Origin of the sequence: Paenibacillus lautus, assembly GCF_050482385.1 — a bacterium.
Classification (GTDB): domain Bacteria; phylum Bacillota; class Bacilli; order Paenibacillales; family Paenibacillaceae; genus Paenibacillus_AQ; species Paenibacillus_AQ lautus_B.
Map to the genome: position 1 here is coordinate 346,029 of NZ_JBCNHV010000003.1, position 97,133 is coordinate 443,161.

General features: G+C 50.6%; 88 protein-coding genes. 62 read left to right on the top strand and 26 right to left on the bottom strand.

Features of this window, described 5'->3' with window-relative positions; all coding sequences use genetic code 11:
* Positions 1-81 precede the first annotated feature (81 nt).
* Positions 82-1,113 carry a copper amine oxidase N-terminal domain-containing protein gene (locus ABEW73_RS06920; RefSeq protein WP_430162786.1) on the top strand — a complete coding sequence of 344 codons (1,032 nt, stop codon included), beginning with the start codon at positions 82-84 and terminating at the stop codon, positions 1,111-1,113.
* A 51-nt stretch (positions 1,114-1,164) separates the two neighbouring features.
* Here ABEW73_RS06920 and ABEW73_RS06925 read toward each other — a convergent pair whose 3' ends face one another.
* Positions 1,165-1,881, bottom strand: coding sequence for a DUF421 domain-containing protein (locus tag ABEW73_RS06925; RefSeq protein WP_430162789.1), 717 nt, complete (start codon positions 1,879-1,881; stop codon positions 1,165-1,167).
* Positions 1,882-2,095: 214 nt separating this feature from the next.
* Between ABEW73_RS06925 and ABEW73_RS06930 the strand changes: the two genes are divergently transcribed.
* Together ABEW73_RS06930 and ABEW73_RS06935 are read left to right on the top strand one after the other, a co-directional pair.
* The gene (locus tag ABEW73_RS06930) at positions 2,096-3,418 is read left to right on the top strand and encodes an MFS transporter (RefSeq protein ID WP_430162791.1); all 1,323 of its coding nucleotides are present in this window, start codon (positions 2,096-2,098) and stop codon (positions 3,416-3,418) included.
* The gene (locus tag ABEW73_RS06935; RefSeq protein ID WP_430162794.1) at positions 3,390-4,307 is read left to right on the top strand and encodes a polysaccharide deacetylase family protein; all 918 of its coding nucleotides are present in this window, start codon (positions 3,390-3,392) and stop codon (positions 4,305-4,307) included. Before ABEW73_RS06930 ends, ABEW73_RS06935 begins: the two co-directional genes overlap by 29 nt.
* Positions 4,308-4,410: 103 nt before the next feature.
* Here the strand turns inward: ABEW73_RS06935 and ABEW73_RS06940 are convergent, their stop codons facing one another.
* Positions 4,411-5,136 (bottom strand): hypothetical protein, encoded by a 726-nt coding sequence (locus ABEW73_RS06940; RefSeq protein WP_430162797.1) that lies wholly within the window; start codon positions 5,134-5,136, stop codon positions 4,411-4,413.
* 158 nt (positions 5,137-5,294) lie between these two features.
* Between ABEW73_RS06940 and ABEW73_RS06945 the strand changes: the two genes are divergently transcribed.
* The 3 genes from ABEW73_RS06945 to aspA all read left to right on the top strand — a co-directional run bounded on the left by ABEW73_RS06945 (position 5,295) and on the right by aspA (position 9,056).
* Complete coding sequence (locus ABEW73_RS06945; RefSeq protein WP_430162799.1) at positions 5,295-6,014, top strand: response regulator transcription factor; 720 nt, start codon at positions 5,295-5,297, stop codon at positions 6,012-6,014.
* Positions 6,011-7,378: an ATP-binding protein gene (locus tag ABEW73_RS06950; protein WP_430162802.1), complete on the top strand. Its 1,368-nt coding sequence runs from the start codon at positions 6,011-6,013 to the stop codon at positions 7,376-7,378. The genes ABEW73_RS06945 and ABEW73_RS06950 overlap by 4 nt, the downstream gene beginning before the upstream one ends.
* A gap of 247 nt (positions 7,379-7,625) precedes the next feature.
* Positions 7,626-9,056 carry an aspartate ammonia-lyase gene (gene aspA, locus ABEW73_RS06955; protein WP_430163055.1) on the top strand — a complete coding sequence of 477 codons (1,431 nt, stop codon included), beginning with the start codon at positions 7,626-7,628 and terminating at the stop codon, positions 9,054-9,056.
* 164 nt (positions 9,057-9,220) lie between these two features.
* On the opposite strand, the gene ABEW73_RS06960 is transcribed toward aspA, so the two are convergent.
* The gene (locus ABEW73_RS06960) at positions 9,221-9,832 is read right to left on the bottom strand and encodes a hypothetical protein (protein WP_430162805.1); all 612 of its coding nucleotides are present in this window, start codon (positions 9,830-9,832) and stop codon (positions 9,221-9,223) included.
* 239 nt (positions 9,833-10,071) lie between these two features.
* Here ABEW73_RS06960 and ABEW73_RS06965 point away from each other — a divergent pair, with 239 nt between their 5' ends.
* On the top strand, positions 10,072-11,685 hold the full coding sequence (locus ABEW73_RS06965; RefSeq protein WP_430162808.1) for an ATP-binding protein: 1,614 nt from the start codon (positions 10,072-10,074) through the stop codon (positions 11,683-11,685).
* 107 nt (positions 11,686-11,792) lie between these two features.
* On the top strand, positions 11,793-13,409 hold the full coding sequence (locus ABEW73_RS06970) for a Na/Pi cotransporter family protein (protein WP_430162811.1): 1,617 nt from the start codon (positions 11,793-11,795) through the stop codon (positions 13,407-13,409).
* Between the two features lie 107 nt (positions 13,410-13,516).
* Here ABEW73_RS06970 and ABEW73_RS06975 read toward each other — a convergent pair whose 3' ends face one another.
* Both ABEW73_RS06975 and ABEW73_RS06980 read right to left on the bottom strand, forming a co-directional pair.
* Complete coding sequence (locus ABEW73_RS06975) at positions 13,517-13,975, bottom strand: SAM-dependent methyltransferase (protein ID WP_394057942.1); 459 nt, start codon at positions 13,973-13,975, stop codon at positions 13,517-13,519.
* A gap of 12 nt (positions 13,976-13,987) precedes the next feature.
* Positions 13,988-14,800 carry an AraC family transcriptional regulator gene (locus ABEW73_RS06980; RefSeq protein ID WP_430162815.1) on the bottom strand — a complete coding sequence of 271 codons (813 nt, stop codon included), beginning with the start codon at positions 14,798-14,800 and terminating at the stop codon, positions 13,988-13,990.
* Between the two features lie 204 nt (positions 14,801-15,004).
* On the opposite strand from ABEW73_RS06980, the gene ABEW73_RS06985 reads away from it, so the two are divergent.
* From ABEW73_RS06985 to ABEW73_RS07095, 23 genes are all read left to right on the top strand, one after another.
* The gene (locus tag ABEW73_RS06985; RefSeq protein WP_430162818.1) at positions 15,005-15,457 is read left to right on the top strand and encodes an SRPBCC family protein; all 453 of its coding nucleotides are present in this window, start codon (positions 15,005-15,007) and stop codon (positions 15,455-15,457) included.
* A gap of 295 nt (positions 15,458-15,752) precedes the next feature.
* A complete protein-coding gene (locus ABEW73_RS06990) occupies positions 15,753-17,084 on the top strand; it encodes a hypothetical protein (protein ID WP_430162821.1) in 1,332 nt (443 codons plus the stop codon).
* A gap of 62 nt (positions 17,085-17,146) precedes the next feature.
* The gene (locus ABEW73_RS06995; protein ID WP_430162823.1) at positions 17,147-17,290 is read left to right on the top strand and encodes a hypothetical protein; all 144 of its coding nucleotides are present in this window, start codon (positions 17,147-17,149) and stop codon (positions 17,288-17,290) included.
* A 234-nt stretch (positions 17,291-17,524) separates the two neighbouring features.
* Entirely contained in the window at positions 17,525-18,619 is a 1,095-nt protein-coding gene (locus ABEW73_RS07000; protein ID WP_430162825.1) for a DUF4349 domain-containing protein, read from the top strand.
* Positions 18,620-18,750: 131 nt separating this feature from the next.
* Positions 18,751-18,885, top strand: coding sequence for a hypothetical protein (locus ABEW73_RS07005; RefSeq protein ID WP_256720511.1), 135 nt, complete (start codon positions 18,751-18,753; stop codon positions 18,883-18,885).
* 479 nt (positions 18,886-19,364) lie between these two features.
* Positions 19,365-20,102 carry a hypothetical protein gene (locus tag ABEW73_RS07010; RefSeq protein ID WP_430162827.1) on the top strand — a complete coding sequence of 246 codons (738 nt, stop codon included), beginning with the start codon at positions 19,365-19,367 and terminating at the stop codon, positions 20,100-20,102.
* 186 nt (positions 20,103-20,288) lie between these two features.
* Entirely contained in the window at positions 20,289-20,699 is a 411-nt protein-coding gene (locus ABEW73_RS07015; protein ID WP_430162829.1) for a BlaI/MecI/CopY family transcriptional regulator, read from the top strand.
* Positions 20,699-22,594, top strand: coding sequence for a M56 family metallopeptidase (locus ABEW73_RS07020; RefSeq protein ID WP_430162832.1), 1,896 nt, complete (start codon positions 20,699-20,701; stop codon positions 22,592-22,594). Before ABEW73_RS07015 ends, ABEW73_RS07020 begins: the two co-directional genes overlap by 1 nt.
* A gap of 417 nt (positions 22,595-23,011) precedes the next feature.
* Positions 23,012-24,028: an NAD-dependent epimerase/dehydratase family protein gene (locus ABEW73_RS07025; RefSeq protein ID WP_430162835.1), complete on the top strand. Its 1,017-nt coding sequence runs from the start codon at positions 23,012-23,014 to the stop codon at positions 24,026-24,028.
* The gene (locus ABEW73_RS07030) at positions 24,028-25,110 is read left to right on the top strand and encodes a dihydrodipicolinate synthase family protein (protein WP_430162837.1); all 1,083 of its coding nucleotides are present in this window, start codon (positions 24,028-24,030) and stop codon (positions 25,108-25,110) included. Before ABEW73_RS07025 ends, ABEW73_RS07030 begins: the two co-directional genes overlap by 1 nt.
* Before the next feature lie 39 nt (positions 25,111-25,149).
* Complete coding sequence (gene sdaAB / locus ABEW73_RS07035; RefSeq protein ID WP_430162839.1) at positions 25,150-25,833, top strand: L-serine ammonia-lyase, iron-sulfur-dependent subunit beta; 684 nt, start codon at positions 25,150-25,152, stop codon at positions 25,831-25,833.
* Positions 25,830-26,762, top strand: coding sequence for an L-serine ammonia-lyase, iron-sulfur-dependent, subunit alpha (gene sdaAA, locus ABEW73_RS07040; protein WP_430162842.1), 933 nt, complete (start codon positions 25,830-25,832; stop codon positions 26,760-26,762). The genes sdaAB and sdaAA overlap by 4 nt, the downstream gene beginning before the upstream one ends.
* A complete protein-coding gene (locus tag ABEW73_RS07045; protein WP_430162844.1) occupies positions 26,755-27,129 on the top strand; it encodes a hypothetical protein in 375 nt (124 codons plus the stop codon). The genes sdaAA and ABEW73_RS07045 overlap by 8 nt, the downstream gene beginning before the upstream one ends.
* Positions 27,130-27,378: 249 nt before the next feature.
* Entirely contained in the window at positions 27,379-28,989 is a 1,611-nt protein-coding gene (locus tag ABEW73_RS07050) for an extracellular solute-binding protein (protein WP_430162847.1), read from the top strand.
* Between the two features lie 79 nt (positions 28,990-29,068).
* Entirely contained in the window at positions 29,069-30,034 is a 966-nt protein-coding gene (locus ABEW73_RS07055) for an ABC transporter permease (protein ID WP_430162850.1), read from the top strand.
* On the top strand, positions 30,028-30,909 hold the full coding sequence (locus tag ABEW73_RS07060; protein WP_430162853.1) for a carbohydrate ABC transporter permease: 882 nt from the start codon (positions 30,028-30,030) through the stop codon (positions 30,907-30,909). The genes ABEW73_RS07055 and ABEW73_RS07060 overlap by 7 nt, the downstream gene beginning before the upstream one ends.
* A 65-nt stretch (positions 30,910-30,974) precedes the next feature.
* Positions 30,975-33,215 carry a helix-turn-helix domain-containing protein gene (locus ABEW73_RS07065; RefSeq protein ID WP_430162856.1) on the top strand — a complete coding sequence of 747 codons (2,241 nt, stop codon included), beginning with the start codon at positions 30,975-30,977 and terminating at the stop codon, positions 33,213-33,215.
* Positions 33,216-33,236: 21 nt separating this feature from the next.
* Complete coding sequence (locus tag ABEW73_RS07070; protein WP_430162858.1) at positions 33,237-34,244, top strand: zinc-dependent alcohol dehydrogenase; 1,008 nt, start codon at positions 33,237-33,239, stop codon at positions 34,242-34,244.
* A 354-nt stretch (positions 34,245-34,598) separates the two neighbouring features.
* Positions 34,599-35,822 (top strand): glycosyl hydrolase family 8, encoded by a 1,224-nt coding sequence (locus tag ABEW73_RS07075; protein ID WP_430162861.1) that lies wholly within the window; start codon positions 34,599-34,601, stop codon positions 35,820-35,822.
* Positions 35,823-36,106: 284 nt separating this feature from the next.
* Positions 36,107-38,512, top strand: a complete 2,406-nt coding sequence (locus ABEW73_RS07080; RefSeq protein ID WP_430162864.1) for a LamG-like jellyroll fold domain-containing protein — start codon at positions 36,107-36,109, stop codon at positions 38,510-38,512.
* Between the two features lie 312 nt (positions 38,513-38,824).
* Complete coding sequence (locus ABEW73_RS07085) at positions 38,825-39,229, top strand: DoxX family protein (protein ID WP_430162867.1); 405 nt, start codon at positions 38,825-38,827, stop codon at positions 39,227-39,229.
* Between the two features lie 22 nt (positions 39,230-39,251).
* Positions 39,252-39,878, top strand: a complete 627-nt coding sequence (locus ABEW73_RS07090; RefSeq protein ID WP_430162869.1) for a nitroreductase family protein — start codon at positions 39,252-39,254, stop codon at positions 39,876-39,878.
* Between the two features lie 169 nt (positions 39,879-40,047).
* Positions 40,048-41,157: a hypothetical protein gene (locus tag ABEW73_RS07095; RefSeq protein WP_430162872.1), complete on the top strand. Its 1,110-nt coding sequence runs from the start codon at positions 40,048-40,050 to the stop codon at positions 41,155-41,157.
* 152 nt (positions 41,158-41,309) lie between these two features.
* Here the strand turns inward: ABEW73_RS07095 and ABEW73_RS07100 are convergent, their stop codons facing one another.
* The 6 genes from ABEW73_RS07100 to ABEW73_RS07125 form a co-directional block, all read right to left on the bottom strand.
* On the bottom strand, positions 41,310-41,744 hold the full coding sequence (locus ABEW73_RS07100; protein ID WP_430162875.1) for a DUF6376 family protein: 435 nt from the start codon (positions 41,742-41,744) through the stop codon (positions 41,310-41,312).
* Between the two features lie 81 nt (positions 41,745-41,825).
* Positions 41,826-42,323, bottom strand: a complete 498-nt coding sequence (locus ABEW73_RS07105; protein ID WP_430162878.1) for a hypothetical protein — start codon at positions 42,321-42,323, stop codon at positions 41,826-41,828.
* A 263-nt stretch (positions 42,324-42,586) separates the two neighbouring features.
* Positions 42,587-43,237 (bottom strand): amino acid ABC transporter permease, encoded by a 651-nt coding sequence (locus tag ABEW73_RS07110; RefSeq protein WP_098741672.1) that lies wholly within the window; start codon positions 43,235-43,237, stop codon positions 42,587-42,589.
* A gap of 42 nt (positions 43,238-43,279) precedes the next feature.
* A complete protein-coding gene (locus tag ABEW73_RS07115) occupies positions 43,280-43,939 on the bottom strand; it encodes an amino acid ABC transporter permease (protein ID WP_430162881.1) in 660 nt (219 codons plus the stop codon).
* A gap of 135 nt (positions 43,940-44,074) precedes the next feature.
* Positions 44,075-44,884 (bottom strand): glutamate ABC transporter substrate-binding protein, encoded by an 810-nt coding sequence (locus ABEW73_RS07120; RefSeq protein ID WP_430162884.1) that lies wholly within the window; start codon positions 44,882-44,884, stop codon positions 44,075-44,077.
* A gap of 159 nt (positions 44,885-45,043) precedes the next feature.
* Positions 45,044-45,817, bottom strand: a complete 774-nt coding sequence (locus tag ABEW73_RS07125) for an amino acid ABC transporter ATP-binding protein (RefSeq protein ID WP_430162887.1) — start codon at positions 45,815-45,817, stop codon at positions 45,044-45,046.
* 147 nt (positions 45,818-45,964) lie between these two features.
* Here ABEW73_RS07125 and ABEW73_RS07130 point away from each other — a divergent pair, with 147 nt between their 5' ends.
* The 12 genes from ABEW73_RS07130 (at position 45,965) to ABEW73_RS07185 (ending at position 59,105) form a co-directional block, all read left to right on the top strand.
* The gene (locus tag ABEW73_RS07130) at positions 45,965-47,146 is read left to right on the top strand and encodes an acyltransferase (protein WP_430162890.1); all 1,182 of its coding nucleotides are present in this window, start codon (positions 45,965-45,967) and stop codon (positions 47,144-47,146) included.
* Between the two features lie 227 nt (positions 47,147-47,373).
* Positions 47,374-49,023 (top strand): cellulase family glycosylhydrolase, encoded by a 1,650-nt coding sequence (locus ABEW73_RS07135; protein WP_430162892.1) that lies wholly within the window; start codon positions 47,374-47,376, stop codon positions 49,021-49,023.
* A 20-nt stretch (positions 49,024-49,043) separates the two neighbouring features.
* The gene (locus ABEW73_RS07140; protein ID WP_430162894.1) at positions 49,044-49,508 is read left to right on the top strand and encodes a pyridoxamine 5'-phosphate oxidase family protein; all 465 of its coding nucleotides are present in this window, start codon (positions 49,044-49,046) and stop codon (positions 49,506-49,508) included.
* Positions 49,509-49,812: 304 nt separating this feature from the next.
* A complete protein-coding gene (gene cspD / locus ABEW73_RS07145) occupies positions 49,813-50,013 on the top strand; it encodes a cold-shock protein CspD (RefSeq protein ID WP_006207896.1) in 201 nt (66 codons plus the stop codon).
* 96 nt (positions 50,014-50,109) lie between these two features.
* Positions 50,110-50,346 carry a cold-shock protein gene (locus ABEW73_RS07150; RefSeq protein WP_071222231.1) on the top strand — a complete coding sequence of 79 codons (237 nt, stop codon included), beginning with the start codon at positions 50,110-50,112 and terminating at the stop codon, positions 50,344-50,346.
* Positions 50,347-50,533: 187 nt separating this feature from the next.
* Positions 50,534-50,707, top strand: a complete 174-nt coding sequence (locus ABEW73_RS07155) for a hypothetical protein (RefSeq protein ID WP_181469830.1) — start codon at positions 50,534-50,536, stop codon at positions 50,705-50,707.
* Between the two features lie 336 nt (positions 50,708-51,043).
* Complete coding sequence (locus tag ABEW73_RS07160; RefSeq protein WP_430162897.1) at positions 51,044-52,033, top strand: ABC transporter permease; 990 nt, start codon at positions 51,044-51,046, stop codon at positions 52,031-52,033.
* Positions 52,034-52,064: 31 nt separating this feature from the next.
* Positions 52,065-52,946 (top strand): carbohydrate ABC transporter permease, encoded by an 882-nt coding sequence (locus tag ABEW73_RS07165; protein WP_430162900.1) that lies wholly within the window; start codon positions 52,065-52,067, stop codon positions 52,944-52,946.
* A gap of 136 nt (positions 52,947-53,082) precedes the next feature.
* Positions 53,083-54,756 carry an extracellular solute-binding protein gene (locus tag ABEW73_RS07170; RefSeq protein ID WP_430162902.1) on the top strand — a complete coding sequence of 558 codons (1,674 nt, stop codon included), beginning with the start codon at positions 53,083-53,085 and terminating at the stop codon, positions 54,754-54,756.
* 182 nt (positions 54,757-54,938) lie between these two features.
* Positions 54,939-56,864 carry a cache domain-containing sensor histidine kinase gene (locus ABEW73_RS07175; RefSeq protein ID WP_430162905.1) on the top strand — a complete coding sequence of 642 codons (1,926 nt, stop codon included), beginning with the start codon at positions 54,939-54,941 and terminating at the stop codon, positions 56,862-56,864.
* Positions 56,839-58,416, top strand: coding sequence for a helix-turn-helix domain-containing protein (locus ABEW73_RS07180; protein ID WP_430162907.1), 1,578 nt, complete (start codon positions 56,839-56,841; stop codon positions 58,414-58,416). The genes ABEW73_RS07175 and ABEW73_RS07180 overlap by 26 nt, the downstream gene beginning before the upstream one ends.
* Positions 58,417-58,550: 134 nt before the next feature.
* Positions 58,551-59,105, top strand: coding sequence for a hypothetical protein (locus tag ABEW73_RS07185; RefSeq protein WP_430162910.1), 555 nt, complete (start codon positions 58,551-58,553; stop codon positions 59,103-59,105).
* A gap of 138 nt (positions 59,106-59,243) precedes the next feature.
* On the opposite strand, the gene ABEW73_RS07190 is transcribed toward ABEW73_RS07185, so the two are convergent.
* Together ABEW73_RS07190 and ABEW73_RS07195 are read right to left on the bottom strand one after the other, a co-directional pair.
* Positions 59,244-59,396 (bottom strand): hypothetical protein, encoded by a 153-nt coding sequence (locus ABEW73_RS07190; RefSeq protein WP_430162912.1) that lies wholly within the window; start codon positions 59,394-59,396, stop codon positions 59,244-59,246.
* Between the two features lie 189 nt (positions 59,397-59,585).
* Positions 59,586-60,455: an AraC family transcriptional regulator gene (locus ABEW73_RS07195; protein ID WP_430162915.1), complete on the bottom strand. Its 870-nt coding sequence runs from the start codon at positions 60,453-60,455 to the stop codon at positions 59,586-59,588.
* 156 nt (positions 60,456-60,611) lie between these two features.
* Here ABEW73_RS07195 and ABEW73_RS07200 point away from each other — a divergent pair, with 156 nt between their 5' ends.
* From ABEW73_RS07200 to ABEW73_RS07260, 13 genes are all read left to right on the top strand, one after another.
* Positions 60,612-62,003 carry an MATE family efflux transporter gene (locus ABEW73_RS07200; protein WP_430162917.1) on the top strand — a complete coding sequence of 464 codons (1,392 nt, stop codon included), beginning with the start codon at positions 60,612-60,614 and terminating at the stop codon, positions 62,001-62,003.
* A gap of 152 nt (positions 62,004-62,155) precedes the next feature.
* Entirely contained in the window at positions 62,156-62,698 is a 543-nt protein-coding gene (locus ABEW73_RS07205) for an RNA polymerase sigma factor (RefSeq protein WP_430162919.1), read from the top strand.
* Entirely contained in the window at positions 62,688-63,503 is an 816-nt protein-coding gene (locus ABEW73_RS07210) for a hypothetical protein (RefSeq protein ID WP_430162922.1), read from the top strand. The genes ABEW73_RS07205 and ABEW73_RS07210 overlap by 11 nt, the downstream gene beginning before the upstream one ends.
* A gap of 349 nt (positions 63,504-63,852) precedes the next feature.
* The gene (locus ABEW73_RS07215; protein WP_430162925.1) at positions 63,853-65,070 is read left to right on the top strand and encodes an asparaginase; all 1,218 of its coding nucleotides are present in this window, start codon (positions 63,853-63,855) and stop codon (positions 65,068-65,070) included.
* Between the two features lie 248 nt (positions 65,071-65,318).
* The gene (locus ABEW73_RS07220; protein WP_430162928.1) at positions 65,319-66,356 is read left to right on the top strand and encodes a LacI family DNA-binding transcriptional regulator; all 1,038 of its coding nucleotides are present in this window, start codon (positions 65,319-65,321) and stop codon (positions 66,354-66,356) included.
* A 329-nt stretch (positions 66,357-66,685) separates the two neighbouring features.
* On the top strand, positions 66,686-67,999 hold the full coding sequence (locus tag ABEW73_RS07225) for an ABC transporter substrate-binding protein (protein WP_430162931.1): 1,314 nt from the start codon (positions 66,686-66,688) through the stop codon (positions 67,997-67,999).
* Between the two features lie 80 nt (positions 68,000-68,079).
* Entirely contained in the window at positions 68,080-68,961 is an 882-nt protein-coding gene (locus tag ABEW73_RS07230) for a carbohydrate ABC transporter permease (protein ID WP_430162934.1), read from the top strand.
* Positions 68,954-69,784: a carbohydrate ABC transporter permease gene (locus tag ABEW73_RS07235; RefSeq protein WP_430162937.1), complete on the top strand. Its 831-nt coding sequence runs from the start codon at positions 68,954-68,956 to the stop codon at positions 69,782-69,784. The genes ABEW73_RS07230 and ABEW73_RS07235 overlap by 8 nt, the downstream gene beginning before the upstream one ends.
* A gap of 16 nt (positions 69,785-69,800) precedes the next feature.
* Positions 69,801-71,042: a Gfo/Idh/MocA family protein gene (locus ABEW73_RS07240; RefSeq protein ID WP_430162939.1), complete on the top strand. Its 1,242-nt coding sequence runs from the start codon at positions 69,801-69,803 to the stop codon at positions 71,040-71,042.
* Complete coding sequence (locus tag ABEW73_RS07245; RefSeq protein WP_430162942.1) at positions 71,039-73,237, top strand: alpha/beta hydrolase family protein; 2,199 nt, start codon at positions 71,039-71,041, stop codon at positions 73,235-73,237. Before ABEW73_RS07240 ends, ABEW73_RS07245 begins: the two co-directional genes overlap by 4 nt.
* The gene (locus ABEW73_RS07250; protein ID WP_430162944.1) at positions 73,230-74,504 is read left to right on the top strand and encodes a Gfo/Idh/MocA family protein; all 1,275 of its coding nucleotides are present in this window, start codon (positions 73,230-73,232) and stop codon (positions 74,502-74,504) included. Before ABEW73_RS07245 ends, ABEW73_RS07250 begins: the two co-directional genes overlap by 8 nt.
* Before the next feature lie 36 nt (positions 74,505-74,540).
* Positions 74,541-75,278, top strand: a complete 738-nt coding sequence (locus ABEW73_RS07255; protein WP_430162947.1) for a glucosamine-6-phosphate deaminase — start codon at positions 74,541-74,543, stop codon at positions 75,276-75,278.
* 14 nt (positions 75,279-75,292) lie between these two features.
* Positions 75,293-76,453, top strand: a complete 1,161-nt coding sequence (locus ABEW73_RS07260) for an N-acetylglucosamine-6-phosphate deacetylase (protein ID WP_430162950.1) — start codon at positions 75,293-75,295, stop codon at positions 76,451-76,453.
* A gap of 76 nt (positions 76,454-76,529) precedes the next feature.
* On the opposite strand, the gene ABEW73_RS07265 is transcribed toward ABEW73_RS07260, so the two are convergent.
* Positions 76,530-78,530 (bottom strand): prolyl oligopeptidase family serine peptidase, encoded by a 2,001-nt coding sequence (locus ABEW73_RS07265; protein ID WP_430162952.1) that lies wholly within the window; start codon positions 78,528-78,530, stop codon positions 76,530-76,532.
* Positions 78,531-78,833: 303 nt separating this feature from the next.
* On the opposite strand from ABEW73_RS07265, the gene ABEW73_RS07270 reads away from it, so the two are divergent.
* The 3 genes from ABEW73_RS07270 (at position 78,834) to ABEW73_RS07280 (ending at position 81,121) form a co-directional block, all read left to right on the top strand.
* Positions 78,834-79,418 (top strand): nitroreductase family protein, encoded by a 585-nt coding sequence (locus ABEW73_RS07270; RefSeq protein ID WP_430162955.1) that lies wholly within the window; start codon positions 78,834-78,836, stop codon positions 79,416-79,418.
* A gap of 101 nt (positions 79,419-79,519) precedes the next feature.
* Positions 79,520-79,891 (top strand): hypothetical protein, encoded by a 372-nt coding sequence (locus ABEW73_RS07275; RefSeq protein ID WP_098741698.1) that lies wholly within the window; start codon positions 79,520-79,522, stop codon positions 79,889-79,891.
* Between the two features lie 399 nt (positions 79,892-80,290).
* Complete coding sequence (locus ABEW73_RS07280) at positions 80,291-81,121, top strand: aldo/keto reductase (protein ID WP_430162957.1); 831 nt, start codon at positions 80,291-80,293, stop codon at positions 81,119-81,121.
* A gap of 105 nt (positions 81,122-81,226) precedes the next feature.
* On the opposite strand, the gene ABEW73_RS07285 is transcribed toward ABEW73_RS07280, so the two are convergent.
* The 4 genes from ABEW73_RS07285 to ABEW73_RS07300 form a co-directional block, all read right to left on the bottom strand.
* Positions 81,227-81,808, bottom strand: coding sequence for a PadR family transcriptional regulator (locus ABEW73_RS07285; protein ID WP_430162960.1), 582 nt, complete (start codon positions 81,806-81,808; stop codon positions 81,227-81,229).
* A gap of 4 nt (positions 81,809-81,812) precedes the next feature.
* Entirely contained in the window at positions 81,813-83,315 is a 1,503-nt protein-coding gene (locus ABEW73_RS07290; protein ID WP_430162962.1) for an MDR family MFS transporter, read from the bottom strand.
* A gap of 287 nt (positions 83,316-83,602) precedes the next feature.
* Entirely contained in the window at positions 83,603-84,010 is a 408-nt protein-coding gene (locus tag ABEW73_RS07295; RefSeq protein WP_430162965.1) for a VOC family protein, read from the bottom strand.
* A 273-nt stretch (positions 84,011-84,283) separates the two neighbouring features.
* Positions 84,284-86,746 carry a UvrD-helicase domain-containing protein gene (locus tag ABEW73_RS07300; protein WP_430162967.1) on the bottom strand — a complete coding sequence of 821 codons (2,463 nt, stop codon included), beginning with the start codon at positions 86,744-86,746 and terminating at the stop codon, positions 84,284-84,286.
* 290 nt (positions 86,747-87,036) lie between these two features.
* On the opposite strand from ABEW73_RS07300, the gene ABEW73_RS07305 reads away from it, so the two are divergent.
* On the top strand, positions 87,037-87,231 hold the full coding sequence (locus tag ABEW73_RS07305; RefSeq protein WP_430162970.1) for a hypothetical protein: 195 nt from the start codon (positions 87,037-87,039) through the stop codon (positions 87,229-87,231).
* Between the two features lie 207 nt (positions 87,232-87,438).
* On the opposite strand, the gene ABEW73_RS07310 is transcribed toward ABEW73_RS07305, so the two are convergent.
* From ABEW73_RS07310 to ABEW73_RS07345, 8 genes are all read right to left on the bottom strand, one after another.
* Entirely contained in the window at positions 87,439-88,686 is a 1,248-nt protein-coding gene (locus tag ABEW73_RS07310) for an anti-sigma factor (RefSeq protein ID WP_430162973.1), read from the bottom strand.
* Complete coding sequence (locus ABEW73_RS07315; protein WP_430162976.1) at positions 88,683-89,183, bottom strand: sigma-70 family RNA polymerase sigma factor; 501 nt, start codon at positions 89,181-89,183, stop codon at positions 88,683-88,685. The genes ABEW73_RS07310 and ABEW73_RS07315 overlap by 4 nt, the downstream gene beginning before the upstream one ends.
* A 275-nt stretch (positions 89,184-89,458) precedes the next feature.
* Positions 89,459-90,220: a stalk domain-containing protein gene (locus tag ABEW73_RS07320; RefSeq protein ID WP_430162978.1), complete on the bottom strand. Its 762-nt coding sequence runs from the start codon at positions 90,218-90,220 to the stop codon at positions 89,459-89,461.
* A 63-nt stretch (positions 90,221-90,283) separates the two neighbouring features.
* A complete protein-coding gene (locus tag ABEW73_RS07325) occupies positions 90,284-90,910 on the bottom strand; it encodes a hypothetical protein (RefSeq protein ID WP_430162981.1) in 627 nt (208 codons plus the stop codon).
* A 173-nt stretch (positions 90,911-91,083) separates the two neighbouring features.
* On the bottom strand, positions 91,084-92,211 hold the full coding sequence (locus ABEW73_RS07330; protein WP_430162984.1) for an ArnT family glycosyltransferase: 1,128 nt from the start codon (positions 92,209-92,211) through the stop codon (positions 91,084-91,086).
* A gap of 151 nt (positions 92,212-92,362) precedes the next feature.
* A complete protein-coding gene (locus tag ABEW73_RS07335) occupies positions 92,363-92,593 on the bottom strand; it encodes a hypothetical protein (protein WP_430162987.1) in 231 nt (76 codons plus the stop codon).
* A 100-nt stretch (positions 92,594-92,693) separates the two neighbouring features.
* Positions 92,694-94,550, bottom strand: coding sequence for a bifunctional diguanylate cyclase/phosphohydrolase (locus tag ABEW73_RS07340; protein ID WP_430162989.1), 1,857 nt, complete (start codon positions 94,548-94,550; stop codon positions 92,694-92,696).
* Positions 94,551-94,815: 265 nt separating this feature from the next.
* Positions 94,816-95,433 (bottom strand): DUF5317 domain-containing protein, encoded by a 618-nt coding sequence (locus tag ABEW73_RS07345; protein ID WP_430162992.1) that lies wholly within the window; start codon positions 95,431-95,433, stop codon positions 94,816-94,818.
* 298 nt (positions 95,434-95,731) lie between these two features.
* On the opposite strand from ABEW73_RS07345, the gene ABEW73_RS07350 reads away from it, so the two are divergent.
* Positions 95,732-95,935 carry a cation transporter gene (locus ABEW73_RS07350; RefSeq protein WP_430162995.1) on the top strand — a complete coding sequence of 68 codons (204 nt, stop codon included), beginning with the start codon at positions 95,732-95,734 and terminating at the stop codon, positions 95,933-95,935.
* A gap of 187 nt (positions 95,936-96,122) precedes the next feature.
* A complete protein-coding gene (gene nfsA / locus ABEW73_RS07355) occupies positions 96,123-96,863 on the top strand; it encodes an oxygen-insensitive NADPH nitroreductase (RefSeq protein WP_430162997.1) in 741 nt (246 codons plus the stop codon).
* The last annotated feature ends 270 nt before the right edge of the window (positions 96,864-97,133 follow it).

Consider the following 97,133-nt stretch of genomic DNA (forward strand, 5'->3'; position numbering starts at 1 on the left):
TTTCATTGCAACATTTGGCAATTACGCCCCGTCAGTATAGTTGTACATGATAATTTAAGGCACCTAGAAAGGATGATGAACATGAACAAACAATGGAAGAAGCAAGCAGCGGCATTGATGGTTGCGGCCATCGCTGTCTCCGGTGGCGCAGCGGCTTATGCAGCACCCCAGGCTGGAGGCAGCCAGGAACAACAACCGGTCGTGATATCGGCTGTAATTGATTATGGAGTTCTGGTTAACGGTAAGGAAGTGGCCGGTGCCGGTTATATGAACGCCGATGCGAAGCAGGTCATGATCCCGCTGCGGAGCGTATCCGAGGCGCTCGGATTTGAACTGGGCTGGAATCAACAGGACCGCTCCGCGGAGCTGACTAAACCAGGATCCCCGATCTGGACCCTCGTGCAAACGGGCAAAGACCAGTATACGGTTAACAAAATGTACAAGTCCCTCGGCGCTGCGCCGGTAATTGTGAAGGGCACGCTCTATGTCCCGGCTAATTTCTTCAGCGAAGTGCTCCAAGCTAACGTATCGGTCGATGGCACGAAAGTGAGCATCTTGTCTGAAGAAGATGTTAAGAAGGAAACCGTGAGTGGTACAATCAGTGAAATTATGAATAATGAAGATCGTAAAGCCGTTCACATTAACGGCACGGGAACCGAAGGAATCGTTCTGAATGTGGATGAGAGCACCATCATCCGCGATGCGGAAGGCAAGAAGATCGAGTTTAAGGATCTTGCGAAAGGGATGGAGATTGAAGCCGTTCACAGCTTGGCGATGACGGCGAGCTTACCTCCTCAGACCCACGCTTTTGAAATCAGCGTTAAATTGGACAAGGAAGAGGCGGAGCAGCTCGCTACAGCTGGCGCCATCTCGGACATCAATGCCGATGGCGGCAATCTACGCGTAACGATTAAGGGTAAAGGATTAACGGAACAATCGCCGAATGAAGTCGTTCTGAATTTGACGCCTGAGACGGTTCTCGTGAATAAAGACGGTAAAACCTTGAAAACGAGCGAATTGACTGACGATGCGGAAATTATCGGATACTACAGCCCGGTACTGACCAAGAGTCTGCCGCCAATCGGCAATGCGATCAAAATCGTTCTACAATAAGTCATGAACACAAACAAGCCTGGCGGCAGCGCCAGGCTTGTTTTCGGATCATTAATGATACAGGGGAGGGATCGGGATCTCCTTATCGTAGACGGTGATATTTAAACGCTTCTGTTCATCGAGTGAAGCGAAGAACACCTGATCGAGCTTGATTCCCCGCTCATCCAGCTGAGTCTCCAGCCATTTCCCGGTAAGGTTTAATTTTTGGAGGGTGATGGTCTGAATGCGTCCTTCTTTGACGACGGCGTAAGACAGCCCGGAATTCGGCCGTTTTAACTTCAGGTCCTCCAGCGTGACGGCGGTTTTCTCCATCTTTTTTAGTATGGATAAGACGCCACTCGGTTCCAGTACCGCCATATCGACTTCCGCTATGTCAAATATTTGATCCTCGCGAAGCATTTGCAAAATGTTATCGATGGAGTATCGGGCTTTTTTCAAATTCGGATAAATGAACTGCCCGTCTTTAACGACAATCATCGGTTCGAACGTAATCCACTTGCCGATGCGCCGGCTCTTCACATGAAGGACAGAGGCTATCTTCTGTAATACGCCGATGGCGACGATCGCGAAGGCGGTATGGATATGTTCGATTTTTGGATCTGCGATGTCTGCTCCGATCACGGAACCGAGCGACAGGATGATGATGTAGTCAAAAACGGGAAGCTCGCCGATGGAGCGGCGGCCCATGAATAAGGTAACGCCCAAGAGCAGCGGGTAGATGGTATAAATTCTCCCAAGCACTAACAGAAGATCTTTGAGGAGTTCCATGGCACAGACCCTTTCTGGAAATTTTACGGTCTTCATTAGAAGGGTTGGCCGATGCCCTGAAAAATATGTATGCTCATCCAATTCTATGATCCCATCGTGGCTATTGTCCGGTTCCGTAGGCGTAATCAACTTAGCCTTCGCATGGGCAGGTATATTCGCGCCATCCGCAGAATACTGTACAACAAAATCGTCCATGACGGATGGAGGGAAACGGATGAAGCGCAGTTGGGTGAATTCGCCGTATTCATTTTCGCTTGGCATGTTTGCCATGATGGTCCCGAGCCAGGCGTTCAGCTCCTTTTACATCTTTTTCTACGTGGATACATTGGGTCTTGGCATAGGGCTCGCATCCCTGGCACGAACCGTATTTCTGATCTGGGATGCGGTTAACAATCCGCTCATGGGGTATTGGTCCGATCGAACCAAGACCCGGCTGGGACGGCGCAGGCCGTGGGTGTTCGGCGCCATTCCGCTGTTCATGCTGACCTTCGTGCTGGTGTTCTCGCCGCCGGAAGGATTGTCTGAGAACGGACTGTTCATGTGGTTCTTGGTTGCCCTTATCCTGTATGAAGCGGTAGCAACCGTATTATGGGTCAATTATGGAGCGCTGTTCCCCGAGCTGTTCCGCGGAGACCGCATCCGGGCGAAGGCCTCGGCCATCCAACAGGGCTACCAGGTCGTGGCGCTATTGATCGGTACCGCGTTGACCCCGATTATTTATGACGCCATGGGATTTTCGAATATGGCGATTCTGTACGCGCTGCTGTTCGGCGTGTTCATGTTCCTCTGCATGATGAGCGTCCGAGAGCAGGAGGTGTACACCGCAAGCGAGCCGCTCAAGCTTGTCCAAGCGTTCCGCGAAACCTTGCGCAATAAGAAGTTTTGGGTGTTTAACATCTCCAATTCATTTGCCCAGACGGTAAATGGGCTGATAAGCTCCACGATCCCATTTTATGCAAAATACGTGCTCAGCATCCCTGACAATCAAGTATCCATTCTGCTGGCAGCGGTGTTTGTATCGGTCATTCCACTGGTGTTCGTCTGGTATTGGATGATCCGAAGAATGGATGGTGTGAGAGCATGGCGGTTATCGCTCGGCGTGTATGGCCTTTCGGTCATTCCGCTCTGGTTTGGTTACGATCTGATCAGCGGGATTCTGGCAGGCATCGGCGTTGGGTTCGGTCTGGCGGGATTTCTGGTAACGCCGGCCATGGTTAGCGGCAACATCATCGATGAGGATGCGGAGCGGACCGGGCTGCGCAGAGAGGGGATCTATACGGCTGTCAGCGGATTTATTACGCGTTCCAGCGGATTGATCTCTGCTCTGGCATTTTTTGTGGTAGGCATAATATTTGGGTATGAAAGCGGTGACAATCCGGGAAGCGATCCGGAATCGACCTTCAGGTATTTGATCAGCGTCGTTCCATTGTGCTTGCTGGCAATTTCCTTTCTGTTATCGTTTGCAACAAAAATCGAATTTTCAAAAACCATAGGAGGCGGACACGACCATGGAGCGAAGACTGATCATCAACTGTGACGATTTCGGGCAAAGCAAGGCCATGAATAAGGCGATCCGCCATCTGCTGGAGGAGAACAAAGTCTCCTCGGCAACCATCATGACCGTGGCTCCCGGCTTTGAAGAGGCGGCCTCCTGGGCCGCGCGCCGACGACAACCGAACGTGGGGCTGCATCTGACCTTGACGAGCGAATTCGAGGCTTTGCGATGGAGCAGCTTGACCGGGCATCCTTCCCTGCATGACGACAGCGGCAAACAATACCGGACCGTTCAGGAGTTCGAACGTGGGGCGGAGACGGGTGCCGTGTTAAAAGAACTGGAGGCACAGTACCGGCTGGCGAGCAAGGCCGGCATCCGCATCAGCCATGTGGATAATCACATGGGCAGCCTGTACGGGATGGAATCGGGGCGAAGCCTCATTCCGCAGATGCTGTGGAAGACTTCGCGTTGGCGCCTCCCCGCACGACTGTTCCGCTATATCTACCCGGAGGATCCGCTGCTCAGCTCGCTCCCGAATATCGAGCGTCCGGTTGCACTCGCTTCAGGCCTTGCTGACACGTTTGGCGTGCCGATCCCAGATTATCTGCTCTCGCATCCGTTTCCTGTTGTCGAGGGGGAGACCTACGAGAGCTTCAAGCAATCGCTCATCGATAAGCTGTACAGACTCCCTGAAGGAGTCAGTGAAACCTATGTCCATCCCGGAGCGGAGAATGAATGGATGCTGGCGAATGTTCCGCATTGGGAGAAGCGGGTATGGGAGTATCGCCTGCTGTTCGATGACGATTTTGCTTACGGACTGCGGGATGCCAAGGTGATTCTGACGGATTACCGTTATGTGGAGGAACATTTGAAGAGGCCCCGCGTGCGCTCGGCCGTGAAGCTGATGAAGGTCATGACGAAAAAATCGTGATATAGGTCTATACAGAAGAACAACCCCTGCCGCGGCACCGGCAAGGGTTGTTTGTGCTTTAAGTAGGATAGGCATCCACCGGCATATGCTGCTCGGTATAACGTTACTTCGCTTCAGCTTCCAGCTTGGCGATCTGTTCCTTGTATTGGTCCAGCAATTTCGTCAGTGCCTTTTTGATAGAGTCGGAGTCCTTGGAATCCACGGCTTTGAAAAGGTCGATTCTGGCATGGATGAACGCCAGATCCTCATCACTGATCTTCACTTCCAAACTTTCTGCATCACTGATCTTCACTGCCTTCAAACTGGCTGTCTCGCCATGGATCACGTCGTGTTTCCCGTCGCCGGCGTCGGTTTTCACGGCTTCCGTTACTTTGATAGCTGTACCTTCCAGAGGGGCAAGCTCCTTGATCGCTTTGAATTCCTTGATATCCCCGCTGTCCATGACTCCCTTGATATCTGCAGCCGGAGTAGCCATCACGGCAATTGCAATTCCGAATTCGCCATCTCCCGTAACCGGCTGTGCATCTCCGTTATTTGCATTGACAGCAGCAGCCTCCGAGAACAAGAAGGTTCCCTCGGCTCCGGCAAGCTTGCCGTACTTCTCCAGCGTTTCCTTCCAGTCCTGAACCGTTTCCGGGGCGTATTTCTCAGCCACTTCCAACGGATTCGGCATAACGGAAATCGTTGCCGTGGTGGCAACGGGGGCGCTTTTACCTGTTTGGTTCGGTGCATCGCTTGGGGTCTCGGCACCCGAGGCATGGACTGGAAGAGCTGCTGTTCCAAGAAGGGCAGCGGAAAGGGCGAGCTTGCCAAATAGTTTGTGTTTCATCGTATAACACTCCTTATCAGTTTGGTTTGTCTTACAGTACCCAGTGTACGAGTCAGCATTGGCAGAACATTGGTGTATTTGTGGAAAAACAATGGCATTCCCCATTCGCTTCGTGCCGCTTGGTATACTGAGAGGAGATTAAGCTCGGAGGTACTTATATGAACCAATCCTATCTCATCGCCGTTGTGGATGATGATCAGCATATTCGAAATTTGGTGGAAGCTTATTTGCGTAAGGAAGGCTACCGGACGGTGGGCCTTGGCACGGCGGAGGAAGGCTGGGAGATGTGGAGAACGAACCCGCCGGATATGTGGGTGCTAGATATTATGCTGCCCGGCATGGACGGCTTCGAATTGTGCCGGCGGATCCGAGCGGAAGCCGAGGTCCCGATCATCATGATCTCTGCCAAGGACAGCGAAGTGGATAAAATATTGGGGCTTGAGCTGGGAAGCGATGACTACATGGTCAAGCCGTTCAGTCCCCGTGAGTTGGTTGCCCGAATCAAACGGCAGCTAAATCGATGGTACAAATTCAATCATGTGGAGAGTCCCCCTCGGCTTGCGGCGGCTTCCCCGGAGCTTTGCAATGGGCGGCTTCAGTTAATGCTGGAGGAGCGGCGCGTGTTCTGGAACGGGGGAGAAGTGGATATGACCAACAAAGAATTCGAGATGCTGAAAGTGTTTGCCGAGCATCCGAACCGTGCGTTTACCAGAGACGAACTGCTGACCTCCGTATGGGGGGACGACTATTTTGGAAGCGACCGCGCGGTCGACCATCTCATCAAACGGCTGCGCAAGAAAGTGGAGCAGCTGCCGATCGAGGCGATATGGGGACATGGATACCGAATGAGAGTGGATGGGGAGGGATCATCGATATGAAGCTGGTGCATCAGATCAATCTTGCTTTTGCCTTATCGTTAATACTCGTGCTTTCCGTTACGGCTGTCGTCATTCATTACGTCCTGCTGGATCACTTTATCGGTACGCAAAGAAAGGACATGCAGTCCATTGGTGCCGAACTATCGGCAAAGCTGGAGACGGCCGCCGCACAGAGTCTTCCAATCGATAGCACGCCGATCGTTGTCAGCGGCTATGCTGCTTCCCGGATTGCGGATGTGGAAGTCATTATTCAAGATGCACAAGGAAATGTGGTAGCTCCGATGTTAGCTGTTCCTACTTATCCGTATAGTGAGGTTGCGCAGGTCCTGCCGGACTATCCGATGACATCCTTCCAATCTGCCATCAAGAATGATACGTATCTCACAGAGGTCACGGCAGTTCCCCAAGGAACGGTAACGCTGATTACTCCAATCAGCAAGATCAAGGCGATTGAGCAGGCGCTGATGGGGCGTTTGATGCTCGTATTTGCTGTGGGGGGCGTAATTATGGTTATCTTAAGCTTGTTCATCACCAAGAGATTGATTAAGCCGCTCATGCTGCTGCGGGAGGAATTGAAGAAGGTGAAAGAGCGCCAGTTCTCCGAAGTTCAGCGGGTGTCGGCAAGCGGAGAAATCGGCATAGTGGCAGAGTCTGTGTACGAAATGGCGGGTGAACTGGAGCGGTACAATCATGTGCAGAAGCAATTCTTCCAGAACGCATCCCACGAGCTGAAGTCGCCGCTCATGTCCATCTCCGGATATGCGGAGGGAATTCGGGACGGAGTATTCGAAGGGGAAGAGATCCGCAAAGGGCTGGATATCATTATGAGTGAGAGCAGCCGCATGAAGAATATCGTAACGGATATGACGCTGCTCGCGAAGCTGGACAGCGAGGATGATATATTTAAGGCAACGGCGGTCAATTTGAAGGAGCTCGTGGAGGAAACGATCGAAAGAGTCAATCCGGTCTTGGTAAAAAAAGGATTGTTCGTGCATCCTGCCTACGGCGATAACGAATCGTTAATGGTGTATGCTGACCGGGATAAGCTGCTGCAGGCGCTCCTGAACATCGTATCGAATGGAGCAAGGCACGCGAGCAAGCATATATACATTCAAGCCGGTATCCAAAATGGCCGGGTATTGCTCACCGTTTCCGATGATGGTGAAGGCATATCCGAGGAGCTTCTTCCGTATTTGTTCCACCGGTTTGTGAAGGGCAAGAATGGGGAGTCCGGTCTGGGTCTGGCTATTGCCCGCGCCATTGTGGAACGCTGCGGAGGTCTGATCACGGCAGGGAATCGCACAGAGGGTGGGGCCGTCATCTCGGTAGGATTCCCTCCGTATAGGAAGACCAGCATGGTCTAATTCATGTGTGCCCCAATCAATATTCACGAATGAAAGTTCACGATGGGGTAAGAGGGACTTTTTTGGGTATTTATACTTAAATAAAGTCTCTTTTTTTGCGTATTCGCACATATCATTCAATATTCTCTAACAAAACGCGTAAGCTATAGAGGATTTCAAGTTAGAAGGCAGAATTCTGTATATATCCGGGCAAGCTGGATGATAACAGGTGACAAGCAAGATACAAAATAATCAAAAGGCGATGGTGATGTTGTCCATGGATATGCAGTATCGAATTGAAAAAGATTTTCTGGGGGAAAAACAGCTTCCTGTGGAAGCCTATTACGGCATTAATACGGTTAGGGCGGTAGAGAACTTTCCAATTAGCGGGGTACCCATTCATGCAGAATTGATTTCTGCACTGGGCGAGGTTAAGAAAGCCGCAGCCCTGGCGAACATGGAGCTTGGCCTGCTGCCGAAAAAGATAGGCAGTGCCATTATAGAGGCGGCAGACGAGATCATCGCGGGCAATCTCCGTTCCGAATTCATTGTCGATTCCATCCAGGGCGGTGCAGGCACTTCGATCAATATGAATATGAATGAGGTCTTGGCGAACCGCGCGTTGGAAATTTTGGGAAAACAGAAGGCTGAGTATTTCTACTGCAATCCTAATAATCATGTCAATATGTCGCAATCCACGAACGATGCCATCCCGACGGCGATCCGTATTGCGTCTTACCGTCTGACGCAGAATCTGCTTGAGGTGTTCCGGACCTTGGTTGCCGGCATTCAGGAGAAGGCCAAGGAATTTGACGATGTCATCAAGATGGGACGCACGCATCTGCAGGATGCGGTACCGATTCGACTCGGACAAGAGTTCGGAGCTTATGCCAATGTTTTGACGCGTGACATCAATCGGATCGAGCGGGCGGCGCAAGGTTTGTTAGTCGTTAATATGGGGGCGACGGCCGTAGGTACGGGGCTTAATGCAACACCTGACTATATGCACAGCGTTGTCCAGCATTTGATTGAGCAGACAGGCTTCTCCTTGAAGCAAGCCGAGGATTTGGTCGATGCCACCCAGAACACCGATGCGTATATGGAATTGTCGGCTGCGCTCAAAGTGTGTGCCGTGAACTTCTCGAAAATGTGCAACGATATCCGCTTGATGGCTTCCGGCCCGAGAGCGGGCTTGAACGAATTGAACGTGCCGGCAAGACAACCGGGTTCGTCGATTATGCCGGGCAAGGTCAATCCGGTGATGGCCGAGGTCATGAACCAGGTGTCGTTTCAAGTTATCGGCAATGACCATACGATCAGTTTGGCATGCGAAGCCGGGCAATTCGAGCTTAACGTCATGGTTCCGGTCGCAGCGAACAACTTGATGCATTCCCTCAAAATCCTGAAGAACGGCATGGATGTGTTCTACAAGAATCTGATGGTCGATCTTACAGCGAATAAGGAACGCTGCAAGTACTTCGTAGATAACAGCTACGGCATTATTACGGCATTGAACCCGCATCTGGGTTATGACGTAGCCTCCAGACTGGTGAAGGAAGCCCAGAAGACAGGCCAAAGCATCAAGGAGATTATTCTTGAGCAAGGTCTTTTGACAGAGGAACAGATCCAGGTCATCCTGGACCCTTACCATATGACATCTCCAGGCATTGCCGGAGAAGAGTTCCTGCTGAACCAATAAGGCGTACCCTTGTTTTACCGATACAAAGAGCCGACCAAGATGCAGATCTTGGTCGGCTTTTTTTGCTGTCGGTTATCTCGGGTTGATGACATAGATAAGGCTTGTGAAACCGTTTGAGTCGAGTGTGACGATATGACGCGGCAGGGGCAAAGATATGATTGGTATTATGGATTGTTAAGCGCGGCTATAAGGGAGGAGATGACGTTTTTCTCGGGATCCCCCAGCCCCTTATCCGTTTGCCATTGTTCGAGCTCTTGTTTCACCTGTGAAACATCTTGGTAACCAAGATGGTAAGCAATACTCGAAATGACGCTTTGCCTGTTAGCATCGTCACTCAAATCAGCAAGTGCTTGAACTACGCCTTCCGTGTCTTTGGTAAACAATTCTCCTGCGATGGCGGCATATTGCTCGGCAGAGGCGCCGTCGAGATTTGTTGTTGCCAGGAACAGGCTTCTGTAATGCTCGGGTTTGATAAGGGAGCGGTGGGTATACAGCAGCTCAAGAGTCGCCAATGTTTTGCCATTACTCAGGCGGTTATATTCTGTCCAGTCTATGCCTTCCAATTGAGCAAGCATGTTCTTGACTTTATCCTCGCTACTCATCTCCTCCGCTTTATATAATGAAAATACGTTCTCCGCCGTACTGTTATAGTCAATCACTGCAGTAGTCGCAGGTTCAGATGATGAAGTCGGCGTTTCAGCTTGATTGCTCGAGCAGGCTGTTCCAAGAAATAGAACGGCTATGAGGAACAGGTACGCAATATTGGGTTTGAACATGGATTCTCATCTCCTTTACATCCTAAACGGATATTTCCTGTAAAGAGTTACATAACCAGGAGAAGAATAAAAGAATATGCTTCCAAAGTTCTGCTTATCCCGTATATTTTCATAAATGTTAAGATGAACGCTGCCATGTTCACATTCTATTAAGTTTACCAGCAGACTCCATCTGCCGATAAAAGTGATAGAATAAACGTTAGGTTACATTAAAGTGGCAGTATGATAAAAAGGGGTATGTGATTTTGGATAATCAATGTGGTGAAATAACTGATCAGGAAATCATTCAGCAAACGAAGCAGCAGTGTATAGACAAGGGGATGAACCCGGAGCTTGTTCCAACACATACGAATCGATTGAATGATGAGGTATTGGCCGCAAGGCGTGCAAAATATAAAGAGTACATTGAAGTGATCCAAGTTTTCGTGAATAAGTTCCTTTCCTCCGGATCAGGAAATCCTGTCGTGATTACCATTACGGATAACGAGGGATTCATTCTTGATATGGAAGGGGATCCGACCATTATAGAAACAGCCCGGTATTTGGGTATTGCCGAGGGCAACGGCTATTGCCAAGAAGACGGTCCAAGCTCGATTGATCTGTGTCTCCGGTATGAGCGGCCGTTTACGTTGATAGGAGAGGACCATTTTCATCACATTCTTCACCGCATGGCATGTTATTCGGCTCCCTTCCATGGCGAGGATGGCAAGTTGATCCTAGGAACGATTTCTTTAATGACGCACAGAGAGTTTGTTCACCCGCATTTGCATGCTTTGCTGTGCACGATGGCCGATTCCCTGGAACGGGAGATGGTTACCCGCAAACAGAACACGCAGCTGCAGACCTTGAATCAGGTGCTCCTCGGGACGAATCATTATGGCGTAATCATTACCGATGCAAAGGGTCAGATTCTGGAGATGAACGAAACCAGCTTAAGCCTGCTGTGCCCGGACGGTAGCGACCGAAACCGAACCCGATATGTGGGTCGATCGGTATTCGGAATTAAGCCGATTGGCGAGTATTATGAGCGAGTGATACACCGGCAGCAAATCTGCATCGGAGAAGAGCTTTCGCTTGAGATTTCCGGTAACATGAATCACTATATACTTGATGTTCAGCCTGCTTATGACCGTGAGGGACAGCTCATGCGGGTGGTGGGTTTTCTTCGTGATATTACAGAGCTGAAGCGTACGGAGGAAGTGCTGCGGAATACGGAAAAGCTGGTATTTGCCGGTCAGGTTGCCGTAAGCATCGCTCATGAAGTGCGTAATCCTCTCACCACGGTGAAGGGAATGCTCCAGTTAGCAAATAAGGACGCCTGCCTTCGGCACTATGACCTGATTATGTCCGAGCTGGAGCGGGCTAATCTGATGGTAGGGGAATTTATGATTCTGGGCAAGCCCCAGGCTGCGGTCTTTAAGCTAGAGGACTGCGGTGAGATTCTGGCAGAAGTACTTCACCTGTTTGCCATTCAGGCGGAGCTTAGCGGGATCGACATGACCCAATGCATCGGGCAGCATGCAACGATTCTATGTGATCGAAACCAGATTAAGCAGGTATTTCTTAATATTCTGAAGAATGCGATGGAAGCCTTGCCGCATGGCGGGAACATTCACATTCATCTGGATGTGCAGGAAGGATATCAACGAGTGATTTTTACGGATAACGGCTCCGGCATGACGGATGACGTGCTTCAGCGGATTGGGGAGCCTTTTCATACGACCAAGCCCGACGGCAATGGCCTTGGCATTATGATTGTCCACCGGATCATGGAGAGCCACAATGGCCGGATTGTCATCCGGAGCGAGGAAGAGCGGGGAACATCGGTCGAAATAAGTCTGCCGATCTCGTAATATGTCGAAACTTAGATAGGTATATCTTGTTTTGATATTGTGCTAAATTATTTAGAGGGTTTTTATAGCCACACTACGAGATTAACATCTAAAGGAGGACTTATTTCTTGGATTGGCAGGACATCCTATTTAAATTTGTCGGCGGCTTGGGCATTTTTCTGTTTGGCATCAAGTATATGTCGGACGGTCTACAGAAGTCAGCAGGAGACAAAATGCGCGGGTTGCTGGAGAGATACACATCCAATCCGGTACTGGGCGTGTTGGTCGGTGTCGGGGTCACGATACTGATTCAATCCTCATCCGGAACGACCGTGATGGCGATCGGACTGGTTAATGCGGGGCTGATGACACTAAGACAAGCCATAGGCGTCATTATGGGGGCCAATATCGGCACGACAATGACTGCATTTATCGTGGGGATTAAAATCGAAGAATATGCACTGCCTATTATTGCGGTAGGGGCGTTCTTTTTATTTTTCTTTAACAAGAAAAGATTCCAATATATCGGCCAGGTGGTCTTTGGCTTTGGGACCCTTTTTCTGGGGCTATCCACCATGGGCAGCGGCGTGAAGCCGCTAAGTGAGCTTCCAGCCTTTACTGACTTTATGATTCAGTTGAAGGATCAGCCTTTCCTGGCGCTCGTTGTAGGTACTGTATTCACGATGGTTGTCCAGAGCTCAAGCGCTACCATTGGCATATTGCAGACCATTGCAGACGAAGGAATGATCAACCTGAGAGGTTCGTTACCGATCTTGTTTGGCGATAACATCGGGACAACCATTACCGCAGTGCTCGCCTCGATCGGCGCAACGGTCGCCGCGAAGCGCACGGCTCTGGTTCACGTTATCTTTAACGTCATCGGTGCCATTATCTTTATGATTCTGTTGATTCCCGTGCATTCCCTGGTGTTATGGCTGGGAGAAGGCGTCAATATCCGTATGCAGATCGCGTACGCTCACGGCATCTTTAATACAACCAATGCCCTGATCTTCCTGCCATTAATTCCGGCTCTGGCGTGGATCGTAACCAAGGTTATTCCTGGCAAGATGCAGGAGTTTGAATTTAAGGCGATTTATCTGGATGAACGTTTGCTGGCCACACCGGCGGTTGCTTTTGGACAAGCACAGCATGAAATCTTGCGCATGGGGCAGTATGCCCGGGAGACTCTCCATGATGCGTCTACTTTCTTTTTCAGCAGGGAATCCCGGGTGGGGGAACTCGCCCTGCAGAAGGAAGAGCTAATCAACGAATTGAATCGAAAAATCACGGATTATATGGTGAAAATCCAGCAGCAAAACGGATTGCCGGAAGGCGAGTCCGAAAAAGCCTCCGGTTGGTTCCAACTGGTAAACGATATTGAGCGGATCGGCGATCACGCGGAAAATATCGTGGAGCTATCCGAATTCAGCATCAATAAAAAGGTTGAGTTCTCAGAGGAAGCCGGGCGCGAATTGAAGGAAATGCTGTCCCTAGCCGACAAGGCGGTGGAACGGGCGCTGACTGCGTTAGAACATAATGACGTGGCCGCAGCTCAAGAGGTGCTGGACTATGAGCGGCAATTGGACGAGATGGAGGTTAAGTTCCGTAAGAGTCATATCCAGCGGTTGAACCAGAATCTGTGCACAGGAAACTCCGGAGCGGTCTATCTGGATATTCTGAGCAATTTGGAACGTGTCGGAGACCACAGTAAGAATATCGCTCAATTCGTCATGCACGAGGAGTAGGCTTAACAGAAATGGATTCCATGGAAACAGCGCTGACCAGGCCAGTCCCTTGAACCTCAAGGACAGGCACGGCAGCGTTGTTTGTTTGTATGAGGAGTAATTAATGATTATTCCCAGTAACGGGACATGATGTCCGTAGCCCATTCGGGCTGCTTGGTCTTCGTCTTCGGCAAAAATTCCTCCATGACAGGCTTGATATCAACGACGGGAGTTCCGTCTATGGCATCTAGCCCTTTAACGAAAACGGACCTGCCCTCTCTGCTTACCAACTCCACCATGGTGGCTCCTAGCTTGTTGGGACGGTTCTTGCCCCGCTGGGCGAAGATACCGACCTTGGGAAAGCTCGGATTATTTCGCGGATGTCTCGCCGCGTACTGGATGCTGTCGTCCTGGACGAGATGGAATACATAGATGATTTCAAGATGGCTGAACGTTTCAATCCCATCCAGGGAGCTTTCATCCCATTCTTCGCCGAGCTTGATCTCCGAGATAACATCCCCCCAGTAATCATCCTGAATCGCCTTTCTTTCGTTATGGATCGTTCCGATCGCCTGTATCGTATACATGCTGTACCTCCTTCAGGATTCTCGTTCCTTTACATATACTTCTGGTGTTTTACCGATCACCGCCTTAAAATCCCGGATAAAATGCGACTGGTCATAATAACCCATGTCCATGGCCAGCTCCAGCACATCCTGATGATCAAGGCCTTCAAGCATCTCGGCGACATTCTGCAGCCGGTACAGGCGAATCACCCATTTAGGACTTACCCCGACGTATTGCTTGAACAGGCGCTGAAGCGATCTCGGGCTCATCTGGAACCATTCGCAAACTTGCTCGACCCGAATGATGTCCCGGTTGTGATGAATCCGATCAATGATGGTATGAATCCGTTCGATCTGTTCGTCTTCTGCGGGGAGAACGCGGCGAATAAGCTCCTCCATGTACCTAACCTTTTGCTCCGGTTCCTCTGCGGTCAATAGCTGCTGCTCCAGCGTATAGGGCTCGGCTTGGAGAATCTCCATAGTCCCTATGGAGGAATCCGTCAAACGGTCCATGGACGTGTTTATGAACGGATAGAACCCGCCGGGCCTGAACTTGATCCCGAATACTTGCCCCCTGCCCTCCAGATGGTGGGAATGTCTGGTACTGGATACGCCGTAAAAAGCGGTTCGATGGGGCTGAACAACCAAGTTGGCGCAGGGATTAGGAACAACATCCTGCAGATGAGGCTCCTGATCGGTTAAATCCCAATGAATGATCCAGTAATGCTTGATGAAATAGGAAAGGTCCCTGGATGGGGGAACTCGCAGGAGCTGGAACTTCTCTCCGGCTCTTTTCATGTTCAGAATGCCGAGGCTGGACTGATGAGGATGCTGAATGATGGACACATAGACACCTCCGATAATCCGTAACAGGCCTGGATCGATGGTCCACTGGCCCTCACACGGGACTAGAGCTTGAAGTGATTCTACAGGTTGCAGCCTGTCGCATTTTTACAATACTTGGATCGCAGCTGCTTGATAACATCATCATATCACAGGAGGACAAGCCGGTCTTACTGTGCATTTCATGGATGGTAGGAGGAAACTACAATGGAGCCGTTACATTATGAGTTTTATATCGGTGCTTCGCCGGAGAAGGTATGGGATGCCTTAACTTTGCCGGAGGGAACTCGGGCCACTTTTTTCGGGAGCGAGCTGAGATCTTCATTTGAAATCGGGGAGCCTTACGCTTATGTGGGTCCGGGGAATGACGGAGAGGAGACGGTTCATGTCTATGGGAAGGTTCTGGCTTATGAGCCGCAGAAGAGACTGAGTCTGTCCGAACATCCGGGTCCGTCGTATTACGCGAATCATGAGGAGCTGGAGTCTCGGATTACGTTCACCCTCGAGCCGGTAGGGAAATGTACCAAGCTGACGCTCGTCAATGATCAATACACGCCGGATCATCCGTCCCGTGCCAAGGCAGCGGACAGCTGGTGGATGGTCATGAGCATTCTGAAGACCTATGCGGAGACGGGGGAGACCCTGGATCTGGGCTGGTAGCCTCATGGGGAAGAATCGGCATATGGTCGATAGCATCCAAGCATGCCCGGACCGCGCACTGTGCGCATGATTTATGGATTCGTTATATATTAAAGAAAGCCTATTAAAGAGCCGTAATGGCTCTTTTTTTGTAGGGATTTATAGAGGTAGGCAGCATGGATGGAATTGAAAAGTAATGAATCCCGCTGGCCAATTTCACTTGCCAAATCTTCGATAGCGGGTATGATTTAGGTATCCATGCCGGCTTGCCGATAAGCGGCTTCTCGGCAATGGGTAAGAGGGGAGTGAAGGAAACATGACGGAGCGGAGGCAGCTCCCTGTCCAGCAAATTCGTATTGGTATTATCGGAACCCAGACGATCGTTGATAAAATCATGAAGGTCATTGAAACCTTTCCTTCCTTTGATCCCGTGCCGCTTGTATTTCAGGATGATGACGAAGCGCCGGCACTGGCTGAGCGGATCGGAGGCGAGGTTGAGGTGTTGTTCCTTTCGGATCCGTTGTCCCAGCGCAAGGTGAAGGAGCTCGGACAGGTCTCAATCCCTGTGCATTATGTCCCCGTCACGGACGCGGGTTTATATAAAGCGCTATTCCATGCCGGGCAGCGGGGAAGACTGGCTGGTGGCATATCGGTGGATACCTTAACCGAGACGATGGTGGTCCGGACGATAAGGGATCTGGGTATCCCGGCTGTACAAGCTGTTATTTACGATGGACCTGCTTATGCCCCGAAGGGGAATCTGATTGATTTTCACCGTCTTCAATATGAATCCGGCGGGTGCTCCATTGCGTTCACGGGCGTGGAATCGGTGGCCCATGAGCTGACGAGGCTAGGGGTCCCAAATGAGTGGCTGCTGCCTTCTGATCAGGATATCGTGGTATCACTGGAGCGGGCTTTGCTGTCCACGGCATCCCGCCGTAGCAGGGAAGGGCAGATCGTAGTCGGAATGATTAATATAGACGATTTCGGAACCCAGGCGTTAAGACGGAATAATGAGCACGAGGTGCAGAAGCTGAAGCTGGATATTCACCGGCTGGTGCTCGATTATGTGGAATCGCTGGACGGCTATCTGACCCATCTGGGCGGGGACGAGTATCTTTTCTTCACGACGCGCGGTATCTTTGAACGGGAAACCGGCGGTTACAAAACGATTCCCTTGGCTAAAGACGTGAACAAAACCTATGGTATTTCGCTCAGCATCGGCATGGGTTTCGGCCAGTCGGCCAGCATGGCGGGAACCAATGCGCGCATCGCGATGCGGAAATCCAAGGAGGTTGGCGGCAACGCCTGCTTTATCGTGCGCGAGGATGGGACGCTGATCGGACCGCTGGAGATGGCTGACCCCGTACAAGAGGTGCTGTCCTTTACGGATGCAGGGCTGATCAAACGGGCAGAGGACGCCGGGATGACGAGCGCTTATTTGAGCAAGCTGCTGAACCAGCGTGCCCGTTCGGGTAAATATGAATACAAGGTCCATGAGCTCGCTCACCTGCTGGACATTACCGTCCGCAGCGCACATCGGCTGCTCCAGCTGTGGACCGACAACGACTTGGTCGAGATTGCCGGAATCGAGAAGGTCCCGAGGGGGAGACCAAGGCAGATTTTCAGATTTACGTTTTTGGAGTAGCGCTGTGAAAATGCTTTGGAACGGGCGCTTCTTCCGTTATGCGACGGAGGAGGCGCTTTTTTGTGAACGGAAAAGTAAGCCGAATCGCCGAGCGCATACGCGAGGTTAAGGGTGAAAACGCGGCAGATGAACAAACAGGTGCAGTGGATTTCGTTCAGTCCGATTATCCGAACGAGAAGTATTTTTCAAGATATTCCGCGAAATGACAGGCTATCTGCCGGGAGAGTTCCGGAAAAGCTGCAGGCCAAATTGAGCAAACCGGTGCATTGACAATGACGTTCGTACTTACCGTATACGGCGAAGCGATGCATGGAGAGAGCAAAGGCTTCTTGGAGCAAAAGGCCTGCCTTGATAAATTTCTTTAGCGCGCCCGCAACCTTCCAGATGATGGAACCGTTAGTAGATAAAATGGAAAATATTTATCATCAGGGGGTTGAAGTATGAGAAAGCGGGGTTCATGGATTGCTGCTTTGATGCTTATCGTATTGCTGGTCAGCGGCTGCTCTTCGGGTTCTCAAGACAAAAGCGCCGGAGGTGCCGCGGCCGTCGAATCGCAAGAAACAACGGCGGATCAAGCCTCAAACAAAACAGATGGAGGTGAGGCGGATGCCAAAAACGAAACGGCGGTGACGAGCAAAAAGAGCGTCGAGGAGCCGGCCTCGGCGGATGCCGAGCTTCCGAATATGCCATCGTCTGCCGAGGCTTCCGGCGCAGGGTTTAACTCGCAGGATTTGTCAAGCGGGCTCAACAAAAAACTGATGTACAAAGCGAATATCGTGATGGAGATTCAGGACTATGGAAAGGCGCAGTCGGAAGTACGGAACTCAGTGACGCTTTCCGGTGGTTATATTGTTAATTTCAGCGAAACCCAGTCCAGCAGCGAAAAAGGCGGCACGTTTATTGTGAAAGTTCCTGCGAACGGTTTCTCCTCCTTTTTAAACCGTTTGGAGAACATTGCCCATGAAAACCTGCAGCGAAGCATCGAAGGACAGGACGCGACTGAGGAATACGTCGATTTGGAATCCAGGCTCAAGGCCAAGCAAATCATGGAGGAGCAGTACATCGCCTTCATGAAAAAAGCAACCAAAACAGCCGACCTTGTCGCTTTTGCCAATGAGCTGGAGCGCATTCAATCGGAAATCGAGCAGATGAAAGGCCGAATGCGTTACATTGACCAAAACGTGTCTTATTCCACGGTAGAGATCAGGCTTTACGAGACGCCCCAAAAAAAGGATGATCCCAAAACATCCGCCATTCAGGCACCGCTCGGGCAGCGGGTCTCCCAAGCTTTTCAAGGCAGCATCGACGTGATCACCATCGTCGTCCAATGGATTATCGTCATCCTTTCCGGCTCGCTTCCCTTATTGGTCATCGCGGCCTTCGTTCTGCTCATCCTATGGCTGGCGCGAAGATCGGGCCAGCGGAAACGGGAAGAGGTAGCCCGTAAACGAAAGCTGCTCAATAACGGGCCGACATCTGAGCAAGGGCATCCGGAAGACCAAAAGGACGAGGAGAAACGAATGAAAGACGAATAACGGCAGGAGCAGACCCGAATACGTCAAAAAACGCACATAACATCCAGCGGGTCAACATGGCAAATCTTCCGATTCACGTTTCTGGAATAGGATATCATATTTGTACTATAATGGAATACGAGGTGATCGTAATGAATAAAACGAAGGTCAAATTTACTCGCGTTGAGAAAATTGTCATCTTCACGATGCTGGGACTGGCAGCCTCCTTTATCATTGCCTTCCTCGTGCTTCGACACATCGTGCTGAACGTTTCGTTTGCTCCCTGAGATCAGGGGGCTTTTTTTATTGTCAGGATACTCTCGCAACGATGATCGACGGCCAGATGGTGACTGTGCGTTTTCGGACGATTTTCAAAAAATTGAACACGAATAAGATCTTCAAGGTCCGCTATTCTCTGTGGTCTCCATGCTGATCTCACGCAGGAATAACCCCGTACGGCTTGATAACGGACTAGAAATGTTTGGAGGCTGGGAGAGGGCAAGGGAAATTTTAAAGTGACGGTTTACTCCTAATCAATCTAGGGCCCGAGCCTAAAAAATCATGTAAACAAGTTCATGTCAGTCTACTACAGGATTGCATGGGCTCTTTTTGATCCGCAGACGCTGTGGGTCTTTTTTGTATTCAACGAAAACAAAAAAATTCTGCACAAACGTGTTGACATTATTGAACTACGGTTGTAGTATTAACTTGCAACTACAGCTGTAGTTTTTGAGAGTGAAGATTAATAGGAAAGGAGCTTTACCAAATGAAAGCAGCAACAAAAGTAGCAATCGCAACACTAAGCAGCATTTTATTACTGGGTTCTTCCGTAAACCTCGCGGCGGAGGCGGCATCCTCCCAGACGGCGGCCCCAAAAACTGCTGTGAAAAAAGAAGCCAAATCAACCAAGGCTATACCAGCAAAGGACAAAAAGTTTATCGAAAATGAGATGAAAAGGGTTAAAGAGCAGGCTGAAAAATCGGATGATGTGTTTGTCTTGTATCATAAATACAAGGAATTGAATAACGGATTCGATATAAGCTTTTGGGGAGGGATCAAACATTACACCACATACGAGGATTATGTGAAGAAAGCTTCTACCTTGAAAGGCTCCATCTTGGCGCAGCCTACCAACCTGCCAAAGGGATATAAGTTTTCCAAAGCGAGAATTGAAGGTCCAACAAAAGGAAAGATCATTGATGAAGTGAGAGTCGAAGGTAAAAAAAGTGGAAAACCCATCTACGTAAAAAAGATAGATTGGAAAGAGGCGGCAACCATCCGTCTTGAGTATACGAACGGGAAAGACACGCTGGCCATTTCTAAATTTACATTGGATTCAGAGGGAAGCAAGAAGAAAGGTTTCTTTGAAAGTGACCTCCCGGCGGATATCTATCCAAAATACGTTTTTTGGCATGAAGGCGGCTTTGAATACAGCATTTCAACCACCACAGATATGCCTAAGGAACAAAAAATTGAAATTCTGAAAGCAGCGGTAAAAAAATAATATGTTGAGCCAAACAGGGTTCTTTTGTAGATCATCGTTCCAACAGACGGTGTGAACCATTTTGCATGTAACAAAACGAGATATTTTTCTCTACCAAAACATGTTGACATTACCAAACTACAAATGTAGCATGTTTATTGTAACTACATATGTAGTCTGAGTAAATTGACTTTGGAGGTTTCATGCATGAATCAAATACCACCAATTACGGATGCGGAGCTGGAGATTATGCGCGCATTGTGGGCAAATCCGGACTGCCCTTCCAGCGAGGTCGTAAAACAAATGACGGATCGAATGGGGTGGAGCCCCAATACGACCCGGACGCTCCTCAGTCGTCTGGTGCAGAAGGAAGCAGCGGGTGCGAAACTGGAACAGGGTTCAAAGCGCACCCAACTATTTTATCCGATCATCAGCGAGCAGGAGTATCTGCAATCCGAAACCAAATCCTTCATGAAAAAACTTTATGGGGGAGCTTTAAAGCCGATGCTGGCCAACTTTTTGCAGGACAAAAAACTGAATGCGCAGGAAATCGAGGATCTAAAGGCTTTGTTTGACGAAAACAGCAGCGACGGGGAAACAGAAAAGAGAGAGCCCTGATGAGTTCTACATTGCATGAAAATTTATTGTTTTTTTTCGGCTGGGTGATTCGCGGATCGTTCATGGCCTCCATCCTGATCGTACTTGTCCTGATCCTGCAATTTCTATTAAGAAACAAGATTGAAGCCAGATGGAAATACTGGATTTGGCTTCCTGTGGCCATTCGCTTGCTGCTCCCTTGGGCACCGGAATCCTCGCTTAGCCTATACAATGTTTTGTCTCTGGAGGCCATAGCACCCGGTATTCATCAGCAAAATCAAGGTTCGTCGTTCTGGCATAATTTGTGGAAAGGGTCAGGGGCCGAGAGCGCAGCTCATGTAGAGCAATCTTTCATAGTAGAGAGAAACAGCCTTATAAGGGAAACGGGGGAAGCGCCAATTCCGCCCCGTGAATTAGAAAACACGCAGAAAACGCACTTCTGGTGGAGTGGGTTCAAGCAAATGGGCTTCACCAGTATACTGATGTCGGTTTGGCTTGCGGGCGTGCTGCTTCTTGCCGCGAAAACGGCCTACGACCAGATTCGATTGAAACAAGCTCTGCGAGCGGGCCGAAATATGGATACGCCTTTTTTATCGGCAGTATTTCACGAGACGAAACAGCAATTAGGCGTGAAGCGAAAAGTACAGTTTGTGGCCAGCGAGCGAATTCCCGGGCCTGCCGTGGTCGGTTTTAGCAAACCGGCGATCGTCATTTCGCCCAGTCTGCTCATCACGCTGCAAAAGGATCAACTTCAATATATTCTGGCGCATGAGTTCGCACATATTCAGCGACGGGACGTTGCCGTGAACTGGTTGATGCATATCATCCTGATCATTCATTGGTTTAATCCGTTATTATGGCTAGCCGTACGTAAAGCAAGACAAGACCAGGAGATGGCCTGCGATGCATGCGCCTTGAATCGGATGAGCCCGCAGCAAAACAATGCATACGGACAAACGATCCTCCATGTGCTGGAGCATTTTTCAGGCAGCCATCATCAGCCGGGACTTGCCGGCTTGTCCGCCACACATAAAGAGATGAAAAGGAGACTTACGATGATTAAAAAATTCAACAAAAAATCCTACCGCCTGTCTATTCTAGGGTTAGGGATGATTCTCGCGCTTGGCAGCGTGACGTTGGTTAATGCCAAGGAAAGCGACGCAGGGAGCGTAACACCAAAGGCTTCCGTGCAATCGGAACAGGATTTAAAAGCTGCTGTGAATAATAATCAGGATATTATCTATCCCGAGGGGAATATAGACCGAGAGCTTTACAAGAAGGAGCTGGAAAAGGCTCAGAAAAAAGCAGAAACAGCAGCCAAGGCTCTAACTCCAGAGGAAAAGAAGTATATCGAAGCTGAGACCAATAGAGTGAAAAAGCTAAGTAAAGAGACAGGTGATATGTACGTTCTGTATCATAAATATAAGGATCTTAATAGCGGACTCGACCTAAGTTATTGGGGAGGGATTGAAGAATTCTCTACTTACGAGGATTATTTGAAAAGAGCTTCCACATTGGAGGGCTCCATCCTGAAGCAGCCTGCCAACCTGCCTGAGGGGTATAAGTTCTCCAAAGCCAGAATTGAAGGTCCAACCGAAGGAAAGTTCCTCGATGAAGTAAAGGCCGAAGGCAAGAAGAGCGGGAAACCCATCTACGCGAAAAAGATAGACTGGAAAGAGGCGGCAACCGTCCGTCTAGAATATACGAACGGGAAAAACACGCTGGCCATTTCTAAATATACGTTGGACTCAGAGGGAAGTAAGAAGAAAGGTTTCTTTGAGGATGACTTCCCGGCGGATATCTATCCAAAATACGTTTTTTGGCATGATGGCGGCTTTGAATACAGCATTTCAACCACATGGGATATGTCCAAGGAACAGAAGGTCGAGATTCTGAAAGAAGCGGTGCAGAAATAATATTTTGATGGCAAGGGCTTTGAAGCCGATGCTGGCCAACGTTAGAATATCATTTTACGTTCATGCTACAAATCCCTTGATTGGTATTGTTATATAAATAGAAAACAACAAATACCACAAGGAGATATGACTTATGAAAAAGGGTAATAAAAGAGGAAATCGTCAGAATTAACAAATTGCTCGAGAATCATCCGAATGATTATTATATGGTATACGTCAGTAATGAATTGACCAAAAGAGCTTAAACTATATTCAACCAAAACCTCCATAGATTTGGAGGTTCTTTGGGTTGGTCGGAAAAAGTATACAACGAAAAGACACATCACCGTCTATTTAAAGACGATTTAAAGATTTGTCTTTATATCAAGCGGGGCCGTATGATGAGGATGAATCATCAATCGGAGGAGGAGATTGTTCATGTTAACCGTTGCAGAATTAGAAGCGAAGCTGGCTGAGCCTTCAGCACATCTTGTTGCCGATCTGGCGTCTTTGGAGGGGGATATCCTTGTGCTGGGTGTCGGCGGGAAGATGGGTCCCAGCCTTGCAAGGCTGGCAGCCAACGCCGTACGCGAAGGCGGTGGCGGCAAACGGATCATCGGCGTATCCCGTTTCTCGAGCCAGGAGGCCAGACGTGAGCTGGAGGAGGCGGGCGTTCAGACAATTTCGTGCGACCTGCTGAACGATGGGGAGCTGCAGCGGTTGCCCGAGGCTCCTAATGTGATCTATATGGCGGGCAATAAATTCGGCACGACCGGTCGTGAATATTTTACTTGGGCGATGAATTCGTACTTGCCGGGCCGGGTGGCCGAGAAGTTCAAGCAATCCCGCATGGTGGTGTTCTCGTCAGGAAATGTATATCCGTTCTCACCGGTGGGCAGCGGCGGAGTCAACGAATCGGTAGCGCCGGAGTCGGTCGGAGAGTATGCGCAGTCCTGTCTCGGCAGAGAGCGCGTCTTCGAATATTTCTCACACCAGAATGGTACGCCGATGGCGATCTACCGACTGAATTATGCCATCGACATGCGGTACGGCGTTCTGCATGAGCTGGCCAGATCGATCCACGAAGACCGGCCGATTCACCTGGCGATGGGGCATGCGAATATCATATGGCAAGGGGATGCCAACGAGATGGCGCTCCGTTCGCTCCTGCACTGCAGCTCCCCTCCGGAAATCATCAACATTACCGGACCGGAGACGATGTCGATCCGCTGGGCGGCACAGGAATTGGCGGCACGGATGGGCAAGGAAGTGACCTTTACGGGTACGGAATCCGAGACCGCACTCCTGAACAATGCTGCGAAATCCCACCAGCTGTTCGGTTATCCGAAGGTGTCTCTGCTGCAGATGCTCGACTGGACCGCAGCGTGGGTGCAATCCGGCGGCGAGAGCTGGAATAAGCCGACTCACTTCCAAGAGAGAAAGGGGAAATTCTAATGAGCGGACAGGTTCCTGCAACTCAACATTTGGCCCCCGATAAGCTTAAAGCTCTGCATGAAGGGCTCGTTATACCGGCTCACCCGCTTGCTTTGGACGAGAATCGGAAGCTGGACGAACGACGCCAGCGGGCATTAACGCGCTATTATGCGGCGTCCGGTGCGGGCGGTGTTGCGGTCGGCGTTCATTCGACCCAATTCGAGATCCGCGACAAGGGCATCGACTTGTATGAACCGGTGCTGCGACTTGCGGCAGAAGAGATTCGCAAGGCGGAGCTCGATCGGCCGTTCATGATGGTGGCCGGCGTGTGCGGCCCCACGGAGCAGGCAGTGGAGGAAACGGAGATCGCCCGCAAGCTCGGCTATGACGCCGTCCTCCTCAGCATGGGCGGTTTAAGCGGATGGAGTGAAGAAGACATTCTAAAGCGTACGGAGGAGATCGCGCAGAGGATGCCGGTGATCGGATTCTATCTTCAGCCATCGGTTGGCGGCAACATCTTCTCCTTCGACTTTTGGCGCGCCTTTGCCGAAATTCCGAATATCGTTGCGATCAAGATGGCTCCCTTCAACCGTTACCAGACGATGGACGTCGTCCGTGCCGTCTGTTATTCGAGCCGCAGAGCTGACATTGCTCTTTATACGGGGAACGATGATAACATCGTCAACGATTTGTTGACAACGTATCGATTCCAGGTGGACGGAACGCTGGTCGCCAAGCCTATCGTAGGCGGTCTGCTCGGTCATTGGGCAGTCTGGACCAAGAAAGCGGTCGAGCTTCTGGAAGAGATCAAGGAGGCGCGCACACAGGAGGGATTCGCGAAGGAGTGGCTGACACGCAATGTGGAGATTACCGACTCCAATGCAGCTTTTTTTGATCCCGCCCATCAGTTTGCAGGCTGTATTCCGGGCATCCATGAGGTGCTTCGCAGGCAGGGGCTGCTGCAAGGCACATGGTGCCTAAATCCGCATGAGACGCTGTCTCCTGGCCAATCCGAGGAGATTGACAGAGTCTACCGGGATTATCCGCATCTGAACGATGACGATTTTATTCAAGATCACTTGGAAAGTTGGCTGGCGGACTGATACAATGAGGGCAGAATAGTTGAAAGTGGGGAATCGCGAATGCGGTTTAAAGATGTGTTTTCTATTATTGGGCCCAGTATGGTGGGGCCGTCGAGCTCTCATACCGCTGGGGCCGTGCGGATCGGAAGGGCTGCGCGGCGCATATTTGGAGCATTCCCCGATCAAGCGGAAATTGTGTTCTACGGATCTTTTGCCGAAACCTATCGCGGGCACGGCACCGATCTGGCTGTCGTGGGCGGATTGCTCGATTTTGCCACGGATGATATGCGTATCCGGAATTCGATTGAGCTGGCCGAAGCGGCAGGCATTGAACTTAAATTCAAGACGGCACAGAATGTGGCTTTTCATCCGAATACCGTGGAGCTGAGGCTGACGGACGGCGATCATACCGATGTCATTGCAGGCGCTTCCATTGGCGGAGGCAGCGTGGAAATGCTGCGCGTGAACGGCTTCGACGTCAAGTTTACGATGAATTATCCGGTGCTACTGGTCTTTCATGACGATACGCCGGGCATGGTCGCGCATATCACCCGGCTCCTGGAGGCCGGCGGCGTCAACATTGCCTATATGGATGTCGACCGCAAGGGAAGAGGCGGTGATGCCATGACGGTGGTGGAGTCGGATGAAGCGGTTCCGGTTGAGTTGATGAAGCATATCGAAGGGTTGCCGAGCGTGCACCGGGTCGTCGTTGCGGATTTGACAGTAGAGGAGGTGCAGTCATGAAGTTTTCTACGCTGGAGCAGATCATCGCATGCTGCCGGGAGGATCAGGTTACGATTGGCCAGCTGATGCTGAATGAACAGATCAAGGAAACGGGGAAAAGCCGGGACGAGACGTTCAAGCAAATGGCCGATTATTACGGCATCATGAAGGAAGCGGTGCACCGGGGGATCCATGAACCCGTCCCTTCCAAAAGCGGCCTAACCGGCGGAGATGCCGTACGCGTCCATCAATATATGAGCAGCGGGGTACCCGCGCTCGGAACCGACGCTTGTACGGCACTGGCCTACGCCCTGTCCGTGTCCGAGGTGAATGCCTCCATGGGGCGCATCGTGGCGACGCCGACAGCGGGCTCATGCGGCATTATTCCCGGGGTTTTCGTTAGCACCCAGGAACGCTTTGGCTGGGAAGACGAGCATTTGGTGATGGGGCTGTTCAGCGCAGGCGCGATCGGCTACGTTATCGCCAACAACTCGTTTATCTCCGGTGCGGAGGGCGGCTGTCAAGCCGAAGTTGGCTCAGCCATCGGTATGGCGGCAGGTGCTTTGACTGAACTTCGAGGCGGCTCGCCGGAGCAGGCTGTTCATGCTGTTGGACTTGCACTGAAAAATTCCTTGGGGCTCATCTGCGACCCGGTTGGCGGACTGGTTGAGATCCCCTGCATCGTGCGCAACGGCTTCGGGGCCGTGACAGCACTGGCGGCATCGGATATGGCGCTTGCCGGCGTACGCAGTGTTATTCCATCCGATGAAGTTATTGACGTGATGCTGGAAGTCGGCACGGCTATGCCGTCCAAGCACAGGGAAACGGCGAAGGGCGGTCTTGCACAAACGCCGACCGGCAAGAAAATCCTGAAGGACTTGTACGGTAAGGAAGGCAAGAAATTGCGGGAAAAGGGTTCCAAAGCAAAGAAAGACGAAGCGGGTGAATGAATTCGTTCCCGTTTTACGCCCAAGGCGTTCGGCTTCTCTAATGTATGATGAGGAAGAGAAAAAATTTAACATGCTCCGTGAGGGATTTCGATATGAAATCCCTCATTTTTTTTTAGATATAGAATTTATAAGTTATCTAGCTACGCTGATGAAATTCCATATCGCAAGAAAACCAACCTTTGAAGCGCGGTCTGTCTTAAGTACGTCGATAGACGTTTTTCTTATCTATTTCTACCGCTTTAGCATTTTCTACATGCCAGAAAAGACTGATACCATGCGGTTTTTTGGCATTTTAGCGGCTTGGGTGAGAAAAAACAGCATCTCGCTGAAATACGCTTCTTTACGAATTGTGAAAGCGTTTTTATGATGTGGATGGGTAGAAAAATCCGTGCCGGAGCATCGGTATCGGCTGCCGAGTGATTTTAGAATATTCCCTGCGCTGAAGCTAGGAATCTTCGCCAACAAGGAGGAGTGATAGGGAGCATCTTGCCATTTGAAACGTAGTCCAGACGAATAAGCTAACACGCACAGATGAGAAGAAATGACGGGGGTAGAATAGCGATCACACAGATTCAGTCAGCCACATTCAAATGATGGATTTAGAGGAGGAACGCAAATGTCAAAAAAGTGGTTTCGTATGGCTCTCGTATTCACACTCGCAGTTTCGATCCTGGCCGCATGCAGCGGAGGGGGGAAAGGGGCAGCTCCGGAAACGGGCGGAGACACAGCGTCACCTCCAGCGGCGCCGGCCGATCCCGATCAATATGGAGATACAGGAGGTCTCGCGCTTCCATTGGTTGATAAACCGACAACGATCAATTGGATGGTCGTCAGCGAGAAAACCAACCTGAACGATTCCTTGCTTGCCAAGGAAATCGAGAAGCGAACCGGCATCAAGGTGAATTTCCAAGCTTATTCCTCGGCTACCTTTCAAGACAAACTGAAAGTAACCGTTGCATCCGGCAAGCTCCCGGACATTATCCACGGGCTGACGCCTCCGGAGCTGAAGAAGATCGGTAAGCAGAAAGCGGTCGTTGCCATTAACGAATATCTCGACATGCTGCCGAATTTCAAAAGAATGTATGTGGATGAGAATCCGTGGGTCATTCCGTCCTTCGGAGACGAATCAGGTAACATCTATACCTGGCCCATTGCAAACATCAACCGTGACGTCAACCACGGCTTCCTGTACCGCAAAGATATTTTCGACGAGCTGGGCATCAAGGAGTGGACGAATACCGATGAGTTTTACCAGGCTCTCAAAAAATTGAAGGCAGTCTATCCGGACTCCTATCCTTACGCTTCCAAGACCAAGGAACATATTTTCCGCGATTGGGCCTTCGGCTGGGGAATCGGCGGAGCCAACTATCCTACGTATTACGATGAGACTGCAAAGGTGTGGAAATACGCTACTATACAGCCGGAGCATAAAGAAATGCTCGATTTCATGAAGAAGCTGTACAATGAAGGATTGCTCGATCCGGAATTCATGACGGACACCGATGATTCCTGGACGGCGAAAATGACGTCAGGCAATAAATCCTTTGTCACATATGATTGGATTGGACGCTTGGACCTGTTCTACAACCAGGTTAAGGACCAAAATCCGAACTATGACCTGAGATACGGAAATCCGGTTGGACCGACCGGGAACGGCAAGACGATCGAGAGCATCACGAACGGCTTCAGCATCGCGGTAGCAAACAACGACAACAAGGAAGCCTCCCTGAAGCTGCTCGACTACCTGACGAGCCCGTCCGGCGCAACGCTGGTAACGATGGGCGTGGAAGGCGAGACGTTCAAGATGGAAGGCGATAAAGTCGTCTATCCGGAGCTGACCGACGTGCCGCTGGTGGACATCAGCGTGCTGGAGGACCGTTATGGTCTGTGGCTGCAAGGCCTGTATGTCAATTCCGATAAGCGCAGCGTGTACTTCAACTACACGGAGAAGGAACAGGAGGCTCAGGATAAGCTGCTGAACGGCAATAAATTCGAGCCGCTTGATCCGGTTGTGAACTTTACGGATGACGAAACCGCAACGATTGCGGAAATCCAAACCTCGCTGAAAAAATTGGCGGATGAATTTAACGCGAAATACATTCTGAACAAAAACTACGGCGATGCGCAGTGGCAGCAATGGCAGGTCCAGGCTGAGAAGCAGGGAGCCAAGCAACTCGTCGATATTTTCAACGCAGCCCAGAAGAGATTGGATGAAGCCACAAATTAATCTGCAGAAGTAATAGGAGTGATGGCGGTATCCGGGTACCACGCTCGGGTGCTGCTCATCATCATAAGGAGGGAACACCATGTCAAGTGCAGGGACAGAGACCAAACTGACCAATCCCCGCGGCGGGATGGGGAGAAGAATGGTTTCGGCCTTTCAGCATATGAAGCGGGACAGACAGCTGTTGATTCTGTTTATCCCGTGCCTGTTGTTCTACGTTATTTTCCGTTACGGGCCCCTGTACGGCTTAATCATAGCCTTCAAGGATTACAGCGTATTCACCGGCATCATGGAGAGCGACTGGGTGGGGCTCAAGCATTTCGAGAAATTTTTCAGCAGTCCGGATTTCTGGCTGTTGTTCAAAAATACGCTGCTTCTCGGCGTATATAACCTGATTTTCGGTTTTCCTTTTCCCATCATTCTGGCGATTCTCCTCAACGAGGTCCGAGTGAAATGGTTCAAAAAGTCGGTTCAAACGCTCAGCTATCTCCCTTCGTTCCTGTCGGTCGTCATTATCAGCAGCATGATTATCGACTTCCTGTCGCCCAATCAAGGAATCATTAACCAGCTTATCGCCGCGCTAGGTTTTGAGAAAACGTATTTTCTCATTGAACCGAGCTGGTTTAGAACCATCTATGTTTCCTCAGATATCTGGGCAACCGTGGGCTATGAGGCCATCATCTACATGGCTGCGATCGCAGGGATCAGCCCGTCGCTTTACGAAGCGGCCAAGGTGGATGGTGCCAAGAGACGCCATATGATCTTCAGAATTACGATTCCCGCCATTCTGCCTACGATTATTATCATGTTTGTCTTGAAGACGGGATCGATGCTTCGGATCGGATACGAGAAGGTATTGCTGCTTTATAATCCGATGACCTATGAGGTAGCGGATGTATTCTCAACTTATGTCTACCGTAAAGGACTCCTGGAGAGCAACTATAGCTATGGCGCGGCCGTGGGCTTGTTCGAAGCCGTTGTCGCCATGATATTGCTGCTGTCCTCCAACTACTTCAGCAAGCGACTGGGAGGTAGCGGACTATGGTAAACAACAAACGCTTCAGCCTTCGGAACATCTCGTTATTCGGCATCATCAATACGCTGATTCTGACGTGCCTTGCCATTATTACCGTGTACCCCGTCGTATATATCACCGCCGTTTCCCTAAGCGCGACTTCCGAAGTGGTGCAAGGGAATATCACCTTATTTCCCAAGGGATTTAATCTGGATGCCTATGCCCAGGTGCTGAACGATGACCGGGTGCCGCGCGCCTACCTGAACACGATTTTTTATACCGCGCTCGGTACGGCCATTAACTTGCTGCTTACGGCAGTAGCGGCATATCCGCTCGCACGCAAAAATTTCTTCGGGCGCAAGTTTTTCCTGTTGGCGATCATCATGACCTTGTTCCTGAATCCAGGGATCATTCCGAACTACCTGATCGTATCCGAGCTTGGCCTGCTGGACAGCGTATGGGCACTCGTGCTTCCGAATGCGATCTGGACCTTTGAACTGTTAATCCTCAAAAGCTTCTACGAGAATATGTCGGAATCCCTGCGCGAGGCCGCCGTCGTCGACGGTGCTTCCGAGTATCGCATCCTGTTCCAGATCGTGCTTCCGCTGTCGAAACCGGCGCTGGCCTCGATCGGATTGTTTTACTTCATGGGCCATTGGAACAGCTTTTTTATCCCATTGATTTACCTGAACGATGCGAATATGTATCCGCTCCAGGTCGTCCTTAGGGATATGCTGATTTTCAGCGAGAACGGAAGCAATCCGAGTCTGGTGGATGCATCGGCGCTGGCTCCGCAAGCCATGAAGAATGCAACGATCGTGTTGTCCATGATTCCGGTGCTGCTGATCTATCCGTTTGCCCAGAAGTATTTTGCCAAAGGAGTCATGCTCGGTTCCGAAAAGGGATGACGGGGAGGTGCCGTGGGCTTTCATGTTGAATATGAAGGGATGACATCCAAGAGAGGTGAATCCGTATGAATCGATTGATCGCCAACAGGGGGTTGCTCCAGATTTTCTTCGCTCTGCAACTGGTCGTCGGCATCATGTTCATATTCAATTACATCGTGTACAAGAATTCCATTACGGGAATTTACGACAAGGTGAGCGAGAACAACCGGATGGTGATCAGGAACATTATACAGTCGTTTGATACCAGTTTCTCCTCCGTAAACAATTTGATTTTTAACATTCATGCGCTTCCTTCAGACCGGATGCAATTGGATAACGGCATGCTGGACATGGAGAAAGTTATTTCCCTGCAGGACAGCGTCACAAGCATTGTGTCTAATGTGGATATCGTGGAAGATGTGGTCGTCTCTTTTGACAATCATGATTTGGCCATTACGACACGCGGGACCAGCAATCTGGACGCTCTGTTTGACAGACGGTACAACTCCCAGAAGTTCAACTCGATGTTCTGGAAGACGTTTACCCGATCGGAGCACGAGCTCACGATCTTTCCAGCGGAGGTTTATGCGGATCAGAGCAGCGGATATGGCCGGAATTTGATGATTGCCGTGGACGGCAACAAGGTCAGAATGTCGAACAAAAACCTCATGATCTTGATCAACGTGAACCGGCTCCTTAAAGGGGTCGATTTGAACTCGATGATTCCCGGCGCCTCGCTCATCGTGCTGGATGCGAACCGGAACGTCATCTTAAGCACCGAGAAGGATCTGGATTTGGTAGGCATTCTAAACGACGTATACTTTAACCCGTCGCAGGAAGCCTCCCTCACGCAGGACGATTTTGAGTACAATTTTTACAAATCGGATTATAACGGTTTTATTTATATCAACAAGCTGCCTTACAAGTTTCAAAATATCGATTCCGTCACGAATGCCAATACGTGGATTATGTACGGCGCGATTGCGTTAAGCGTCATTCTGTCGGTGCTGTTAAGCATTTATCTGTACCGGCCGGTGAAGAACATTGTGCAGCTGCTCGGAGGCAGTTCTCTGAAAGGGAATGATTTTGTAAAAATCCAGAGTGGCATCATCAAGGTCCAGCGTGAAAATGAATCCCTGAAGAAGCAAATGGACCTGGTGGATGAAGATATTCGCCGCGGCGTGTTTCTGCAAACGCTGGACGGCCATCACCATTCGCGCGAGCAGGAAATGCAGATGCAGAAGCATTACACGCATTTTTTTCAGTGCCGGCATTTCATGATGGCGGCCGTGTATTTGCAGCCTGCCGGCAAGGGAGCAGCCACGGCGGATTTTGTCCTGGAAGAGTTGACGGCCCAGATCCGAAACAGCCTGCAGGAACGCTATGAACATGTGGTGGTCTATCATATCGAAGAGCTGAGATTCCTCGCGCTCATCGGTTTGGATCAGCCGTCGGATCGCAAGCAGCTAGTACGGAAATTCGCAGAGTATATCCGCCTGTGCAACCAGGAGAATACGGATACGTTCATGGTGTGGGGCTGCGTTAGCCAGACGTATGAATCCAAGATCAGCAACTGCTGCGAGGCATACCGGAACATTAAGGATGGCCGATTATACCGGAATGTGAATGCGGACACGGATATGGTCGATACGGAGCAAATCCGTTACGTCCCGGATATTTATTATCCGCTTCAGAAGATTGAGAAGTTGAGCAACTGCATGCTGAGCGGAAAGGTGGATGAAGGACTGCAGATCGTGAGTGATATTTTTCAGCAGAATGCGGACCTTCACATCCATCATCATCAGATGGTGCACATAGCAAAGAGCATGTTCTTTCTTGTCATGAAGCAGGCGGATTCGCCGTCCGTTGATCGCCATGAGCTGTTTCAGCTGGAGAGTGATTTCATCCGCAAGGTCGATCAAGCCTTTACCTATGAAGAGATTCAGAAAGCGCTAATGGAAGTGATGCGCGTGGTGGCCAATACGCGGAACCATGATCCGCGGAGCAAGCTGAATCCCGCCTTCATCTCGCAATACATCGAACTGCATTATATGGAGAATTTGTATTTAGACCATATGGCCGAAGTGCTGGATACCAGCTCGAAATATTTCTCGAATTATTTCAAGAAGACATTCGGCGTGAATTATGTGGAGTATTTGAACAAGGTCCGACTATCGCACGCACGTGAATATCTCCGGAATACGGATCTCAGTATTGCCGAAATCGGAGAGAAAACGGGGTATTCGAACTCTTCCACATTTACGACAACGTTTAAGAAGTATAGCGGCGTCTCGCCGAGTGAATATCGGAAGGCATCAGGAAAATAAGGTGGAGTTGGAGGGTTCATATTGAAGGTTGTTGCCACGATTCATGGAAAAGTGATCGTTGATCAAATCGAGAAGCCGGCCGAATTGCCGGCAGGTCATGTGCTGATTCGTACCGAATACTCGGCGGTCAGCCCGGGTACGGAGATGATCTTTATACGAAGAGCATCGGATCAAAAAGTCATTATGGGTTACAGCGCTGTTGGAATCGTCGAAGACATTGGGGAAGGCGTGCAGGGGTTAACCGCCGGTCAACGGGTGGCCTGTTATGGAGCTCCCTACGTCCGTCATGCCCAGTGGCTTACCGTGCCTTCCAACCTGACGGCGATGGTTCCGGATGGGGTGGACCCGCAGGAAGCGGCATTTGCGGGACTGGGAGCGATTGCGATCCATGCCCTTCGGGTAGCGGATCTGCGCTTCGGCGAATCGGCCGTGGTGGTCGGGCTTGGCATCCTGGGGCAGATGATTGCCCAGATCGCTCACGCGGCGGCTTGCCCCGTTGCGGGATTTGATCTGAATCCGGAGCGGGTTCAGGGATTGAAGCGGCATATTGCCTATGCCTATGATAACCAGGAGCAGCTTGAGGAACAGATTAAGGTTATGACGGGCGGACATGGAGCCGACAGCGTCATTCTGTGTGCAAGCGGCCCCGGGGAAGAGCTCATTAACTCTTCAATGACATGGATTCGGGATAAGGGGAAAATCGTCATTGTCGGCGATTTGTCCATGACTTACGCGCGAGACCGGATGTTTGGCAAGGAGGTGCAGGTGCTCATATCGCGAGCAGGCGGTCCGGGCCGGTACGACCCAAGTTATGAATTCCGTAATACGGATTACCCTATCGGCTTTGTACGCTGGACGGAAGGCCGTAACATCGCCGAGTATATTCGTCTGTTGGCCGAAGGGAGAATATCGGTCAAACCGCTGATCTCGCATGTGATCCCCGTGGATGAAGCGGGCAAGGCTTATGAGCGGTACGGCCCCGGATCAACGACGCTGGGGACGATATTTAACTACGCGGGCAACGCGTGAATTCCAAGGAATGGGATTCGCGGCAAAGGAATGAGAAGAGGGATCATGATAGCTGTCTTTCCGAGCAGTAATGGTACTGCAGAAAGGCGGCTTTTTGCTTGCACTGGAATTCGATCCACCAAACTATTAATTTACAATAATATACAATTCTATTATACTAGTAGTAGATATGGATAATATCTCATTTTATATGAAGGCAGTTACATATCTAATTTTCTTGATAATCATACATACAAGCAGCAGTTTCCTCGTTTCCATCGATCATTTGGAAGGGTGGTGGTTTAATCCGAAACCGGTTTACCAGGCTGTGGTGGTCATGGCTTTTCAATTCGAAAAACAAAGGAGCGAAGCGTGATGAAAGTATTCCGAAATTCGATCATCCGTAAGTCGGCGGTATTGTTCTGTGCTGTTCTACTGATCTTACCAGCCGGATTGTCTCTGGCGGCCAACAAGCCGTTTCCCCAGCATACGTCTTATACGAGCGGTTCGATTAAACCGAACAATGTGACGCAGTCAGCGATGGACAATGCGGTCAAGAGCAAATGGAACAGCTGGAAAGGGTCTTTCCTGAAGCCGGCTGCGACAGGGCAATACTACGTAAAATACAATTCGGCGGGCGAGACAGTGTCCGAGGCTCATGGCTACGGAATGCTCTTCACCGTTCTGATGGCGGGATACGACAGTAACGCACAGTCGTATTTCGACGGACTTTACCGCTATTATAAGGCGCATCCGAGTAATAACAATCCGTATCTGATGGCTTGGAAGCAGAACAGCAGCTTTCAGAATATAGGGGGAGCCAATTCGGCAACGGACGGCGATATGGACATTGCTTACGCACTCCTGCTTGCGGACAAGCAGTGGGGAAGCAGCGGGGCGATCAATTACCTGCAAGCAGCAAAGGATATTATCAATGCCATCATGAGCAGTGACGTTAATCAGTCGCAGTGGACGCTGCGCTTAGGCGATTGGGCAACAAGCGGCATCTTCGACACCGCCACGCGGCCATCGGATTTCATGCTGAACCATATGAAGGCATTCCGTGCGGCTACCGGCGATGCCCGTTGGGATAACGTCATTAACAAAACCTATACCATCATCAACTCCATCTATAACGGCTACAGCTCCAATACCGGCTTGCTTCCGGATTTCGTAGTCAAGTCGGGCAGCAATTATCAGCCTGCGGAAGCGGAATTCCTGGAGGGGGCGAATGATGGAAAATACTATTACAATTCGTCCCGGACCCCTTGGCGGATTACGACCGACTATCTGATGACCGGCGATACGCGTGCGCTGAATCAATTGAACAAGATGAACACGTTCATTAAATCAGCCACAAGCAGCAATCCTGCCAACATCAAGGCAGGGTATAACCTGAACGGCACCGCACTGGTGACTTATAACAGTGGGGCGTTCTATGCTCCTTTTGGCGTAAGTGCGATGACTTCGTCCAGCCACCAGAGCTGGCTGAATTCGGTATGGAGTTACACGGCGAACGCATCCGCAGAGGGGTATTATGAGGAAAGCATCAAGCTGTTCTCGATGATCGTGATGTCGGGGAACTGGTGGACATATTAAACATCACACCCCTTAATTTTAAGTAAATATAAAATAAAACCCTGATCCGTAATGGATCAGGGTTTTTTAGGCCTTTCAAACCAATAATTGATTCATAGAAAAAAATATTGAGAATTAGCATTGATATTTCATGTCAGGCAGTGATAATATCTTATCAAATATAAAATGTTTTATATTAATATGAATTAAATGTGGCAGAAGGTTTTTCTATTGGCATTGACATCTTGACTTTTCTTTCATGAAAGGGTTTACAGAAATTGAATCTGGAACGAAGGGAGAATCGTATGCACAAGAGCATGGTGCGGAAGACGGCTGTGGCAGGAATAGCCGCAGTTTTACTGGTTGGAGGTTTAGACTCGGCAGGCCAAGGGCCGGCGGCGAGCGGTCTGGACGCATACGCCGAGGCGGCGCCGTTGAAGAAAGGGGAGAAGGCGCCTATATTCCGAGAGGCATCCGTACATGATCCGTCCGTCATCAAGACAGGGGATGCATACTATGTGTTCGGTTCCCACCTGGCCGCGGCCAAATCGAAGGATCTGATGAGCTGGGACATGGTGGCGTCCGGGGTCTCGAATGGCAACCCGCTGATTCCGAACGTGACGGAGGAATTGAAAGAAACGCTGGAATGGGCACAGAGCGATACGTTGTGGGCAGCCGATGTGATTCAGCTGGCTGATGGCAAATTCTATATGTACTATAACGCCTGTAAAGGGGATTCCCCGCGATCCGCCATGGGAATCGCGGTTGCAGATCAGATCGAGGGGCCCTATAAGGACACGGGCATTATTCTGAAATCCGGCATGTGGGACGAGATCAGTGAGGATGGAACCATCTATGATGCAACGAAGCACCCGAATGTGGTGGATCCGGATGTGTTCTTTGATAAGAACGGCAAGCTGTGGATGGTATACGGCTCCTATTCCGGCGGGATTTTTATCATGGAGCTGGATTCGAAGACCGGGAAACCGCTGCCTGGGCAGGGATACGGCAAGAAGCTGCTCGGCGGCAACCACAGCCGGATTGAAGGGCCGTACATGGTCTACAACCCGGTGACGGATTATTATTATCTGTATCTGTCTTACGGCGGATTGGATGCGGTTGGCGGCTACAATATGCGGGTTGTCCGCTCCAAAAATCCGGACGGTCCTTTCTACGATGCCGAGGGCAACGATATGAGAGAGGTGAAGGCCGATCCTTCCCTTCCGCTCTTTGATGACCGGTCGATTGAACCGTATGGCGTGAAGCTGATGGGGAACTACTTGTTTAAGCGCTTGATCGGAGATCCGGGAACGGGAATTGGTACCGGGGCCGTATCGCCGGGCCATAACTCCGTCTATTACGATGAACAGAGTGGAAGAACATTCCTTATCTTTCACAGCCGCTTCCCGCAGCGAGGGGAAGAGCATGAAATCCGGGTGCATGAATTGTATATAAACCAGGACGGCTGGCCGGTATCCGCACCATACCGCTATGCGGGTGAAGAAGCCAAGGAATCCAAGAAAATCATGCCGAATGATGCGGCTGGAGACTACAAGCTGATTCAACACGGAAAAGATATTTCGTCCGTCATCAAAGAATCGGTGCCAATGGAGCTTCATAAGAACGGCAAAGTCACGGGTGAAGCAGAAGGCACATGGAAGATCAGCGGAAAGCGGGATGTGCAGCTTACCTTGGATGGAAAGAGTTATAAAGGCGTATTAACTCCGCAGTGGGACCCGGAAGCAAAGCGGCAGGCGATGACCTTTACGGCCCTCGCCGCAGATGGGACCGCCGTGTGGGGCGTACGCCAGCTTGATCGGAGCGACGGGGAACTCGTGGATGCCGTTCAGAAGGACCTGTCCCTCGGGAATGTGAGCGGGATTTTCTATGATCTTGATTTGCCGCTCAGGGCTTCCGGCGGTACGGTCATTCGCTGGAGTTCCTCTCATCCCCAGGTCGTATCAGCGGAAGGCGAGGTCCATCGTCCTGCTGCCGGGGCTGGGGACGCAAAGATTACGCTGACCGCTCAGATTACGAAAGGCAAAGCGAAGACTTCCAAAGCCTTTGACGTGACCGTGCTGCAGCAGTCGGCAGGGCCGGTGCTGCTGAATTATCCATTCCGTAAGAATGAGGGCGGCTCGGTATTAGACCACTCGGATAATGGATTTCACGGCAAGGTCCTTGGAGGGGTCCAGTGGAATGAGAAGAGCAGGCAGGGAGGCGGAATGGACTTTGGCGGGGCAGACGGTTACATTGAGATGCCGAATCGGGTTACGGATACAGAGGACTTTACCTTTACGGCTTGGGTATATTGGAAGGGCGGAGCACCATGGCAGCGAGTGCTGGACGTAGGGAACGGACTTGCCAGACATATGTTCCTGACACCATCCCAGCATTCGGGCGTTCTTCAATTCACGCTGCATGGCAGTGAGGGAGACCAGAGCCTCTTATCAAAGGCACCGCTGCCGAGCCATGAATGGACGCACGTTGCGGTCACGCTGCAAGGGAATACCGGTAAGCTGTACGTGAACGGACAAGTCGTTGCATCCGGTGATCATATGAAGCTGAACCCGAATGAACTGCTGGCAACGGAAGCTTATTTAGGTAAAAGCCGGTTTGCGGCCGATCCTTATTTTAACGGGAGCTTGGATGAGGTGCGGATCTATAACGAGGCGCTAACCGACAGCGAAATCCAGAAGTTGGCGGAATGATTTTACAGGATGCAATCATGAGTTATGAGTTAAGAGTGATGAGTTTTGCGTGCAGACTACCGTCTGCACGCTTTTTTGTATTGGCGTTTAAAATAACGGTTGACAGAAGGATGTATATCATATATCTTAATATTAAGTTAAGTGACTATATAAAAGTTAGTTGATTGAAAGGAGTAAGTTTAAAGTGTTTAAACGTTAGCGAAAATGAAGCAGGTTAATCATTCTATATGTATATATCTTGAAATTAAGATATCGATGAACGGCGTCGATGGAATTCTATAAATACTGAAAATGAATATGGAGGCGTATAAAATGGCTATAGATATTGGATTGTTGTTACTTCGTTTGGTGGTTGGGTTGTCGTTCATGGCGCACGGTGCACAGAAGTTGTTTGGATGGTTTGGCGGTTACGGACCGAAAGGGACAGGCGGCTGGATGGAATCGGTTGGCATTAAGCCGGGTGTCGCAATTGCAGTATTGTCAGGTCTGATGGAGCTTGTTGGCGGGCTGTTGTTTGCTGCCGGATTTCTCACGGTGCTTGGCGCAGCGCTGATCACGCTAACGATGCTGGGTGCAATTGTGAAAGTGCATGGCCGGAACGGGTATTGGTCTACAGCGAATGGATATGAGTATAATCTGCTGTTGATCGCAGTCGCAGTTGCACTGGCGTTCACGGGTGCAGGTGCATATTCACTGGATGCGGCAATCTTTAACTAATCGATAATGGGGGCTTGCAGATATGAGTGATCTGACAACATTAATTAAGAGCCGGAGATCGGCTAATCTGTTTATGGAAGGAATTGAAATTCCGGATAAGGATTTGAATGATATATTTAATGAAGTTAAATATGCTCCTTCGGCTTTTAATTTGCAGCATACACACTATGTTGTAGTGAAGGATCCCGATATCAAGCACAAAGTTTATGAAGCCGCCAATAAGCAGCATAAGATACTCACCGCGTCGGCCGTTGTCGTTGTGCTGGGGAATAAGCAGGCCTACCGGGAAATCGGGAAAATGAATGAGGGATTTCTGAATTTGGGCGTGATCGACAAGCTCGAATATGACATGACGGTTGAATCCGTCACGAACTTTTATGAAGCGGGTGGAGAATCCTTTATGAGGGATGAAGCCATTCGCAATGCCAGTCTATCCGCGATGTTAATGATGATGGTGGCCAAGGACAAGGGGTGGGATACCTGTCCGATGATCGGTTTCGATCCCGTGGCTCTGCAGAAGGAACTGGATATCCCGGATGCTTATGTGCCTGCCATGCTGATCGCGATCGGCAAGGAAGATGAAAGGAAGCCACGTCCGCGGGGCTACCGCAAGCCCGTATTGGAATTTGTAAGCTATAATCAATTTTAAATGATGCATGATATGAGAGGGAGCTCCCGCTGCAGGTCTTAGATCTGGCGGGAGCTTTTTTTCGTCCGCAATGATAAACATTCCTCTCCGTTTTGACGATGATGAATATAAAGAGATCGGTGGCCAATCCTAAATACGATTGGATTCGTTATATATGGGGGTGAACGAAATGAAGACGAGGAAGCGGGCGTATCAGCGATCCGGACAGATCATAGTGCTGGCTGTCATGACAATCATGTTAATGGTGGCATGCACGAGGGAGGTGCCGGGATCCGTACAGCAAAATAGATCGACTGCCGCCGCGTCAAGCGCAGGAGAAGCCGGGTATCCATCGGAAATGCCGGCAGCCGCAACGGAAAGCGTGCGTACGGCATTCCAGCCGGAAGATCAAAGTTATCACCAGATTAAGCAAGAAGCGCAGCCGCCAGAGGGGGAGTCCAACGATGACCCGATTGAAGCGGTTCTCAACATGTATGAGGCGCTTCAGGCTAACGATTCTACATCATATTTCCGTCATGCTGACATTCCGAGCGTCCGTATGTCCCCCGCCAAGCTGAAGGTGTTATTCGAAGAGGCCGGCAAGCGTGAAGTGAGACCGGAACGATTCAAGCTTTTTGATAGAGAAGGGCTGGATCGGGAGAGCCGTCAGTTGTTAGCTCTTACGTACGGCAGCCAAGCCGAGATTGTGCTGGAAGAACTTAGCCAGGGCGATCATAACCTGTGGTTTGTGACGGCGTTTACGGATGGACTTAAAGTGGTGGAGCAATCGACGGTCTACCCCGGAGCCTACGAACTTGGAAGAGAGGCGGCATTGGAAGAACTTGTCGCGATAGAGATCCAGCATACGGCTGAAGATAGGGCATTTCTTGCGGCAAAAGCAAAGCAGCCTGTATGGAACCCGGTGCAGACCGTTTCCTTACTGTACCAGGCAGCGCAGGTGGAGGATGCAGAAACCTTTTATGCGATGTCGGGTGGGGGCGCGGGATACTTTTCGGGTCAGTACGACCGGGACATGGTGGAATTTACGGAATGGATGAAGTCTGTTGAAAGCGTGCAGCATATTTCAATCGAATCGGTTCCGCCGGAGAATATGGCCGGGAGTTATAGTGAAGAATATAATAAAAGCTTTGGCGACACATGGCAATTCATTGTGGTATGGGACCCGAAGGATGAAGCAGGCTACCAAGGGACATACTGGATTATGGCGCCTAGCGAAGACGGAATTCAATATGTGGTCAAGCAGACGCTTACCGCCAATCTGGAATCTTTTTTCAAGTGAGGAATGGAATACATACATAGCGAAACAAATATAGCAACTAGCGAAGACAAATTTAGCAGCGCCGCTCATGAAGTGAACGATGACCTTTCACAAATCGGGTCACAGTTCAAAAGAGCAGGGCTGCTATATTATCGTCAATGGGCTTGGTTTAATTACGGCTGAAGATTTTGGAGCTTATCCATCGTTTCGTTTATTTTAGTGATGGTTTGGACGATGTTGGAATTTTGGAAGTCGGTTACTCCGTTCTGGATTTGATCCATGTATCCGTTGATGTCAGTCAGCAGCGTGTCGTTTAAACCGACCAGCTGTTTATGGATGGTCTGCGCAAAAGCAGGGGCTTCAATGCCATTAAACTCCGAAATCCGAGTTTTCATCGCTTCGAGTTCCTTGGTCAGCGTTTCCTTGGCATCTGTATTCGTGGCGGCTTGCTGGGCAAGCTCCGGGATGGACTCGGCAAATTGGGATGTTTCATTAATAAAAGTGGTAGCTTCTTTTGTATAATCCAAAGAATTGTTCACACTGTCCGCCAAGGAGCAGCCGGAGAGAACTCCCAGTATAAGTGAAATCAACAATAATCTTTTGATCATTCTCATCCTCCTGTCGTCTAAACGCAGTTCTTATACGTTGTATACGTATGGCCAAGAGAATGGTTGTATTTTTTTCGCGGATTAATATTTCCCCAGCAGCCAGCGAATAAGGTCAATCAAACCCGCCAGGATGCCGACTGCACGTGGGCCTTCGGTTGATGGAACCGGCTTCTTAGGCTGGATGCCTTTCCCCAGCGAAGTCACGTCAACGGATGAGGAGGGACCGGTATTTCCGCATAGATGGGGTTTGAACTTTTGCCCGCTTTTGTCTGCGAACACGATATATTCCTTGCCAGTTTCAAAGGATTCCCAGCCATTGGAATAAAGGATGATGGTAGGGGAATCAGAATCTCCCTTCCACCACTCGGAAACCTGGAATACATATTTGCTTTTGGATATATCGGCTTTAGGGGTGGACGAGGCCAACGTGCCCCTGAATACCGCGTCTGAGGTTTTTAACTCTTCGGTAACCTTTCGAGGCTCGGCACATGACAATGCGGATGCTGTGGAGTGATCCGCGCCAAGCCATAATCCGACAGTGAGGGAGAGGCTGAGCATGATGAGAAACCCTATTTTCATATGGGGTCTCCTTTCAGGATGATTATGTATTTAGACGGAGTGGACTTTGTCATGGTTGCAGTTTAGTGGAAAATAAATTCGATACCAAACGGCTGCAAGGAAGCTTAAGTATCGAATTCCTAGTTTCCTCCAGAAGCGCAAATGCCCCGCAAGCCAAAATGGCTGCGGAGCAGGATTGAACCAGGATGCGTATCGCGGGTCGGTTGCTTTTTTCACGGATAATGCTTAGTAGTCCAGGATAGGAGCGGGAACAGCAGGCCAGGTTAGATCTGTCTTGCTTCCAGCCGTTTGGCGATGATGGACAGAAGATAATTCAGCGTGAAGTACAGCAAGGATGCAAAAACAAGGGCGGGAATAACATAGTCATAGCTGGAACCGCTAAGAATTTGCACGTTGCGCATCAGCTCAGGCAGTGAAATGATCACGGCGAGCGAAGTGTCTTTAATGAGTGAGATGAATTGGCTCACCATCGGCGGGGACATCCGTCGCAGCGCCAACGGGAGAATCACGTGCCGCAGTGTCTGCATATAAGAGAGACCCGAGGCCCGGGCCGCTTCGATCTGGCCTTTATCCACCGATACGAGGCCGCTGCGGACAATTTCGGCGATCATGGCTCCTTCAAAAATGCTCAGGCCGACGACGGCCGCCCAGAAAGTGGGGATTCGAATCCCGGTCTGCGGCAGAACCATGCCGATGAAGAAAATGATCAGCAGCAGCGGCAGATTGCGGATTATATCCACCAAAAAGGCCGTTGTCCTCGACAGGAAGGGTGTCTTCGTATATCTCACGGTCCCGAGCACGGTTCCAATGATGAAGCTGAACACAATGGATAAGCCGGCAACCTGCACCGTGATCCAAAAGCCTTGAAGGAGATATCGCAGATTCGGCCAGGAGTACGCACCGATAAAATCCATCTCATGCCACCTCCTGTTTATTAGGCAAACTTGCGTTTAACGTCAATTGCTTCTCGCAAAGCGGCGCTCCATATAATGGACGGCCAGGCTGAGTGGTATGGTCAGGAGCAGGTAGAACAGGGCTACAAACGTATAGACGGGAATGCCCTTGAAGGTGTTCAGGTTAATCAGATCGGCATAATACATCAGGTCGAGTCCGGCAATAACGCCGAGGACCGAAGAATTCTTGACCAAATTGATCAATTGGTTGCCGATGGCCGGCAGTACGATTTTGATCGCCTGCGGAAGAATGATGTAGCGCATATTCTGGATATAACTCAGCCCGGAGGAGCGGGCCGCCTCCGACTGTCCGGAGGGTACCGCCTGGATCCCCGCACGAATGGCTTCAGCAATGAAAGCAGCCGTATACACCATCAGCCCAAGGGTACCCGAAGTAAACGGGTCAACCGGTATGCCGAGAGAGGGCAGGCCTAGGAAAAAGAAAAAGACAACCACCAGGAGCGGAATGTTGCGGATAAACTCTACATAGATGGCGCCGATGGCTTTCAATATGCGGAATGGGGCAATCCGCAGGATGGCGATCAAGGTGCCCAGCACCAAGCTGCCGATCAGCCCAAGCAGGCTGGCGAGAATGGTCTGGCCCAGGCCAGCCATAAATTGATCCCAATGCTCCACCAGAATGTTAAAATCCCACAAGGTCAAAATGCCTCACCTCCAATGGGGGATGATGATCGGGTGGCCGGTCGCAAGAAGCCAGGCAGCTCCGCCCCGCAAAAGGGAGGAACCTGATTGGAGCCATGACGCCTTAGGACCGGCCCGACCATTACATGCTTGCGGTTATTCCGGTTTCACGCCCATCCATTGCTCATACAATTTGTTGTATTCGCCGCTATCCTTCAGCTCCTTCAACAGTTCATTGACGGTTTTCACAAACTCCGGATTTCCTTTTTTGATGGCCATGCCGTATGGTTCATCCGTAAAGTTGCCGCCGACCAGCTCAAAGCTCGGGTCCTGCTGCTGCATACCGAGGAGGATGGAATTGTCGGTGGTTAGGGCATCCCCTTGTCCCGCCTTGAGTGCGGTGAAGGCGTCCTGATAATTCTCGAATTCGAGAATGACGGCGTCGGGCGCTTTCTCACGGATATTTTGCGCAGAGGTAGAGCCCTTTACCGTGAGCACCTTCGTATCCTTGTTCAAGCTTTCCAGACCCGTGATCGGGCTGCCCTTCTTCACCAACAGGGATTGGCCGGCTTCAAAATACACATCGCTGAAGTCCACCTGCTCCTTGCGCTCCTCTGTTATGGTCATCGTGGCGATAATGATGTCAATGTCCCCGTTCTTCAGCATGTCGATCCGGGTTTTGGAGGTAACCTCCTTCAGCTCGACCTTGGTCTCGTCACCGAGAATCTTTTTGGCCAGCGCTTTGGCGATGTCGATATCGAAGCCCTCCACATTGCCGGTGGCAGGGTCCTGCAGTCCGAACAGCTTCGTATCATATTTCACGCCAGCTACAAGCTTGCCGCGTTTTTTGATCGCCTCGAGGGTATCCGTATTGCCGGAACCCCCGCACCCTGATGCGACCAGCATCATTACTAACACCAGAAGGGCCGCACTCCACCTGAAAGGCCTCGTAAAACTTTTCTTCATACACCAGATCCCCCTTATAGATATGAATTCTCTGAACAACCAAGCTCCTAACGGCGCGTTGTCCGAGCGTGGACTCCTTGTCTCTTGCAGCAGCCATCATTACAATCCTAAAAAGTAAAAGCGGCAATTCCTTTTCCGCCCCTACGCACCAAGTCCGGGTTAGTGATGCAGCAGGCGGCTCAGGAACGCCCGTGCTCTCTCCTCCCGCGGCTGATTGAAAAAATCGGAGGCGGGTGTATCCTCGATAATCCGGCCTTCGTCCATAAAGACGATTCGATCCGCAGCTTCGCGGGCGAAGCCCATCTCATGGGTAACCACGGCCATGGTCATGCCTTGATGGGCGAGTGAGCGCATGACATCCAGCACTTCGCCGATCATCTCCGGGTCGAGTGCGGACGTCGGTTCATCAAACAGCATGATCTTCGGGTTCATGGTCAATCCGCGGGCAATCGCAACCCGCTGCTGCTGACCGCCCGAGAGCTGGGAAGGATAGCTGTCCGCTTTGTCGGCAATTCCGACTCGCTGCAGGTACGTCATCGCTTTTTCCGTCGCTTCCGCTTTGGACATCCCCAGCACCTTCATGGGTGCGAGAATGATGTTGTCGATCACCTTTTTGTGCGGATACAGGTTGAAATGCTGGAAGACCATCCCGATATCCCGCCTGAATGTATTGATGTTGATCTTTCGATCATGCAGCTTAACGCCGTTCACGACAAGCTCGCCATCCGTAATGCTTTCGAGCCGATTGATACACCGCAGCAGCGTGCTTTTACCGGATCCTGAAGGTCCAACGATGACAACGACTTCCCCCTGGGAAATGGTTAGATCGATTTCTTTCAGAACATGGAAGGTTCCGAAAAATTTGTTGACGCGGCTAAATTCAATCAGTAGAAATCCCCTCCTATTCACTTCGAATTGAACGCTTGCATGCATGTAAGCTTGTGACCTGTCTTGGTGGCAGGCCCTTTTTACACTGGTATGGCAAAGGGAGCTTGTTCCATGCCACTTTTAGGAAAATTTAGTATCCAAGCGGTGGGGAGTGAGATATAATAGGGGGCGTATTCATATGAAGGAGGCCACATGGATAAACGTGCAAAAATAACCGAAATCGACCTGGTTCGGGGCTTTGCGATGATGGGCGTGCTGATGGTGCATGCGACGTCGTTCGCCACAGTCCAGATGCGCGGGGACGATTTTTTTGGCTTGTATAACTTCCTGAACATATTCTCGAAGGTTGGAACGACGACTTTCATATTTCTGAGCAGTTTTGTGCTGTTCTATAACTATTATCACCGCCCGTTCAAAGGCCGCGACTTGGCACGGTTCTTCAAGAACCGGCTGATGTATATTCTGGTGCCGTATCTGCTGTTCTCGGTGTTATTCTTTACGGTGGCCTGGTATCATCGCGGGGGCGAGCCCGATCTGGCGGCAATGCTGGAGAGCTTCTGGCCCAAGCTGGCGACGGGGAAATCCTACACGCACTTATATTTCATCTTCATTAACATCCAGTTCTATCTGATGTTCCCGCTTGTGCTGATGCTGCTGAAGCGATTCCGCGGCTTCGCGGCGGTCTGCGTGCTGGTCGGCATTGTACTGCAGTGGGTATTCTATATCGGCAATGATGCCTGGTGGGACGTAACGAACCGGAACAGCTGGTCGCTGTCGTTTCTGTCGTATTATTTTCTCGGGGCATGGATCGGCATTTATTATGACCGGGTCAAGGATTGGCTGACTTCAGCGCAGCATGCCGCAAGACCGGCGCTGCGCAAGCTGGGCTGGGTCGCGCTCTGGGCGATATGGCTGGGCGCCGCGCTGGTGCATATCGGCCTGCGATACAATCAGCGACTGTTAGGGACGGAATATCACCCGCTGCTCTACGATGCCTTCTGGAATGTGCATACGTTAACCACCGCCCTGGTCATGCTCCAGGTCGCACTGGCATTCGGGAATAAGCGGGTATGGTGGTTGAACGGATTCAGACGGCTTGGGATGTATTCCTTCGGCGTTTATCTGGTGCATCCGCTGGTCCTGCTCTTCTACCGGGAGTTTCCTCCGCAGACGGAGAATTCCTGGCTGATGCTGGCTTGGTATGCCGGCGGGTTTGTCAGCGCACTGGCGGTTTCGTATGTGGTGGTCTACAGCATTAGCCGTCTCGGGGGCTGGACCTGGATCTTCTTCGGTAAACTGCCAGGCAGCTTGCGGAAGGGAATATCATCAAGTGCTTCGGTTCCGGCTCAGCCGGTTACGGAGGCATCATCGTAAGTTCGATAAGTGGCAAAGGCGCAATCCTTGAAAAGAGGAGAGCGCCTTTTCTTTTTTGCCCGAGTGGCGATATTTCAGAATGATTCCCTGATTTTCGGAATGAGGCTTATCACCTGGGATGTCATGCTATATTTGGTTTGATGCTTGGTCTGTGGGTGGTACGAAGACGTTTCTAAGCACAGGTCAATTACATTCGTTACAGACATGAAAAGCGAGGGAGTGCCAATATGAAGGATAGCAGAGATTCCTTAGTAAACGGTTTCATTAAGGCGGATGGCAAACGTATAGTCAATGGGGAGGGTCAGGAAATTCTGCTGCAGGGAGTCGGACTTGGCAGCTGGCTGCTGCCGGAAGGGTACATGTGGAAGATGCCGGAGCAGGGAGACCGACCGCGGCGCATCGAAGGCATGGTTAGGGACCTGATCGGTGAGGAAAAGGCGGCGGCTTTTTGGGAAACCTATTATGAGCGCTATATCGCGGAAGCCGACATCCGGCAGATTGCTGCCGAGGGCTTTAACTCCATCCGGGTGCCGATTAATGCCAGGTTTATGATGGCGGAAGGACAGCAGCCGCCTTTTGTATATCACGAAGGCCATCTGAAACTCATCGATCGGGTGATCGATTGGTGCAGGACGTATTCGCTGTATGTTATTCTGGATTTGCATGGCGCGCCAGGCGGACAGACCGGCGCGAATATCGATGATTCCGAGCGGGATTTGCCGGAGCTGTTCACAGATCGGCTGAATGTGGAGCGAACCGTGGCGCTGTGGCGTATGCTGGCGGAACGCTATAAAGATGAGTGGATCGTGGCCGGTTACGACCTGCTTAACGAGCCACTACCTGAATGGTTCAGCGAGTATCATGACCAGGTGATGCCGCTGTATAAGGAAATCACTGCGGCTATACGCGAAGTGGACAAGCGCCATATGATCATTTTGGAAGGCGTCCACTGGTCTACGGACTGGAGCATTTTCGACGAGAAATTTGACGATAACCTGATGCTGCAGTTCCATAAGTACTGGAATAACCCTGACACGGAGAGTATTCAGAAGTATCTGGATCTTCGCGAAGAATGGAATGTGCCGATCTTCATGGGTGAGGGCGGCGAGAACAACTTGCAGTGGTATACGGGCGCATTCCGGATGTTCGAGGATCATAACATATCTTGGAACTTCTGGACCTGGAAGAAGATGAACACTCAAAACTCGCCGTTCTCGATCCGCATGCCGGAAGGCTGGGAGAAGCTGACGGGTTACCTGGAAGGCGGAGAGAAGCCCTCTTCAGCCGAAGCGGAAGCGATTCTGGGCGAATATCTGGATCATCTTCCACTGGCAGCTTGCGATGCTTATCCGAACGTATCCCGGTCACTGCTGCGCCGGCTGCCCATTCAGATTCCGGCAGAGTTTTACGGATATCGGGGTGAGGGTGTCTCTTATCATATTGAGGCGAAGGCCAGTCAGGATATCGGGTTCCGGGTTCATGACGGTGTTCCGATGCGGATGATGACGGGCAAGGTGGAGAAACCAAGCTACGCTCCGGAAGGCGGCAAGCCATGGATAGAGGATAACCTGGTATGCGTGCAGCTCCGGGAGGGAGATTGGCTCGCTTATGATGCAAATTGCGCTTCTGCAGACGTTTTTCATCTGGACATTCGGGGACGGATTCCCGAGGGATCGGTGGATATGATGCTCCAGATCGGGGATCGGGAGCCTGAGCTTATCTCCTTGTCAGACTCTGGCGAAGGACAGTGGCGCATCCATAGGGTGGCTGAGGCTATGCCGATTGAGGAAGGCCCTGTGGATCTGGTATTCATGGTGAATAAGGGCCGAATCGAGCTGGATTGGCTGGAATTTACCGAAGCGCGTTTAAATTTATAAGTTGAAGGGGAGATGGCACTGTGACGGAACAGGCCGCAATATCGGAAGGGTTGTACCAATGGCTGGATGGAAGTAATCTGGAATCCAAGCAGCACGAAGCGATGATGCTACTCAGCGTAACGGAAGATGCATGGCCGCATACGGCCATGCTCAGCGTGGGGGAGGTCCTGGCCTTAGACCGGAGCCATTTTCGACTTGCGTTATGGCAGGGAACGGTTACGACTGGCAATCTTCTTCGCTCCGGACAGGGCACATTGGTGGCAATTCATGATGGAGCCGCCCATTATGTTCGGCTGCGGCTTCAAGCGCTTCCCGATCTGCCGGATGCCCGGCATCCGCTGCAGCGTTTTGAGGCCGAGGTAGTGGCTGTTCGCGAGGATATCGCGAATTATGCGGATATTAAATCAGCCGTGAAGTTTCAGCTGCACGACCCGGATGGAGGCTTGCAGCGCTGGAAGGAAACGCTGGAGGAATTGCGAAAGTAAACGTTTTCGGCGTAAAAAACCTGCACAAGATCTAGCTCCCGGCATATGCCGGGAGTTGTATATGCCTGCTCATGCCTAATCGTAATGATGCCGAAGAAAACAACTTTAATTTTTCCGCAGAATCTTTTGCATTGGTATTTGCTATCGGCAGTAAAATGTGTTAAGATATGAATATCGAAATCGACCTGAATTCACATATTGTAGAGGGTTGTCATTTCTGGTAACCTTGTGCAATATGTGAATTTTTTTATTCCGTCTGCGAAGAAAAAAGGTCATGTAAATATATATCAAGGAGGATTCCCCCATGCAAACAGGAACTGTTAAATGGTTTAATGCTGAAAAGGGCTTTGGTTTCATCGAAGTTGAAGGCGGTAACGATGTATTCGTTCACTTCAGCGCGATCCAAGGCGACGGCTTCAAAACGCTTGACGAAGGCCAACGCGTTGAATTCAACATTGTTGAAGGAAACCGTGGACCACAAGCTGAGAACGTTGTTAAATTGTAATTACAATTGAAGACTGCCCTTAATGTGTGACATTAAGGGCAGTTTTCTTTTATACGGCGTTTCTATTTTCTAAGACGAGAATAAGGAGGAGCGTTCATGTATTCGCGTAAAAACTCGATGGAGAGTATTCCTGAAGAAATAACGGAAGTTTGGGCATGCACGAAGGAAGACTGCAAAGGGTGGATGCGGGACGATTTTGCGTTCGACACGGAACCAGTATGCCATTTGTGTCAATCCCCTATGGTCAAGGAAACGAGAAGCCTGCCGCAGCTAGTTAATACCAATAAACAACAGAAATCTCTGGCTAAGGGGATTCAGATCGAGCGCAAATAGCAGCTAATACCTAGAGAAAGCGCTGGGCAAATACAAATTCTTCTTGAAGCTACCTTCGGATTTTATGGTAAATCCGTCTATTTCTGTTTCATTGGAAGGAGAATGGTTAGTAATATGTGTACCCTGTCATTCTCATTCAGAATGATTTACAGCAAAAGGGACGCAAAATTCAAAGGAGTGAAATGTATTGAACACGCAAACCGAGGTACTGAAGCGAAACATTGACAACATGATCATCCAGGATAACCAAGGCGGCTTGAACGATCAGGAGAAATTCATCATGCAAAAGCTGATGCGTGAGAAATACCAACAGGAACACGAAAGCAAGCAGGAACAACGTGAGGAAGACAAAGGGGAATAACTGGGAAACCGTTTGATATACGTGAGGTAAAAAACGATAACACCGCCGTGACGATCCGATGGATCGCTTGTGGCGAAAAGATCGTTAGCAAGAGGAAGGCATGAATGGCAGCCATGTAGGCTGCTGTTCATGTCTTTTTTTGTGCCTGGATTGAGCACAGGGCGCAATATTTCGCTTTTGGGATGCATTTTTTCGTAAATGGCGGAGTCTACCCGAAAAATGAGCCCCTTGAAACGAAATCTGAAACCTTTCGTGCAAAGAAAGGACGATCTACAATATAAACATAGAGAATGTAAAGGTTTTCAAAATGATAGGATCAACCTGGAGGTCATAACCATGCAAAATCAACTTCATGCCGATGTTTCCGAAACCGGTGTCGGTCCCTCAATGGAGCCTTCTGTACAGAAGAAGCTTGACAGAAAAAGATGGCTTAGAAAGCTCTACGGCCAACGACATCTCCAAATAATGGCGCTGCTCGGCGTTGCGTGGATGATCATCTTTAACTACATTCCGATGTACGGTGTCATCATTGCATTTAAAGAGTTCAATATCGTGAAGTCCATCGGTGAAGCTCCATGGGTTGGACTAGAGCACTTCAAGGAGTTTTTCTCAGACGAGGACTTTACGAACGTGATGCGGAACACGCTCGGGATCAGCTTGCTGAAGCTGTTTATCGGATTTCCGCTGCCGATCATTTTTGCACTCTTTCTGAACGAAATCCGGTCCGTTCGCTACAAGAGGACCATTCAGACGATTTCTTATTTGCCTCACTTCTTGTCATGGGTTATTCTGGGCGGCATTCTGATGACCTGGCTTGCGGATATCGGGATTATCAACAATCTCTTGCTGGCTCTGCATATCATCGATGAGCCGATCACCTATCTGGCCGAACCGAAATACTTCTGGGGAATTATTATCACTTCGGACATATGGAAGGAGCTTGGATGGTCGGCAATTATCTATCTGGCGGCCATTGCCAGCATTTCGCCTGAAATGTACGAGGCGTCGACGATTGATGGTGCAGGTCGGTTTCAGAAGATGTGGTACATCACCCTTCCCAGTATCAAATCGACCATATCCATTCTCTTCATTCTTGCGGTTGGTGGTGTGCTGAACTCCAACTTCGATCAGATTTTGGTGCTCCGAAACACGCTGAACGAAAGCGCGAGCAACGTCATCGATATTTTCGTGTACCACACTGGGATGCAGAACGGACGATACTCCTACGCGCAAGCCGTTGCATTGTTCAAGTCCGTCATTGCGATTATCCTGCTGTTGATCGCGAACAAGGTGACCAAAAAACTGAACGACACATCACTATTCTAGCGAGACCAGCGAGAAGGGAGACGAATAATCCATGTTTAAACGCAGAACCAAAGGCGAAGCCTTCTTCGATATATTCAATAATTTCGGCATGCTGATCGTATGCTTTCTGACCATCTACCCGATCTGGTACGTGCTGGTGAATGCCTTCAATGACGGGCAGGACGCCATGCGCGGAGGAATCTACTGGTGGCCGCGGATGATCAGCCTCGAGAACTTCAGTGCGGTGTTCCAAAGCTCCGGGATCATGACGGCGATGGGCATTACCGTGGCCAAAACGGTGATCGGCGTGTTCATTCACGTCCTCTTCACCGCTATGGTGGCTTATGCATTTTCGCGGAAGGGTCTGATCGGCGGCAAATTCTATATTTTGCTCGGAACGATAACGATGTTTTTTGGTGGTGGACTGATTCCTACTTATCTGTTGATCAAGGATTTGAATATGCTCGACAGTTTCCTCGTTTACATCATACCGGCCATGTTCAGTTTCTTCGATCTCATCATCTTCATGACGTTCTTCCGGGAAATCCCGGACGGTCTGGAGGAGGCTGCGAAGATTGACGGGGCCAACGACTGGTCGATCTTCCTCCGGGTCGTGCTGCCGGTATCCATGCCGGTTATCGCGACGATCGCGTTGTTTCATGGGGTGTTCCAGTGGAACGATTATTTCACCGGCGTCATCTACATCAACAATACGGATTTGCAGCCGATTCAGACGTACCTATATAAGGTCGTCGCGCAATCCAGTTCCAATCAGATGATGGCTCAGGTTCCGGGCGGCGTTGCCAAGACGGTCACCTCCCAATCGATCAAAATGGCGACCATGGTCGTAACGACGGCGCCGATCGTCTTCGTCTATCCGTTCCTGCAGCGGTACTTCGTCAAAGGGATGATGATCGGCTCCATTAAAGGTTAATTCTCGGTCTCTGATAACGCAGTTTCCCTCTCCCGGGGCACCCTGGGGAAGGGGGATTCTTACAGGTAGCTTCTCTTGCCTAATTTGGCGGGAGTTCTATATAATCATATTTTTAAATAAGAAAAGGGGTAAACACATGAGCAAGATGCTTAAGCCAAAGAGCCTTCTGTTGTTGATGTTCGCACTGGTCATGGCCTTTACAACAGCATGCTCGTCCGGCGGTGATAATAGCGGCGCGTCGGAAAAAGAAAAAAAGGAAGAAAAGCCGGCAGAAGAAGTAAAATTGACTCAGGATCAGCCGGGATGGGAAGTCGACACCTCCCCGATTACATTTGACTGGTACATCAACTTTGCCTGGTTCCCGAACAAATGGGGCGAGGACATTACTTCTCAATACGTAACCAAAAAGACGGGGGTTAATCTTAACCTGATCGTACCGGCTGGGAACGAAGCCGAGAAGATGAATACGATGATCGCTTCCGGTACATTGCCAGATTTTATTACGCTAGGATGGTATGAAGACGCTGTCAAAAAGATGATTGAAGGCGATCTTGTCCTGCCGCTGAACGAATTGGCTGATCAATATGATCCGTATTTCTATAAAGTAACGGACCCTGCAAAAGTGTCATGGTACACCAAGGATGACGGTAACATTTACGGTTATCCGAATGCCTCATCATCACCGAAGGACTATGAGAAGTTTGGCGACAACATCACATCGAACCAAACCTTCTTGGTACGCAAAGACATGTATGAGGCGCTGGGAAGCCCGAATATGCGCACACCGGAAGGTTTCCTGAAAGCGCTTGAGGACGCCAAGAAAATGTTCCCGGATGTGAACGGGCAGCCGCTCATTCCGTTTGGATTGCATGATTTCCATGAAAAAGGAAACAGTTCTTTGGAGGGTTACCTGCAGAACTTCCTTGCCATTCCACAGGATAAAGACGGAAAATTGAATGACCGTACAACAGATCCGGAATATGTAAAATGGTTGAAAACCTTGCGTCTTGCTAATGAAAAAGGATTGATGTCTAAGGATATTTTCGTGGATAAACGTCCGCAAATGGAAGAGAAAATGGCACAGGGCCGTTACTTCGCGATGCTCTACCAGCGCAGTGATATGGCGAACCAACAGAACGCGCTGTTTGCTACCGATCCGAACTCCGTGTACATCGCGGTTGACGGACCTGCCAACTCCAATCTGGATCAGCCGACCCTGTCCGGTCCATCGATCTCCGGTTGGACGGTTACATTGATCTCCAAGAACGTAAAGGACAAAGCGCGTGCCATTCGCTTCCTGGATTACCTGATCTCCGAAGAAGGTCAGCGTGATACTTACCTTGGCGAGAAAGGCGTGACATGGGATACGATCGATGGCAAAGATCAATTCCTGCCAGAGGTTGCAGAGCTCTTGAACAGCGACCGCGGCGCATTCGACAAGAAGTATGGAGCATCCCATACCTTCTGGATGATGATGGATAACAACGTTACGCAGCCTTGGGCGCCTCCGGCCGTGGAACCGTTCAAGCAGATGGAAGACTGGACTCGCGGAAAGACCGAGAGCTTCTCGCAATTTGACCAACTGGACCCAGATGCAAGCTCCGAGGAAGGTATCATTAACGACAAGGTGTTGAACGAGTGGGGTAAAATCCTGCCGAAACTGATCTTTGCCAAAACGGATGCCGAGTTCGATCAGATTTGGAACGATTACCTCGCGAAGCGTGAGTCATTGGGATTTGCGAAAGTGCAGGAATACAAACAGAAAGAATACGAAGAGAAAGTGAAAAAGCTTGAGGAATTCTTGAAGTAATGATGATTCGCTCAGGCGGATAAACAAAATGAGGACTCAAGGTACCCTATTATCGATTTTGTCGAAATAGGGTGCCTTTTGTCGCATCACGAGCTAATATAGGAGGGTATCCGATCGGCTGATGCCGCCTTACCATTCATGGCTCGGCTGTGGTCATACATAGAAAACGGGAAGTGACAGTCATGATGACACGAATAAAATCGCTTATTCAATCGTTTACTTATTGGTTTGGCCGCAGGTCGATGCAGAGTCGTTTGGTTGCTGCGTATATCTTGATTTTGCTCATTCCGAGCATTATCGTATCGAACTATTTTTTCAAGCAGATCCGCGATACTTATATCAGCGATGCGCTCAATCAGAACTCGTTCCTGTTAGAAATTGAGAAGATGAACATGCTGAACCAGATTGAGGCGATTGAGATGGCCGCACAGCTGGCAATTTCGGATGACGGCATCAAGGATTATCTCCGAATCAAAGAAGATCCCGAGCCGGCGTGGTTAATCGATTTGGCTTGGGGGCCCTTTAAGGATATCCAACGGATCCAAACTAATAATCCGAATATCACGCACCTTCGGTTATATACGAATAATTCGAACGTAACGGAAATGTGGCCGATCATTTTCCAGGAGAAACGAATCGCAAGCGAGCCCTGGTTCCCTAAAGTCAAGGATTTGGATGGCGGAGAGCTATGGGTGTTCAACCACAGCGATCCCGATATTCTGCAGCGTTACGCTGCAGATGCCTCCGAGGAGCTGCCGAAGGTGTCCTTGATTCGCCAAGTCCATAACGGGAGTTACCGTGGCGTGATCCAGGTGGATATGCTGCTTAAGCACTTTGCTCCGAAGACCTTTGCCGGTATCGTGGATGACAGCTCACAGATGGTCATTGTCGATCAGGAAGGACAGCTGTTCATGGACAGAAGCCAATCGTTTATGACCAGTCACGAGGGACTCCGGGATGAGGTGGCGATCCAATTCGCCAATCTGAAGCTGCAGGCGGGTGCCTTCGAGGAAACAGTACATGCCCGGTTCAGTTTAAACGGCTCCTCGTTCTTGCTGATTGCGACACCGATGGAGCGGCTTCATGCCCATGTGCTGAATATCGTTTCACTGGAAGGGGCGCTGAATAACGTATCCAAAGCCCAGGGACAGATTATCGCGGCGAATATCGTATTGATTTTTCTGCTGTCGATCATTACGTATTACCTGAATTCCATTATCCTGAAGAGTTTACGCCGTTTAACGGAGACGATGAAGAGAGTCCGCAAGGGTGAAGTGACCGCGACGATGGCCATCCAGGGCGGTGGCGAGGTGGGAGAGCTGGCGCATCATTTTAACAAATTGATCCGCACCATCAATGAACTGATTGCCCAGGGCGTACGCAAGCAAGCGGTGACCAAGGAAGCGGAGCTGCGAACGCTGCACAGCCAGATTGACTCTCATTTCTTATACAATACGCTGGAAAATATAAAGATGCTGGCCGAAATCGAGGGGCAGCGGACGATTTCGGACGCGCTGACCTCCCTTGGCGGGATGATGCGCTATAATTTCAAATGGTCGGGGGAGTACGTCAAACTGAAGGATGAAATTCGCCATATTCGCAATTATATTGATGTCATGAATATCCGGTTTGATGAGCCGATCCGGCTTGAACTTAACATTCCGTCCGAATTCATGGAGCTCGAGGTATTGAAAATGTCGCTGCAGCCCATCGTGGAAAATGCCGTTAAGCATGCCTGGCCCGAGTTCCCGGATCAGGAGAAACGGATCAATATCGATGCTATTGCCTGGGAAGAGAACCGGATCACGATTAACGTCACGGATAACGGCATCGGGATGGAGCCTTATCGGCTGGGCAGGCTGAACGAGATTCTGCGAACGGCGGACAACGACGAACTCCCCTCCGTAGATTACGGGCGAGGTGGAGTGCAGGCTGGAGGAATCGGACTTCGGAATGTGCACCAGCGAATTCAGTTGTTCTACGGGAATGAATATGGAATCGAAGTGAAGAGCGAAGAGGGGAAGTTCACGCAGGTGACCATGACATTCCCTAAGGTTCTGTTAACAGGAGGAGGCAGTGGACATGAGAAGTCTGATGATCGTAGATGATGAGAAGAATATCCGGTATGGACTGAAAACGATGATTGAACGGGAATTCCCGGATCAATACGAGATTCGCTTGGCTGTCCAGGGACAGGACGCGCTGGATTCCTTCCGCGAAGAACCGGCCGATATTGTCATTACAGACATCCGGATGCCGGTCATGGACGGGATACGCCTTATTGAGGCACTGGCTGAACTGGAAGAAACAACGGGTGTTAAACCCGTCGTTCTAATCCTGAGCGGATATGACGATTTTGAATATGCGAAGGCGGCGATCCGTTACCAGGTGAAGGAGTACTTGCTTAAGCCGATTCGACGGGATGAGCTGTTCGCTGCCCTCCGAAAGACAGAAGAAGCCTTGATTCGGCAAGCGGAAGTGCACAACCAGGTGGCTGCCAGCGAAGTATATCTTCAGCAGCTGCAGACTCATCGGCTGAAGGAACTTCTGGAGCTGCCCCAAGGGATGGACATGGAGGCTGCCGCGAACGAAATCGGGTTTGAATCATTCGTGAAGCCATTCCGGGTAGCGGTGATGAAATACAAGTACGAAGACGGCAATTCCATGAATAAGGATGAGCTGAAGCAATTGATTGATAACATGAGGGCTTCAGTGGAAGGACGGATCAACGCTTGTTTTCTGGACAGCAAGGGGAGGGTCGTGCTCATCGGCAGCCCGGACGGGCAATTCGAGGAGCTGGCACGGCAGTTTTCCGAGCGGGAGATGGACGGGCTCTTCGTTGGCATTAGCCGGGAAGGCTTCCGAATCGAAGATATCCGCATCTGTTACATTCAGGCGTTGACCGCTCTGAGCTATACGTTCATCCATCCCAACGTCAAGCTGATGAGCCATGATGATATTCAGGGAGAACTGCGCACGTATCCGGTGCCGGAAGAGAGCATCCGCAAGTTGGGCAACATGCTCGGCACGGAGCGGGAGCGGGAGATCCAAGCGCTGCTGCTGGATATTTTCCATATCGGAGATATGCCGTATGTGGCCATCGATTATTTGGAGTTTGTCAGCAAGCGGATCAATGAGCAGGTGCTGGATGAGGTGTTTCGCGTGTACGGGGAATCCATGGTGGAAGTGTTGAAGCTGTACCGAAAGGTAGGGACGATGGACAATTACCGTCATTTTCACACCTATTTCAGAAATTTGGAGCATTTGCTGCTGCACGTGAATGAATATGTTAAAGGGATTCGTTCCGCCCACAGCGAGCATTCTGAGATCAAGGCAGCGGTCAGCTACATGGAGGAGAATTATCACAGGCCGCTGAACATGGCAATGGTCAGCAATTATGTGTCTTTGAATTATTCGTATTTCAGTGAAGCGTTTAAGGCCCATACGGGCGAAAATTTCGTAGTTTATCTCAAAAAGCTGCGAATAACGAAAGCCAAGGACCTGCTTCAGGACGGTACCATGAAGCTTGCGGACATTGGCAAAGCGGTCGGTTTCGAGAACACCAAGCAATTCTCGCGCGTATTCAAAGAGCTGGAAGGGATCTCGCCGCATGAATACCGGATCAAGGTACTAACAGGTGTGGGATTGCAGCAGGAATAGTCCGGCTAACGTTTGACATGGTCCCGCCGCATAGCTTGAATTGGCGGGATCCATTTTATTTTTTGCGCTGACGACGAGAGATCGCATCTCGTTTTATCCTTAATATGGTAAAATAGAAAAGTCGGAGGTGCGTTATGTCGAATTCAGCGAAATGGATCTGGGTATGGATGGTAGCATTGGTGCTGGTATGTACCGTGTTTCTGTTTGGTCATCAGAAGAAGATCGAACAGGGGACAAAAATGACCTTGCAAAGCATATTGGGCACATCTCTATTTCAAATATGGAGTCATTACACCGACATTCTGGAATTGAAGTCCATGCCCCTTCATGAAGCACGCCTTGCAGAAGTACGGCTGAAGCTGGCGGCTATCGAGGCGTATTCCAAGACAGCGGATGAAGCCGTCCGTTCTCAGCTGCTTAACCCCATCGCTGCAAAGTTTCTGGCTCTGTCTGACAGCATAAGGGAGAGCTATGTGGAGAACGGGCGCTTCTCGGACGAAGATATCGAGAAATACGCGATTATTATGCGGGATTCGGAGGCACTGATTCCTCTGATGTACAAGGTCTATTATGTTTCGGAATCGGTTGAGGGGGGCGAAGTTAACCTGGACATCTCCGATTACGGTGAATTGGCAGCGCTTAACAACAGGTTAAAGCAGGATCTGGATGGTTTTACTACGAAGAAGTAATTTAGAGAATCCAAAGATCCAGAGAAGAACATATGGATGACAGAAAAAAAGAACACCGGATCGGCTTTCCTGGGAAATGCCTGGAATTCGCGATCGGGTGTCTTTCTTATATGGAGGATTATGTAATCCCCATGTTATTTATGGGGCTGCGGTCTCTAATGTGGACAGCGTCATTTCCATTTTGCGGGTGATTTCTTTCTGCCATTTCACATCTCCAAGCTGGATCGCGAGGTTCAGCAGGTCCAGATAATCATCGATTTGCAGAGAACAGCGGCGGGAAGTCGTCTTCATAAGTCAATCGGCTCTCCTTTATATATAAACTCTTCAAGCGAAACGTGACGTGTAGGAGCTCAAACGTCCATTCTCAACACATTATCACTTGTCCGGTAATGATAATCATTATCATATGGCTAATTCTCATTATAAAGAGTTCCCGCACAGGTTGCAAGTCACTTTCTTAGATTTTTGCGTAAAAATGAATTAATTCATAAAGAACCGCTGCCTGTATTTACGCGGCGAGATCCCTTCCTGCTTTGTGAAACAGGAGGTAAAGTACGCTGCATGATTGAATCCGACCTCTTCAGCGACCCGGCTGATGCTGAAATCCGTCTGCATGAGGAGCATTTTGGCCTGCTCGATCCGGTAGCGCTGCAAATATTCAACAGGTGAACAGCCGAATTCCTTCTGCATGCAGCGTGCGATATAAACAGGGTGGAAGTTAATGCGTTCGCCCAGCTCCTGCACCTTGAACTCTTCACGGTAATGCTTCCGCAGATACGCCGCGGCCCGCTCGGCACAAGCAGAGGAAGGGGAGGACACCGGTGTATCCAGTGCGGCGGCCAGCTGTTCGATGAGCTCCTGGAACACCACCTGCTGCCGCCACAGAAATTTGGCCTGGTGACCGTACTGAACTAACGAAGACATGGTAGCCAGGAGTTCCAGGGCCTTTTCCGGTTGAGGCAGGGTGCCAAATTGGGGGATGTTGACGGAAAAATAGTTCGGCGTCATCGCCTTCAGCTCCGGTGCCTCTTCTCTTCTAGACGCTTGGCAGGCTTCGTCCGCATGCCATTCCCCGGAGGTTTGAAAATGAAGCCAGTAATAATCGGTCTCCTCCGTACATCCCTTCGTGCCGAAATGATGCGTATCGGGACGCAGGATGAGGAACATGCCGGGTTTGATCTCATAAGGAATGCCATTCTCCGTGACATGGAGCTGTCCCTTCATAACCACGAGCAGGTCAAAGATACCGATGTTTTTACGGTTGGGATGTCCGCTGTGAATAGGAGCACGGGTAAGCCCGCTATTGATGTATTCCGGCAGCGGCGGAACGGTGAAATTCAGGATCGTCATAAGAAAGCCCTTTCGTGATTCGCCAGGTTTGAAATTTGATAGTTTTCGTTCGGATAATGATATTATAACTCCAGTATACCATCTATAATTTGAGAAGGTTAAAGACCGTTTCATCATGAATTGTGTTTAACCCTTACATCATGGGTGGAGGTTGGAATGTTGGATAAAAACACAAACAAATTTACATTATGGGTTCTCGCATGGCCCATATTCATCGAGCTGTTCCTGCAATTTTTGCTGGGGGCGGTGGATACATTGATGGTCAGCCGGATTTCCGATGATGCGGTTGCGGTGGTTGGCTTCTCCAATCAGTTGTTTCAGGCTATGACAACGCTGTTCATGACGGTCGCCAGCGGTGCTGGCATTCTCATCGCTCAGAAGATCGGTTCGCACAAAACGGGCGATGCCCGAACGATCGGCATTATGGCGGTGAGTGTCACCACGATCATCGGATTAGTGTGCAGCGTGATATTGTTCACGATGCCGGAGGCGATCGCCTCGATTCTCCAGCTGCCGGCGCCACTGCTTCCGCTTGCCGGAACGTATATCTCCATTGTCGGCGGCGGGATGGTGCTGATTGCCATGATGGCTACGATGAGCACCGTCATCCGGAATACCGGCAATACGCGTGCACCGATGTATGTCGCGATTGGGATGAATATCATTCACGTTGTTATGAACTATGGGTTTATTTTTGGCGCTTTCGGTTTCCCGCAGTGGGGACTTACCGGTGTCGCGATCTCGACGGTGGTCAGCCGGCTGCTCGCTGTACTCTTACTGCTGTATATATTCCTTCGTTCATTTGAATATCGGATCAAATGGAAGGAATTCCGCGTGTTCAACCGTCCGCTGTTCGGCGAAATTCTGAAGATTGGATGGCCGCTCGGCATCAATATGTCTTGCTGGGTGTTCACGCAGCTGATCATCTATTCCTTCATTGCAACGCTGGGCGCTGCCGAGTTGGCTGCGCGCACGTATATGAATACATTGGAATCCTTCTGCTTCCTGCTGGGCTCATCGATCGCGATGGCTGCCCAGATTCAGATCGCGCATCTGTTCGGCGCGGGCCGGATCAAGGAGGCTTATCGGAGCGCGTATCGCGCGCTGGGCGTCGGGGCTGTTTACGTTGTAGTCAATGCCTTCCTTCTGTATGTGTTCGGGAAGCAGCTGCTGGGGCTGTTTACGGACGATAAGACTATCATTGCGATCGGTGCATCGCTCCTGGGCATGAATCTGATTCTCCAGCCTGGCAAAATGCTCAACATGGCACTTGGCAACTCGCTCAACGCCGTCGGAGACACGAGGTTTACGATGTATATTTCCCTCGGCTCGATGTGGCTGGTCGCCACCGTGCTCTCATATATACTCGGTATTCACATGGGGTGGGGGCTCATCGGCATATACTCCTGCATGATTGCCGACGAGTATTTGCGGGGCGTGCTGTCCTTCTTCCGCTGGCGCGGGCAAAAACACCTGCGGAAGGCAGAGCGAGTCGAGCCGGTGAGCCATCAGGGGGCGTCAATGGAACCGGTGCCGGCGCAAGCATAATGGGATTTTGATATGAAAAAGGATACTTCGGCCGTGCGGCATCGGGGTATCCTTTTTTTGCCATACTAATAAAAATAACGCATTCGAAAACTTTTTACCCGCATGGCGGGGTATTGTAAGTGAATGGCTAAGTGAAAGGAGGAAAGCACGGTTTGGTACACGACCTTATACAACGACTAAAGACGGAATACAGTGACGAATGGTTCGAAGAACTTTATCGGTTATACGCGGATCGGGCGATTCGAACGGCTACCGCAGTAACCGGAAGTCCGGCAAGTGCTGCCGACGTGGTCCAGGAAACATTTATCCGGGTTTACCGTAATCTGGAGTCCTATGATTTGAGCAGGCCCTTTGATCCGTGGTTCAACCGGATTCTCTATAACGAGTGCAACCGCTATTTGAAGAAACATGCGAGGGTGGTGCCTTCCGAGATTTCGGAGGAGAGGGGTATTCCCTCGGAGAACGACACCTACGATTTTGACCGGCATGGCGAGGTGTATGAGCTGGTGCAGCGGCTGGATGACCAGCACCGGATTCCCGTCATTTTGAAATATTTGAATGATGTTACCGAGAAGGATATCGCGAACATGATGGAGCTGAACGTCAACACGGTGAAGTCCAGATTGTTCAAAGCGAGAAAGAAATTAAAGGAATGGATGCTGCAGAATAGGGGAGGGAATCAGCATGGGACGTGATCCATTGGATCAAGAGATTACAGACGGCCTGAAAAAGGGTACGGATGACGCGATGCGACATAAAGACGAGATTTGGATAGCGATCAAGGATCGGATCCATAGTGAGCAGGCCCAGCGGTCTGCTGAATCTGACACAGCCTTCACGCCGCGGGAACCGAAAGGGCGCCGCCGTTCGGGACGAAGAGCGGCCGGATGGATTGCGGGAACCGCCGCTGCGGCGGCCATCGTGCTGACCGTCAGCTTCCAGACAGCACCGGTTCAGGCTTTCATTGATCAGGTGAAGGAATGGTTTGCTCCCCAGAAAACAGTAGAGCAGGAGCTTGAGGGCATGCCGGAAACAAGCGTAGATGAGCTGCATGAGGGTGCTGATTACGTGATATATATTGATGAGAGCCGGTTTAAGATGGTGCACGAATCGGGCGTGGACCGCATTGAATTGAAGGAGAAGCCGACGGATGACCGCTATCCGGAAGTGTTCATGGAAATTTCGCAGGAGGGCATCGATCCGAAGACCGCTGCAGAGCAGATCCAGGCTGAGCTGCAAGCGTATCCGAAGGTCGAGGCGAATATGATAGATGAACCGATTCAGGGCTGGGAGGTGCGTGCGGTAGGGGGTACCGGCGGCAAAGAATGGGACGATCCGGTGATACGATATTATGTGTTCGATAACGGGCAGGGCGGCAGCTTTGTCGTCAAGCAGCAGTATTTCCTGGAGGCCTCCGAGGGCTTCGGCGCACGCTTTCATAACATGATGAAAGAATTTCATATTACGACCAATACCAATGCAGAGTCTGACAATGAGTAGGGAGCTTTAGTTCATGGTATGTACAAGGATAGCCCAATCGTATGATGAGGGGCTATCCTTTTTTTTGTGATTAAAGATCGGTCAGAAGCGCTAGTAGATAACTTAATGTAATGTTACATAACATTATTAATGTCTATTGAATATATTAAGTACTCCCTAATTCTGGGATATATTATTTTTAATTTATTGAAAGTGGCTATAAACTCAATGATAATGATGTATATCTTTAATTGGAAGCGCTTTTCCTATCATATGTTCGATTTGTTATATTAAATAACATTAAATAAAATAACTCTAACGAATACATACTTTTATGTTATGTATTATAACACATGAGGAGAGTGCTGTGATGAAACCAAAGTCAAAACGTCCTTTAGCGGTCTGGAGTACCGCTGCATTCACCGCTTTTGCTATTTCTGTATCTCCTGTTGGAACCTATGCGGCACATGCTGCCACGGTGACGGAAGTGAAAGGAACGGTTAGTACGGCTGCACCCGTACAGACCCCTGCAACGCCGGGAAGGAATACAACGGTACCTCCTCTATCGGAAGTTTCCAAAACATCGACCAAGCCGAATGTGCTGGTCATTGCGACAGGCGGGACTTTGGCGGGCCAATCGACGGATGCCACCAGCTTCCAATCCTACCGTGCGGGTACGTTGAAGATTGAGGACATGGTCTTTGAGCTTCCCAATACGGACAAGATTGCGGATATCAGCACGCTCCAGTTCGGTAATTCCGGATCAAGCGCGTACACTATGGCGGATCTGTATGATTTGTCCCAGACGGTAGACGATGCGCTTGAGGTCTACGACAGTGTCGTTGTAACGACGGGGACGGATACGATGGAAGAGATTGCGTACTTCCTTGATCTGACGGTACAAAGCGACAAACCTGTAGTCATTACCGGTTCTATGCGGCCTTGGACGGTGATCGGCTCCGATGCGCAGGCGAATCTGTACAATGCCATCAAGCTGGCTGGAAGCGGCCGCACGGAATCCTTCGGCACGGTGCTGATGCTGAATGATACAATTCATCTGGCGCGCGGCGTAACCAAGACCAATGACTACCGTACCGACACGTTCGAAACGCCTATGCTGGGCGCAGTCGGATATATCGATGATGAGAATATTCGGATCTACCGTGCTCCCCTTCGAGCGATGAAGGCGGAAGGCGAAGGCAAACGGGTATTTGATCTGAGCAAAATCTCGAAAGAGGACCTGGTGAAGGTTGAAATTGCCATCTCCTATCAGGAAGCCGGCGGTGGTGCGATTAAAGGCTTTGTGGCAGACGGAGCCAAAGGCATCGTCACTTCCGGCACTGGTGCAGGTGGCATCTCGAAAGAGATGAGCGCTGCCCGCAAGGAAGCTATCGAGAAGGGGGTGGTTTTCGTAACAACGACCCGTACAGGCTCCGGCAGCGTATACGGCGGCGGTGAAGGCATCATTTCAGGTGATAACCTGAGCCCTCAGCAAGCCCGCGTTCTGCTGCTGCTCTCCCTGTCCTTTACGGATGACTTCAATACCATTAAGGGTTGGTTCGCGACCTACGGCACACCTGAAGTGTAATCTCAGTCATGTTTTAACTGCTGCTTAGTTCTACTGAACGATGAAATTCCTTCCACCAATATATTGCCGCCAGGTTTGCCCTGGCGGTCTCTTTTTGTTGAAAGTTAGTAGTGAAACGTCGATAATTTTAACAGGGTTCCATGTAACGTATGACGAATGATGTGGATAATTTCATCGGTTTATTGCTTTCTATGTCAGCTATTTGTATAATTTACAATAGTAAACGATTACTATAAGTGAGGGATCCTATGAAGAAGCCGACCACGATACATGATATAGCCAAGATGGCAAACGTTTCTTCGGCGACGGTTTCGCGTGTGTTGAGTAACAGCAGTTATCCTGTCAGCAAGGAGCTTAAAGAACGTATCCAGCAAATCGCGAAGGAGTCCAATTATATTCCGAATATGTTTGGCAAACAGTTGAAGAAGAATAGCAGTAATACGATCGGAATCATCATTCCTTCTATTGTGAATCCATTCTATTCTTCCGTCATATTCGGGATTGAAGAGGTGGCGAGGCAGAATAGCTTTACGGTTATCGTATGCAATTCCCTGCAAGATCCGGCGCTGGAGGATGAATATTTGAGGACGATCATGGAGAAACAGGTCAAAGGCTTGATTATTTCCTCGATCTCCAAAGATAAAAGCCAATTGACGCAGTTGATGAAGCTTGGCCTGAACGTCATTGCCATCGACCAGAAAATCGATGAGGATAACATCAACCAGATTGAGTTCGATTACCACAAAGCCGGTTACCTGGCGACTAAGCATCTGCAGGAAAAGGGGCATGAACGCATTAGTTACGTTACTTCTAAGCTAGACCGTCCCAGCCGCCGAAGCATTCATCAGGGGTACGTTTCGGCGATGAAGGACGCGGGTCTCAAGCCGCTGGTGATCGAGTCCCAGACCGAAGAAGTATATAATGCGATTACTGAATTTGATACGGGCAAGCAGCTGACGCAGAAATTGCTGGAGCATTCGCCGCAGCCGACGGCGATTTTTGCATGCAATGACATGATGGCCTTCGGGGTGATCAACGAATTGTCGCAGCGCGATATCCAAGTGCCGGAGCAAATGTCGGTTATGGGCTTTGACGGCATTGACGTGGGGCAGATGATTCACCCGCCGCTTACAACGATTAAGCAGCCCGATTACGAGATGGGAAAGATGGCATGCAAAATGCTGCTGGACATGATGCTGGGCGACGACAGTCCGATGTTTGACGTCATGCTGCAGCCTAAATTGCTGGAAAGAAAATCGGTCCGGGATATCCGGGAGACGAAGTGAATATAGGATGGCATAAAGCCCGGGCATAACTGCTCGGGCTTTATTTATTTCCATTAAAAGATATCGATTACTAACTAATTACTTGTCCATTTCTGAATTAACCAAGTGGAAAACAATGCCTATTAAACCTCGGAATGCCTTATGTATCGCCTGAAGTCGGACTTTTATAATAAAAATCATCGATTAGAACATAGAAAACTCTATTCAAGAAAGGGCTTACATGCTATACTCGTTACAGAAATCGATTACTATAAAATCTAAACATTTGGAATGAGTTGGAGCAGAAAACACGCAATCCTATTTTTAAAACAAAAAAAGGAGGGTTTTCAATGTCAAAAAAGGTAAAGGCAATCTCCCTGATGCTGGCGTTTATGATGATGTTCACCGCATGTTCCTCATCCGGCGGGTCAACCGACGGGGAGAACTCGCCCGGCAAACCGGAAGGCAGCAAAGAGAAGGTGACGCTCAAGATTGGGCTCCCCGGCAGCTATGAGGTGACGAGCAAGGAAATTATCGATGGCTTTATTGCATCCCATCCCCACATCAACATTGAGATTCAAGAAGCGCCGTGGGGGGACTTTACGTCTAAGATCGCCACGCAAATTGCAGGCAACACCATGCCGGACGTCTGGTTCCAAGAGAACGCGACCATACTTAGCTACGGACAGCGCGGTGTAGCAGAGGATTTATCCTCTTACATTGAAGCGGATCTGAAGGCAGACGAATACATCGATGGCTTGTTCTCGGCCAAAACGCCTGAAGGCAAGATTTGGGGTGTACCTCACGGTATTAACCCGATTGCACTCGCGTATAACCAGGATGTTTTTGAGAAAGCCGGCGTGCCAGTGCCTACCGATGACTGGACCTATGACGACCTGATTGAGGCCTCCAAGAAGCTGACGATCAAAGAAGGAGACAAAACGAGCCAATTCGGATTTATCGGATCCTTCTCCATAACCAACGGCTGGTTCCCTTGGATCAAGCAGGCAGGCGGCTCTGCCCTGGACAATACCCTGACGAAATCGCGGTTTGACGATCCCAAGACTGCGGCCGGTTTACAGCAGCTGTATGATGGGCTGGACCAGGGATATTTTGCGGATATCGACTTTCTAAAAGCGAACGGCGGTGAGCTCGAAGTATTCGCAAGCGGCAAGGCCGCGATGTACTTCCTCCAATACAGCTTGCAGGTGAATATGAACGAGAGTTTTGCCGATACGAACTGGGATGTTGTCAAAATTCCGAAAGGCGTTGACGGCAAACGTTATGTTCCGATGGTAGCCAACACGTGGCTGGTCTCCTCCAGAGCGAAGCAGGAATCGAAGGAAGCCGCCTGGGAGTTCCTGAAATATTACCTCGGCGATGAAGTGCAGGACATGATCGTCAAGACGGGATCCACGCTGCCCGTGAAGAAGTCGGCACTGGATCAATTGAAGGACAGCACAACCAAACCGCTGAACAAAGAGGCTTTCACGGACGGCATTAACGAAGGCGGCGTTACCCTGGATGAAAATGCTACTTGGAGCGAATGGCGCATTCTGGTGCAGCAGGTGGTCAATGAAATCATGGTAGGCAATGTCTCGGTTGAAGACGGCGTGAAAGATATTCATACCAAAGTTCAGGACGTACTGGACTCCAGTAAATAGCTTCATGGGATGAGAGCGGTGCAGTCTTGACGACGTATCGGGTTGCACCTCTCTTCCCGCTATCGAAAGGCAGGTGTGTCATGCAGAAGCAAGGGTACTGGGGCTATATATTCACATTGCCGTTTGTCATTAATGTCGTGGTATTCCTCTTATTTCCGATTGCATTCTCCACATATATTTCCTTCACGGAGTGGGACTTGTTTAACGCGCCGCGCTGGATCGGGCTGGATAACTGGGTAACCGTATTGAATAAACATGAATTCTGGGTATCCATCCGAAATGTCTTTATGTTTGCACTCATCTTCGTGCCGATTCAGACGATCATGGCGTTTGTGATCGCCTTTATGTTGAATCAGGCCATTCGGGCCAAGGGATTGTTCCGCTTGTTCTATTTCCTGCCTGTCGTTACTCCGTGGATCGCCGGCGGCGTGGTCTGGGTGTGGATGTTCAACTACCAATACGGCGTCATCAACTGGGTGCTTCAATCCATCGGCCTCGATCCTGTGAAATGGATAGATAGCAGCAATTGGCTGATGGTCGTCTCCAGCATCGCGATCGTTCAGGTATGGAAGGGCGTTGGTCAATCCATGATCATGATCCTGGCCGGGATGCAAAATGTTCCGAAAGAGGTGCTGGAAGCTTCGCAAATCGACGGCGCCAACGGCTGGAAGCAGCTGACGAAGGTGGTGTTCCCGATGGTAACGCCGATGGTATATCTCGTCATGATTCTGTCCACCATCTCGGCGTTTCAGGCATTTGATGTGTTCCTCGGCTTGTTCGGTTCCATCACCACGGGAATTCCGGAACGGAACATGGTTCCGAACCTGCTAGTGTACCGGGATGCGTTCCTGCTCTTCAAAATGGGACCGGCATCCGCAACGGCCTGGCTGCTGTTTGTCATTATTCTAGGCTTCACCTTGTTCCAGAAGTATTTTGAGAAGAAGTGGGTGCATTATGACTAAGACTACTCACCCCTCTCTTAAGGTGCTCATGTACCTGCTACTGATTGTCGGTGCGGTATTCATGGTGTTCCCATTCATATGGATGCTGTCCACGTCGCTGAAAACGGTAGGCGCCATTTCGCAGATGCCGCCGCAGTTAATCCCGAATCCGATGAATTGGGATAACTATGTGACGATATGGAATAAAGTCGACTTCGGTCGATACACCCTGAACAGTTTCTTCATCGTCTCGATCGAGATGGTTGGATCCTTGATCTCCTGCGCGTTTGTGGCCTTTGGACTTGCGATGTTCACCTTCCGGCTGCGGGGGCTCATCTATATGATCATGCTGGCAACCTTAATGATTCCGTCTCAAGTGACCATGATCCCGACCTATTTCATCTGGAAAGAATTTGGTGCACTGAATTCGTATTACCCTTTGATCGTGCCCAGCTTTCTGGGCGGGGCGTTCGGTATTTTCCTGATGCATCAGTTTATCAAATCTTTGCCTAAAGAGCTGTATGAATCGGCTACGATTGATGGCTGCAGCCCGCCGGGCATATTCTTCAGAATTTATTTGCCGCTGTGCAAGCCTGCGCTGGCGGCGCTAGGGGTATTCACTTTCATGGGGGCGTGGAACAACACGCTGGGACCGCTGATTTACCTGCAAGACAAGGAATTATATACATTGCCGCTCGGCTTGCTCTACCTGAAATCGGAGAACGTCAACCAAGCGCTGCTGATGGCGGGAGCCGTCATTACGACGCTGCCGGTCGTCATCGTCTATCTGTTCGCGCAGAAGCAATTTGTTCAAGGTATTGCTTCGACAGGGATGAAAGGCTGAAGGAGGAACTTACGACATGAAGAAGTACGTACTGGTCGGCGCTGGGTCAAGAGCGCTGTATATGTTTGCTAAACCGATGGTAACCGATTGGAGGGGAAGCGTTGCCTTTGAAGGCGTGTATGATGCCAATCCGGTGCGGGCGCGCTTTCTTAGCGAGGAATGCGGGGGAGTTCCCGTATATGATGATTTCCACGGCATGCTTGGGGCAGTGAAGCCGGATGTTGTCATTGTGGCGAGTACGGATTACACGCACCATACCTATATCGTGCAAGCCTTGAGAGCCGGCTGTGATGTCATTAGCGAGAAGCCGATGACGATTGATGAAGATAAATGCCGTGAAATTTTGCAAGCGGAGCAGGATAGCGGTATGAGGGTGACGGTCACGTTCAACCTTCGGTTTGCGCCTTATTTTGCGACCGTGAAGGAATTGCTGCTGCAAGGGGTCATCGGGGATGTCTACCATATTGATTTGGAGTGGTTTCTGGACCGCCGGCATGGCGCGGATTATTTCCGCAGATGGCACGCCGAGATGAAGAACAGCGGCGGACTGCTGGTTCACAAGTCTACGCATCACTTCGACATTATGAACTGGTGGATGAACAGCCGTCCCGTGGAGGTCCATGCCTTCGGAACGAGACGGGTGTATGGGGACGATCGGCAGGATCATGGAGAACGATGCCTTACTTGCCATCGGAAAGACGAGTGCGAGTTCTATATGGATATCGAAAAGGATCCGTTTCTTGAAAAATACTATCGCCAGGCGGAAGAAGCGGACGGATATGTCCGGGACCGGTGCCTGTTTGACAGCCGGATCGACATTTATGACACGATGTCGGTCAATGTCCAGTATGACAATAAAGCGATGCTGACCTATTCACTCGTCGCCTATAGTCCTTATGAGGGCTGGCGCGCTGCGATCAACGGCAGCAAAGGCCGGATCGAGGTCTCGAATGTATACAACAACGCGGATATGAAGCAAGGGGAAGCGAGCCGGATTCATATCTTCAGAACCGATGGCACGGAAGAGGTGGTCGAGGTCAATACATCGGCCGCCGGTCATGGCGGCGGGGATGCGAAGCTGCGCAAGGCACTGTTCGAAGGCGGAATCGAAGATCCTCTAGGTCAACAAGCCAACAGCTCTGTAGGCGCCGAATCCCTTCTGATTGGTGCCACAGCCAATCGCTCCATTGCTGAAGGCCGGGCGATGAAGCTTCCGGACGTTTCGCCGAAGTTCGTCAACGGGAGTTCATCGAGATGAACAGCGTTCAGGAACTGGAGCAGTATATCTGCACATTATACGACACGAGGAATCAGTTGAAGGCGCATGTGTTTGAACGTTCCGATGCCGCCTTTGCCGCCGGGGATGCCATTCGGGATGCCATCGTCACGCCTGAGGCGGCGAGAAAGCGGCAGGAGGAGATCAGGGGGGCTTTCCTGAGGTCCATCGGCGGTCTTCCTGAAGCGTTTTCGAACCCGGAAAGGGAGGAAGGGCCGGCATTCGGGGAGAGGGTACAGCCTGGTGTTTCTTTGCCGAATGTATACACGACCAAGGCGGCAGGGCGAATCAGTACAAAGGCAGAACGGACTTCAGAGGGCGCGTCGCTCGTCAAGCTCCGTTCCGGGCGCGCAGTGGGAGAAACAGGTGATGATGGAGCTCAAGCCAAACATCAGCCTCTGCTTAATGCATATACAGCGGGTGTCGTTAGCGGAGCCGGCTTTCAGGTAGAGAAGGTCGTGTTCGAGTCCAGTCCGGGGTATTATGTCACTTCGAATCTATACCTGCCCGATCACCGGGAAGAACGTTCCGCGGCCGTCCTGTTTCTGAGCGGACACGAGCTGGGGGCGAAGCATGATGCCTATTATCAGCGCGTGATCCAGCACTTCGTTCGTGTCGGCCTGATTGTGTTGGCAATCGATCCGATCGGGCAGGGCGAGCGCCTTAGCCTTCATGATTTCGAAGATCGGGAAGGAAGCGTCATATGGGGAACGAAGGAGCATCAGCAATACGGCGTTCAGTGCCATATGCTCGGCGACAGCGTAGCCCGCTATTTCGTTCACGATGCCATGCGTGCCATCGACTACTTATGTGAGCGGTCCGAGGTCGATCCGTCGCGGATCGGCGTAACGGGAAACTCCGGCGGCGGAACGCAGACGGCCATGATGATGGTCTGCGATGAACGCATTGCGGCGGCGGCTCCGGCCACCTTTATCATGAACCGACAGCAGTACATGCATGCCGGCGGCGTGCAGGATGCCGAGCAGGTATGGCCGGGCCTGTCCGGGCTGGGTTACGACCATGAAGATCTGCTCATCGCTTTTGCGCCGAAGCCGCTGATCGTGCTGGCGGCGGAATACGATTTCTTCCCGATTGAAGGCACGCGGCGAACCGTTGATCGCGGCAGACGCTTCTGGGAGCTGCTGGGTCAACGCGATGACCTGCAGCTTGTGACCGACGCCTCGACGCACCGCTATACGGACCGGCTGGCGGCGGCGGCGGCGGCATTTTTCGTCCGGCATCTTGAGGTGAAGGTTACTGCCAATGATGCAATGAAGATAGAGGCACTGCCCCCGGAACAACTATGGTGCAGCCCCAGCGGTCAGGTGTACCGGGATAAGGCTGATGCAAGGTCGATCCGGGACTTCAATGCCGATCGCTGCGACCAACTGGCCGCAGCCCGGTCGCTGCTGCCGACGCAGCAAAGACAGGATCAAGCAAGGCAGTGGCTGCTGGAGAGAATCTACGCCTCCCGCAAGCCTTGCGAATTGAACCCGCGCATCATTCGGCTGCGCGAGGTGGAGGGCCTTGAGGCTGATTATCGCCTGTGGTGGTCACAGGAAGGCATCATGAACAGCGGTTATGTATTCCGACTGGCCGGGGATATAACCGAACGAAAGCAGCCGCTGACCGTTGCGGTTTGGCGGGGAGGGACCCGCCGATTGAAGGATCACTGGGCCTGGATTCAGGAGACCTGTCAATCCGGCCGCGCCGTACTGGTGTTGAATACGTCCGGGGTCGGTCCTCATGAGCCTTATCCGATATACGAAAAGCCTGCGCATTCCTATTTTGGCGTGCTGCATAAGCTTGCCGATGATTTGATCTGGCTCGGGGACAGTCTGGCTGCGCTGCGCACGTACGATGTTCTCCGGTGCATGGAGGTCATCTCCCACTTTGATGAGTGGCAGGGGGGAGCGATCCCGTTCTATACCGTGGGTCGGGAAGGGCTTTACGTGCAGCTTGCCGCGGAGATTGATCGAGGAATCGGTGCGATCACGGCCATTCATCCTGTGATCAGCGCAGCCGATCTGGTCAGGGCACGGCAGCTTGAGGAGGAAGAAGCGATGAGCGTTGTGTTTCCCGGCATTTTGAAGGTGCTTGATCTTTCCGAGCTGAACCAATCGCGGGGAGTATATCACGGGCAACTAGAGGGAAAGGAAGTGGAAGGACATGAGTAAACCAAAACCATTAACGGTCACGCTGGTCGGAGCTGGCCTTCGCGGCATGATATACAGCGGTTATGCGCTCCAGCGGCCGGAGGAGATGCAGATTGTTGCTGTTGCCGATCCGGATGAAGTGCGGCGAAGCCGCTGCCAAGCGAAGTACGGGATAGCGGATGAGCAATGCTTTACGAGCTGGGATGAGCTTTTTGCTGGGCCCCGTCAATCGGATGCGGTCTTCATCTGTACGAGGGACCGGGACCATTATGAGCCGACGATGAAGGCGCTGGCCGCCGGGTACCATGTGCTGTTGGAAAAGCCCATGTCGCCGGAATGGCAGGAATGCATCGATATGGGTCGGCAGGCAGAAGATTACGACCGTACATTAACGATTTGCCATGTTCTCCGTTATGCGCCTTTTTTCCAAGAGCTTAAACGTTTGATTGATGAAGGACGGATCGGTCGTCTGATGTCGATCCAGCACAATGAGAACGTCGGTTACTGGCACCAGGCGCACTCGTACGTGCGGGGATATTTCAATAACAGCGAGTCATCCAGCCCGATGATTCTGGCCAAATCCTGTCACGACCTCGACATTATGCAATGGCTGGCGGGAGGACAATGCCTGAGCGTTGCCTCCTATGGCCACCTGTCACATTTTCGTCCGGAATCAGCTCCGCCCGGCGCGCCGAAGCGATGCCTGGATGGATGCCCGGTATCCCATGAATGCCAGTACTATGCGCCGAATACGTATCTGATCGAGAATGCGGGTTGGAAGGGCGAGGCCGCGAGCAACGATCCGAGTTACGAAGCGCGTTACCAAGCGATGTTGGAGGGTCCTTTTGGCCGGTGCGTGTACCATTGCGATAACGATGTCGTGGATCACCAGGTCGTCAGTATGGAATTCGAGCATGACATTACGGCGGTGTTCACGATGAGTGCGTTCACGGAGAAATGCAACCGTACCATCAAGCTTATGGGGACTGAGGGCGAGATTCGGGCCACGATGGAAACCAACGAGATCGAGATCCGCCGCTTTGGCAGCGGCAAGCAGGAAATGATCCAACTCGTCGATCCGGAAGGACATGTAGGACATGGAGGCGGGGATACGCGCTTAATTGAGGATTTTGTGAAGTCGGTCAAATCCCAGGGTCAGCATAACAGTTCAACTTCTGCCCAAGCGTCGATACAGAGTCATCTGATGGCCTTTGCCGCCGAGCGTTCCCGCGTAGAGAAGCGCATGGTGAGGCTGGAGGAATTTATAAATAGCGACGTTCTGGCTTAAATTTATAATGCTGTACAACAAGGAGGAATTATCATTATGCAATTGAACATATTGGAACATGCGGATCAAGCAGGTATGGAGGCAGCCCGCGCTTGCGAGGCGATTCTCCGCGACACGATCGCGGAAAAAGGAAAAGCGCGCATCGTCCTGTCAACGGGCGCGTCGCAGTTTGAGTTTTTGTCGCAATTCGTGAAGCTGAATATGGAATGGGATAAGATCGAGATGTTCCATTTGGATGAATATATCGCGCTGCCGGAATCTCACCCCGCGAGCTTCCGTAAGTACTTGAAGGAGCGTTTCCTGAAATATGCGAACGTCGGCCAGGCATGGCTCATTGACGGGGAAGGAGATCCTGAGGAAACGGTGAAGCGGTTGAATGAAGAGATTGCCAAGGCTTCTGTGGATCTGGCCCTGATCGGCATTGGGGAAAATGCGCATATTGCCTTTAATGATCCGCCGGCCGATTTTGATAATGAGTTGCCTTATACGATCGTGAATCTCAGCGATACGTGCAAGAGCCAGCAGGTAAGGGAAGGCTGGTTTGCATCGGATGAGGAAGTGCCCAAACAGGCGATTACGATGACGGTCAAGCAAATTTTGAAGAGCCGCCATATCGTCTCGGTCGTGCCTCATCAGGCGAAAGCGGCTGCCATTCAGAATACCATTCAAGGCGCGGTGGACAACCGGGTGCCAGCTACCATCTTGAAGACGCATCCCAACTGGATGCTATATCTGGATAAAGCATCGGCAGCGCCGATTTATCAATGGGCGTAGTTAGAGGGACGCCTATGTTGTGGCGCGGAAAGCTCCTGCATACCGATGAGCTGGTAGAGGTAGAAGCGTATGACGGACGGATCACGGCTATCCGACGGTTGGGACAGGACGATAAGGCGGCGGCGTTACCCTGGATCAGCAGCGGCTGGATTGATGTGCAGGTTAACGGCTTCGGCGGATACGATTTGAATGGAACCGTGACGTCGCCGAGCGATATTGAAGGTGTGACGCGGGCGCTGCATCGGCGAGGGGTTGCCTCATACTTGCCGACGGTCATCACGGGCAGTTATGACCGGATGCGTCAAGCATTTAGTGGGGTGTCCCGGTATGTCCAGTCCAGGGAGTTCGGAAGTGCCTCGATTGCCGGCATTCATATGGAAGGTCCATATCTATCCGGTGAAGACGGCAGTCGAGGGGCGCATCCGAGGGAGTATATCCGGAATCCGGATTGGGATGAGTTTCAGCGGCTCCAGGATGCGGCTGGCGGGCTTATCCGGATGGTGACGCTCGCGCCGGAGCGCGAAGGCTCGGTTCCTTTTATTGAGAAGTTAGTCAAGGCGGGCGTGGTTGTGGCGATCGGGCATACGATGGCTACAGGGGAGCAGATCGATCGGGCGGTGCAGGCAGGGGCTACGGTATCGACTCATCTGGGGAACGGTTCACAGACCGTTCTGCCGCGCCACCCTAACTATATCTGGCATCAGTTGGCGGACGACCGGTTATGGGCAACCTTTATACCGGACGGTCACCATCTGGCGCCCCCTGTGCTGAAAGCGATGCTGCGGGCGAAACGGGACAAAGCGCTGCTTGTCAGCGATGCCGTCATGTTCGGCGGCATGGCTCCCGGACGGTACAGCAGCCTCATCGGAGGCGTGGTCGAGCTGACGGCAGACGGACGCTTGTATACGGTAGAGAATCCGGCGATACTGGCCGGATCCGCTTCTTCGCTGGACGTTGGCATTGCGAATGCGATCCGCTATACGGATATGACGCTGGCGGAAGCGGTAAGCGCGGTCACCATCCGCCCGGCTGTGGTACTGGCTATGCCGCAATTGGGCGAACTGGCGATCGGGAACCCGGCCAACTTGACGCTGTTCGACTGCGATTCAGACGGATCGGGTATGGCTGTCCGGGAGACTGTTGTGGCGGGCGAGACGATGTACGGTCCTATTTGATGAACCAATTCAAAAAACCATCCTTATGCGAGCGATCATTGCGTTAGCTCGCACAGGGATGGTTTTTCTTTTGTTTTTATTTTTCAATATGCTCCACAAACCAGCGGACGATATGACTCAAGCGTTTGACCCGCAGATGCGGGTGGCCGCTTCGGGACAAGTTGTGATCCGCGCCAGGGAAGCGAATCAACTGGGTTTCCCGGCCGAGTCGCTTCAAAGCGATAAACAGCTGTTCTCCCTGTTCGATCGGGCAGCGGAGATCCTGTTCTCCGTGAAGGATGAGAAGCGGCGTATTGATGTCCTTCACGTAAGCGAGCGGGGAATGCTTCCACAGCTTCTCCAGATCGTCCCATGGATTGCCCCAGATCTGATCCTGCGTAAAGGTGTAGCCGATATCGCTGACGCCGTAGAAGGAGATCCAATTCGATATCGAGCGCTGGGTTACCGCTGCCTGGAACCGGTTGGTATGACCGACGATCCAGTTGGTCATGAAGCCGCCGTAGCTGCCGCCGGTTACGCCAAGGCGGGAGGCATCGACATAGGTGTAGGTATCCAGAACATAATCTACAGCTTCCATCAGATCCTGGTAATCCCGTCCGCCGTAATCTCCTCTAACGGTATTAACGTGTACCTGGCCGTACCCGTGGCCACCCCGAGGGTTGGTGTAGAATATCGCATAGCCGGCTGCAGCAAGCAGCTGGAACTCATGCATGAACGTATGTCCGTACATGGCTTGCGGACCGCCGTGAATCTCAAGCACGGCCGGGACCTTGGTTCCTTCCGTGAAGTCGGTAGGCTTCATGATCCACCCTTGAATCGGCCAGCCATCCGACGTCCGGAACGTAAAGGACTCCGGCGTGCTTAACGTAAGCTCGTTCCACAGCTCCTCGTTGCAGTTTGTCAGACGTTTCTCCTCGTTCTTAGCGATAGAGAAGCTGAACAGATCACCAGGCTGCAGCGGGTCGGCAGCGGCGAACACCACGTTCTCCTCCGGTGTCAGAGCGAATTGGTACACCTCGCGTTCGCCCGATACCACCAGCTCGTAGGATGAACCGTCCAGGGCAAAACGTCCAATGTGAACGCCGCCATCCTGGCTGAGCTGGATGTACACGGATTGGCCGTCCTTACTGAACTGAGGAGGCGTTCCGGCTCCGGCTCTCATGTCGCTGACCGCGGCGTGCCCCAGCTGAATATCCATGTCCGTGAAGAGAACGCGGGATTCTCCGCCCGATAGTGGAACCAGGTGGATTTTGGTCAGCGTGGCAAAACCACAGCTGAGATCGCTGGCAAGCATGAGCATATACTGCCCGTCCGGGGTGAATGCAATGGAGCCGATCGTGAGGGTTCCATCCGTCAATTCGGTTACGGATCCGCTATCGAGGTCCATGACAAACACATCGTTTGTCAAACGGAAATCCGGATCCTGGAATTGTTCCGTCGCAAGGCTGCTGCTGTATGCGATGCGGGCGCCGTCCGGCGACCAGGCGAAGGCATATACATCAAAATCCCCTTCTGTAATTTGCTTGCATTCTTCCGTTGCCGGATTTACGAGGTATAGATGATGTCGACGATCATTCCACAATCCTGTGCCATCGGCTTTATATTTAATGCGATTAATGATCTTTTCCTCAGGGAGCTTGTTTTTGTCGTCTTGGTCTGATTCTTCGCTTTCCGTAGATGCGGCTGCTTCCGCCTCGCTTCTAACAAGCAGGCGTGCGCTGTCCGGGGACCATTTAAAAGCGCTGACACCGTGCTTCATGTCGGTAACCGGCCTTGCTTCCCCGCCGTTGGCAGGCATGATCCATACCTGCGGCTTATCGCCCTTTTTGCGCAAGAAAGCAAGCTCCGACCCGTCAGGGGACCAAGCGGGTGCGGCATCCGCCTCACCGGACGTGAAGGGAACATCCTGGTCTCCTTCTGCAGGAAGCAGGCGGATATGGGAACGGTAACCGTCGTACTTTTCGCTGACGGATTTATGTACATAGGCTATGGCTCCACTAGCTGGAGATACGACAGGGTCATTCACCCAGTGCATCCGATACAAATCCTCTGGCGTTATGAGTCGCTTATCAGTCATGAATCATCCTCCTAATCTTCTTGTGTGAGTTAAACATCATTATCCCAGATAATGGCATGGAAATCTAGATGAAAAATGAGAGGGGAAATGTGAACGTTTCGTACCAAATGCTAGTAAAACAGAGGGGGAATTACAATAATTCTAGGTTGTAAAATGAAGCTCTAGAACTGAAAACAGCTCATTAATTTTCAACTGGTCAATTTAGAAGCGATACGGTGTGCTTTTTGTTATAATTGAGATAGGCTCTCAATTAGGAGTATGTAAAATAAAACCAACTATAAATAGCTCAGGAGGAAATCAGATATGAACGTAAGTGAAGCTATCCGCACGCGCCGCAGCCTTGGCAAGGTCAAGTCTGACGCCGTACCGCAGGAATGGATTGAACAGATCTTAGAAGCAGGAACCTGGGCGCCGAACCATAAGCTCACGGAGCCTTGGAAATTCTTTGTCATGCAAGGGGAGGGCCGCGACGTGCTCGGCAACGCACTTGGTGACATTCAGGCGGCAGGCGGTGATGATACAAGTGAAGAGGCTGTAATTGCAGCACGCGAGTCAGGACGTACGAAGGCATACCGGGCTCCGGTTGTTATCGGTGTGGCGGTTGAACCTTCCACGGATCCCAAGGTGATTGAACTTGAAGAGTACGGAGCGGTATTTGCGGCCATTCAAAATATGCTTCTGCAAATTCATGAGCTTGGTCTGGGCGCGGTGTGGAGAACGGGCGAGCCGTGTTTCCATACGTTGATGAATCAAGCGTTTGGATTGAAGCCTGAAGACAAAATGCTGGGTTTCCTGTACATCGGCTATCCGGATATGGAACCTAAGCAGGGGAAACGGCAACCGGCAGCGAACAAAACGGTATGGCTGAATAGTGCTGCAGACCTGTAGTTGATCTACCCTCAGCCGCAAAAATCCGGTATAATGAACCCTAAGTTTGTCTAAAGGGTGTTATGACATCCGGGCGATTGACACTAGGGGAGTGTACATGGATGAAATTTCGGTTCAAGCAGTGGGATCTGGGGAGCAAGTTTATTTTTATAGCCACCTGTTTAGCGATGGCCTCTTTCTTTTTTAAATGGCTGGATATCGGCGTGGCTGCAGAGAATGGTTTCTTGCAGGGCGGCGTGTTTTTCATAGTATGTTTCATCTATCCATTCTTGAAAGTGGTCCGCGAGAAGAAGATGAACAAGCTGATTGCCTACGTTTTTGCGCTGGTCGCTATATTTTTGACCATGATGTACGTGTCATCCAAGACCGTAGATTTCTTCGGCCAGACAATAAGAGGGGCGGCGGCAGGGCCGTATTTGTTCTTGGTGTCATGCGGACTGCTGAGCTTTGGTATTTTTAGACGCAGGTACTAGACTCGCTGCGCATGCTTTTGTATATGGCGTGATAGGAATGAAGGGCTGAACCCGGAGGCGACATACCTCTGACAGGGACGGCCCTTTTTCTATTTGAGACAGATCACCACTGGGTGAGAAGGACAAAGCCGCTGATCGACACTGCGTAAATGATTAACAGCACCACGGCGTACTTTTTGGCACGGATGTTCAAGTTGAAGACGGCGGAGAGTCCGTTGTTGATTATATTTCCGATGAATAGAATGAGCATGAGCGCGAGTGCAGTGATCGCAACGATGAATTAAAAAATGAATGCAACATGGCAAGTGGTGTAACATTGAGCGGGATACTGGGATTTTGATATACTGGAGAAAGCGGCTTTACAACTTGCTGCATTACATCACCAGGAGGGTTTTCAGAATGGCTAATCAAACTTTTACCGATGGACCTACTTTGAATAACGGCGTAAAAATGCCGTGGCTGGGCCTTGGCGTATGGAAGACCAAAGAAGGCGAAGAGGTTATTCAGTCCGTAAAATCAGCAATCGCTGCAGGGTACCGCAGCATCGATACAGCTGCCGTCTACGGCAATGAAGAAGGCGTAGGGCAAGCCATTCGCGAATCCGGAGTTTCGCGGGACGAGCTGTTCATCACCACCAAGGTGTGGAACGCTGACCAGGGGTATGAGAAGACGCTGCAAGCTTTTGAGACGAGCCGCAAGAAGCTCGGGCTGGATATCGTTGATTTGTATCTCGTGCACTGGCCGGGAAAAGATAAATACCTCGATACGTGGAAAGCATTGATTCATCTGCAAAAAGAAGGACTCGTGCGTTCCATCGGGGTCAGTAACTTCCAAATCCGCCACCTGCAGCATATCATCGAGGAAACGGGTGTCGTACCGGTTGTCGACCAAGTCGAATTGCATCCGCTGCTCTCTCAGAAGGAGCTGCTAGGGTATGCACGCGAGAATAATATCGTCCTGGAGGCGTGGAGTCCGTTGATGCAGGGCAATCTTGATCAACCGGTGCTCGCGCGGATCGCGGAGAAATACGGAAAAACCACGGCGCAAGTCATTCTGCGCTGGGATATTCAGAACGGTGTCATCGTCATTCCGAAATCGATTAAAGAGCATCGCATTCGCGAAAATGCAGGCATCTTCGATTTCGAGCTTTCGGCGGAGGATATGGCGGCCATCGACGGTTTGAACCAAAACAAACGTTTTGGCTCCAATCCGGATGAGGTCCTGTTCTAAATTTTGTTTTCATATAAAAGGAGCGAGCACAACCCTAATTGAGGGAAGTGCTCGCTCTTTTTACGTATTCAGAGATTTAATTATCAGGATGGAGGGCTCTTACAGTTATCGTTCTTCGGGCCCATCCTCCGGAAACAACGGCTCACCAATCGTGCCGAGCTTTCCTTGCACCAGATCTTCGTGCAGTCTTTTCAACCAGTTCAAGTCGGTCTTGGCATGCTCATACATCCCGATCATCAAGTGCTGGGCGCTGCGGGGGACGATATGCTGGTGCTCCACATACAATTGATATGCCTGGTTTACCCGATGCTCAGCATCCCGGATCCGGGCCTGCAGGATCGGGGCCAGGACGGCAGGGTCCGCGTGGAGCGAGAAGGGCAGCGCCATATAGAGCGGGTGGTGCACGGGCTCGGTGTCCCTGAATTTTTTGAGCAGCAGCTGTTCAAAAAGCTTGCGCCCGGTCTCCGTGATCCGGTAGATGGTTTTGTCCGGACGGCTGTCGCTTTGTATGGTTTCCACGGCCTCGATGTATTCTTCCTCGGCGAGCCGGTCTACCGCGTAATAGAGGGAGCCCATCTGAAGCTTCGTATACTGATCCATCCCGCGATCCTTCATCTTGATCTGGATCTCGTACGGATGATGGTCTCCTTCCAGCAGCAAGCCCAGGATGGCCAGCTTCATCGACATGCCATTAGGCTCCTTTGGCCTTGGCAGGAACGGTCACTCGTTCGTTGCCCATCATGAGCACGAACACGAGAGCCAGTACCGCCGGCACAAGCGCCCACAAGAACGTATTCGCAATGGAATCCGCCAAGGAAGCCGTGATCTGTTCACGCACGTTCGGCGGGAGCTGTCCCATCACTTCAGGCGAAAGGACGGCATCCGCATTTAGCTCGGCACCGGCCGGCGCGTTTCCTCCGGCTTCAGCAAGTCGGCTGTTCAGGCCGTTACGCTGGATGATCCCGAAGATCGTAATCCCCACCGTCATGCCGAAGGAGCGAAGGAAGGAGTTCGTCGATGTTGCTGCGCCACGCTGTCTGGCATCAAAGTTATGGATGGAGGCCATGCTGAGCGTGGAGAACGAGAACCCGACGCCAAAGCCGGTCAGGACCATGAAGATCGTCAACAGGTAGCGCGGCGTATCCGGGCTTATCGTGCTCAAGCAGAAAATGCCTGTGATAAAGCACAAGACGGACAGAATCATGATGTTTCTAAACGAAGTCCGGGTCGTCAGCATACCGCCGCCTTGGCTGCCGAATACGCTCCCGAGCATCATCGGCATCAGAATGAGGCCCGAATTGGTTGCTGATCCACCGTACACTCCGCTAACAAAGATCGGGATGTAGATGGTTGCCACGATAAAGGTTGCTCCATAGAACAAGGCAACGATATTGCTCGAAGCAAACAGGCGTTTACGAAACATTTGGAACGAAATAATGGGTTCGGCTGCCCGGGTCTCTGCGAACAGAAACGCAATAAACAGAGCAATGAATCCCCCGAACAAGCCCAAAATTTGCGGTGAGTCCCATGGATAGGTTTGCCCGCCCAGCTCCAGACCGAACATGAGGCAGATGATTGCACCTACAAGCGTTGCGGCTCCCGTCCAGTCAATCTTTTGCTTGGCATGGGAACGGGTCTCCTTATAGGAAGTCATGATGAAAATAAAGGATACGATCCCGATTGGAACGTTGACGTAGAATATCCATTCCCAGCCAACGCTATCGGTAATAAAAGCACCCAGCAGCGGTCCCATAATGCTGGAGGTACCGAATACGGCACCGAGCAAACCCGTCATTTTACCGCGCTTCTCCGGCGGGAACAGGTCAAACACGATGGTAAACGCAATCGGCATAAGAGCACCGCCGCCGATTCCTTGAATTGCCCGGTAAATAATAAGTTCTGTCATGTTGTTGGCCATCCCGCAGAGGGCGGAACCGATCAGGAAGACAACCAGCCCGAATATAAAGAACCGTTTCCGCCCGTACATATCGGACAGCTTACCGAAGATCGGTGTGCCGGCCATTACGGCAACCATGTAGATCGAGGTTACCCAGACGACTTGGTCGAAGCCCTGAAGATCGCGGATAATCGTCGATAAAGCCGTGGCTACAATCGTGTTATCGATGGCAGCCATGAAGATGCCGAGCAGGAGACCGGCCACGACCAATTTGATGTTGCTTTGTTGTGCATTCATGTTAAAAATACTCCTTTTCCATATTCAACTATGTACATATTATTCAAATTTGAATAATTCGGTGGTTATATTGTAGCCGGATTAACAGATGTTGGCAAGATGTTTAATGGCACTGCCTGTCTCTACATTCTGGACAAGAAAAAACAAGGCCAACCCAAAGCTTACGGGGTGACCTTGTGATGCAATCAAGCAGCTGTCAGAGAGTATCTTCACATCATTCTGCCTAGCAGAAATTTTGTTGTTCCTATGCGGTATTTTGTGTAATAACGGAACGACAGCGAGTATATTCAGCTGTTCATCTGCGGCGATTTGGGATCCAACTGCATAAATTCGATCCGATTGCCGTCCGGGTCCCTGGCCCAGCACTGCATATTGAAGTCTTTCCCTTGAACCGGTTCAACGTCGATTGTTATGCCCTGATTGCGGAGATGCTCCGCCAAGCTGTCGATATCTGCAACCTCAAGACAGAGATGGGAGAACCCGACAGGCCGCTCTACATGTGCCGGTTTATTTTGACCACCGTAAAACAATTCGATAAACTGTCCGTCACGCACCTTAATGTACTCGATCCAGGGCTCGCCCTGATCGTTAGGAATATCAAACGCACGGGTGAAACCAAGAATATTACAGTAAAAATGCAGAGACTTCTCCATATCGGCGACATCGAACGCCAGATGGGCGATTCCTTTAATCATGACAGCATTCCTCCTTGGTATGTATCAACGCTTAAGGATCAGGCGAGTTCATAAATCTATTGTAGCTTATTCTGTATACGCTTCCATATATATATTTGCAAAATCGGAGAACTAAAACAATGGAGAGAAAAAGGACCGACCTGTTACGTTCGGTGAAGAACGATAAGGGTCGGTCCTTATTTGTATATTGGATAGCAACCTACAAGCACATGGACTAATGATTACAAAAAGATCGATGTAATTGTTCTCGGTGACTCCAGAAATTAGGCGTCCCTAGCGCCTCTGATGCACCGGAACTTCTTTACGCCCCTGTTTCATGGGCGACTGGCATAAAGGACAGGCCTTGCTCTCCCGATCCCGTGCGCCAACGGCGATTCTCGCGTTGACTCGCTGCCAGCCTTTGCAATTGGCGCTGGTGCACAGCCACACGTCGACGATCTCCGTCGCAGCGGGTGCAGTCTGATGCTGTGAGCTGGGAGCGGAGCCTGGTCCTGGACCGTTGCGTTGGCTCCTCTGGCTGGCAGCGCTCACCGTTGCCCGTCCAGCAGATGAAGGCAGGGATGAGCGCTTGGCTGAGGTTGAGGTCTCTATGCGGACCGTACGGTTTGCCGTAAAAGACGAGCGCGGCGTTGACCCGCCGCCCTTCCTTGGTATGCTATTGCCTTGCTTGCTCTGCTCGTCCGTGACGAACACATCGCGGAAGAAGCGGGAAACCTCCGCTTTTCGCCCCCGATAAAAGCCAGGCGAACTGACAATCAATTCATCCCGTGCCCTCGTGATAGCGACATAAGCCAATCTGCGCTCCTCTTCCAGCGCATCCAGCGCCTTGTCCTCTTTGTCCGACAGCGGGCGCTGATCGTCCCTGCGCTCGGCGTCCAAAGCGGACGTATGCGGCAGAATGCCCTCGCTTGCCCCGATCAGGCATACCGATGGAAACTCCAGCCCTTTGGATTTATGGATCGTCATTAACCGGACGGCATCGGCATGCTCGTCTCGTTTCATGGCCGCCATTTCCTTATGAATGATGATCAGGCGATCGACAAATTCGACGAACTCCGCGATATCGTCAAAGCGCTTCGCTGAAGCTTCTAACTCATCCAGACCTTCCTGTATGAATTCCTTATGGAGGGTGATCTCCTGGCGCTCGTCTGCCTCCAGAAATTTGTCATAGAATTGGCGCCTCATTTCCTGTACCGCCTGAAGGGGCTCCATCGCCTTTAGTCCCTTAATGAGCTTTGTCCGATCTCTAATATTCTCGATCTGGAAATCCTTCAGTCCGGGGAAGGATAGAAGATGCGATAGAGGGCCTTTCTTGGGACGCGGGGCATCTTGCTGCCGGATGAAAGCCATGCCTTTGTCCCGGTTCATATACAGCGTATGGAGCATGCCTTCCATGGCCGTGAAATTGCGCCGGTCCAGCGACAGCCGCAGATGGTCCATGAGCGGTTTGACAATCCACTGCTCGTAGAACAGATCTCCATTCTCGTAATGAATGAACGGAATCTCCCGCATCACGAGCTGTTCGAAGATAGCCCGGCTGTTGTTCGCGGTCCGGTACAGAATCGCATGATCGCGGTACTGCTTTCCATGCTCCCGGACCTGTTCGGTAATATGGGTCAGCAGTTGCTCCGCTTCTTGGTCGGGATCGCCTGGACGGAGATACAGCGGCACGCTGCTGCTCTTGCGGGTAGATCGCAGCTGTTTGGGACGGCGGCGTTCATTGACACGGATTATTTCATTCCCCAGCCCGACAATCGAGGAGAGGGAGCGATAATTGATATCCAGCGTCACCACCTTGGCCCCGGGAAACGTCTGGTCGAATTCCAGAATGAATTCGTTGCGCGCGCCATTGAAGCCATATATGGTTTGGTCATCGTCACCAACAACCATCAGGTTGCGATGCGGGGCGACCATCTTCTTCAGCAGCTCATAGGGCAGCAGCCCCGTATCTTGAAACTCGTCGACCATCACATAACGGTACCGCCTTTGAAGGGAGGCCAGCAAACCGGAATCCTGAGACAACAGACGGTGGGACATGACCAAAATATCATCAAAATCCATCTGGCCATGGTCTTCCTTCCACGCTTCATAACGGGCAAAAATTTGCCTTTGCTCGACTTCCGCAGGTGTTTTGACAGGCAGCTCGTCAAGTCCGGTCATACTCATTCGATGGGCAGACCAGAGCGATAGCAGCGTCTCGGCTTCATAGCTATCCTGCAAGCCCATTTCCCGCAGGATGCGCTTCATAATAAATTGCTGATGTCTGGAGTTGCTCAGGATTTCCTGCTTGTAGCCGCGGGTCCGCAGCAAGTACAGGAAGAAGGAGTGGAAGGTTCTGGCCGTTACTTTGGCGGTTTCGCTAGCTCGTAAGCCGGGAAGCGCCATGATGCGTTCTTTCATTTCGGCTGCCGCCTTGGATGAGAAGGTGACAAGCAGGATGGAAGACGGATCGATCTTCTTGGCCGCAATGAGGTAGCCCGTCCGGCTGACCAGCACGGAGGTCTTTCCGGAGCCTGCGCCCGCAAGCGTAAGCAGCGGTCCTTGCGTATGTCGTACGGCCTGGATTTGGGCGCGGTTCAGCAGGAGCCCCTGTGATTCCAAGCCGCGAAAAAAAGCCGCATCCGACGCGTCATCGCTGATCAGGTCCTGGCTGTTCTCGAAGGAAGCCAGCTTGGCAAACGGAATATCCTGACGCTCACCGCCGTATGGGCGTTTATAGAAGGGTATGGATGTCATGAAATTCACCAATCATTTCGTATTTCGATTATCGTCCTACCAGTTTACCGGATTCTCGGAAGTCTGGCAAAGCTCAGGATATGGATTAGAACCATGGGATGCGGATACTTATGAATTCATGATATGAATATCAGAGGCGCACGCCAGATTTGCACTGATTTGCTCCGACACATCTGGCAGCCAAACCCGAGGATACGAACCAACTTTACACCCGGAGAAATTGTTATATTATTTAGGAGTGTTTTTAGAAGAGCAAAGAAGAGAAGAGACCCTGTTCAAGGAGGAATCGCATGCTCGTTGTTATTGCTATTCTGCAGCTCATCATGATCGGCATTTTGCTGAACATCAACGGCAAGCTGAAGCCGCGAGACTATATTACTGAGGCGATGGAGAGGGATCGTAAAATACGGGAGGAGCGGGAGAGGAAGCGGCAGATGGAGCCATGGTCACATGAGGCGGGCGCTAACAGCGCGGATCATTCATGACCTGAATCATTTATATGGATAACAAAAATCCCGGGCTCGAAATGAGGGGAGTCCGGGATATCTATTACCTCTAAGTGATATTGTTACATGGTGCGTATTGCTCCCTGTGATGCACGGAGTGTAAGTCCTGGGTAGGCTTGGATGGCTAACAACCATTATTCAATGTCAGCACGCCTGCAGAAACATACGACATTCGCCAAAAGACTATCAATCGGTCCAATTCCACAGCCTCACTTCCCCGACCCGCAGGTCACGTACCCAGGATACCTCACGCAGGGTCAGCAGCTCCTTGACGGGCCCGGTTATGACAGCGCCATAGAGGTGAACGCCGTTTTGCTCCACATAAGCTAAGGAAGCGTCTACGTCTACGAACGGAGCTACCCGATTCGCAATAAGCTCATACTCTTGAAGAAGCCGCAGTGATTTGATGAAGTGTTCATTCCGAAGCTCCCCGTCCCCATAGGCCTCTACTGAAGGATAGTGTCCGCCACTGGAGACGACTTTGCCGAACCAGCCTCTTTTTTCTTCCTTATAGGAGGTCACGGTCAAGTCGTCATGATGCCAGACGGGGTAAGCCGGAAAGCCGATGGGATGCGAGATTACTTCGTCTTCCCCGCCGAATCTGGTATCCGGTCCGTTGTCCACCGCAAACCAGACGGCCTCCATATTTCGGTTCTCAAATTGCTTCAGCAGCTCGTCGGTCGAGAAGAAGCGGTTAAACGATACATAAGCCTCGGCCACGGTACCCTCGGGGAGCTTTTCAAGCCTGGACCAGTCACCGCTCTTGGCGGAGGGGGCATTCTTCTGTTGTTTTTTTGACTGTTTTTTGGGATCTTCGTCTTGATTCGTGGAAGAAGTCTCCAATGGGCTATTCGGCCGGTAGAAAATCTGCGATGAACCCGAGCTGCCATTCTTCCAATCCACATCGACGGATGGCAGCCCGAACAGGAAGTTCACGGTATATTCGCCGACGGTCACTCGTTCTTTCCCTACTTTCTTGTCTATATCCCCATACACCTCCTGCATGAAGAAGATTTTGCCCTGACTGTTGAGTCGAACGTCGATGTTAGGTTGGGAGATCGAGATGGCGGAAGCGATGGCATCCCGGTATTTATCGTTCCGGCTCGGGTTTCCAGTACCATAGAATAGCGCCGTTACAATGGAACTAATGACCGTAACAATCAGAAGCAGGGATATAACCGTCAGCGTGTTAGAGACCCGTGCTCTCCATTTGCCTCGGCGGACGATCCGTTTTTCTTTTTTTGGGGAGAGGGAGGTCTGATCATCGGGGCGCTTGGGCGCAGCGCTATTAGGGCTTGTGTTATCCATCCATTCATCGAGGTAAGCCTGGTATTCTTCCAGCTTTTCCATTTCCCGCTCGACTTCGATTTTTTCCTCGTCACTCAAATGGCCGTCTGCGTAATCCTTCAGTCGCTGCTTGAATTCTTCGCTCATAACGTCTCTTCCTTTCGTTTCATGTCTCGCAGCCGCTGTCTGGCCCGAAATAGCAAAATCTTGATATGGGATAAGGTGATGCCCATAATATCCGCCGCCTCCTGGTAAGTGAATTGATGAAAATCCACCAAGATAATCGCCTGGCGCTGATTCTCCGGAATAGCCGTCAGCATCTGACCGATTTCATTCCGGACTTCTTGCTGAAGCAGGGTGTTCTCCGGCGTATCACGGTCAGCCACCTGTTCGAAAAAAACAGCTTCCTTCACGGTACTGCGGCTGGCTTTCCGTTGATAATCCACATAAGCATTATGGGCGACCCGAAATAGCCATGGCTTGATTCGTTCTTCCTTCCAATCCTCCAGATACAGATAAGCCCGGTAGAAGGTTTCCTGAACCAGGTCCTCTGCCGTATGGTGGTCATAAGAGAGGGAGTACAAGTAACGGTAAACGTCTTTCACATAATGTTGATAAATCGACTCCAGACTGTTCAGTTTCATGTCCTCCTCTCTATATAGAAACACGTATAACCGGAGTAAAAAGTTACAAGGGATATAAAAATGGGGGCAGGCCCAAAGCTCGAAAAGCGCAAAAGCAAAAGTAAAAGCAAAAGTAAAAGCAAAAGAGCAAAAGCAAAAGCCCGCCAAGTTGAGCGGGCTCTTTGTATAAAAACTATAGGTGACAGGGGAGTGTGCCTGACCATCAGAAGCAGTGGGCTCAAGCAAGCGATATGCAGCATCCTTGTATCATTAGGTAAGCAGTCAGCGCCCTTGTATCACTTGCTGTTCTTGTCTAGGTAAGCAGTCAGCGCTTTGTATTGCTTGCTGTCCTTTTCGGCATAGTCCAGCGCCGTTTTACCGGACGCATCTTGGATTGAGGCATCCACATGGTGTTGGTTCAGCAGCTTGTCGATGTAGAAATCATTTTTGTTGATAACGGCGAGGTGAAGCGGTGTCTGACCGTCGAAATTTCGCAGGTTATAATCAAGCTCTCCGGCTTTCCCGTCCATCTGAACAAACGGGTCGTATAGGGAGGAATCGCCGTCTATAATCAAATAGTGCAGCAGCCCGTTGCCGGTTGTTTCATCCTGGGAATACAGTCTGGCTTCACCGGCAGCAATAACAATATAAATCTTTTGCATATTCAATTCACCGTTGACCTGGATCAGCTTCCCGAGATTTTTTACCAAATGGCGTTCTTGGGCAGGTGCTCCTTCAGACTCGGAAGGGGCAGTCGGACCGACGGGGATTGCCTCTCCATCCGAGGAATTGGGAATAATTCCGATTCCCTCGGTACCGACGGAGCCGACCCGATACCCAAGCGCTTCCGAGAAGTCCCGTACGGGGACATAGAGCTTGTTCTGTATGACTACCGGAGACTCCGACAGCCGGACTTCCGATCCGTTGACCAAAATTTTGGAATGGGATGGAACGGCTTTCAGATAAACGGCGGCGCCAACGGCCGTACCGGCTGTCAGCGCCACGCCGACGATCGCGCCGAGTGCAAAAGCAGGAACAGAAGAGAAACGTTTTTTCATTATATCCTCCCATGGCGGCATATGGATTTTTACACCATTATATCCCAATGCTTCAATGTAGTGTTATCTCCATTGAATATCCGGATCAAATATGATGATTCTCTGTTCATCCAAAGCCTTTTTCAGCAGATCTTCTTTCAACTGCTTCGTACTGGTCATGACGTCAGGCTGATTTGTCTTCATCTCCGTTGTCCGTTTATTCATGAATCGTTCGATCGATAGCATATCCCTATATTCCGGCGGGGAGTAGTCTTCCCAGTACTGATCTTCGCTGATGCCCATCGTATCCAGAATGCGCGTGTGCTGTTCTTGCACCTGCTGCGGCTGGGTCTGGAGCGTTTTCCGAAGCTCCTTGGCCCTTTGAATTCCATCTTCCAGACTCGCCGCAACGCCTTGTTCATCGGCCAATTGAAGCATTAATTCCTTTGTTGCCATTTCTTTAAGAAGCGCCGAGTCATCAGGAAGGGGCGCGGTGCTGTGCGCGAGATTATTCTTATAGGTCGTTAAATGGGTATGCGCGATGTAGGTGAAACCGACTTGAATTAGCGCCTGTCCGTTCATGTTGTCGTTCATGCCATGATTCCGGCCTGAACGATCCGAAGCATCCGTAAAGAAAAGTATGATGCTTACCGTCAGGACGCTTGCCACAGCGATACTGAGAATGGTGATATATTTACGGTTTATTTTCATACCTGACACCTCTCTTGGCAGGGATATATGAAAACGAAGATATATTATAGACGTTTCGTCAGTCTGAAAGGTTCTAGAAAAATGCGAAAAAAAATCGCCTGAAGGCACAAGATATAAGTGCTTTCAGGCGGAGAAGTTGCATGATGATGGAATAACAGGTTTCACGTTGAAGCTTACTTACGAAGCAGTCGGGTCTTATGCGCATAGATAATTGCTTTGTCCGCGAGAAAGGCGGCATAGAGGAGCAGGAAGACCGAATAAGGAAATCCGGTACCATCGAGGCTCGGAACCAACCATTCGGCGGCAATAAAATACAGCAGGGTCAACAGCACCGGGAGCTGCCGTTTCAGATGGTATTTCCAAACCGACCAGATGACGCCGGCAGTCCCGGCAAACAGCATGAGGAGACGGACGGCGTCCAATGCGGATTGGACGACCTTTCTGGCCTCCTCATTTCCGATCGCAGCCGCATATTTAGAGGTGCGGCCGGCAAATATGCTCCGGAAAAGATGAACCAAAGGGTTGCCTTCGATGTATCTCGATTCGAGCCACAGCGAGGCAAGGTTCCAAGGACCGGACATATACATCAAACGATTGAAAAGCGGGATGTTCAGCCACCATGGGGACAAGATGAGCAAATAACCCGCGCTAATAAGAATGAGCCCGCCGGTTACAATTTTGACCGGACTGCGGTACTTGATCCAAAAGGCAATGAACAATACCGGGTACAGCAGCGCCTGAAGGTTGTAGCAAGCCATAAGCGCCGTAAGCGCGCCGGCAGCCGCGTACCAACCAGCCTGCTTCAATTCAAGCGCTCCGATGACGGCGCAGACCAGAAGAAGCATTAAGGTCTGAATGGTCGTATCCGGCAAGATCAGCCGGACGGCGCCGTAAGCCGGCCAGAACAGTGCGTAGATCATGCATGACAGAAAAGCGATTCGCGTATTAAACATGTAGCGGGACAGCACAAAAACCAAGTAAACGGAAAATGCATGGAAGAGACATTGGAGCAACTGGTAGGCAATCAGGGCAGCATCCATGCTTCCGAACAAGGCGGTAAGTCCGGCAATCATAAGCGGCACACCGGGCATGACGCTGGAGGCATGTTCTTCCAGGTCTCCACCGGGGTGGCTGATCATGGCCGCACTTTGGATATATCGTTCTTCGATTACGCTGCTTATGCTCGGGGAACGCTCATGAAGACCGGTAAGAACCAGCAGACATGACATAACCAGAACGGCTGCAATCAGTACCAGCAGCATCCTTCGCTGCACACGGTTTAACGTCCATATGGAAAACAAAGGGTCCACTCCACTCTGTATATAATCTCTAGGGTTCAAATCAGAATTCATACTCTTATATATTAAAGAATAAACGGTGAAATAAAAAGACTCCGCCAAAACGGAGCCCATAAGTTCAAGTTACGCTGCAGCGACAAGGTCAGTCCCACTATTAAAAGCCGCTGTGATACTTATCGTTACTGGATGAACGATCCTTTGACGTCCCGTCCCGCTGTTTCTCTTCCTGGCGCTCCAGCCTGGCATCTTCCATCGGAATCGGGTCTACATGCTGTTCACTCTCAAACATATCGAACAGGCTTTCTTGTTCCGTCGGGTATTGTTCAGGGTGATCCATGTTGCCGGGACCGTTGTGAAGCGGAAGATCCTTTTTCTTGTCAGCCACCGTTTCTCACCTCATTTATCGTTGTGATACTACCTTTATACCTTATTTGGGGAAGTATCAAACATGAAGAGGCGATAAAGGGGAGGGGATAGGGGTTTCTTTAAGACGTTTCCGAACTGGCTGCAGGCTGCTGCTGCGCTTCTGCCTTAATTCTTAAATAACGGATAAACAGCTCAACAAGCTCCGGATCGAATTGCGTGCCCGAGCAGCGGAGCAATTCTTCAATTCCCTCCTCGAAGGTTTTCGTTTTCTGGTAAGGCCGTTCCGTTGTCATCGCGTCAAAGGAATCGATAATGGTCAGCATCCGGCACAGCTTGGGGATTTGGCTGCCCTTGAAGCCGTGCGGATATCCACCGCCATCATATCTTTCATGGTGCAATTCGATGTAAGGAACCAGTTCCTTGAACTTCTCGTTCGTTTCTGCAATGCGTTTCCCCCAGCTGACATGCCGTTTGACGGTTTCCCATTCGCCGGCCGTAAGCTTGTCCCGTTTGTTCAAGATCCCCCAAGGAATCTCAAGCTTGCCGATATCGTGAATGAGTGCGCCGAGTACGAAATTACGTCGCTCTACACTATCAAGCTCGAGCACTTCGCTGATGTCCATGGCATATCGGAATACCCGTTTGGAGTGTTTGAACGTGTCCACATCTTTATACAAGAACAGCTTCAACTGCTGCTCGATATCGCGGACGTCTTCCGCGAAGTCGATCTCAGATTCTTTTTCGGCGCCGCTTCCGTAGACATGAACATTATTCTTTCCCTGCTTCTTGGCATAGTACAACGCCTGATCGGCAAGCTCTACGAGCTGTGACTTGTCATGGATGTCAATCCGATAGGATGCAACACCGGCAGAGAAGGAGAGACACCCGGAGGGAAAAATCTCGACGCCGTCAAAATAGGTATCGTTCAGTTTTTTGCGGAGCCTGTTAATGAAGGAGCGTGCTTTGTTGTCATCGTAACCCGGCATGAGAATCGTGAATTCCTCGCCGCCGAAACGGGAGGCTACCACCTCGGCCATTTCGGATTCTACCTTGAGGTAATTGCCGAGAAATCCGAGCAGCATGTCGCCTTTCAGATGACCGAATTGATCATTGTATTTCTTGAAATCATCGATATCGATCATGGCCAGCGACAATGGCGTCTCGTTGGTCTTGGCTTTCTTGATCTCGTCCTCCAGTAAACTTTCGAAATAACTGTGATTATACAGACCTGTCCGTTGATCTTTGATTGCTTTTTCCTGTACTTCGTTATACATCGTGAACAGCTGTTTAAAAGAATAAGAGAGCATAACACTCAGGCCGATGAATAAGGTGAGGCCGAATACGCCGTTATGTACGATAAGAACGGAGAGAACCAGCGATAGTATGAGCGTGCTCAAATAAACGAGCAGGGTGTCTTTAATAAAGGACTTCAGAATGTCGTATAAAGATCCCCGATATAACAAGTAATAATAAAATCCAAGCAGAAAAACGTTAATAATGAAATAGACGAGCAGGGCGCCAAGATAAGCCCCGAAATGATCATTGATGATGGGGCCCGTTTGTCCTCCTGCTGCCTTAAAAACAAGCGAGGAGCCAACGATCATGAGTGTATATATGGAGAAGTTAACGAAATGCTTCCAAAAAGGGATCTTCCTGTCGTACAGTGCTGTTGCCAGTGTATTAAATAGGATTACCGAAAGAGCAAAGGGGGCGCCATATATAAATATGCAAGCTAAATAAACGGAGGAATCCATAGATTGCAAATTACCCTCAGGCGGCAGCTGGAAGGTAAAGTAATTTAATATTAGGGCGGCGCCTAACATTGCATAAACCCATACCCACTGTGAAGGAGAGTAGTACATAAATTCTCCTTGATGTACTAGTAGAAAGGTTATACAGCCCATAAGTGAAACGAACACAAAATACAGCTGTCCCGGAAGTTTACTGGAAATCTTAGGACGCTTGAATATGGACATAACGGTTTCTCCTCAATTAAAAAAGCATGATGTATTCTCCACATTTTAAGATATATTGCGTCTCAAAACAACGAAAAAGATGTAAAAAAACAGGCTGAGCATTCCAGCCTGTTTTTTATGTGCTTATGTTATCCCAATCTGTATCCGGAAGTCAGAGCGACAACAACGGAAGCAACGATGATCGCATTCAATACGATACGGGAATACTTAATTTTATCAGTTTTCTTCATAGTTCTCCCTCCTTTCCAGGTGGTATGATGTATGATTAATTCTGCGGTTCAGCATGTTCAGTTGTATCGGATTTGCGTATTAAGGTTGGAACATGGGTATTCTTCCCAGAAGTCATAAGATGGACAATGTAGAAGAAGATACCGATATTCATGATAATATCTCCGATACTGATTACCTGCGTTCTTGGATAAGGTGGAGATAACGGAATGATGTCCCCAAGAAGAGACAGGCGGGTAGAGGCGTCCATAAGATAGTGCTTGGTAGTAGCTGTGGCATCCATTAGCATGTCCACATAAACCGGATCCAGCACGGAAGCTGCGCTCATGGAAACAGGCATTCTGCCACCGTTCACTGCCATGACAAGGAAATTCAGAAAGACACCTGCCAAGATGCTGCCAAAACCTTTCTGATTCCGGTTCATCCAGAGAAAGATCATGCCGGCAACGTAGATGAACATAAAGACGTAGCCGCTTGCGGCTGCCAACCAATCAGAGTTCACTTGAAAGCGGAATATCAGCAGCTGCACAATCAGGAGCACGGGGAAGATTAAGCCGCCCTTAAGACGAATCTTACTGAATTGCTGCAGTCCATGACGGAGTCCGCCACGTATCAGTCCGACAATTAACCCGAGTATAATGCCGTCAAATACCATGATAGAATTCCTACTTTCATAGTTCGTTATCTCTGTAATAAGATAGTTCGACAGCGAATTGGTAATTCCTTCAACAAAAATCAAATTTTATGAAAAGAATTAGAAGGTCGGATAAAAAGCTTGTCCCTTCCTGTATGAATCTAATGATTTATGTATATTATAGCAGATAAAAAGGATAAATCTTCCTACTTTTTTCGTGTTTCTGTTGCAGAAAAGAGCAAATTCTTGAGCTTTACATACCTATGGGGGGTATAGTAAGGTTAAATAGTACAACATTATATAAGAGGAGGACGACAACATGAAACAAGTGACATTGACAGTGGAAGGCATGTCCTGCAACCATTGCGTGAACTCGGTGGAAGGCGCGCTGAAAAATGCGGGAGCTTCTGGTAAAGTCGATCTTGCATCCAATACAGTGGTCGTCGAATACGACGAAACCAAGGTCAGCCTTGGAGCATTGAAAGAAGCGATTGAAGAGCAAGGCTACGATATCGTGTCCTAACGAAAGATTCCCTGGAACAATCCAAAGCCGCGAGCTTTGGCTAAAATAGGAGCCGGCTGCTGTAGCGATCGACAGCAAGCCGGTTTTTTTGCGCTTCCATCACCTCCCGCATGAACTTGCACTGCTCAAGCCGAAGTTTCATAATAGATGGAACAATTCTTTCAGAGCCTAAGGAGTGGATACCCCGATGAATGATACCCTATCACTTCTGATGAACCATCGATCGATTCGTAAATATTCGGATCAGCCCGTGTCCGAGGAGCAGCTTCGGGCTGTTGTGGCAGCAGGTCAGATGGCATCAACCTCAAGCAACGTCCAGGCCTACAGCGTGATTGCCGTTACCAATCCAGAGAAGAAGCAGCGGTTGGCCGCTTTAGCGGGAAATCAGGCGTATATTGTTGAATGCCCGGTATTTCTGGTGTGGTGCGCGGATCTGTATCGTTTGAAAAAAAGCACAGAGGCGCACACGGTTGATCAAGAGACGTATGAAGATTCGACCGAGAATTTCATCGTGGCCACGGTGGATGCCGCTTTGGCTGCGCAGAATGCCGCAATCGCCGCGGAATCGCTCGGTCTTGGCATCGTGTACATAGGCGGGGTTCGCAATTCCATTGCCGAGTTCTCCGAGGTTTTGGAACTGCCGGAGCTTGTCTATCCGGTATTTGGCATGTGCCTGGGCTACCCGGATCAGGAGCCGGGGCTTCGTCCTCGGCTTCCGGTGGAGGCTGTTTTGCACCGCGACAGCTATGATCGCGCGGCTGCAGAGGAAGTGAAGAACTACGATCGAACCTCTTCCGAATATTTGTCTAAGCGTACCCATGGCAAAAACAACACGCCGTGGTCGGCGCTTATGGCTAAACGCCTGGCAGAGCCGGTAAGGCTGCATATGAAGGACTTCCTGAAAGGGAAGGGCTTTATGGGACGTTAGACATCAAGAGTGAGCGGGTAAGGCTGCTCTCGTGAGTAATACTCCGGAGGGAGGGCACGGCGCTAAGATAGCCTCGGAACCACTCCCACGCCAGCAGGCTTCGGAACCAAGCACGGCTGGCGTGGGAGTGGTGGCGTGGAAGGCGCGCAGTGCACCGTAAGTTTGCCGTAGCTTCCAAGCCGCGCAGTGCACCGTAAGTTTGCCGTAGCTTCCAAGCCGCGCAGTGCACTGTAAGTTTGCCGTAGCTTTCAAGCCGCGCAGTGCACCGTA

Excerpts from the sequence above, each read along its gene's own strand:
- ABEW73_RS06940 (WP_430162797.1), bottom strand. The coding sequence starts at position 5,136 with ATGAAACACAAACTATTTGGCAAGCTCGCCCTTTCCGCTGCCCTTCTT.
- ABEW73_RS07010 (WP_430162827.1), top strand. The coding sequence starts at position 19,365 with ATGAAAGCAGCAACAAAAGTAGCAATCGCAACACTAAGCAGCATTTTA.
- ABEW73_RS07190 (WP_430162912.1), bottom strand. The coding sequence starts at position 59,396 with ATGAAGACGACTTCCCGCCGCTGTTCTCTGCAAATCGATGATTATCTG.
- ABEW73_RS06990 (WP_430162821.1), top strand. The coding sequence starts at position 15,753 with ATGACGGAGCGGAGGCAGCTCCCTGTCCAGCAAATTCGTATTGGTATT.
- ABEW73_RS07055 (WP_430162850.1), top strand. The coding sequence starts at position 29,069 with ATGTCAAGTGCAGGGACAGAGACCAAACTGACCAATCCCCGCGGCGGG.
- ABEW73_RS07120 (WP_430162884.1), bottom strand. The coding sequence starts at position 44,884 with ATGAAGAAAAGTTTTACGAGGCCTTTCAGGTGGAGTGCGGCCCTTCTG.
- ABEW73_RS07050 (WP_430162847.1), top strand. The coding sequence starts at position 27,379 with ATGTCAAAAAAGTGGTTTCGTATGGCTCTCGTATTCACACTCGCAGTT.
- ABEW73_RS07310 (WP_430162973.1), bottom strand. The coding sequence starts at position 88,686 with ATGAGCGAAGAATTCAAGCAGCGACTGAAGGATTACGCAGACGGCCAT.
- ABEW73_RS07015 (WP_430162829.1), top strand. The coding sequence starts at position 20,289 with ATGAATCAAATACCACCAATTACGGATGCGGAGCTGGAGATTATGCGC.
- ABEW73_RS07300 (WP_430162967.1), bottom strand. The coding sequence starts at position 86,746 with ATGACATCCATACCCTTCTATAAACGCCCATACGGCGGTGAGCGTCAG.
- ABEW73_RS06985 (WP_430162818.1), top strand. The coding sequence starts at position 15,005 with ATGGAGCCGTTACATTATGAGTTTTATATCGGTGCTTCGCCGGAGAAG.
- ABEW73_RS07275 (WP_098741698.1), top strand. The coding sequence starts at position 79,520 with ATGAAATTTCGGTTCAAGCAGTGGGATCTGGGGAGCAAGTTTATTTTT.
- ABEW73_RS07215 (WP_430162925.1), top strand. The coding sequence starts at position 63,853 with ATGAAACCAAAGTCAAAACGTCCTTTAGCGGTCTGGAGTACCGCTGCA.
- ABEW73_RS07225 (WP_430162931.1), top strand. The coding sequence starts at position 66,686 with ATGTCAAAAAAGGTAAAGGCAATCTCCCTGATGCTGGCGTTTATGATG.
- ABEW73_RS07240 (WP_430162939.1), top strand. The coding sequence starts at position 69,801 with ATGAAGAAGTACGTACTGGTCGGCGCTGGGTCAAGAGCGCTGTATATG.
- ABEW73_RS07095 (WP_430162872.1), top strand. The coding sequence starts at position 40,048 with ATGAAGACGAGGAAGCGGGCGTATCAGCGATCCGGACAGATCATAGTG.
- ABEW73_RS07005 (WP_256720511.1), top strand. The coding sequence starts at position 18,751 with ATGAATAAAACGAAGGTCAAATTTACTCGCGTTGAGAAAATTGTCATC.
- ABEW73_RS07130 (WP_430162890.1), top strand. The coding sequence starts at position 45,965 with ATGGATAAACGTGCAAAAATAACCGAAATCGACCTGGTTCGGGGCTTT.
- ABEW73_RS07315 (WP_430162976.1), bottom strand. The coding sequence starts at position 89,183 with ATGAAACTGAACAGTCTGGAGTCGATTTATCAACATTATGTGAAAGAC.
- ABEW73_RS06945 (WP_430162799.1), top strand. The coding sequence starts at position 5,295 with ATGAACCAATCCTATCTCATCGCCGTTGTGGATGATGATCAGCATATT.
- ABEW73_RS07350 (WP_430162995.1), top strand. The coding sequence starts at position 95,732 with ATGAAACAAGTGACATTGACAGTGGAAGGCATGTCCTGCAACCATTGC.
- ABEW73_RS07305 (WP_430162970.1), top strand. The coding sequence starts at position 87,037 with ATGCTCGTTGTTATTGCTATTCTGCAGCTCATCATGATCGGCATTTTG.
- ABEW73_RS07210 (WP_430162922.1), top strand. The coding sequence starts at position 62,688 with ATGGGACGTGATCCATTGGATCAAGAGATTACAGACGGCCTGAAAAAG.
- ABEW73_RS07080 (WP_430162864.1), top strand. The coding sequence starts at position 36,107 with ATGCACAAGAGCATGGTGCGGAAGACGGCTGTGGCAGGAATAGCCGCA.
- ABEW73_RS07065 (WP_430162856.1), top strand. The coding sequence starts at position 30,975 with ATGAATCGATTGATCGCCAACAGGGGGTTGCTCCAGATTTTCTTCGCT.
- ABEW73_RS06920 (WP_430162786.1), top strand. The coding sequence starts at position 82 with ATGAACAAACAATGGAAGAAGCAAGCAGCGGCATTGATGGTTGCGGCC.
- ABEW73_RS06930 (WP_430162791.1), top strand. The coding sequence starts at position 2,096 with ATGAAGCGCAGTTGGGTGAATTCGCCGTATTCATTTTCGCTTGGCATG.
- ABEW73_RS07230 (WP_430162934.1), top strand. The coding sequence starts at position 68,080 with ATGCAGAAGCAAGGGTACTGGGGCTATATATTCACATTGCCGTTTGTC.
- ABEW73_RS07320 (WP_430162978.1), bottom strand. The coding sequence starts at position 90,220 with ATGAAAAAACGTTTCTCTTCTGTTCCTGCTTTTGCACTCGGCGCGATC.
- ABEW73_RS07195 (WP_430162915.1), bottom strand. The coding sequence starts at position 60,455 with ATGACGATCCTGAATTTCACCGTTCCGCCGCTGCCGGAATACATCAAT.
- ABEW73_RS07150 (WP_071222231.1), top strand. The coding sequence starts at position 50,110 with ATGTATTCGCGTAAAAACTCGATGGAGAGTATTCCTGAAGAAATAACG.
- ABEW73_RS07020 (WP_430162832.1), top strand. The coding sequence starts at position 20,699 with ATGAGTTCTACATTGCATGAAAATTTATTGTTTTTTTTCGGCTGGGTG.
- ABEW73_RS07280 (WP_430162957.1), top strand. The coding sequence starts at position 80,291 with ATGGCTAATCAAACTTTTACCGATGGACCTACTTTGAATAACGGCGTA.
- ABEW73_RS07105 (WP_430162878.1), bottom strand. The coding sequence starts at position 42,323 with ATGAAAATAGGGTTTCTCATCATGCTCAGCCTCTCCCTCACTGTCGGA.
- ABEW73_RS07260 (WP_430162950.1), top strand. The coding sequence starts at position 75,293 with ATGTTGTGGCGCGGAAAGCTCCTGCATACCGATGAGCTGGTAGAGGTA.
- ABEW73_RS07025 (WP_430162835.1), top strand. The coding sequence starts at position 23,012 with ATGTTAACCGTTGCAGAATTAGAAGCGAAGCTGGCTGAGCCTTCAGCA.
- ABEW73_RS07290 (WP_430162962.1), bottom strand. The coding sequence starts at position 83,315 with ATGAATGCACAACAAAGCAACATCAAATTGGTCGTGGCCGGTCTCCTG.
- nfsA (WP_430162997.1), top strand. The coding sequence starts at position 96,123 with ATGAATGATACCCTATCACTTCTGATGAACCATCGATCGATTCGTAAA.
- ABEW73_RS07110 (WP_098741672.1), bottom strand. The coding sequence starts at position 43,237 with ATGGATTTTATCGGTGCGTACTCCTGGCCGAATCTGCGATATCTCCTT.
- ABEW73_RS07125 (WP_430162887.1), bottom strand. The coding sequence starts at position 45,817 with ATGCATGCAAGCGTTCAATTCGAAGTGAATAGGAGGGGATTTCTACTG.
- ABEW73_RS07295 (WP_430162965.1), bottom strand. The coding sequence starts at position 84,010 with ATGATTAAAGGAATCGCCCATCTGGCGTTCGATGTCGCCGATATGGAG.
- cspD (WP_006207896.1), top strand. The coding sequence starts at position 49,813 with ATGCAAACAGGAACTGTTAAATGGTTTAATGCTGAAAAGGGCTTTGGT.
- ABEW73_RS07000 (WP_430162825.1), top strand. The coding sequence starts at position 17,525 with ATGAGAAAGCGGGGTTCATGGATTGCTGCTTTGATGCTTATCGTATTG.
- ABEW73_RS06925 (WP_430162789.1), bottom strand. The coding sequence starts at position 1,881 with ATGGAACTCCTCAAAGATCTTCTGTTAGTGCTTGGGAGAATTTATACC.
- ABEW73_RS07160 (WP_430162897.1), top strand. The coding sequence starts at position 51,044 with ATGCAAAATCAACTTCATGCCGATGTTTCCGAAACCGGTGTCGGTCCC.
- ABEW73_RS07200 (WP_430162917.1), top strand. The coding sequence starts at position 60,612 with ATGTTGGATAAAAACACAAACAAATTTACATTATGGGTTCTCGCATGG.
- ABEW73_RS07245 (WP_430162942.1), top strand. The coding sequence starts at position 71,039 with ATGAACAGCGTTCAGGAACTGGAGCAGTATATCTGCACATTATACGAC.
- ABEW73_RS07075 (WP_430162861.1), top strand. The coding sequence starts at position 34,599 with ATGAAAGTATTCCGAAATTCGATCATCCGTAAGTCGGCGGTATTGTTC.
- sdaAB (WP_430162839.1), top strand. The coding sequence starts at position 25,150 with ATGCGGTTTAAAGATGTGTTTTCTATTATTGGGCCCAGTATGGTGGGG.
- ABEW73_RS07270 (WP_430162955.1), top strand. The coding sequence starts at position 78,834 with ATGAACGTAAGTGAAGCTATCCGCACGCGCCGCAGCCTTGGCAAGGTC.
- ABEW73_RS06960 (WP_430162805.1), bottom strand. The coding sequence starts at position 9,832 with ATGTTCAAACCCAATATTGCGTACCTGTTCCTCATAGCCGTTCTATTT.
- ABEW73_RS07265 (WP_430162952.1), bottom strand. The coding sequence starts at position 78,530 with ATGACTGATAAGCGACTCATAACGCCAGAGGATTTGTATCGGATGCAC.
- ABEW73_RS07220 (WP_430162928.1), top strand. The coding sequence starts at position 65,319 with ATGAAGAAGCCGACCACGATACATGATATAGCCAAGATGGCAAACGTT.
- ABEW73_RS07100 (WP_430162875.1), bottom strand. The coding sequence starts at position 41,744 with ATGATCAAAAGATTATTGTTGATTTCACTTATACTGGGAGTTCTCTCC.
- ABEW73_RS07325 (WP_430162981.1), bottom strand. The coding sequence starts at position 90,910 with ATGAAAATAAACCGTAAATATATCACCATTCTCAGTATCGCTGTGGCA.
- ABEW73_RS07060 (WP_430162853.1), top strand. The coding sequence starts at position 30,028 with ATGGTAAACAACAAACGCTTCAGCCTTCGGAACATCTCGTTATTCGGC.
- ABEW73_RS06975 (WP_394057942.1), bottom strand. The coding sequence starts at position 13,975 with ATGTATACGATACAGGCGATCGGAACGATCCATAACGAAAGAAAGGCG.
- ABEW73_RS07170 (WP_430162902.1), top strand. The coding sequence starts at position 53,083 with ATGAGCAAGATGCTTAAGCCAAAGAGCCTTCTGTTGTTGATGTTCGCA.
- ABEW73_RS07135 (WP_430162892.1), top strand. The coding sequence starts at position 47,374 with ATGAAGGATAGCAGAGATTCCTTAGTAAACGGTTTCATTAAGGCGGAT.
- ABEW73_RS07285 (WP_430162960.1), bottom strand. The coding sequence starts at position 81,808 with ATGTCGATGAAGCTGGCCATCCTGGGCTTGCTGCTGGAAGGAGACCAT.
- ABEW73_RS07250 (WP_430162944.1), top strand. The coding sequence starts at position 73,230 with ATGAGTAAACCAAAACCATTAACGGTCACGCTGGTCGGAGCTGGCCTT.
- ABEW73_RS07235 (WP_430162937.1), top strand. The coding sequence starts at position 68,954 with ATGACTAAGACTACTCACCCCTCTCTTAAGGTGCTCATGTACCTGCTA.
- ABEW73_RS07255 (WP_430162947.1), top strand. The coding sequence starts at position 74,541 with ATGCAATTGAACATATTGGAACATGCGGATCAAGCAGGTATGGAGGCA.
- ABEW73_RS07030 (WP_430162837.1), top strand. The coding sequence starts at position 24,028 with ATGAGCGGACAGGTTCCTGCAACTCAACATTTGGCCCCCGATAAGCTT.
- sdaAA (WP_430162842.1), top strand. The coding sequence starts at position 25,830 with ATGAAGTTTTCTACGCTGGAGCAGATCATCGCATGCTGCCGGGAGGAT.
- ABEW73_RS07165 (WP_430162900.1), top strand. The coding sequence starts at position 52,065 with ATGTTTAAACGCAGAACCAAAGGCGAAGCCTTCTTCGATATATTCAAT.
- ABEW73_RS06950 (WP_430162802.1), top strand. The coding sequence starts at position 6,011 with ATGAAGCTGGTGCATCAGATCAATCTTGCTTTTGCCTTATCGTTAATA.
- ABEW73_RS07090 (WP_430162869.1), top strand. The coding sequence starts at position 39,252 with ATGAGTGATCTGACAACATTAATTAAGAGCCGGAGATCGGCTAATCTG.
- ABEW73_RS07345 (WP_430162992.1), bottom strand. The coding sequence starts at position 95,433 with ATGGTATTTGACGGCATTATACTCGGGTTAATTGTCGGACTGATACGT.
- aspA (WP_430163055.1), top strand. The coding sequence starts at position 7,626 with ATGTTGTCCATGGATATGCAGTATCGAATTGAAAAAGATTTTCTGGGG.
- ABEW73_RS07085 (WP_430162867.1), top strand. The coding sequence starts at position 38,825 with ATGGCTATAGATATTGGATTGTTGTTACTTCGTTTGGTGGTTGGGTTG.
- ABEW73_RS07175 (WP_430162905.1), top strand. The coding sequence starts at position 54,939 with ATGATGACACGAATAAAATCGCTTATTCAATCGTTTACTTATTGGTTT.
- ABEW73_RS06935 (WP_430162794.1), top strand. The coding sequence starts at position 3,390 with ATGGAGCGAAGACTGATCATCAACTGTGACGATTTCGGGCAAAGCAAG.
- ABEW73_RS07185 (WP_430162910.1), top strand. The coding sequence starts at position 58,551 with ATGTCGAATTCAGCGAAATGGATCTGGGTATGGATGGTAGCATTGGTG.
- ABEW73_RS07340 (WP_430162989.1), bottom strand. The coding sequence starts at position 94,550 with ATGTCCATATTCAAGCGTCCTAAGATTTCCAGTAAACTTCCGGGACAG.
- ABEW73_RS07180 (WP_430162907.1), top strand. The coding sequence starts at position 56,839 with ATGAGAAGTCTGATGATCGTAGATGATGAGAAGAATATCCGGTATGGA.